The organism is Candidatus Pelagibacter sp. (assembly GCF_052049855.1).
Classification (GTDB): Bacteria; Pseudomonadota; Alphaproteobacteria; order Pelagibacterales; family Pelagibacteraceae; genus Pelagibacter.
Window position 1 is genome coordinate 110,902 of the sequence record NZ_JBNGZE010000002.1, and the last position, 115,343, is coordinate 226,244.

Annotated in this window: 115 protein-coding genes and 7 tRNA genes (2 of these 122 only partly in view); 94 read left to right on the forward strand and 28 right to left on the reverse strand. The window is 28.1% G+C overall.

Annotated elements, in window-relative coordinates:
• From clpX to lpxB, 39 genes are all read left to right on the forward strand, one after another.
• A protein-coding gene (gene clpX / locus ACTT9X_RS02645) for an ATP-dependent Clp protease ATP-binding subunit ClpX (protein ID WP_440934150.1) crosses the window boundary here: on the forward strand, window positions 1-503 show its 3' end. 766 nt of this gene lie to the left of the window's left edge; only the last 503 of its 1,269 coding nucleotides appear in the window; its start codon lies beyond the left edge, outside the window; its stop codon occupies window positions 501-503.
• 60 nt (window positions 504-563) lie between these two features.
• Entirely contained in the window at window positions 564-2,942 is a 2,379-nt protein-coding gene (gene lon / locus ACTT9X_RS02650; protein ID WP_440934151.1) for an endopeptidase La, read from the forward strand.
• 217 nt (window positions 2,943-3,159) lie between these two features.
• Window positions 3,160-3,235, forward strand: a tRNA-Val gene (locus ACTT9X_RS02655).
• 12 nt (window positions 3,236-3,247) lie between these two features.
• A tRNA-Asp gene (locus ACTT9X_RS02660) sits at window positions 3,248-3,324 on the forward strand.
• Between the two features lie 157 nt (window positions 3,325-3,481).
• Complete coding sequence (locus tag ACTT9X_RS02665) at window positions 3,482-3,850, forward strand: NADH-quinone oxidoreductase subunit A (protein ID WP_440934152.1); 369 nt, start codon at window positions 3,482-3,484, stop codon at window positions 3,848-3,850.
• A 12-nt stretch (window positions 3,851-3,862) separates the two neighbouring features.
• Window positions 3,863-4,378: a NuoB/complex I 20 kDa subunit family protein gene (locus tag ACTT9X_RS02670; RefSeq protein WP_440934153.1), complete on the forward strand. Its 516-nt coding sequence runs from the start codon at window positions 3,863-3,865 to the stop codon at window positions 4,376-4,378.
• A 2-nt stretch (window positions 4,379-4,380) separates the two neighbouring features.
• Window positions 4,381-4,986, forward strand: coding sequence for an NADH-quinone oxidoreductase subunit C (locus ACTT9X_RS02675; RefSeq protein WP_440934154.1), 606 nt, complete (start codon window positions 4,381-4,383; stop codon window positions 4,984-4,986).
• Window positions 4,970-6,145: an NADH-quinone oxidoreductase subunit D gene (locus ACTT9X_RS02680; protein WP_440927602.1), complete on the forward strand. Its 1,176-nt coding sequence runs from the start codon at window positions 4,970-4,972 to the stop codon at window positions 6,143-6,145. Before ACTT9X_RS02675 ends, ACTT9X_RS02680 begins: the two co-directional genes overlap by 17 nt.
• Window positions 6,142-6,750: an NADH-quinone oxidoreductase subunit NuoE gene (gene nuoE / locus ACTT9X_RS02685; RefSeq protein WP_440934155.1), complete on the forward strand. Its 609-nt coding sequence runs from the start codon at window positions 6,142-6,144 to the stop codon at window positions 6,748-6,750. Before ACTT9X_RS02680 ends, nuoE begins: the two co-directional genes overlap by 4 nt.
• Window positions 6,743-8,074, forward strand: a complete 1,332-nt coding sequence (gene nuoF / locus ACTT9X_RS02690; protein ID WP_440934156.1) for an NADH-quinone oxidoreductase subunit NuoF — start codon at window positions 6,743-6,745, stop codon at window positions 8,072-8,074. The genes nuoE and nuoF overlap by 8 nt, the downstream gene beginning before the upstream one ends.
• A complete protein-coding gene (gene nuoG / locus ACTT9X_RS02695; protein WP_440934157.1) occupies window positions 8,067-10,097 on the forward strand; it encodes an NADH-quinone oxidoreductase subunit NuoG in 2,031 nt (676 codons plus the stop codon). The genes nuoF and nuoG overlap by 8 nt, the downstream gene beginning before the upstream one ends.
• A gap of 1 nt (window position 10,098) precedes the next feature.
• A complete protein-coding gene (gene nuoH, locus ACTT9X_RS02700) occupies window positions 10,099-11,097 on the forward strand; it encodes an NADH-quinone oxidoreductase subunit NuoH (RefSeq protein WP_440934158.1) in 999 nt (332 codons plus the stop codon).
• Between the two features lie 2 nt (window positions 11,098-11,099).
• Window positions 11,100-11,585, forward strand: a complete 486-nt coding sequence (nuoI, locus tag ACTT9X_RS02705; protein ID WP_440934159.1) for an NADH-quinone oxidoreductase subunit NuoI — start codon at window positions 11,100-11,102, stop codon at window positions 11,583-11,585.
• A gap of 2 nt (window positions 11,586-11,587) precedes the next feature.
• Entirely contained in the window at window positions 11,588-12,220 is a 633-nt protein-coding gene (locus tag ACTT9X_RS02710; RefSeq protein WP_440934160.1) for an NADH-quinone oxidoreductase subunit J, read from the forward strand.
• A complete protein-coding gene (nuoK, locus tag ACTT9X_RS02715; RefSeq protein ID WP_440928653.1) occupies window positions 12,216-12,524 on the forward strand; it encodes an NADH-quinone oxidoreductase subunit NuoK in 309 nt (102 codons plus the stop codon). The genes ACTT9X_RS02710 and nuoK overlap by 5 nt, the downstream gene beginning before the upstream one ends.
• 2 nt (window positions 12,525-12,526) lie before the next feature.
• On the forward strand, window positions 12,527-14,437 hold the full coding sequence (nuoL, locus tag ACTT9X_RS02720) for an NADH-quinone oxidoreductase subunit L (protein WP_440934161.1): 1,911 nt from the start codon (window positions 12,527-12,529) through the stop codon (window positions 14,435-14,437).
• Complete coding sequence (locus ACTT9X_RS02725) at window positions 14,437-15,918, forward strand: NADH-quinone oxidoreductase subunit M (RefSeq protein WP_440934162.1); 1,482 nt, start codon at window positions 14,437-14,439, stop codon at window positions 15,916-15,918. The genes nuoL and ACTT9X_RS02725 overlap by 1 nt, the downstream gene beginning before the upstream one ends.
• A gap of 1 nt (window position 15,919) precedes the next feature.
• On the forward strand, window positions 15,920-17,338 hold the full coding sequence (gene nuoN, locus ACTT9X_RS02730) for an NADH-quinone oxidoreductase subunit NuoN (protein ID WP_440934163.1): 1,419 nt from the start codon (window positions 15,920-15,922) through the stop codon (window positions 17,336-17,338).
• The gene (locus ACTT9X_RS02735; RefSeq protein ID WP_440934164.1) at window positions 17,338-17,874 is read left to right on the forward strand and encodes a biotin--[acetyl-CoA-carboxylase] ligase; all 537 of its coding nucleotides are present in this window, start codon (window positions 17,338-17,340) and stop codon (window positions 17,872-17,874) included. The genes nuoN and ACTT9X_RS02735 overlap by 1 nt, the downstream gene beginning before the upstream one ends.
• A complete protein-coding gene (locus ACTT9X_RS02740; RefSeq protein WP_440934165.1) occupies window positions 17,874-18,620 on the forward strand; it encodes a type III pantothenate kinase in 747 nt (248 codons plus the stop codon). Before ACTT9X_RS02735 ends, ACTT9X_RS02740 begins: the two co-directional genes overlap by 1 nt.
• A gap of 1 nt (window position 18,621) precedes the next feature.
• Window positions 18,622-20,280, forward strand: coding sequence for a ribonuclease J (locus ACTT9X_RS02745; RefSeq protein ID WP_440934166.1), 1,659 nt, complete (start codon window positions 18,622-18,624; stop codon window positions 20,278-20,280).
• Window positions 20,280-20,525: a DUF1467 family protein gene (locus tag ACTT9X_RS02750; RefSeq protein WP_440934167.1), complete on the forward strand. Its 246-nt coding sequence runs from the start codon at window positions 20,280-20,282 to the stop codon at window positions 20,523-20,525. Before ACTT9X_RS02745 ends, ACTT9X_RS02750 begins: the two co-directional genes overlap by 1 nt.
• A 1-nt stretch (window position 20,526) precedes the next feature.
• On the forward strand, window positions 20,527-21,861 hold the full coding sequence (gene proS, locus ACTT9X_RS02755; protein ID WP_440934168.1) for a proline--tRNA ligase: 1,335 nt from the start codon (window positions 20,527-20,529) through the stop codon (window positions 21,859-21,861).
• Window positions 21,858-23,090, forward strand: a complete 1,233-nt coding sequence (locus tag ACTT9X_RS02760) for a lipoprotein-releasing ABC transporter permease subunit (RefSeq protein WP_440934169.1) — start codon at window positions 21,858-21,860, stop codon at window positions 23,088-23,090. The genes proS and ACTT9X_RS02760 overlap by 4 nt, the downstream gene beginning before the upstream one ends.
• Entirely contained in the window at window positions 23,083-23,760 is a 678-nt protein-coding gene (locus ACTT9X_RS02765; protein WP_440934170.1) for an ABC transporter ATP-binding protein, read from the forward strand. The genes ACTT9X_RS02760 and ACTT9X_RS02765 overlap by 8 nt, the downstream gene beginning before the upstream one ends.
• Window positions 23,753-27,169, forward strand: coding sequence for a DNA polymerase III subunit alpha (gene dnaE, locus ACTT9X_RS02770; RefSeq protein ID WP_440934171.1), 3,417 nt, complete (start codon window positions 23,753-23,755; stop codon window positions 27,167-27,169). Before ACTT9X_RS02765 ends, dnaE begins: the two co-directional genes overlap by 8 nt.
• Window positions 27,170-27,299: 130 nt before the next feature.
• Window positions 27,300-28,118 (forward strand): 30S ribosomal protein S2, encoded by an 819-nt coding sequence (rpsB, locus tag ACTT9X_RS02775; protein ID WP_440934172.1) that lies wholly within the window; start codon window positions 27,300-27,302, stop codon window positions 28,116-28,118.
• On the forward strand, window positions 28,118-28,969 hold the full coding sequence (gene tsf / locus ACTT9X_RS02780) for a translation elongation factor Ts (RefSeq protein WP_440934173.1): 852 nt from the start codon (window positions 28,118-28,120) through the stop codon (window positions 28,967-28,969). Before rpsB ends, tsf begins: the two co-directional genes overlap by 1 nt.
• Window positions 28,970-29,521 carry a ribosome recycling factor gene (frr, locus tag ACTT9X_RS02785; RefSeq protein ID WP_440934174.1) on the forward strand — a complete coding sequence of 184 codons (552 nt, stop codon included), beginning with the start codon at window positions 28,970-28,972 and terminating at the stop codon, window positions 29,519-29,521. It abuts the gene before it with no gap.
• On the forward strand, window positions 29,518-30,192 hold the full coding sequence (gene uppS / locus ACTT9X_RS02790; protein ID WP_440934175.1) for a polyprenyl diphosphate synthase: 675 nt from the start codon (window positions 29,518-29,520) through the stop codon (window positions 30,190-30,192). The genes frr and uppS overlap by 4 nt, the downstream gene beginning before the upstream one ends.
• A 137-nt stretch (window positions 30,193-30,329) precedes the next feature.
• Window positions 30,330-30,803, forward strand: coding sequence for a phosphatidate cytidylyltransferase (locus ACTT9X_RS02795; protein ID WP_440934176.1), 474 nt, complete (start codon window positions 30,330-30,332; stop codon window positions 30,801-30,803).
• 4 nt (window positions 30,804-30,807) lie between these two features.
• On the forward strand, window positions 30,808-31,977 hold the full coding sequence (locus tag ACTT9X_RS02800; RefSeq protein ID WP_440934177.1) for a 1-deoxy-D-xylulose-5-phosphate reductoisomerase: 1,170 nt from the start codon (window positions 30,808-30,810) through the stop codon (window positions 31,975-31,977).
• Window positions 31,978-34,221 carry an outer membrane protein assembly factor BamA gene (bamA, locus tag ACTT9X_RS02805; RefSeq protein ID WP_440934178.1) on the forward strand — a complete coding sequence of 748 codons (2,244 nt, stop codon included), beginning with the start codon at window positions 31,978-31,980 and terminating at the stop codon, window positions 34,219-34,221.
• Window positions 34,221-34,742, forward strand: coding sequence for an OmpH family outer membrane protein (locus ACTT9X_RS02810; RefSeq protein WP_440934179.1), 522 nt, complete (start codon window positions 34,221-34,223; stop codon window positions 34,740-34,742). The genes bamA and ACTT9X_RS02810 overlap by 1 nt, the downstream gene beginning before the upstream one ends.
• Complete coding sequence (gene fabZ / locus ACTT9X_RS02815; RefSeq protein WP_440934180.1) at window positions 34,735-35,181, forward strand: 3-hydroxyacyl-ACP dehydratase FabZ; 447 nt, start codon at window positions 34,735-34,737, stop codon at window positions 35,179-35,181. Before ACTT9X_RS02810 ends, fabZ begins: the two co-directional genes overlap by 8 nt.
• Window positions 35,182-35,232: 51 nt before the next feature.
• Window positions 35,233-36,213: a UDP-3-O-(3-hydroxymyristoyl)glucosamine N-acyltransferase gene (gene lpxD, locus ACTT9X_RS02820; RefSeq protein WP_440934181.1), complete on the forward strand. Its 981-nt coding sequence runs from the start codon at window positions 35,233-35,235 to the stop codon at window positions 36,211-36,213.
• Complete coding sequence (gene lpxA, locus ACTT9X_RS02825; protein ID WP_440934182.1) at window positions 36,210-36,992, forward strand: acyl-ACP--UDP-N-acetylglucosamine O-acyltransferase; 783 nt, start codon at window positions 36,210-36,212, stop codon at window positions 36,990-36,992. Before lpxD ends, lpxA begins: the two co-directional genes overlap by 4 nt.
• Window position 36,993: 1 nt before the next feature.
• Window positions 36,994-37,779, forward strand: a complete 786-nt coding sequence (lpxI, locus tag ACTT9X_RS02830) for a UDP-2,3-diacylglucosamine diphosphatase LpxI domain-containing protein (protein WP_440934183.1) — start codon at window positions 36,994-36,996, stop codon at window positions 37,777-37,779.
• Window positions 37,776-38,909 (forward strand): lipid-A-disaccharide synthase, encoded by a 1,134-nt coding sequence (lpxB, locus tag ACTT9X_RS02835; RefSeq protein WP_440934184.1) that lies wholly within the window; start codon window positions 37,776-37,778, stop codon window positions 38,907-38,909. Before lpxI ends, lpxB begins: the two co-directional genes overlap by 4 nt.
• Here the strand turns inward: lpxB and gltX are convergent.
• The 7 genes from gltX to ACTT9X_RS02870 form a co-directional block, all read right to left on the reverse strand.
• The gene (gene gltX, locus ACTT9X_RS02840; protein ID WP_440934185.1) at window positions 38,889-40,286 is read right to left on the reverse strand and encodes a glutamate--tRNA ligase; all 1,398 of its coding nucleotides are present in this window, start codon (window positions 40,284-40,286) and stop codon (window positions 38,889-38,891) included. The genes lpxB and gltX overlap by 21 nt on opposite strands.
• A gap of 22 nt (window positions 40,287-40,308) precedes the next feature.
• Window positions 40,309-40,986, reverse strand: coding sequence for a transcriptional repressor LexA (gene lexA / locus ACTT9X_RS02845; RefSeq protein ID WP_440934186.1), 678 nt, complete (start codon window positions 40,984-40,986; stop codon window positions 40,309-40,311).
• An 89-nt stretch (window positions 40,987-41,075) separates the two neighbouring features.
• A complete protein-coding gene (locus ACTT9X_RS02850) occupies window positions 41,076-41,867 on the reverse strand; it encodes an indole-3-glycerol phosphate synthase TrpC (RefSeq protein ID WP_440934187.1) in 792 nt (263 codons plus the stop codon).
• The gene (gene trpD / locus ACTT9X_RS02855) at window positions 41,860-42,852 is read right to left on the reverse strand and encodes an anthranilate phosphoribosyltransferase (RefSeq protein WP_440934188.1); all 993 of its coding nucleotides are present in this window, start codon (window positions 42,850-42,852) and stop codon (window positions 41,860-41,862) included. Before trpD ends, ACTT9X_RS02850 begins: the two co-directional genes overlap by 8 nt.
• A 4-nt stretch (window positions 42,853-42,856) precedes the next feature.
• A complete protein-coding gene (locus ACTT9X_RS02860) occupies window positions 42,857-43,423 on the reverse strand; it encodes an anthranilate synthase component II (RefSeq protein ID WP_145597565.1) in 567 nt (188 codons plus the stop codon).
• Complete coding sequence (trpE, locus tag ACTT9X_RS02865) at window positions 43,423-44,880, reverse strand: anthranilate synthase component I (protein WP_440934641.1); 1,458 nt, start codon at window positions 44,878-44,880, stop codon at window positions 43,423-43,425. The genes ACTT9X_RS02860 and trpE overlap by 1 nt, the downstream gene beginning before the upstream one ends.
• Window positions 44,880-46,298 (reverse strand): SurA N-terminal domain-containing protein, encoded by a 1,419-nt coding sequence (locus tag ACTT9X_RS02870; protein ID WP_440934189.1) that lies wholly within the window; start codon window positions 46,296-46,298, stop codon window positions 44,880-44,882. Before ACTT9X_RS02870 ends, trpE begins: the two co-directional genes overlap by 1 nt.
• A gap of 56 nt (window positions 46,299-46,354) precedes the next feature.
• On the opposite strand from ACTT9X_RS02870, the gene tpiA reads away from it, so the two are divergent.
• From tpiA to ACTT9X_RS02910, 8 genes are read left to right on the forward strand one after another with little or no spacing between them, the layout of a single operon-like run.
• On the forward strand, window positions 46,355-47,095 hold the full coding sequence (gene tpiA, locus ACTT9X_RS02875) for a triose-phosphate isomerase (protein WP_440934190.1): 741 nt from the start codon (window positions 46,355-46,357) through the stop codon (window positions 47,093-47,095).
• A 6-nt stretch (window positions 47,096-47,101) separates the two neighbouring features.
• Entirely contained in the window at window positions 47,102-47,401 is a 300-nt protein-coding gene (secG, locus tag ACTT9X_RS02880) for a preprotein translocase subunit SecG (protein WP_440934191.1), read from the forward strand.
• A 44-nt stretch (window positions 47,402-47,445) separates the two neighbouring features.
• Window positions 47,446-49,062 carry a CTP synthase gene (locus ACTT9X_RS02885; RefSeq protein ID WP_440934192.1) on the forward strand — a complete coding sequence of 539 codons (1,617 nt, stop codon included), beginning with the start codon at window positions 47,446-47,448 and terminating at the stop codon, window positions 49,060-49,062.
• Window positions 49,059-49,883 (forward strand): 3-deoxy-8-phosphooctulonate synthase, encoded by an 825-nt coding sequence (gene kdsA / locus ACTT9X_RS02890; RefSeq protein WP_440934193.1) that lies wholly within the window; start codon window positions 49,059-49,061, stop codon window positions 49,881-49,883. Before ACTT9X_RS02885 ends, kdsA begins: the two co-directional genes overlap by 4 nt.
• Window positions 49,883-51,139, forward strand: a complete 1,257-nt coding sequence (gene eno, locus ACTT9X_RS02895; protein ID WP_440934194.1) for a phosphopyruvate hydratase — start codon at window positions 49,883-49,885, stop codon at window positions 51,137-51,139. The genes kdsA and eno overlap by 1 nt, the downstream gene beginning before the upstream one ends.
• On the forward strand, window positions 51,139-51,441 hold the full coding sequence (locus ACTT9X_RS02900) for an FtsB family cell division protein (RefSeq protein WP_440934195.1): 303 nt from the start codon (window positions 51,139-51,141) through the stop codon (window positions 51,439-51,441). The genes eno and ACTT9X_RS02900 overlap by 1 nt, the downstream gene beginning before the upstream one ends.
• Complete coding sequence (lipA, locus tag ACTT9X_RS02905) at window positions 51,431-52,351, forward strand: lipoyl synthase (RefSeq protein ID WP_440934196.1); 921 nt, start codon at window positions 51,431-51,433, stop codon at window positions 52,349-52,351. Before ACTT9X_RS02900 ends, lipA begins: the two co-directional genes overlap by 11 nt.
• Window positions 52,351-52,806 (forward strand): type II toxin-antitoxin system RatA family toxin, encoded by a 456-nt coding sequence (locus ACTT9X_RS02910; RefSeq protein WP_440934197.1) that lies wholly within the window; start codon window positions 52,351-52,353, stop codon window positions 52,804-52,806. The genes lipA and ACTT9X_RS02910 overlap by 1 nt, the downstream gene beginning before the upstream one ends.
• Here ACTT9X_RS02910 and ACTT9X_RS02915 read toward each other — a convergent pair.
• From ACTT9X_RS02915 to ispF, 3 genes are read right to left on the reverse strand one after another with little or no spacing between them, the layout of a single operon-like run.
• A complete protein-coding gene (locus ACTT9X_RS02915) occupies window positions 52,799-53,263 on the reverse strand; it encodes a CinA family protein (protein ID WP_440934198.1) in 465 nt (154 codons plus the stop codon). The genes ACTT9X_RS02910 and ACTT9X_RS02915 overlap by 8 nt on opposite strands.
• Window positions 53,263-53,754 carry a phosphatidylglycerophosphatase A family protein gene (locus ACTT9X_RS02920; protein ID WP_440934199.1) on the reverse strand — a complete coding sequence of 164 codons (492 nt, stop codon included), beginning with the start codon at window positions 53,752-53,754 and terminating at the stop codon, window positions 53,263-53,265. The genes ACTT9X_RS02915 and ACTT9X_RS02920 overlap by 1 nt, the downstream gene beginning before the upstream one ends.
• Window positions 53,751-54,851: a 2-C-methyl-D-erythritol 2,4-cyclodiphosphate synthase gene (gene ispF, locus ACTT9X_RS02925; protein ID WP_440934200.1), complete on the reverse strand. Its 1,101-nt coding sequence runs from the start codon at window positions 54,849-54,851 to the stop codon at window positions 53,751-53,753. The genes ACTT9X_RS02920 and ispF overlap by 4 nt, the downstream gene beginning before the upstream one ends.
• 24 nt (window positions 54,852-54,875) lie before the next feature.
• Here ispF and ACTT9X_RS02930 point away from each other — a divergent pair, with 24 nt between their 5' ends.
• The 10 genes from ACTT9X_RS02930 (at window position 54,876) to ACTT9X_RS02975 (ending at window position 66,152) form a co-directional block, all read left to right on the forward strand.
• Window positions 54,876-56,660, forward strand: a complete 1,785-nt coding sequence (locus ACTT9X_RS02930; RefSeq protein WP_440934201.1) for an ATP-binding protein — start codon at window positions 54,876-54,878, stop codon at window positions 56,658-56,660.
• Window positions 56,660-58,015, forward strand: coding sequence for a sigma-54-dependent transcriptional regulator (locus tag ACTT9X_RS02935; protein ID WP_440934202.1), 1,356 nt, complete (start codon window positions 56,660-56,662; stop codon window positions 58,013-58,015). Before ACTT9X_RS02930 ends, ACTT9X_RS02935 begins: the two co-directional genes overlap by 1 nt.
• Entirely contained in the window at window positions 58,016-59,407 is a 1,392-nt protein-coding gene (gene trkA, locus ACTT9X_RS02940; RefSeq protein WP_440934203.1) for a Trk system potassium transporter TrkA, read from the forward strand.
• A 198-nt stretch (window positions 59,408-59,605) separates the two neighbouring features.
• Window positions 59,606-60,871, forward strand: coding sequence for a TrkH family potassium uptake protein (locus tag ACTT9X_RS02945; RefSeq protein ID WP_440934204.1), 1,266 nt, complete (start codon window positions 59,606-59,608; stop codon window positions 60,869-60,871).
• Window positions 60,872-60,899: 28 nt separating this feature from the next.
• A tRNA-Arg gene (locus ACTT9X_RS02950) sits at window positions 60,900-60,976 on the forward strand.
• A 177-nt stretch (window positions 60,977-61,153) separates the two neighbouring features.
• Window positions 61,154-62,194: an amino acid ABC transporter substrate-binding protein gene (locus ACTT9X_RS02955; protein ID WP_075484502.1), complete on the forward strand. Its 1,041-nt coding sequence runs from the start codon at window positions 61,154-61,156 to the stop codon at window positions 62,192-62,194.
• Window positions 62,195-62,263: 69 nt separating this feature from the next.
• Window positions 62,264-63,409: an amino acid ABC transporter permease gene (locus ACTT9X_RS02960; RefSeq protein WP_440934642.1), complete on the forward strand. Its 1,146-nt coding sequence runs from the start codon at window positions 62,264-62,266 to the stop codon at window positions 63,407-63,409.
• On the forward strand, window positions 63,410-64,852 hold the full coding sequence (locus ACTT9X_RS02965; RefSeq protein ID WP_440934205.1) for an amino acid ABC transporter permease: 1,443 nt from the start codon (window positions 63,410-63,412) through the stop codon (window positions 64,850-64,852). It abuts the gene before it with no gap.
• Window positions 64,853-64,855: 3 nt separating this feature from the next.
• Window positions 64,856-65,590 carry an amino acid ABC transporter ATP-binding protein gene (locus tag ACTT9X_RS02970; protein WP_440934206.1) on the forward strand — a complete coding sequence of 245 codons (735 nt, stop codon included), beginning with the start codon at window positions 64,856-64,858 and terminating at the stop codon, window positions 65,588-65,590.
• Window positions 65,591-65,780: 190 nt separating this feature from the next.
• A complete protein-coding gene (locus ACTT9X_RS02975) occupies window positions 65,781-66,152 on the forward strand; it encodes a helix-turn-helix domain-containing protein (protein ID WP_075504160.1) in 372 nt (123 codons plus the stop codon).
• 63 nt (window positions 66,153-66,215) lie between these two features.
• On the opposite strand, the gene ACTT9X_RS02980 is transcribed toward ACTT9X_RS02975, so the two are convergent.
• Together ACTT9X_RS02980 and ACTT9X_RS02985 are read right to left on the reverse strand one after the other, a co-directional pair.
• Window positions 66,216-66,291, reverse strand: a tRNA-Asn gene (locus ACTT9X_RS02980).
• Window positions 66,292-66,341: 50 nt separating this feature from the next.
• Window positions 66,342-66,415: transfer RNA gene (locus tag ACTT9X_RS02985), tRNA-Cys, on the reverse strand.
• Between the two features lie 124 nt (window positions 66,416-66,539).
• Here ACTT9X_RS02985 and ACTT9X_RS02990 point away from each other — a divergent pair.
• The 3 genes from ACTT9X_RS02990 to ACTT9X_RS03000 are packed head-to-tail and all read left to right on the forward strand — an operon-like array spanning window position 66,540 to window position 72,090.
• Complete coding sequence (locus tag ACTT9X_RS02990) at window positions 66,540-69,167, forward strand: valine--tRNA ligase (protein WP_440934207.1); 2,628 nt, start codon at window positions 66,540-66,542, stop codon at window positions 69,165-69,167.
• Window positions 69,167-70,885 carry a dihydroxy-acid dehydratase gene (gene ilvD, locus ACTT9X_RS02995; protein WP_440934208.1) on the forward strand — a complete coding sequence of 573 codons (1,719 nt, stop codon included), beginning with the start codon at window positions 69,167-69,169 and terminating at the stop codon, window positions 70,883-70,885. The genes ACTT9X_RS02990 and ilvD overlap by 1 nt, the downstream gene beginning before the upstream one ends.
• Window positions 70,885-72,090, forward strand: coding sequence for a sugar phosphate nucleotidyltransferase (locus ACTT9X_RS03000; RefSeq protein ID WP_440934209.1), 1,206 nt, complete (start codon window positions 70,885-70,887; stop codon window positions 72,088-72,090). The genes ilvD and ACTT9X_RS03000 overlap by 1 nt, the downstream gene beginning before the upstream one ends.
• 24 nt (window positions 72,091-72,114) lie before the next feature.
• On the opposite strand, the gene ACTT9X_RS03005 is transcribed toward ACTT9X_RS03000, so the two are convergent.
• The 7 genes from ACTT9X_RS03005 to ACTT9X_RS03035 form a co-directional block, all read right to left on the reverse strand.
• Window positions 72,115-73,074, reverse strand: coding sequence for a hypothetical protein (locus ACTT9X_RS03005; protein WP_440934210.1), 960 nt, complete (start codon window positions 73,072-73,074; stop codon window positions 72,115-72,117).
• Between the two features lie 265 nt (window positions 73,075-73,339).
• Entirely contained in the window at window positions 73,340-73,990 is a 651-nt protein-coding gene (locus tag ACTT9X_RS03010; RefSeq protein ID WP_440934211.1) for an aquaporin, read from the reverse strand.
• Window positions 73,980-74,414, reverse strand: a complete 435-nt coding sequence (locus ACTT9X_RS03015) for an arsenate reductase ArsC (RefSeq protein WP_440934212.1) — start codon at window positions 74,412-74,414, stop codon at window positions 73,980-73,982. The genes ACTT9X_RS03010 and ACTT9X_RS03015 overlap by 11 nt, the downstream gene beginning before the upstream one ends.
• On the reverse strand, window positions 74,414-74,635 hold the full coding sequence (locus ACTT9X_RS03020) for a DUF6552 family protein (protein WP_072090559.1): 222 nt from the start codon (window positions 74,633-74,635) through the stop codon (window positions 74,414-74,416). The genes ACTT9X_RS03015 and ACTT9X_RS03020 overlap by 1 nt, the downstream gene beginning before the upstream one ends.
• A gap of 83 nt (window positions 74,636-74,718) precedes the next feature.
• Window positions 74,719-75,600: a phytanoyl-CoA dioxygenase family protein gene (locus tag ACTT9X_RS03025; protein ID WP_440934213.1), complete on the reverse strand. Its 882-nt coding sequence runs from the start codon at window positions 75,598-75,600 to the stop codon at window positions 74,719-74,721.
• Between the two features lie 42 nt (window positions 75,601-75,642).
• The gene (locus ACTT9X_RS03030) at window positions 75,643-76,182 is read right to left on the reverse strand and encodes a peroxiredoxin family protein (RefSeq protein WP_440934214.1); all 540 of its coding nucleotides are present in this window, start codon (window positions 76,180-76,182) and stop codon (window positions 75,643-75,645) included.
• Between the two features lie 32 nt (window positions 76,183-76,214).
• Window positions 76,215-77,309 (reverse strand): zinc ABC transporter substrate-binding protein, encoded by a 1,095-nt coding sequence (locus ACTT9X_RS03035; protein ID WP_440934215.1) that lies wholly within the window; start codon window positions 77,307-77,309, stop codon window positions 76,215-76,217.
• Between the two features lie 71 nt (window positions 77,310-77,380).
• On the opposite strand from ACTT9X_RS03035, the gene ACTT9X_RS03040 reads away from it, so the two are divergent.
• The 4 genes from ACTT9X_RS03040 to ACTT9X_RS03055 are packed head-to-tail and all read left to right on the forward strand — an operon-like array spanning window position 77,381 to window position 80,353.
• Window positions 77,381-78,127 (forward strand): ATP-binding cassette domain-containing protein, encoded by a 747-nt coding sequence (locus tag ACTT9X_RS03040; RefSeq protein WP_440934216.1) that lies wholly within the window; start codon window positions 77,381-77,383, stop codon window positions 78,125-78,127.
• A gap of 1 nt (window position 78,128) precedes the next feature.
• Complete coding sequence (locus ACTT9X_RS03045) at window positions 78,129-78,932, forward strand: metal ABC transporter permease (RefSeq protein ID WP_440934217.1); 804 nt, start codon at window positions 78,129-78,131, stop codon at window positions 78,930-78,932.
• 24 nt (window positions 78,933-78,956) lie between these two features.
• A complete protein-coding gene (locus ACTT9X_RS03050; RefSeq protein ID WP_440934218.1) occupies window positions 78,957-79,355 on the forward strand; it encodes a Fur family transcriptional regulator in 399 nt (132 codons plus the stop codon).
• Window positions 79,355-80,353 carry an Ldh family oxidoreductase gene (locus tag ACTT9X_RS03055; protein ID WP_440934219.1) on the forward strand — a complete coding sequence of 333 codons (999 nt, stop codon included), beginning with the start codon at window positions 79,355-79,357 and terminating at the stop codon, window positions 80,351-80,353. The genes ACTT9X_RS03050 and ACTT9X_RS03055 overlap by 1 nt, the downstream gene beginning before the upstream one ends.
• On the opposite strand, the gene xth is transcribed toward ACTT9X_RS03055, so the two are convergent.
• Both xth and ACTT9X_RS03065 read right to left on the reverse strand, forming a co-directional pair.
• The gene (xth, locus tag ACTT9X_RS03060; RefSeq protein ID WP_440934220.1) at window positions 80,345-81,121 is read right to left on the reverse strand and encodes an exodeoxyribonuclease III; all 777 of its coding nucleotides are present in this window, start codon (window positions 81,119-81,121) and stop codon (window positions 80,345-80,347) included. The two genes, ACTT9X_RS03055 and xth, sit on opposite strands and share 9 nt — an antisense overlap.
• Window positions 81,121-81,438 (reverse strand): HesB/IscA family protein, encoded by a 318-nt coding sequence (locus ACTT9X_RS03065; protein ID WP_023853837.1) that lies wholly within the window; start codon window positions 81,436-81,438, stop codon window positions 81,121-81,123. Before ACTT9X_RS03065 ends, xth begins: the two co-directional genes overlap by 1 nt.
• Before the next feature lie 50 nt (window positions 81,439-81,488).
• Here ACTT9X_RS03065 and ACTT9X_RS03070 point away from each other — a divergent pair, with 50 nt between their 5' ends.
• From ACTT9X_RS03070 to secF, 13 genes are read left to right on the forward strand one after another with little or no spacing between them, the layout of a single operon-like run.
• Entirely contained in the window at window positions 81,489-82,607 is a 1,119-nt protein-coding gene (locus ACTT9X_RS03070) for a deoxyguanosinetriphosphate triphosphohydrolase (RefSeq protein ID WP_440934221.1), read from the forward strand.
• Entirely contained in the window at window positions 82,604-84,337 is a 1,734-nt protein-coding gene (gene argS, locus ACTT9X_RS03075; RefSeq protein WP_440934222.1) for an arginine--tRNA ligase, read from the forward strand. Before ACTT9X_RS03070 ends, argS begins: the two co-directional genes overlap by 4 nt.
• Window positions 84,337-84,597 carry a hypothetical protein gene (locus ACTT9X_RS03080; RefSeq protein WP_440934223.1) on the forward strand — a complete coding sequence of 87 codons (261 nt, stop codon included), beginning with the start codon at window positions 84,337-84,339 and terminating at the stop codon, window positions 84,595-84,597. The genes argS and ACTT9X_RS03080 overlap by 1 nt, the downstream gene beginning before the upstream one ends.
• A complete protein-coding gene (locus ACTT9X_RS03085; protein WP_440934224.1) occupies window positions 84,590-85,540 on the forward strand; it encodes a glycoside hydrolase family 3 N-terminal domain-containing protein in 951 nt (316 codons plus the stop codon). Before ACTT9X_RS03080 ends, ACTT9X_RS03085 begins: the two co-directional genes overlap by 8 nt.
• A 9-nt stretch (window positions 85,541-85,549) precedes the next feature.
• Window positions 85,550-86,293: a segregation and condensation protein A gene (locus ACTT9X_RS03090; RefSeq protein ID WP_440934225.1), complete on the forward strand. Its 744-nt coding sequence runs from the start codon at window positions 85,550-85,552 to the stop codon at window positions 86,291-86,293.
• Window positions 86,286-86,987, forward strand: a complete 702-nt coding sequence (gene scpB / locus ACTT9X_RS03095; RefSeq protein ID WP_440934226.1) for an SMC-Scp complex subunit ScpB — start codon at window positions 86,286-86,288, stop codon at window positions 86,985-86,987. The genes ACTT9X_RS03090 and scpB overlap by 8 nt, the downstream gene beginning before the upstream one ends.
• 47 nt (window positions 86,988-87,034) lie before the next feature.
• On the forward strand, window positions 87,035-87,235 hold the full coding sequence (gene tatA, locus ACTT9X_RS03100) for a twin-arginine translocase TatA/TatE family subunit (RefSeq protein WP_023853830.1): 201 nt from the start codon (window positions 87,035-87,037) through the stop codon (window positions 87,233-87,235).
• A gap of 5 nt (window positions 87,236-87,240) precedes the next feature.
• On the forward strand, window positions 87,241-87,462 hold the full coding sequence (gene tatB / locus ACTT9X_RS03105; protein WP_440934227.1) for a Sec-independent protein translocase protein TatB: 222 nt from the start codon (window positions 87,241-87,243) through the stop codon (window positions 87,460-87,462).
• Window positions 87,452-88,222 (forward strand): twin-arginine translocase subunit TatC, encoded by a 771-nt coding sequence (gene tatC, locus ACTT9X_RS03110; protein WP_440934228.1) that lies wholly within the window; start codon window positions 87,452-87,454, stop codon window positions 88,220-88,222. The genes tatB and tatC overlap by 11 nt, the downstream gene beginning before the upstream one ends.
• Complete coding sequence (gene serS, locus ACTT9X_RS03115; RefSeq protein ID WP_440934229.1) at window positions 88,215-89,474, forward strand: serine--tRNA ligase; 1,260 nt, start codon at window positions 88,215-88,217, stop codon at window positions 89,472-89,474. The genes tatC and serS overlap by 8 nt, the downstream gene beginning before the upstream one ends.
• Before the next feature lie 55 nt (window positions 89,475-89,529).
• Entirely contained in the window at window positions 89,530-89,823 is a 294-nt protein-coding gene (gene yajC, locus ACTT9X_RS03120) for a preprotein translocase subunit YajC (protein ID WP_023853826.1), read from the forward strand.
• A 14-nt stretch (window positions 89,824-89,837) separates the two neighbouring features.
• Window positions 89,838-91,391 carry a protein translocase subunit SecD gene (gene secD, locus ACTT9X_RS03125; protein ID WP_440934230.1) on the forward strand — a complete coding sequence of 518 codons (1,554 nt, stop codon included), beginning with the start codon at window positions 89,838-89,840 and terminating at the stop codon, window positions 91,389-91,391.
• Window positions 91,391-92,281: a protein translocase subunit SecF gene (gene secF / locus ACTT9X_RS03130; RefSeq protein WP_440934231.1), complete on the forward strand. Its 891-nt coding sequence runs from the start codon at window positions 91,391-91,393 to the stop codon at window positions 92,279-92,281. Before secD ends, secF begins: the two co-directional genes overlap by 1 nt.
• 1 nt (window position 92,282) lies before the next feature.
• Here the strand turns inward: secF and ACTT9X_RS03135 are convergent, their stop codons facing one another.
• Window positions 92,283-92,885: a urate hydroxylase PuuD gene (locus tag ACTT9X_RS03135; protein ID WP_440934232.1), complete on the reverse strand. Its 603-nt coding sequence runs from the start codon at window positions 92,883-92,885 to the stop codon at window positions 92,283-92,285.
• 47 nt (window positions 92,886-92,932) lie between these two features.
• Complete coding sequence (gene uvrA, locus ACTT9X_RS03140) at window positions 92,933-95,785, reverse strand: excinuclease ABC subunit UvrA (RefSeq protein WP_440934233.1); 2,853 nt, start codon at window positions 95,783-95,785, stop codon at window positions 92,933-92,935.
• An 88-nt stretch (window positions 95,786-95,873) separates the two neighbouring features.
• Here uvrA and ssb point away from each other — a divergent pair, with 88 nt between their 5' ends.
• The 6 genes from ssb to ACTT9X_RS03170 all read left to right on the forward strand — a co-directional run bounded on the left by ssb (window position 95,874) and on the right by ACTT9X_RS03170 (window position 101,306).
• Entirely contained in the window at window positions 95,874-96,323 is a 450-nt protein-coding gene (ssb, locus tag ACTT9X_RS03145) for a single-stranded DNA-binding protein (protein ID WP_440934234.1), read from the forward strand.
• Between the two features lie 5 nt (window positions 96,324-96,328).
• The gene (gene gyrA / locus ACTT9X_RS03150; protein WP_440934235.1) at window positions 96,329-98,908 is read left to right on the forward strand and encodes a DNA gyrase subunit A; all 2,580 of its coding nucleotides are present in this window, start codon (window positions 96,329-96,331) and stop codon (window positions 98,906-98,908) included.
• The gene (gene coaD, locus ACTT9X_RS03155) at window positions 98,908-99,402 is read left to right on the forward strand and encodes a pantetheine-phosphate adenylyltransferase (RefSeq protein WP_440934236.1); all 495 of its coding nucleotides are present in this window, start codon (window positions 98,908-98,910) and stop codon (window positions 99,400-99,402) included. The genes gyrA and coaD overlap by 1 nt, the downstream gene beginning before the upstream one ends.
• Window positions 99,395-99,955 carry a peptidylprolyl isomerase gene (locus ACTT9X_RS03160; protein WP_440934237.1) on the forward strand — a complete coding sequence of 187 codons (561 nt, stop codon included), beginning with the start codon at window positions 99,395-99,397 and terminating at the stop codon, window positions 99,953-99,955. Before coaD ends, ACTT9X_RS03160 begins: the two co-directional genes overlap by 8 nt.
• Window positions 99,956-99,963: 8 nt before the next feature.
• A complete protein-coding gene (gene tgt / locus ACTT9X_RS03165) occupies window positions 99,964-101,076 on the forward strand; it encodes a tRNA guanosine(34) transglycosylase Tgt (RefSeq protein WP_440934238.1) in 1,113 nt (370 codons plus the stop codon).
• Window positions 101,077-101,230: 154 nt separating this feature from the next.
• Window positions 101,231-101,306: transfer RNA gene (locus tag ACTT9X_RS03170), tRNA-Lys, on the forward strand.
• A gap of 9 nt (window positions 101,307-101,315) precedes the next feature.
• Here the strand turns inward: ACTT9X_RS03170 and ACTT9X_RS03175 are convergent.
• Window positions 101,316-102,143, reverse strand: coding sequence for a M48 family metallopeptidase (locus tag ACTT9X_RS03175; RefSeq protein ID WP_440934239.1), 828 nt, complete (start codon window positions 102,141-102,143; stop codon window positions 101,316-101,318).
• Window positions 102,144-102,255: 112 nt separating this feature from the next.
• Between ACTT9X_RS03175 and ACTT9X_RS03180 the strand changes: the two genes are divergently transcribed.
• Window positions 102,256-102,873, forward strand: a complete 618-nt coding sequence (locus ACTT9X_RS03180; protein ID WP_440934240.1) for a DUF502 domain-containing protein — start codon at window positions 102,256-102,258, stop codon at window positions 102,871-102,873.
• Here the strand turns inward: ACTT9X_RS03180 and ACTT9X_RS03185 are convergent.
• Window positions 102,870-104,921, reverse strand: a complete 2,052-nt coding sequence (locus ACTT9X_RS03185; protein ID WP_440934241.1) for an ATP-dependent DNA helicase RecG — start codon at window positions 104,919-104,921, stop codon at window positions 102,870-102,872. The genes ACTT9X_RS03180 and ACTT9X_RS03185 overlap by 4 nt on opposite strands.
• 25 nt (window positions 104,922-104,946) lie before the next feature.
• Between ACTT9X_RS03185 and ACTT9X_RS03190 the strand changes: the two genes are divergently transcribed.
• Window positions 104,947-105,210: a succinate dehydrogenase assembly factor 2 gene (locus ACTT9X_RS03190; protein ID WP_440934242.1), complete on the forward strand. Its 264-nt coding sequence runs from the start codon at window positions 104,947-104,949 to the stop codon at window positions 105,208-105,210.
• Here the strand turns inward: ACTT9X_RS03190 and ACTT9X_RS03195 are convergent.
• Window positions 105,211-105,300: transfer RNA gene (locus ACTT9X_RS03195), tRNA-Ser, on the reverse strand.
• An 86-nt stretch (window positions 105,301-105,386) separates the two neighbouring features.
• On the opposite strand from ACTT9X_RS03195, the gene rarD reads away from it, so the two are divergent.
• The 9 genes from rarD to ACTT9X_RS03240 are packed head-to-tail and all read left to right on the forward strand — an operon-like array spanning window position 105,387 to window position 113,745.
• Window positions 105,387-106,265, forward strand: a complete 879-nt coding sequence (gene rarD / locus ACTT9X_RS03200) for an EamA family transporter RarD (protein ID WP_440934243.1) — start codon at window positions 105,387-105,389, stop codon at window positions 106,263-106,265.
• Window positions 106,252-107,253, forward strand: coding sequence for a lytic murein transglycosylase (locus ACTT9X_RS03205; protein ID WP_440934244.1), 1,002 nt, complete (start codon window positions 106,252-106,254; stop codon window positions 107,251-107,253). The genes rarD and ACTT9X_RS03205 overlap by 14 nt, the downstream gene beginning before the upstream one ends.
• Window positions 107,243-108,004 carry an SPOR domain-containing protein gene (locus ACTT9X_RS03210; protein WP_440934245.1) on the forward strand — a complete coding sequence of 254 codons (762 nt, stop codon included), beginning with the start codon at window positions 107,243-107,245 and terminating at the stop codon, window positions 108,002-108,004. Before ACTT9X_RS03205 ends, ACTT9X_RS03210 begins: the two co-directional genes overlap by 11 nt.
• Window positions 107,997-109,148 carry a D-alanyl-D-alanine carboxypeptidase family protein gene (locus ACTT9X_RS03215; RefSeq protein ID WP_440934246.1) on the forward strand — a complete coding sequence of 384 codons (1,152 nt, stop codon included), beginning with the start codon at window positions 107,997-107,999 and terminating at the stop codon, window positions 109,146-109,148. The genes ACTT9X_RS03210 and ACTT9X_RS03215 overlap by 8 nt, the downstream gene beginning before the upstream one ends.
• Window positions 109,141-109,755, forward strand: coding sequence for a dTMP kinase (gene tmk / locus ACTT9X_RS03220; RefSeq protein WP_440934247.1), 615 nt, complete (start codon window positions 109,141-109,143; stop codon window positions 109,753-109,755). Before ACTT9X_RS03215 ends, tmk begins: the two co-directional genes overlap by 8 nt.
• Window positions 109,752-110,681, forward strand: a complete 930-nt coding sequence (locus tag ACTT9X_RS03225; RefSeq protein ID WP_440934248.1) for an AAA family ATPase — start codon at window positions 109,752-109,754, stop codon at window positions 110,679-110,681. Before tmk ends, ACTT9X_RS03225 begins: the two co-directional genes overlap by 4 nt.
• Window positions 110,674-112,215 (forward strand): methionine--tRNA ligase, encoded by a 1,542-nt coding sequence (metG, locus tag ACTT9X_RS03230; protein ID WP_440934249.1) that lies wholly within the window; start codon window positions 110,674-110,676, stop codon window positions 112,213-112,215. The genes ACTT9X_RS03225 and metG overlap by 8 nt, the downstream gene beginning before the upstream one ends.
• Window positions 112,208-112,975: a TatD family hydrolase gene (locus ACTT9X_RS03235; protein ID WP_440934250.1), complete on the forward strand. Its 768-nt coding sequence runs from the start codon at window positions 112,208-112,210 to the stop codon at window positions 112,973-112,975. The genes metG and ACTT9X_RS03235 overlap by 8 nt, the downstream gene beginning before the upstream one ends.
• The gene (locus ACTT9X_RS03240) at window positions 112,975-113,745 is read left to right on the forward strand and encodes an MBL fold metallo-hydrolase (protein ID WP_440934251.1); all 771 of its coding nucleotides are present in this window, start codon (window positions 112,975-112,977) and stop codon (window positions 113,743-113,745) included. The genes ACTT9X_RS03235 and ACTT9X_RS03240 overlap by 1 nt, the downstream gene beginning before the upstream one ends.
• Here ACTT9X_RS03240 and ACTT9X_RS03245 read toward each other — a convergent pair.
• A complete protein-coding gene (locus ACTT9X_RS03245) occupies window positions 113,740-114,282 on the reverse strand; it encodes a glutathione peroxidase (RefSeq protein WP_440934252.1) in 543 nt (180 codons plus the stop codon). The two genes, ACTT9X_RS03240 and ACTT9X_RS03245, sit on opposite strands and share 6 nt — an antisense overlap.
• On the reverse strand, window positions 114,279-115,343 hold the 3' portion of the coding sequence (gene nhaA / locus ACTT9X_RS03250; protein ID WP_440934253.1) for a Na+/H+ antiporter NhaA. The gene runs 117 nt beyond the window's last position; only the last 1,065 of its 1,182 coding nucleotides appear in the window; its start codon lies off the right edge, out of view — the gene reads right to left on this strand; it ends in the stop codon at window positions 114,279-114,281. Before nhaA ends, ACTT9X_RS03245 begins: the two co-directional genes overlap by 4 nt.

The window sequence follows — 115,343 nt, forward strand, 5'->3', positions numbered from 1 at the left end:
AGAGAGACAAAGGAACTTCAATTGGTTTTGGTGCTGACGTTAAAAATACTCAAGATAAGAAAACTGGAGAATGGATGAAAGGATTGGAGCCAGAGGATTTATTAAAATTTGGATTAATTCCAGAATTTATTGGGAGACTTCCAATGATAGCAACACTTGAAGATTTAGATGAAAAATCTTTAATTAAAATATTACAAGAACCAAAAAATTCTTTAACAAAACAATACCAAGAACTTTTTAAATTGGATGGTGCTAAACTTATATTTAAAGAAAACGCATTAAAAGAAATAGCGCAAAAAGCAATTAGCAAAAAAACTGGAGCAAGAGGCTTGAGATCGATTCTAGAAAATATTTTGTTAAAAACAATGTACGACCTACCGAGTCAAGATCATATTGAAGAAGTTATAGTGGATGCTGGAGCAGCGAAAGGACACTCACAACCGATCTTAGTTCATGCTAAAGGTGACGCAAAATCTAAGTCAAATAAGACCACAGCGGCTTAATATCCTTAATAAATAGCAAAAACCTATTGCATTATAAAATATAATATCCATATTATTCTCATGGACGTTAAAATTTCATTACCTTTATTACCATTAAGGGACATCGTAGTATTCCCAAGCATGGTTATTCCTTTGTTTGTAGGTAGAGATAAATCTATTTCAGCTCTAAACGAAGTAATGAAAAAAGATAAAAAAATTATATTAGTTACTCAAAAAAATTCTGAAATCGATGATCCAAAGAAAACAGATGTTTTTATGTATGGTTGTGAGGGGAATATTTTGCAATTATTAAAGTTACCAGATGGTACAGTAAAAGTTTTAGTAGAGGGCATTAAGAGAATAAAAATTTTAGACTTTAAGGATAATGAAAAATTTATAACTTGCGATTACACTACTTATAATGATGTTTTATCTGAGGATGAAGATTTATACCCATTAGCTTCAACTGCACTGAGAAGATTAGAAAAATTAACATCTATAAATAAAAAAATTTCAAATGAGACCATTAATAGTATTAAGCAATTAAAAGACCCTTCACAAATTGCTGATAATATTGCATCCCATATAACAGCTACTATTTCAGAAAAACAACAAATTTTTGAAACAGTAGATGTAAAGAAAAGATTAAACGCCATTATTAAAATAATGGAAAATGAAACAAGCATTATTGGTGTTGAAAAAAGAATAAGAGGTAGAGTTAAAACTCAAATGGAAAAAACTCAGAGAGAGTATTATTTAAATGAGCAACTAAAGGCTATCCAAAAAGAACTTGGAGAAATAGAAGACGGTAAAGATGAAACAGCAAGCTTAAACAAAGCAATAACTAAAGCAAAGATGCCGAAGGAAGTTGAAAAAAAATGTCTCCAAGAGTTAAAAAAATTAAAAAATATGAGTCCGATGTCTGCAGAGGCAACAGTGGTGAGAAATTATTTAGATTGGATGACTGAACTACCTTGGCATAAAAAAAGTGAAGTTGACATAGATTTAACTAAAGCTCTTAATATTCTTGATAAAGATCATTTTGGATTAGAGAAAGTTAAAGAGAGAATTATTGAATTTTTAGCTGTTCAAAAAAGAATGGAAAAAATTAAAGGTCCAATTTTATGTTTGGTAGGACCACCAGGTGTTGGAAAAACTTCATTAGGTAAATCGATAGCAAAAGCAACAAATAGAGAATTTGTGAGAATGTCAGTTGGTGGAATGAGGGATGAAGCAGAAATAAGAGGTCATAGAAGAACATACATTGGATCATTACCAGGAAAGATTATTCAGATGATGAAAAAAGCTGGTACAAAAAATCCATTAATTTTATTAGATGAAATTGATAAAATTGGTAATGATTATAGGGGTGACCCATCCTCAGCATTATTAGAAGCTTTAGATCCTGAACAAAACACAACTTTCAATGATCATTATTTAGAGGTTGATTATGACCTTTCTGACGTGATGTTTGTAACAACGGCTAATACTTTAAATATTTTACCTCCTTTATTGGATAGAATGGAGGTTATTCGTTTGGCTGGTTATACTGAAGATGAAAAAATAAGTATCGCAAATAAATATTTGTTACCTAAACAAATAAAAGATAATGGTGTTAAGGAAAAAGAAATGAAGCTTGATGACGATATTATAAAAGAAGTCATTAGAGGATACACAAAAGAATCGGGTGTAAGAAACCTTGAAAGAGAAATTTCTAAACTTGCTAGAAAAGTTGTTAAGAAAATTGTAGCTGGTGAAGAAAAAGAAGTTGGAATCAACAATAAAAATTTATCAGATTTTCTTGGTGTTCCTAAATTTAAATTTGGAGAATTAGAATCTGAAAATAGAGTAGGTATAGTTACTGGTCTTGCTTGGACAGAGTATGGTGGTGAGATCTTAAAGATCGAGACAGTTACAATGCCTGGAAAAGGTAGAATGCAGATTACTGGTAAGTTAGGCGATGTAATGCAAGAATCAGTAAAAGCTGCGAAATCCTTTGTAAGATCAAAATGTTTAGAATACGGAATAATACCACCAATCTTTGAAAAGAAAGATTTTCATATCCATGTTCCTGAAGGTGCAACACCAAAAGATGGTCCATCTGCTGGTATTGGTATGGTAACCTCAATTGTTTCCTCAATTAGCAATATTCCAGTTAGAAGAGATGTGGCTATGACAGGAGAAGTAACATTAACAGGTCAAGTTTTACCAATCGGTGGTCTAAAAGAAAAATTATTAGCTGCTCACAGAGCTGGAATTAAACAGGTATTGATACCGAAGGAGAATGAGAAAGATCTTGTAGATATGCCTAAAAAAATTATTGATGATATTAAGATCACACCTGTTGAATATGCTGATCAAGTAATAAAAATAGCTCTTACAAAGGAACTTAAACCAACTGAGTGGGTTGAGGTTGAAATTTCAAAAAAAGACGATAAATCTCAAGCTAGTATTCAGTAATAAACAAATTCTATAAAATGGAACTATTAGTAATTTTTTTAGTAATTATATTTTTAGCTATTTATTTATTTAGACCTATTTCAAAACAGGAGAAAGATAGTTTTGAAAATAAGTCAAATTGGAGGGGTGGATTTTAATTTTTACCCTATTTTATAGTTATTAATAAATCTTGACGTTACTGCTCTAAAAGATATAAATCACGTTACTTTTTGGTTATGGGCGGTTAGCTCAGTTGGTAGAGCATCTCGTTTACACCGAGGGGGCCATAGGTTCGAGTCCTATACTGCCCACCAAGAATCAAAAGTGGGGGTGTAGCTCAGTTGGTTAGAGCGATCGCCTGTCACGCGATAGGTCGAGGGTTCGAGTCCCTTCACTCCCGCCACTTTTTTACTAAATTACAACTAATTGTCTAATACATTGAAATTGTTAGCTTTTTTAGTTTACCCAATATAAGTCATTGAAATTGTTAATTTTTTTTTTCATGAAAATGTGACGTATGAGCGCTTCAAGAACAAAAAAAAAGTGCTATATAGACTTCAATGTTATCTGATTTTTTACAAAACTACTTACCTATTATAATTTTTTTGATTCTAGCATTAGGAGTAAGTTGTGCTTTTGTGGTAGTTAATTTTATTCTTTCACCAAAAAGTCCAGATCCTGAAAAGCTTTCTGCATATGAATGTGGATTTGAACCATTTGAAGATTCAAGGATGGAGTTTGATGTAAGATTTTATTTGGTAGCAATATTATTTATCATTTTTGATTTAGAAATTGCTTTCCTTTTTCCATGGGCAATTTCTCTTGGAAATATCGGTTTATTAGGTTTTTCATCAATGATGATTTTCCTCTTCATACTTACAATTGGTTTTATTTATGAGTGGAAAAAAGGTGCTTTAGATTGGGAATAAAATTTAATTACAATGCAAAACAAAATAGATCAGGTTCCTAAAGAATTTAAACAACTTGCAGACGATTTTAGCAAGAATGGGTTTATTACAACTTCTCTAGACAATTTAATAAATTGGTCAAGAGCAGGATCACTTCATTGGATGACATTTGGATTAGCATGTTGTGCTGTTGAAATGATGCAAACATCGATGCCAAGATATGATCTTGAAAGATTTGGAGCAGCACCAAGAGCCTCCCCAAGACAATCAGATGTAATGATCGTAGCAGGTACTTTGACTAATAAAATGGCACCTGCTTTGAGAAAAGTTTATGACCAAATGCCAGAACCAAGATATGTCATATCAATGGGAAGTTGTGCAAATGGTGGTGGGTATTATCATTATTCATATTCTGTGGTGAGAGGTTGTGATAGAATAGTTCCAGTTGACGTTTATGTGCCTGGATGTCCTCCATCAGCAGAAGCATTGCTTTATGGAATATTACAACTTCAAAAAAAAATTAGAAACAAGGGTTCTATAACGAGATAGTTATGAAAAATTTGATTGATCTAGAAAAAAAAATTAACTCGGAATTAACGACTAAAATTAATAGAACTGAGATTAAACATAATCAGATTTATCTTGAAACAGACAAAGATGATCTTATTGATGTGGTTTTGTTTTTAAAAACAAACAATGACACTAAATTCAGACAACTTATTGATATCACAGTTACTGATTATCCTGAAAATAATCAAAGATTTGAAGTAGTATATTTATTTTTAAGCCATGAATTTAATCATAGATTAATTTTAAAATATACAATTGCAGAAAATGAAATCATACCATCCATAACTAGTATCTTTCCAGGAGCTAACTGGATGGAAAGAGAAGTATTTGATATGTACGGTGTTTCTTTTAAAGATCACCCAGATTTAAGAAGAATACTTACTGATTATGGTTTTGAAGGTCATCCTCTTAGAAAAGATTTTCCTTTAACAGGACATACAGAGGTTAGATACAGTGAAGATCAAAAAAAAGTAATAAGTGAGCCAGTCAAACTTGAACAGAACTACAGAAACTTTGATTACGAAAGTCCATGGGAAGGCACTAAATATATTAAAGAAGAATTAGATAATAATGACAAAAAAAATTAAAAACCTTAATTTAAACTTTGGCCCTCAACATCCTGCTGCTCATGGTGTGTTAAGACTAATTTTAGAATTAGATGGAGAAGTAGTTGAAAAAGCAGATCCACATATTGGATTATTACACAGAGGTACAGAAAAACTAATTGAAAACAAAACCTATATGCAAGCAGTCCCTTACTTTGATCGTCTTGACTATGTTGCTCCAATGAATCAAGAACATGCCTTTGCTTTAGCAACTGAAAAAATACTTAAAATAGATGTCCCAATTAGAGCTCAATATATAAGAGTAATATTTTGTGAGATAGGAAGAATTTTAAGCCATATATTAAACGTGACTACACAAGCTATGGACGTTGGTGCTCTAACTCCAACTCTATGGGGTTTTGAGGAAAGAGAAAAGCTAATGGGTTTTTATGAGAGAGTTTCTGGTTCAAGACTTCATGCAAATTATTTTAGAGCAGGTGGAGTACATCAAGATTTACCTCAAGGTTTGGAAGAAGATATAGGTGAATTTTGTGAGACATTTCCAAAAATAATTAATGATTTAGAAAGTTTATTAACAGAGAATAGAATTTTTAAACAAAGAAATGTAGATATAGGAGTTGTTACCAAACAGGATGCTCTAGACTACTCTTTTTCAGGCGTAATGATCAGAGGTTCAGGAGTTCCATGGGATTTGAGGAAATCTCAACCATATGATTGCTATAAACAATTAGATTTTAAAATACCAGTTGGAAGAAATGGAGACTGTTATGACCGGTATTTATGCAGAATAGAAGAAATGAAAGAGAGTGTATCGATAATTAAGCAGTGCCTTTCTAAAATGGAAAAGGGTCCGATAAAATCTTTAGATGGTAAGATAAGCCCACCATCTAAAAAAGAGATTAAACAATCAATGGAAGCACTTATTCATCATTTTAAACTTTTTACAGAGGGCTATAGAGTTCCTAAAGATGAAATCTATACAGCAGTAGAAGCTCCAAAAGGAGAATTTGGTGTTTATCTGATTTCAGACGGATCAAATAAACCGTATAAATGTAAAATTAGAGCTCCTGGATTTTCACATCTACAATCAATGGACTATTTAATTAAAGGACATATGTTAGCTGATGTACCAGCAGTATTGGGTTCATTAGATATAGTTTTTGGTGAGGTAGACAGATGAGCTTAAGAAGACCTGCAAAAGATCAACCTGAAACTTTTGAGTTTACTTCTTCCTCGATGGAGGAAGCAAATAAAATAGTTTTAAAATATCCTGAAGGCAAACAGCAAAGCGCTGTGATGGCTTTACTTTATATTGCTCAAAAACAGAATGATAATTGGATACCATTGGCTGCTATGAAATATATCGCAAAGTTTTTAGACATGCCTTACATAAAAGTTTATGAGGTAGCAACTTTTTACACCATGTACAATTTATCACCAGTAGGAAAGTATTTTGTCCAGGTTTGTACTACTACTCCTTGTATGATTAGAGGAGCAAATAAAATAGTTGAAGCTTGTAAGGAAAAAATTTCGGATAAAGAAAATGAATTATTAAATGATAAAAATTGTTCTTGGATGGAAGTAGAATGTTTAGGAGCATGTGTTAATGCACCCATGATGCAAATTAATGATGATTATTATGAAGATTTAGATAAAGAAAAAACAATAGAAATATTTGATAAAATTTTGAAAGGTGAGGACCCAAAACCAGGATCATATCGAGGACGATTAAATACTGAACCTGAAAATAATAGAAAAACACTAATGGATGTAAAAAATGCTTAAAGATCAAGATAGAATTTTTAAAAATTTGTATAACGATATGGGTTCGGATGTTAAATCTGCTCAAAAAAGAGGTGACTGGGCAAATACATCAGAATTGGTAGCAAAAGGAAGAGATTGGATAATAAATGAGGTAAAAGATTCACAACTCAGAGGAAGAGGAGGTGCAGGATTTCCTACAGGTTTAAAATGGTCTTTTGCTCCTAAAGAAGTAGGATCTAGGCCTCATTATTTAGTTATTAATGCAGACGAGTCTGAGCCAGGCACTTGTAAAGATAGAGATATTTTGAGATTTGAACCCCATAAATTGATTGAAGGTTGTTTAATAGCATCATACGCAGTTCAAGCTCATGTTTGTTATATCTATATCAGAGGTGAATATTTTATAGAGGGTCAAAAATTACAATCAGCTATTGATGAAGCTTATGAAAAAAATTTAATTGGTAAAAATGCTGCTGGAACTGGATGGGATTTAGATATTTACATTCACTACGGAGCAGGTGCTTATATTTGTGGAGAAGAAACTGCATTATTAGAGAGCATAGAAGGTAAAAAAGGGCAACCTAGATTGAAACCACCATTCCCAGCTTTAATTGGCCTTTATGGATGTCCAACAATTATAAACAATGTAGAGACTATAGCAGTAGTTCCAACAATTCTTAGAAAAAGTGGAAAATGGTTTGCCTCTCTTGGAAGAGAAAAAAATACTGGTACAAAAATATTTTGCATATCTGGAAATGTTAATACACCATGTAACGTTGAGGAAGAAATGAATATTCCTTTAAAAGAATTAATAGAAGTTCATGCTGGAGGTGTAATTGGTGGATGGGATAATTTACAAGCTGTTATACCAGGAGGCTCATCCATGCCTCTTATTCCCAAAGAAAAATGTGAAACATTAACAATGGATTTTGACTCACTTATGGCTGAAAAAAGTGGTTTAGGCACGGCTGGTATTGTTGTCATCAACAAAGATCAAGACATAATTAAATGTATGGCAAGAATTGCTAGATTTTATAAACATGAAAGTTGTGGTCAATGTACACCTTGTAGAGAGGGTTCTGGTTGGATGTGGAGAATGCTTGAAAGAATGGCAAAAGGTGATGCAACAAAAGATGAAGTTGATATGTTAGGTGATGTTACTAATCAAATTGCAGGACATACTATTTGTGCTTTTGGTGAGGGATCATCATGGCCAGTTCAAGGACTTTTAAGACATTTTAAAAAAGAAATAGTTAAGAGAAATAATTTGGAACCTATTGTTCAGAAAAAAAACAACATTCCTTATTTAGTTGATCAACACTTATTGGAAAAAAAAAATGCTTAAATTAAAAGTAAACGATGTTGATGTTGAAGTAGAAGAGGGATTAACAGTGCTTCAAGCATGTGAAAAGGCGGGAGTAGAAATTCCGAGATTTTGTTATCATGAAAAATTATCTATAGCTGGTAATTGTAGAATGTGTTTAGTCGAAATGGAAAAATCACCTAAACCTATAGCTTCCTGTGCCATGCCAGCAGCAGAAGGAATGAATATAAAAACAAATACTGAATTTGTAGAAAAAGCACGAAAAGGAGTGATGGAATTTTTGTTAGCCAATCATCCTTTAGACTGTCCAGTATGTGATCAAGGGGGTGAATGTGACTTACAGGATCAATCAATGTATTACGGTGTAGATAAGTCAAGATTTAAAGAAAACAAAAGATTAGTTACTGAAAAAAATATGGGACCATTAATTAAAACCCAGATGACAAGATGTATACATTGCACAAGATGTGTAAGATTTGCAACTGAAGTTGCAGGTGTACCAGAGCTAGGAGCTATTGGTAGAGGCGAGGATATGCAAATTACTACATATTTAGAGCAATCTATGCAATCAGAACTATCAGCTAATGTAGTAGATCTTTGTCCAGTAGGAGCTTTAACCTCTAAACCTTATGTATTTGAGGCAAGACCTTGGGAACTAAAAAAAACAGAGACAATTGATGTAATGGATGCAGTTGGATCTAATATAAGAGTTGATACTTATGATTGGGAAGTAAAAAGAGTTTTACCAATTATTAATGAAGATATAAACGAAGAATGGATTTCTGATAAAACTAGATATGCATGTGATGGACTTCTGTATCAACGATTAGATACTCCATATATTAAATATAATAAAAAATTTGAGAAAGCTTCTTGGGAAGAAGTATATAAAATAATAAAATCCAAATTTGAAAACACAACAAAGGAAAAAATTTGTGGATTTGTTGGAGATTTAACCAACATGGAAACTAGCTATATATTTAAAGAATTTTTTGACAGAACACTTAGTAATAATTTTTACGAGTCTAGGGCGGATAATAGATTTATAAATACATCCAAAAGAGAAAATTATATTTTTAATACATCTATAAACGGAATTGAAGAAGCTGATTTAATATTTTTAATTGGTACTAATCCAAGATATGAGGCAACCATTCTAAATGCAAGAATAAGAAAATCTTATCTTAATAATAACACTAGAATAGTATCTTTAAATGAAAATGGTGATCTTACATATCCTTATGAAAGTTTAGATGGACAAACTCAAACATTAAAAAATATTTTTGATGGAACTCATAATCTATCTAAAAGTTTAAAAGATTCAAAAAAACCAATGATTGTCCTTGGTGAATCATTTCTAAGATTACACTCAGCAGAATTTTTGTATTATAAAATAAAGAATTTTTTAAAACATAATAAAAAATTTTCTGAGGATTGGAATCCTTTAAATATTCTTTCTTGTGATGCAGCCTCTGTTGGAAACTTTGATCTTGGTTTAATCAATAATAAAAATAATTTATTAAAAGATTTAAGATCTCATAAATTTGATATTATTTATTTAGTAGGGCAAGACAACTTAGATTTCGTTAAAAAAGATGAGTTTGTAATTTATCAAGGTAGTCATGGTGACAAAGGTGCTGAGATTGCAGATATTATTTTACCAGGGTCAGCTTATACGGAACAAGATGGATATTATACTAATTTAGAGGGAAAAATTCAGAAAGCATATAAAGCATCTTACCCTCCAGGGGAAGCCAAGGAAGATTGGAAAATAATTAATGAAATTGCTGAATATATGAACAATAGAAAATTATTTAATGACAAAGAGGAATTGGAAAGCAGCATGTTTAATTATTTAAATCTTCAAAAAGAAAAACAAAGTAATGATCATGAAATAAAGTTGGAAGAGGACTTTCAAAATGAAAAATTAATAATAAATTTAAAGTCATATTATTTTTCAAATATTATCGCCAGATGTTCGAAGACAATGCTTGAATGTAATAATTCAAAATTAAAATTTAAATCTACAGGTACAGAAGGTTAACATGGAATACGTAAGTATAGTTTTTGAACAAGTATATAAAATATTATTTTTGTTAGTTCCAGTTTTGGTTTCAGTAGCGATGGTTGTTTGGCTTGACAGGAGAGTTTGGGCTTTTGTGCAAAAGCGACAAGGTCCAAATGTTGTTGGACCTTTTGGAATATTACAGTCTTTAGCCGATGCTTTAAAATATATCTTTAAAGAAATGATTATTCCTTCAAGTTCTAATAAGGTTATATTTATATTAGCTCCCATAGTAACAATGACCTTAGCCTTAGTATCATGGGCAGTAATTCCATTTGGTGCAACTCAAGTATTAGCTGATATAAATGTTGGAATTCTATATTTATTTGCAGTTTCATCTTTAGGTGTGTACGGAATTATAATGGGAGGATGGGCATCAAATTCCAAATATCCTTTTTTGGGAGCAATCCGATCTGCAGCTCAAATGGTATCATATGAGGTATCTATTGGAGTAATTATAATTAACGTGTTGTTGTGTGTTGGATCACTTAACTTAAATGACATTGTTATTGCACAGCAAAATCTATGGTTTGTAATCCCATTATTTCCAATGTTTGTGATATTTTTTATATCAGCTTTAGCTGAAACAAATAGACCTCCCTTCGATTTACCTGAAGCTGAGGCAGAATTAGTTGCTGGTTATCAAACTGAATATTCTGGCATGATGTATGCAATGTTTTGGTTAGGTGAATATGCAAATATTTTATTAATGTGTGCAATGGGGGCAATATTGTTTTTAGGTGGCTGGTTATCTCCAATAGAAATATATCCATTCACATTGATACCAGGAGCAATATGGCTAATTTTGAAAATCTTACTTTTATTTTTCTTATTTGCTTTAGTTAAAGCAATCGTTCCACGATATAGATATGATCAACTTATGAGACTAGGTTGGAAAGTGTTTCTTCCTTTTTCTTTGGTTTGGGTAGTAATTACCGCAAGTTATTTATTTTATTTTAATCTCTTACCAGTGAACTAAATATGAAGATTTCTAGAATTTTTAAAACAATATTAATGGCAGATTTTCTTGGAGGCTTATACATGGCTTTAAAAGAGTTTTTTAAACCAAAAAAAACAATTAATTATCCTTTTGAAAAAGGAAAAATAAGTCCCAGATTTAGAGGCGAGCATGCTTTAAGAAGATATCCAAATGGTGAAGAAAGATGTATTGCATGTAAGTTATGTGAAGCTGTATGTCCAGCACAAGCTATAACAATAGAGTCTGCACAGAGAAAAGATGGTAGTAGAAAAACAACCCGATACGACATAGATATGATGAAATGTATATATTGTGGTCTATGTGAGGAGTCTTGCCCAGTGGATGCAATTGTTCAAGGTCCTAATTTTGAATTTTCTACAGAAACGAGAGAAGAGCTGTATTACACAAAAGAAAAATTGTTAGATAATGGGGATAGATGGGAGAATATCTTAGACGCAAATATTAAAGCCGACAATATTCATAGGTAAAAATGATTGCTCATGCTATTTTCTTTTATACCTTTTCTTTAATTGCTGTTGTTTCAGCTATAATGGTAACTGCTTCTAAAAATACTGTTCACTCAGTATTTTTTCTAATTTTAGATTTTATAAGTATTTCATGTCTTTTTATAATGATTGGTGCTGAATTTTTAGGAATGATAATGTTAATTGTTTATGTTGGTGCTGTAGCAGTTTTATTTTTATTTGTTGTTATGATGTTGAATGTAGCACAACAAAAAAATCAATGGTTTGCAGGTCAACAAAGCTCTAAACATATCCCAGTAGGATTAATTATCAGTACGCTCATATTCGTTGAAGTAATAATTGTAATTGGTGGTTGGAAATATAAACCAGAAATTTTTGATATTGATAATTCATTTGCTCAAACCAGCATTAGCAACACTCACTCATTAGGACAAATTTTATATACAGATTATATTCATGTGTTTCAAATAAGTGGAATGATCCTACTAGTAGCTATGGTTGGGGCAATTGTATTAACATTTAGACAAAGATCAGGTGTTAAAAGACAAAGTTATATCAAGCAGTTATCTAGAGAAAGAGCCGATGGTGTTGAGGTGCTAGAAGTTCAGAGCAATAAAGGGGTTAAAATAGATGATTGATATAGGTTTAGGACATTATTTAACTTTAGGAGCAGTGATATTCTCAATTGGGGTAATTGGTATTTTTCTTAATAGGAAGAACATCATAGTCATATTAATGAGTATTGAGCTGATATTACTTGCGGTAAATATTAATTTAGTTGCTTTTTCTATTTATTTAGGAGATTTGTCAGGACAAGTCTTTACTTTATTTATTCTTACAGTTGCGGCAGCAGAAGCAGCTATAGGATTGGCAATCATAGTCGTGTATTTTAGAAATTCTGGAACAATACGAGTTGAAGAAATTGATAAGTTGAAAGGATAATCATGGAACTATCAATTATATTTCTTCCACTTATAGCATCGATTATTTCTGGTTTTTTTGGAAAATATATAGGTGATAGAAATTCTGAAATAGTAACTAGTGTGCTTGTTTCAATTTCTGCTCTCTTATCAATTTTTGTTCTTTATAAAGTAATTTTTAATCAGTATGAGGAAAATATTGTTATAGCTACCTGGATAAGTTCTGGGTCACTTGATGTAAATTGGTCGATGTTAATTGATCCTTTATCAGCTGTGATGCTAGTAGTTGTAACCTCTGTATCTGCTTTGGTACATATTTATTCAATTGGTTACATGTCTCATGATCCTCATAAACCAAGATTCATGGCTTATTTATCATTGTTCACATTTGCGATGTTGATGCTTGTAACTTCAGATAATTTTATACAATTATTTTTTGGTTGGGAAGGTGTTGGTTTATGTTCCTATTTCTTAATTGGTTTTTGGTTCAAAAAGGAAAGTGCAAATGCTGCAGCAATAAAAGCATTTGTTGTAAACAGAGTAGGTGATTTTGGTTTTGCTTTAGGAATTTTCTTAATATTTTATTTATTTGGTACTGTTAATTACTCAGAAGTATTTCAACAAATTCCAACATTAATGGATAAAAATTTAACATTTTTAGGTTTTGAAGTTAAAGCAATAGATTTAATTTGTTTACTTTTATTTATTGGAGCAATGGGTAAATCTGCGCAGATATTGCTACATACTTGGTTACCTGATGCGATGGAGGGTCCAACTCCAGTTTCTGCATTAATTCACGCAGCAACGATGGTAACTGCGGGTGTTTTCTTAGTAGTTAGGTGTTCCCCAATTTACGAATATTCACCGTTAATACTAAATTTTATAACCATTGTTGGAATGACAACTGCATTCTTTGCAGCAACTGTCGCTCTTGTTCAAACAGATATAAAAAAAATCATTGCTTATTCCACATGTAGTCAACTTGGTTATATGTTTTTTGCAGCAGGAGTTGGTGCATACAATGTTGCTATGTTTCACTTATTTACTCACGCATTTTTCAAAGCTTTATTATTTTTAGGATCTGGTTCAGTAATCCATGCATTTAAAGATGAGCAAAATATAAATAATATGGGTGGAGTATGGAAAAAGTTACCTTACACTTATGCTTTAATGATTATTGGAACACTTGCTTTAACAGGTTTTCCATTTTTATCAGGATTTTATTCTAAAGATGCAATTATTGAATTTGCGTATTTAAAAGGTAATACTACTGGTTATTACGCTGCTGGGATTGGAGTAATTACGGCATTTTTAACATCTATTTATTCATGGAGATTAATCTTTAAAACTTTCCATGGAGATTATAACAATAAAGAGGTCAAGATAGAAGAAACACATGAGTCTCCATTAATAATGCTTATTCCTTTATTTATCCTCTCAATAGGAGCAGTATTTGCTGGTTTTCTATTTAAAGGACTATTTATCGGTCATGGTGATAATTTATTCTGGGCAGAGTCTATTAAGTTTTTAAAACCTTTAAGCACTGAACATCCACCTTTATGGTTTTTACTCTTAACACCTTGTTTAGTTTTAGTATCTATTCCAATTGCTTATTACTTATTTGTAAAAAACAAAGAGTTACCTAATTCAATAGTTTCTATCAACAAACCTTTGTATAATTTTTTAGTCAATAAATGGTATTTCGACGAGTTGTACGATGTGTTGTTTATTAAATCTTCAAAAAAACTAGGTCTATTTTTGTGGAAATTTTGTGATGGAACTATAATTGATGGTTTTGGTCCTGATGGAATTTCTTCTTTTATAAAAAAATGTTCAATTAAAGCAACTAAATTTCAAAGTGGTTTTATCTATCAATATGCATTTGTAATGTTGTTAGGTTTTTCCGCATTACTAACCTTTTTAATAGTTAAATAATGAATTTTCCTATTCTTTCATCTTTAATATTGTTACCAACAATTGGAGCTTTATTTTTATTTTTTACTAAAAATAAAGAAGGAAATAATTTAACTGCTAAATACGTAGCTTTATTTACAACAGTTGTTAATTTTTTAATTTCAATTTACTTATGGATTTCTTTTGACCAATCTACATCTAGTTTCCAATTTATAGAAGACAGAACATGGATTGAAGGATTTATTAATTATAAAGTTGGAGTAGATGGTATTTCAATTTTATTTATTATATTAACTACATTTATAACACCACTTTGTATAATATCTGTAAATAATTCTGTTAAAAATAGATTAAGGGATTTTTTAATTGCAATTTTAATCATGGAAAGTTTCATGATTGGTGTTTTCTGTGCACTTGACTTAGTAGTATTTTATCTATTTTTTGAAGCTGGATTAATTCCAATGTTTTTAATTATTGGTATTTGGGGAGGTGCACGAAGAGTTTATTCAGCGTTCAAATTCTTTTTATACACACTATTAGGGTCTGTTTTGATGTTGGTTGCAATAATCTCAATTTATTGGATTACAGGAACAACTGACGTGGTACAACTATATGAAATTGGAATTGATGTTAAATATCAAAATCTATTATGGTTAGCATTTTTTAGTTCATTTGCTGTTAAAACACCTATGTGGCCAGTCCATACATGGTTACCCGATGCTCACGTTGAGGCTCCTACTGCTGGATCTGTTTTGCTAGCTGCCATATTATTAAAAATGGCTGGATATGGTTTTATAAGATTTTCTTTAGGTCTTTTCCCGATTGCATCTGAAGTATTTACACCATTAATTTACATCTTGAGTGTTATTGCAATCATATTTACCTCATTGATAGCTTTAATGCAGGAAGATATGAAAAAGTTAATTGCATATTCATCAGTTGCGCATATGGGTTTTGTAACTTTGGGTATATTCACTTTACAACAACAGGGAATTGAAGGAAGTATAATTCAAATGATTAGCCACGGGTTAGTTTCAGCAGCATTATTTTTAACTGTTGGTGTAGTTTATGACAGAATGCATTCTAGATTGATAAGTACGTATGGTGGACTAGTTTCTGTAATTCCAAAATATTCAATATTGTTTATGCTATTTGCTTTGGCATCTCTAGGTTTACCTGGAACCAGTGGTTTTATTGGTGAGTTTTTAATATTAATGGGAGCCTTTAAAGATAATTTTTTAGTGGCTGTAATAGCAAGTGTTGGGGTGATTTTAGGAGCTGCATACATGTTGTGGCTTTATAAAAGAGTAGTATTTGGAAAATTAATTAATGAAGATCTTAAAAAAATGTTAGATTTAAATAGATCAGAATATTTTATTTTATCTTGTCTGGCTGCACCAATCTTATTTTTTGGTTTTTATCCTGATCCATTAATAAACACTATTGAAGTCTCTGTTACTGATTTAATTAATATGCATAACACAAATATAGCCAGTAAATAATATGGAAAATTTAAATTTAATATTACCTGAAATTTTTATTTCTCTATCAATTATGTTTCTACTTATTTTGGGTGTGTTTAAAAATGACAGTACAAAAATTACTTTCAATTTATCTTTGTTTGCAATTTTAATTACAACAATAATAACATTCAATGAAACCTTCTCTGTAACTAGAGAAACTTTATTTAATGAAAGTGTCGTGATTGACAGCATGTCCTCGCTAATGAAAATTATAACTTTAATTGGAGGTTTTTTAGTTTTAGTTATTTCGTCAACTTATCTAAAAACATTTAAAATATATAATATAGAATACCCAGTTCTTATTTTAAGTTCAATTCTTGGTATGATGGTAATGATCAGCTCAAATGATCTAATTGTTTTTTATATGGGTTTAGAATTACAGTCATTAGCTCTATATGTTTTAGCTACATATAATAGAGATCAATTAAAATCATCAGAAGCTGGTTTGAAATATTTTGTTTTAAGCGCATTGTCATCAGGACTTTTATTATATGGATGTTCTTTAGTTTATGGTTTTTCAGGTTCAACAAATTTTGATGTTATATCAAATCAACTAAATTCTGAGGAATATGTTTTAACTTTTGGGATTGTGTTCATATTAGTTGGTTTAGCATTTAAAATTTCTGCAGTTCCATTTCATATGTGGGCACCTGATGTTTATGAAGGATCTCCAACAACTGTTACTTTGTTTTTTACAATAGTACCAAAGATAGCAGCTTTGACTGTATTTATAAGATTTTTATATGTTCCATTTTTAAATTTAATTGATCAATGGCAAATGATAATAGTTTTTTTGTCTATAGCTTCTATGATTTTTGGAGCAGTTGCTGCTATAGGACAAACTAATATTAAAAGACTAATTGCTTACAGCTCTATAGGGCACGTTGGTTACACATTGGCTGGTTTAGCCACAGTATCAAATGAAGGAATTCAAAGTTCAATAATTTATATTTCTATTTATGTTGTTATGAACTTAGCCTTTTTTTCATGTTTATTAATGTTAAGAAGAAAAGATCAATATTATGAAGATATTGATGACCTATCAGGATTATCAAAAAATCATCCACTATTGTCTTTATGTATGTTGTTAATTTTATTTTCTTTAGCAGGCATACCACCCCTAGCTGGTTTCTTTGCAAAATTTTATGTTTTTAAAGCAGTATTGGAACAATCAATGTATTTCCTGGCTATAGTAGGGTTATTATCAACTGTGGTTGCAGCCTTTTATTATCTGAGAATTATAAAAATTATGTATTTTGACAAGGAAAAAGATAAATACGATACAGACCATAGTTTATGGCTTAAATTTTCACTGACAGTTTCAACTATATTAATTCTTTTATACTTCATATTCCCAAGTCAGTTAGTAGAAGTTGTTTCAAGAATTAATATTATTTAATGAAATTTAAAAAATTCAAATTTAAAAAAGTAAAAAGCACAAACAATACTGCGATAAGTATCATTAAAAAAAATAAATACAACTTTGGTATGGTTGTTGCTGAAACACAAATTCATGGTAGAGGACAGTATGGAAGAAAATGGATATCCTCAAAAGGAAATTTATTTATTTCTTTTTTCAATGAACTAAATAAAAAAAATTTATCTATTAATACTTTAACTAAAATTAATTGTCTTTTAGTTAAAAAATTGCTCTCATCGTTTACAAAAAAAAAAATTTTATTTAAAAAACCAAATGACCTTCTAATTAATAAAAAAAAAATTTGTGGGATTTTACAAGAAATTATATTTGTAAGAGATAAAAAATTTTTAATTACAGGTATAGGTGTAAATGTCAAAAAAAATCCAATTATAAGGGATTATCCTACTACAAACTTGCAAGAGGTAACTAAAAAAAGTATTAATAAATCAAGAGTAGAAAATAAATTAAAAGAGCTTTTTGAAAAAAATTTATCCAAACTTTATAAGACTAAATAATGTATATTCTAGGCGACATTGGTAATACAGAAACAAAATTATGTATTGTTTCTAAAAATAATAAAATTTTAAAAAAAATTACTTTTTTATCAAAATCTGTAAATAACAATCAGCTAAATTCTTTATTTAAAAAAAATAAAATTCAATTAAATAAAATTGAAAAAATATTATTTTGTAGCGTTGTACCTAAAACATTTTCTATCATTAAAAAATTTCTATCGAAAAAAGTTAAATCAAAATGCATAGAGGTTAAAAAATTAAACTTAAAATCACTTATAAAAATCAAAGTAAATTATAAACAAGTTGGCTCAGATAGAATTACTAATGCTATAAGCTTAATGAATAACAAAAATAATTTTATAATTTTAGATTTTGGAACAGCAACAACTTTTGATGTACTAGTTAAAAATACTTATTGTGGAGGAATTATTGCCCCTGGTGTAAGATTGTCTTTGAATACATTGTCTGACAAAGCAACTTTAATTCCAAAAATAAATTTAAAAAAAATTAATAAAGTCATTGGTAATAATACGATTTCAGCTGTAAGATCAGGCTTTTTTTGGGGCTATGCTGGTTTAATTGACAATATTATTAATTTAATTAAGAAAGAGACCAGAAAATCTTTTAAAGTAATTATTACTGGAGGATTTTCGGATTTATTTAGAAACTCAATAAAAACGAAAGCAAGTCATAACCAGGATGTTACAATTAAAGGCTTAATTAAAATTTCAAAATTAATTAAATAATATGAAAGATGAACTATTATTTTGTCCCTTAGGTGGATCAGGTGAAATCGGCATGAATATGAATTTGTTCGGTTATGGACAGCCTAGTGATCATAAATGGATAATGGTCGATATAGGAGTAACATTTGCAGATGATACTATTCCAGGTGTCGATTTAATTTATCCTGACCCTGGCTTTATAGTTGAAAGAAAAGATAATTTATTGGGAATAGTTTTAACACATGCTCACGAAGATCATATTGGTGCAATTGCTCATTTATGGCCAAAATTACAGTGTAAAATTTTTGCAACTCCTTTCACAGCTGTATTAATTAGAGAAAAATTTAGAGAAAAACAAATCGATATAACCAATGATTTACAAATTGTTGAATTAAATGGAAAGGTATCTTTGGATCCATTTGAAATTGAATACATTACTTTAACACATTCAATATTAGAACCAAACGGACTTAGAATTAAAACTCCAGCTGGAGTTATTTTGCATACTGGAGATTGGAAGGTAGACCCAAATCCTTTAATTGGAGACAATATAAACGAAAAAAGATTGAAGGAAATTGGTGAGGAAGGTGTGCTCGCAATGATATGCGACTCAACAAATGTATTTAGCGCTGGTAGATCAGGTTCAGAATTAGATGTTAGAAAAAACATGTTGAACGTTATGTCTCGATTAAAAAAAAGAATTATCATAACGTCTTTTGCTTCAAACGTAGCTAGAATGGAGACAGCTTTTTATTGTGCAGAACAAACAGCAAGACAAATATCATTAGTTGGAAGATCAATGCATCGTATTTATAAAGCCGCACGTCAATGTGGATATTTAAAAAATACAATTGAACCAATTGATCCAAGAGAGGCTAAAAATTTTCCAAGAGAAAAAATTGTGTATTTATGTACTGGAAGCCAGGGTGAACCAATGGGTGCAATGATGAGAATTTCTAGTTATGTTCATCCAGATGTTTTTATTGAAAAAGGTGATGCTGTAATTTTTTCTTCAAAAATCATACCTGGTAATGAAAAAAAACTTTATAAACTTCACAACCAACTTGTTAAAGATGGAATAGAAGTAATATCTGAAGAAACTGAATTTGTTCATGTTTCAGGGCATCCAAATAGAGAAGATCTGAAAGAGATGTATCAATGGGTAAAACCTAGGTGCGTAATACCTGTACACGGTGAACATAGGCACATGATAGAACACATTAATTTTGCAAGAGAAATGCAAGTGCCACACCCAGTTCAAGTTGAAAATGGAGATATTGTTAAGCTTTATCCAGGTGAAAAACCTGAGGTACATGATAAGGCACCAAGTGGCAGACTTTATTTGGATGGTAGTGTAAGTGTGGATCCAGAATCACAATCAATTAAAGATAGAAAAAATTTAAGTGCAAATGGATATCTCGAGGTAACAATTATGATTACGCCTAAAGGTAATATACACAACAATCCTATACTTTCATTTCGTGGTTTACCTGTAAATGATCGAGATGATTTTGTTTATGGATTAGAAGAGGAAATAGAGAAAACCTCTAGAACTTTTAAAATTGGAAGTAAACAACAAGAACACAATCTAATTGATGCATTAAAAATTGCTTGCAGAAAATTTTCTAAAGAGAGAACAGGAAAAAAACCTTTTACCAACGTTAATTTAGTAAGAATTTAATGAGTTTAACAGGCTTAGCTATTGTCTATATAATTATATGGTGGATAGTTTTTTTTGCTATTTTACCTATTGATGTAAATCGAATAAAGACTGTAAAAATTGAGGGCGAGGATCCTGGTTCACCTGAAAATCCAAAAATGTTTAAAAAATTTCTTTATTGTACAGGAATTACTACTGTCATTTTCATCATAATTTATTTATTAATTAAATTTGAATATTTAAATTTAAGAAATATGATTAATTAAGATGCTTTTATCAAATTCATTTATACCAATATTAAAAAATAATCCTTCAGAAGCAAAAATTAAATCTCATCAATTGATGTTGAGAGTAGGCATGATTAAGCAAGCCTCCGCAGGAATTTATTCATGGTTACCTTTAGGTTTTAAGGTAATGAAAAAAATAGAAGAAATTGTCAGACAAGAACAAAATAAAATTGGAGCTCAAGAAATTTTAATGCCAACAATTCAATCCAGTGAAATTTGGAAAGAAAGTGGTCGTTATGACGATTATGGTGAAGAGATGTTAAGAATAACCGACCGTCAAAACAGAGAAATGTTATATGGACCAACCAATGAAGAGCAAGTTACCGAAATTTTTAGATCTTCAATAAAATCTTATAAATCACTCCCACAACTTATGTATCATATTCAATGGAAGTTCAGAGATGAAATTAGACCTAGATTTGGAATTATGCGTGGTAGAGAGTTTTATATGAAAGATGCCTATTCATTTGATGTATCAGATGAGGAAGCTTTTTATTCTTATAATAAATTCTTTCTTTCTTATTTAAGAACATTTAAAAGATTATCTTTGATAGCAATACCAATGGCTGCTGATACAGGACCTATAGGTGGAAATTTATCTCATGAATTTATTATTCTTGCTGATACTGGAGAAAGTAAAATTTTCACAGATAAAAGAATATTTGATCTTGATAGTGATGATACTGAAATAGAAAAAGTATCATTGGAAAGTATGAGAAAAAAATATGAAAAGTTTTATGCTGTAACTGATGAAAAGTTTAATAAAGAAGAGTTTGAAAAAATTGTTTCTAAGGAAAATCAATTGATTACAAAAGGTATCGAAGTAGGCCATATATTTTATTTTGGTGACAAATATTCAAAACCAATGGGAGCATCTGTTGATTTACCAGGAGGAAAAAAAGATTTTGTTAAAATGGGTTCTTATGGAATTGGTGTATCAAGGTTAGTAGGGGCTATAATTGAGGCAAAATATGATGACAAAAATGAAATCATGAAATGGCCATTGTCTGTTGCTCCTTATGATATTGCTTTAATACCTATGATAAATAAAAATGATAGCTCAGCTTTAGATAAAGCAAATAATATCAATAAAGAATTACTCAAAAATAACATTGATGCAATCATTGATGATACAGATGAAAATTTTTCATCAAAAACTAAAAAAATGAATTTAATTGGTGCCCCATATCAAATTATTATCGGTAAGAAAAGTGAAGGGGATTTATTAGAGTTCAAAGAAACTGGTGGTGAAACTCAAAATTTACCTTTAAGTAAAATTATTGAAATTATAACTAAACAAAAAAATTCAATTTGATTTCTACTTTAGAAAAAGAAATTACTTTAAGATTTTTAAAAGCCAGAAAAAAAGATGGTTTTTTGAATGTTATATCTATTTTTTCTTTTATAGGAATAAGTCTTGGAGTTGCAGTTCTTATAATTGTGATGTCAGTTATGAACGGATTTAGGACTGAGCTGATTAATAAAATAGTAGGCTTTAATTCGCACATAACTGTAAAAACTTATGGAAATCCAATCGATGAAAAAAAAATAAATAAAAAAAATTTAAAATTAATTTCTGAAAATATTATTTTAAGTAACTCTGGTGAAGCTATTATACTTAAAAACGATATATCAAAAGGAATAGTTCTACGTGGATATGAAAAAGATGCCTTTTCAAGTTTAGAAATTGTCAAAAATGAAAAATTTAAAGGCAACAAAAATCAATTAAATGGAAATTATATATCGATAGGAAATGAATTAAGTTTTTCATTAGATGTTAAAATAGGTGACGAATTAACTTTACTTTCGCCATCAGGGGTAGAAACAATAATTGGCAGTATGCCAAAACAGAAAACATTTTTGGTAACATCAATTTACAATAGTGGTTTATCTGAGTTTGATAACAATATTGCATTTATTAATTTAAATACACTTGAAGATTTTTTTGACTATAAGTCAGAGGATAGAAATTTAGAAATTTATTTAAAAAACCCAAATAAAATTGAGCAGCAAAAATTCATTGTCCAAGAAATTTTTGATGAAGAATTTGTTTTTAGTTGGGCTGATATGAATAGTTCATTATTTTCTGCCTTAAAAGTAGAAAGAAATGTAATGTTTATTATCTTATCTTTAATAATTATTGTGGCAGCCTTTAATATAATTTCTGGGTTAACAATTTTAGTTAAAAACAAAACAAGAGATATCGCAATTTTAAAGTCAATTGGTGTGTTAAATAAATCAATTGTAAAAATATTTTTTTTAGTAGGTGTAATAATAGGAACATCTGCTACTATTTTTGGAATTTTTTTGGGTGTAACGTTTTCTCTTTATATAGAGAATTTTAGACAATTCCTTAGCTCTACATTTAATATAAGTTTATTTCCAGAAGAGATTTATTTTTTAAGCAAGATGCCTTCAGAAATAGATCCATCATCAATATTTTTAATATCAATTTGTTCAATAATTATAACAATATTAGTTTCAATTTTTCCTGCCTTTAAGGCAGCCAAACTGGACCCAATTAAATCTTTAAAATATGAATAATTTTCTTGAATTAAAAAAAATATTTAAAACCTTTAAAACTGAAAAAACAGTTAAAGTATTAAAAAATCTTTCTCAAAAATTTGATAAAGGAAAAAGCTATTCTATAATGGGGCCATCCGGGTCAGGTAAATCAACCTTATTAAATTTAATTTCATTGATCGATAGACCATCATCTGGATCAATCCATTTTGATAAAATTCCTGTAAATTTCAATGAATCTGAAAAAAATGATGTTTATAGATCCAAAAAAATAGGAATTGTTTATCAACAAAATAATCTTCTCCCAGATTTTACTGCTTTAGAAAATATATATTTGGCCTCACTTGCAATTAATGACAATAAAGAATTAGCAATATCTAATGCAGAAAAATTAATCAAAAAAATTGGTCTTTCTAAGAGGGCAGATCACTTTCCATCTCAATTATCAGGTGGTGAAGCTCAAAGAGTTGCTATAGCAAGGGCGATTGTAAATGATCCTGAAATTATTTTAGCGGATGAACCGACTGGAAGTTTGGATATGGAAACAGCAAAAGATGTTTTTGAACTTTTATATAAACAAAAAAGGTCAGATAGACTGATTATATTTGCAACTCATAATAGATTCTTTGCTAATAAGGCAGATTGCCTATTGGAGATGATAGATGGTAGTATAAAATCGTTTAATGACTGAGTTTCATTCTCAAAATTTCAATCATCTTAAAATTCATACTCAATATTCTATTTGCGAAGGAGCAGCTAGAATTGATGATTTACAAGAATATTCTAAGAAAAATAAAATAAAATCTCTTGGTTTGTGTGACACTTCAAATTTATGTGGAGCGCTTGAATTTGCTGAAAAGATCTCAAAGTCTGGAACTCAACCAATAATTGGAACTCAAATTAATTTTAAAATTGGAGAAACAATGGGTTTACTACCTTTGTTTGCTTTAAATGAAGCTGGATATAAAAATATAATAGAACTTTCATCTTTATCGTATTTAGAAAACGATGAATTGTCAGATCCACATGTAGATTTTGAATTACTATTAAGTAATTCCAAAGGTGTTGCTGTATTTTCAGGAACTGTTTTTGGTCTATTTGGTAAATTATTTGATAAAGGAAAGTTTAGTGAAATTCATGAGCTTTATAATAAAATTAAAAACGCTTTTGATGATAGATTTTACTTAGAGATTCAAAGACATAATGATCAAAAAGAAATTGGATTTGAAAAATTTAATTTAAAAAAATCTTTAGATTTGGAAATACCTATTATTGCAACTAATGAAGTTTTTTATTTAGATAAAGAAATGCACGAAGCCCATGATGCTTTAATTTGTATCGGTAACAAGTCATATGTAAACGAAAAAAATAGATTAAAATTTACTAACCAACATTATTTAAAAACTAACGCAGAGATGTCCGAATTATTTGCTGACTTACCTGAGGCTTTAGAAAATAATTATAATTTTCCATTAAGATGTAGTTATAGACCTTTATTTTCATACCCAATATTACCTAATATTAGCAGTGATAAAGATGGAAATGCAGATGAAATTTTAAAAAAAGATTCCATTGAGGGATTAAAAGTCAAATTCAATAAGATCTTTAATTTAAGTGATGAAGATTTAGAAAATAATAATTCTTATAGAGAATATAAGAACAGACTTAATCATGAACTTTCTATTATTATAGAAATGAAATATTCTAGTTATTTTCTTATAGTTGCCGATTATATTAAATGGGCTAAAAACAATGATATACCTGTAGGTCCTGGAAGAGGCTCTGGTGCTGGCTCATTAGTAGCTTGGTGTTTATCAATAACAGATGTTGATCCAATAAAATTTAATCTTATTTTTGAAAGATTTTTAAATCCAGATAGAATTTCAATGCCAGATTTTGATATAGACTTTTGTGAGGATAAAAGGGATCAAGTCTTTGAATATCTAACAACCAAATACAAAGATAGCGTGGCACACATTATAACATTTGGTAAATTAAAAGCCCGAATGGTAATTAGAGACGTTGGGAGAGTTTTGGGTTTACCTTATGGATTTGTTGATAGCATATCTAAAATGATACCTTTCGATCCATCTAGACCACAAAATTTAACCCAGTGCATTGCAGGAGAACCACGATTACAAAAACTTATTAATGATGATCCAAGGGTGAAGAAACTTACTGATCTATCATTAAAATTAGAAGGTCTTAACAGAAATGTTGCTACTCACGCCGCTGGAGTAGTAATAGCAGATAAAAAACTTACTGAGGTTGTTCCTTTGTATAAAGATGTTTCTGCAGATCTATTATTACCATCTACACAATTTGATATGTACTCTGCAGAAAATGCAGGTTTAGTAAAATTCGATTTTTTGGGCTTAAAAACACTTACTGTAATTAACAATACACAAAAACTTGTAAGAAAAAAAATTAAAGATTTTGATATAGAAAAAATTAATTATGAAGATCAAAAAGTATTTGATCTAATGTCAACAGGTAAAACGGTTGGCTTATTCCAAATTGAAAGTGCCGGTATGAGAGAAGCCTTAACTCAAATGAAACCAAATCATATTGAAGATATTATTGCCTTAGTTGCTTTATACAGACCGGGACCAATGAGCAATATTCCAATATATAATGACTGCAAACATGGAAAACAAAAACCAGATTATTTACACCCACTTCTAGAAGATATTTTAAAACCAACTTATGGTGTAATTATTTATCAAGAACAGGTAATGCAGATTGCACAAAAATTATCAGGATTTACAGCAGGACAAGCTGATCTTTTGAGAAGAGCAATGGGTAAAAAGAAAAGAGCAGAACTTGAAAAACAAAAACAAGGGTTTATTGCTGGAGCTGTTAAAAATGGAATATCAAAAGATGTTGCAGCTGGAATTTTTTTAAAAATTGAACCATTTGCGGAATATGGCTTTAATAAAAGTCATGCAGCTGCGTATGCAATAATATCTTACCAAACTGCATTTTTAAAAACATATTATCCAAAAGAGTTTATTGCAGCATCAATGACTATGGATATATCTAATCAAAATAAGTTAAGTGAGTTTTATGAAGAATTAAAAAGATTAAATGTTCAAGTTGTTCGTCCAGATATAAATGAATGTTTTGCTGATTTTAGAACGATTGATGATAAATTTTATTATGCACTGGGAGGAATTAAAGCTGTAGGCTATGAGGCAATATCAAACATAGTAAAAGAAAGAACTTTAAATGGAAAATTTGAGTCAATTCATGATTTTATAAATAGAGTAAACCCAAAAGATATAAACAAACTCCAATTAGAAGGTTTAGTTAAAGCAGGTGCATTTGATAAATTAAACTTAAACAGACAAGCTTTGTATAATTCTATTCCCACAATAATAGCTAAAAATAAAAATATATTTGATAATAAATCTGCAAATCAGATTGATTTATTTGCAGAAGATAAAAGTATGCAGAATGAGATTATAATAAAAACCGAAGATTGGAAATTTGAAGAAAGATTATCTAAAGAATTTGAAGCGGTAGGTTTCTTTGTTTCTGACCATCCGTTAAATCAATTTACAGAGATTTTTAATGATTATAAAATAAAAAATTATTCAATTTTTATCTCAAAAGAAGATTTAAAAGACGCCAACATAGCGGCTACACTGCTGAAGGTTCAAGAAAGAAAAACTGCAAAAGGAAATTCATATGCTGTTTTGAAATTAACAGACCTATCAAGTGTATTTGAGCTTTTTATCTTTTCAGATGTTCTTGAGTTAAATAGAGATATTTTAAAAGAGGGTAGCTCTCTCATTTTAACATTATTTAAAAATACTTCGAATGATGAAAATAGATTAACTAGAATAAACGTTCAAAAAATAGCTTCTCTTAAAAATTTATTTAATAGTCCTATAAACGAGATTTCATTCAATCTAAATTCTCATGAACAAATTAAAAAAATATCTACAATCTTGAAAGATGAAGGCAAAACAGTAGTAAATATTAACTTGGTTAAAGGTGAAAATATACTTCAATTTAGATTGAGAAATCCACGTAAATTGGACAGAAAAGCTTTAAATCTCTTAAGAAATCAGCAAATTCAAGCAATAATTAACTAAATAATCACTTGTTAAACATAGTAAATATTTGTAAATAACCACTAAATTAAATTAACACGCACACAGTTTTTGGTTTTATACCTCCGGTCCTTAGTTGGAAATTACTGTGGTGGCTTAACCGGGAATAAATATGAAAATACCTAATATAACAATTCAGCAATTACTAGAAGCAGGTGTTCACCTTGGGCACAAAACATTGAGATGGAATCCAAAAATGAAAAAATATATTTTTGGAAAAAGAGACTCCATTCATATTATTGACTTAACTCAAACACTTGAATTAACAAAAGTAGCTTTGGAAAAAGTTTATGAAACTATTGCAAATAATGGTAAAATTTTATTTGTTTCTACAAAAAAACAAGCGTCTGAAGCCATAGCTGAAGTTGCAAAAGAAACAGATCAATATTTTGTTAATTACAGATGGTTAGGTGGCATGCTAACTAATTGGGGAACTATTTCAAATTCAATCAAGAAATTAAAAAAACTTGAAACCGATCTAATAGCAGAGAACAGAGGTTTTACAAAAAAAGAGCTTCTTAAAATGAGTGTTAAAAAAGATAAACTTCAAAGATCTTTAGGTGGAATAGCTGATATGAAAAAAGTTCCTGATCTATTATTTGTTATTGATACAAATTATGAGTCTTTAGCTATTGCAGAGTCAGCAAAATTAGGAATACCAATTATCGCAATTGTAGATAGTAATTCTAATCCAGATAATATTGATTATCCAATCCCAGGTAATGACGATGCAAGAAGAGCTATTGACCTTTATTGTAATCTTATTAAAGAAACAATAAACAGTGCAAAAAGTGCTGGACCTAAGGCAGAGTCAAAAAAAGAAAATGTTAAAGATGATAATTCCTTCAATAAAACTAAAACGATTCAGGAGTTAGATAGAGAAAAATTAGAAAAAAAATTCTCTAAAGCAGATAAGGAGTCTTTAAATTAATGAGTGATATAGAAAAGGTTAAAAAACTCAGAGAAGCTACCGGAGCTGGTTTTAAAGATTGTAATTTAGCTATTAAGGAGTCAAACGGAGACCTGGATAAAGCAATTGAAATTTTAAGAGTTAAGGGTATTTCAAAAGCCTCTAAAAAAATGTCTAGAGATGCAAAAGAGGGTGTTGTTGTTGTAAGCGGAGATGAAACAAAAATATCAGTAATTGAGGTTAATTGTGAAACAGATTTTGTTGCAAAAAATGACGACTTTATTTCATTCGTTAAAGAATTAAGTGATCTGAATAACAGTAATAATTCAGATGTTGAGGAACTGAAAAAAACAAAAATGAGAAATGGTCAAACAGTTGACGATAATTTAGTTGCTTTGATTGCAAAGATTGGTGAAAAAATTACTATCGGGAAAGCCAAAACAATTCAAAATTCTGATGGAGTTAATAATCACTACCTTCATACAGTCGTAAAAGATAATGTTGCCAAATTAGCAGTTATGGTCTCATTGATTACAAAAGATAATTCTGATGTTATAAAAACATTTAGTAAACAATTATCGATGCATATTGCAGCTTCAAATCCATTAGCTTTAGAGTCTAGCTCTATAGATCAATCAATTATCGAAAAAGAGCAAGAACTAGTTACTGAAGAGTTAAAAAATTTGGGAAAACCAGATGATATTGCAAAAAAAATAAGCCTAGGCAAGATGAATAAATTTAAAGAGGAAAATGCTCTTTTAACTCAAGCTTGGGTTATGGAGCCAAAGAAGAAAGTGCAAGATGTAATAAAAGAACTTTCTATAACTGATTTGAAGATTAAAGAGTTTTATAGAATAAAGATTGGAGAATAAATGTTTGATGAAAAATCATACAGCCTTAAAATGGATAAAACCATTGAGGTTTTCTCAAAAGAATTGTCTTCTTTAAGAACGGGCAGAGCTAATGCATCTATGCTAGATTTGATAAAAGTAGATGTATATGGACAAAAAATGCCAATTAATCAGGTTGCTAGCATAACTACCCCTGAGCCGAGAATGATAAATATCCAGGTGTGGGATGTGAACAACGTAAATTTAGTGGATGCAGCAATACAAAAGTCAGATTTGGGATTAAATCCTCAAATTGATGGTCAATTAATACGATTACCTGTCCCTGAACTAAATGAGGAAAGACGAATTGAACTTAAGAAATTAATAAAGTCGATTGGTGAAAAATGTAAAGTTTCAATAAGAAATATTAGACGAGAGGCAAATGAGGATCTTAAAAAACTCTTAAAATCTAAAGTGATAAGCGAGGATCAAGAAAAATCTCATGAAAAAAAAATTCAAACTATCACTGATGACCACATAAAATCTGTAGACGATAAAGTTTCCTCAAAAGAAAAAGAAATAATGACCATATGAATCCATTAAATCATGTAGCCATTATCATGGATGGCAATGGAAGATGGGGTTTAAAATATAAAAATTCTAGAAATGAAGGTCATAAAGCTGGATTAAGAACAGTTGAGAAAATAATTAGAGCGTCAATTAGAAATAATATTAAGTTTTTAACATTATTTGCTTTTTCTACAGAAAATTGGAAAAGACCCAAAAACGAGGTTTCATTTTTGTTTAGTTTATTAGAAAATTTTCTAAAAAATAAAATTAACGACCTCCATGACAAGAATATTAGATTAAAAATTATTGGTATTAAAAATTTTTCAAAAAAAATTAACAAATTACTTAGCTTGTCTGAAAAAAAAACTTCTAAAAATACCAGATTACAAATAAATCTAGCTTTAAATTATGGTTCAAAATCAGAATTAGTTTATGCTTTTAAATCGATTTTAAAAAATAAAGATTCAATTACAGAAAAAAATTTATCAAAATATTTATTTACAAAAAATATACCTGATCCAGAAATTTTAATAAGAACTGGTGACAAAAAAAGACTTAGCAATTTTCTATTATGGCAACTTGCTTACACTGAAATTTTTTTCGAAAAAAAACTTTGGCCAGCTTTTAATGAAAAAGATTTCAATAAAATAATTAAAGAATATAAATTTATAAAAAGAAACTTTGGAAAAATATAATGACACAGTTTTTGAAAAGAATTTTTAGTTCAGTAATTTTATTTCCTTTAGTACTTTTTTTTATATTTGAAGGTTCATATTATCTTTTATGCTTTACAATATTATGCTTTATAATCTCCTATATAGAGTGGTACAGAATGGTTAATAAAATTAGGGATAAACTAATTGGATTTATATTCTTATTTATTTCTTTTTATATATTTTATAATCTTTCTATTGAGCAAATTATATTAATTCCACTTTTTATATGTGTCCTGACTGACCTTGGTGGATATATTTTTGGTAAGATTTTTAAGGGACCAAAATTAACAAAAATTAGTCCAAACAAAACATATGCTGGAACTATTGGTGGTTTTTGTTTATCACTAATTTTTGTTTCATTATATTTAAATCATATAAATATTGAAATTACAATTAGATGGATTGTAATTATCATTTTAATATCTTTTGTTAGTCAAATAGGAGATATAACAATATCATACTTCAAGAGATTGTCTAAGATTAACGATACTGGAAATATAATACCAGGCCATGGAGGTTTGCTCGATAGAATAGATGGTATGATTTTTGCATTTCCAATTTATTATTTAATTCAACTTAGTGGTTTTTAATCAAATGCGAAAAAAAATTGCTATTTTAGGTTCAACGGGTTCAATAGGAAAAACATTAATAAATATAATCAGAAAAGATAAAAAAAATTTTGAAATAGTTTTATTGAGTGCAGAAGAGAATTATAAAGAACTTTTAAAACAAGCAAAATTTTTTAAAGTAAAAAATTTAATTTTGACAGGAAGAGATAGCTATTCGAAATTAAACAAGAATACATATTCAAAAAAAATTAATATTTTTAATTCATTTGAAAAATTTGATAAAATTTTTAAAACAAAGGTTGATTATACAATGAGTTCAATTACAGGTATCCAAGGACTTAAACCAACTATTGATATTATCAAATATAGTAAAACAATCGCAATTGCTAATAAAGAAGCAATAATTTGTGGTTGGAATTTAATAGATAAAAATTTAAAAAAATACAAAACCAAATTTATTCCAGTAGACTCTGAACATTTTTCTATTTGGTATGCTTTAAGAGATATTGATAAAAATCTTGTAGATAATATTTGCATTACTGCTTCAGGTGGTCCTTTTTTAAATAAACCTATAAACAAATTAAAAAACGTAAATATTAATCAAGCTACAAAACATCCCAATTGGAAAATGGGTAAAAAAATTTCTATAGACTCTGCCACAATGATTAATAAAGTTTATGAGGTTATAGAGGCAAAAAATATTTTTAATTTACATTATAATCAAATAAATATTTTAACACATCCAAAGTCATATGTTCATGCAATAGTTAAATTTAAAAATGGGTTAATCAAAATTGTTGCACATGATACCTTTATGAAAATACCAATATTTAATACGTTGTATTCTAATGAATTTAGAAAAATTAATTCTAATAAAATTGACATAAAAAAACTCAATAAGTTAAATTTTAATAAAGTTAATCCAAAGAGGTACCCAATGATTAAGCTTTTATCTTTATTACCAAAAAGAAATTCTCTGTATGAGACAGTTGTTGTTGCGGCTAATGATATGTTAGTAGAATGTTTTTTGAAAAATAAGATTAAATTTACTGATATTCAAAAAGATTTATTTAAATTAATTAAGCATAAAGAGTTTTTAAAATATAAAAAAAATTCACCAAAAAATATAAAAGATATAATAAATTTAAATAATTATATTCGTTCAAAAATACAAAAAAAAGTGTATAAAATCTAAATGTTTACAAGTTGTTCAAAATTATTTTTAACTTTTTTTGTATTATTCTTGTTAAGTTCAAATGCATATTCAGTAACACTAACAAATATAAATGTTGAGGGTAATGATCGTATATCAAATGAAACAATTAAAATGTTCTCTGATGCTAAAATTGGTGATGATTTAAATGAAGTTGAATTAAATGAAATATTAAAAAAACTTTATGAGACAAATTATTTTGAGGATGTTTCAATAGAATTCATTGAAGGAAAACTTAATATAACAGTTAAAGAAAATCCCATTATAGAAAATGTAAATTATATTGGTATTAAGTCAAATACACTAAAAGAAAGTATCACTAAAAATTTAAATTTGAAGTCAAGATCATCTTATAATGATATTTTATTAGAAAAAGATAGAAATTTAATTTTATCTTCACTTAAAGAACAGGGTTATTATTTTTCTGAAGTTGTAATTGAAATAGTAGACTTAAAAGATAACAAGATTGATTTAAATTATAATATTGAGCTTAATAATAAAGCCAAAATAAAAAAAATATCTTTCATTGGTAATAAAATTTATAAAGATCGAAAATTAAGAAATATAATAATAAGTGAAGAATATAAATTTTGGAAAATTATTTCTGGTAAAAAATATTTAAATGAAAATTTAATAAATTTTGATAAAAGATTATTACGTAATTTTTATTTAAATAAAGGTTATTATGATGTTAAAATAAATTCATCTTTTGCAAAATTAATAGATAATAATGGATTTGAATTAATTTTTAATATAGATGCAAAAAATAAATTTTATTTTGGAAATTTAAGTTTAATTATTCCCACTGATTTTGATGACGCTAATTTTGAAAATCTTAACAAAATTTTTGAAGATCTCAAAAATGAACCTTATTCAATAAATTCTGTTGAAAATATAATTAATGAGATAGATAAAGTTGCAATATCTGAACAATATGAGGCAATTCAGGCTTTAGTGAAAGAAAATATAGAAGATAATACAATTAATCTTGAATTCTTGGTTGAAGAAACTGAAAAATTTCTAGTTGAGAAAATAAATATTTTTGGAAATAATATCACCAGGGAGAGTGTTATTAGGAATCAATTTTATATTGATGAAGGTGATAATTTTAATGACATATTAGCAAATAAAACAATTAACGAAATCAAATCATTAAATTTTTTTAAAACAGTTGAGCTGGATATCGTTGAAGGAAAAAATCAAAACTCTAAAATTTTAAATATTAATGTTGAAGAAAAACCAACCGGAGAAATTATGGCTGGTGCTGGTTTTGGAACGGATGGATCTGTAGTCGAATTTGGTGTAAAAGAAAACAACTATTTAGGAAAAGGTTTAGCTGTTGTTTCAAATTTATCCGTCGGTTCTGACAATATAAGTGGAAATTTAAGTATTAAAAATCCAAATTTCAAAAATACTGATAAAGCAGTTAATTTTGGGTTACAAGCAAATGAAAACGATAGATTAGTAGACTCAGGATATAAATCAAAAAAAATTGGTAGTTCATTAGGTACAAATTTTGAATATTTAGAGGATCTTAATTTTGGAATAAAAGCATCATCATTTATTGAAAAAATAGAAACTGATACAAACGCTTCAGCTAGACAAAAAAAAATGGAAGGTGACTACTTTGATACATATTTAAAATTAAGTTTTGACTATGATAAACGAAATCAAAAATTTAATACAAATGACGGATTTAGAAGTTTTTACTCAGTCGATTTGCCATTAATAAGTGATAATAATACATTGACCAACATGTATAATTATAAAGTATTTTCTGAACTTTATGAGGATAATATTTCTTCTATATCTTTAACTCTAAGTTCTGCAAATTCTATTACAGATGATGATGTTAAACTTTCTGAAAGGTTATATATACCAGGAAAAAAATTAAGAGGATTTGTGAGAGGTAGAGTTGGTCCAAAAGATGGAGCTGATTTTATAGGTGGAAATTATTATGCAATTATGAATCTTTCATCTACATTACCTCAAATACTTCCTAACTCTCAAAACATTGATTTTGCAACATTTATAGACGTCGCAAATCTTTGGGGAGTTGATGATAAATCTTTAGATGATTCAAGCAAAATAAGAAGTTCAGTTGGTTTAGGGGTTGACTGGTTTACTGCCGTAGGTCCATTAAGTTTTTCTTTTGCTCAACCAATAACAAAAGACTCGACTGATGAAACTGAAACTTTCAGATTTAATCTTGGAACAACATTTTAATGTATTTAAATAGAAAGTTTTTTGTTTTTTTTATATTATTTTTTTTTAAATTTAATTTAATAAATGCATCTGAAAAAATTGCTTTTCTAGATCTTGATTATGTATTAAATAATTCAAATTTAGGCAAAAAAATCTATAACGATTTAGAAAGTATAAATAATAAAAATTTATCAGAATTAAAACAAGAAGAAAAAATTATTATAGAAAAAAAAGACACAATAAATAAAACAAAAAATATAACTTCTAAAGAAAAACTTGAAGATGATATTGAAAAATTTAATCAAGAAGTTGATAATTATAAACAAAAAAAAAATAAATTAATGAGCGAATTTCAAAAAATTAAAAAAACTAAATTGGATAATTTTTTAAAAGTTGTTTCTCCTTTGATTCAAGATTATATGGTTAAAAATTCTATTGATATTTTATTTGATAAAAAGAATATTTTTATTGGAAAAGATAGCAAAGATATAACAAATGACATAATTGAAATAATTAATATCAAATTTGAGAGTGATGGATAAATTAAATAAAGATCAAATTCGTAAACTTTTACCACATCGTGAACCGATGCTTCTGATAGACGAGCTATACGATATAGAAAAATTATCAACCGCAACTGCATTGGTCAAAGTAAGGGAGAATAGTTTTTTTGTACAAGGTCACTTTCCTGGTAATCCTGTAATGCCTGGTGTTTTGATAGTGGAGTCCTTTGGACAAGCAGCAGCAGCTTTAACTGCATCAGGATTAGATAAATCTACTTATGAAAATAAATTAGTATTTTTAATGGGTGTTGAAAAAGCAAGATTTAGAAATCCTGTAATACCAGATTGTGATTTAATTCTCAAAATTGAAGCAATAAGATCCCATGGCAAGGTTTGGAAATATAAAGGTGAAGCTTTTGTTGATGATAAAAAAATGGCTGATGCAATATGGTCAGCAACAATTGTAGATAGGAAATAAATAGCAATAATTGTTGATAACCTGAGTTAGATTGCTTTGATAAAAACAATCATGGCTAATCCTTTTTTTAAAAATCATGGTCCTTTTAAAATCAAAGAGTTAATAGAAACTTTAAGATTAAAAGATTTTGTAATTAAAAACAATTTAGAAGTTTTAGACATAAAAGATTTACTTAATTCAGAAAAAGGAGATATCACTTTTTTTCACTCAAAAAAATACAAAGATATAGCAAAAAAAACAAAAGCTTCTTTTTGTATAATTACTGAAAACCTAAAAGATGACTTAAATAAAAATTGTATTCCTTTAGTAGTAAGAAATGTATTGTTTTCAACGTCATTAATAACGTCAAAATTTTATCCAGAATCTTTATACGATAATTTTGATGATACGGTAAATTTTATAAATGATACAAAATTTAAAAATACAGTTAAATCTGGAAAAAATGTTTTAATTGGAAAAAATGTATCGATTGGTAACAATTGTTCTATTGGTCATAATACTATAATTGAAAAAAACGTATCAATTGGTGATAATTGTTCTATAGGATCAAATGTAATTATTAGAAATACTATAATAAAAAAAAATATAAAAATTTTAGATAATTGTAATATTGGCAAGCATGGTTTTGGTTTTTTTCCAAATAAAGATAACAACATACGATATCCACATATAGGTGCTGTAATTATTGAGAGTAATTGTGAAATAGGATGTGGCTCAACTATTGATCGAGGATCTATGTCTAATACAATTATTGGTGAAAATACATATCTGGATAATCAAATTCATATAGCTCACAACGTAAAAATTGGAAAAAACTCAATTATTGCTGGGCAAGTTGGAATTGCTGGTAGTTCAACATTAGGAGAAAATGTTAAAATTGGCGGTCAAGCAGGTATATCTGGACATTTAAAAATTGGAAACAATGTTGAGATTGGTGGTGGAAGTGGAGTAATAAAAGATATCCCTGATAATTCTAAAGTCATGGGTTATCCAGCAAAAAACTTTAGGGATTTTTTAAAAGAAAATAGATGATACATAAAACGGCAATTATAGACTCAAAAGCAAAGATCTCTAAAAATGTTAAAGTTGGACCTTATTCAGTAATAGGAGCAAATGTTGAGATAGGTGAAAATACCGAAATACACTCACATGTAAATATCTCTGGTTACACTAAAATTGGAAAAAATAATAAAATTTACCCATTTGCTTCCATAGGAAATGATCCACAAGATTTGAAATATGTAGGCGAAAAAACAGATTTAGAAATAGGAGATAGTAACAAAATTAGAGAATACGTTACAATGAATCCAGGAACAAATGGTGGTGGCGGTTTAACAAAAATAGGAAATAATTGCTTGTTTATGGTTTCAGCTCATGTTGCTCACGATTGTTTTGTTGGAAATAATGTAATATTGGCTAACAATGTACCTCTTGGTGGTCATGCACATATTGATGATTATGCTATTATTGGTGGAAACTCTGCAGTTCAACAGTTTACTAGAGTTGGAAAAGCTGCAATGATTGGTGGCATGTGTGGTGTAGTAAGGGATGTGATTCCTTATGGAATAGCACATGGAAATAGAAGTATTTTGCAAGGATTAAATTTAATTGGCTTAAGAAGAAAAAATATTCCAAATAAAGAAATAATGGCTTTAAGTGAAGCTTATAAAGAAATTTTCAAAAGTGAAAATTTGACAGAAAATTTAAGTAATTTATCAAATGAATTTAAGAATAATGCATTAGTTACAGAAGTTGTTGCATTTATAGAAAAAGATAAAAAAAGACCGATTTGTACCCCGTTTTCAAAATAAGATGATAGGCTTGTTTTTAGGTGACACTGATTTTTCAGATATAGTTCTTAATAAAATTAAAAGATTAAAAAAAAAATATTTTATAATTGACTTTTCAAGAAATAATAAATTTCAGGAAGATAAAAATTCTTTTAGAATAAGCATTGGAAAATTTGGATCAATAATTAATTTAATTAAACAAAAAAAATGTAAAAAAGTTCTGTTTGCAGGCAAGATTGCTAAACCTAATTTTTCATCTTTAAGATTAGATTTAAAAGGAATTTATTATATGCCTAGTGTAATCAGAGCAGCTAAAATAGGTGATGCTGCTATAATCAAATCAATAATAAAAATCTTAAAAAATGAGGAAATTAAAGTTATTAGTTCAATATTTTTTAATCCAGAGCTTTCATTAAAGAAAGGAAATTTAAGTAAATTAAAACCTAATAAAAAAGACCTTATTTCTATTAAAAAAGCAAAAGCTTATTTTAATAAAACAAAAAGTTTAGACCATGTCCAGGCCATAGTTGTTAAAGATGGTAAAATTTTGGCTAGAGAAGGAAGAGAAGGGACAAAAAAAATGCTATCAAAATTAAAGAAAAATTCTGATGGAATTTTAATAAAGCTACCAAAAAAGAAACAAGATCTAAGAATGGATTTACCAACAATTGGAATTCAAACTTTTATAGATATTAAAAAATATGGATTACGAGGTGTTGTTTTACAATCTAGAAAAAATATTTTTTTAGATAAAATTAAGTGTATTAAATTTGCTAATAAAAATAAGATTTTTATTAATATTATATGAAAAAAATATTCATATTAACTGGTGAACCTTCTGGAGACAAACTAGCCTCAACAGTTATTTCAAGGCTAAAATCTCAAAATCCTAATATTGAATATTCATCTGTTGGTGGAAATCATTTAAAAAAATTAGGAATTGAAAGTATTTTTAATTTAAGCGAAATAACTTATCTAGGTTTTACTAGTATTTTATTTAATATATTTAAAATCAGAAATAAAATTAATCAAACCGTTAATGAAATAATTAAATTTAATCCTGATATACTATTTTCTGTTGACAGCCCTGACTTTACAATGCGTGTAGCTGAAAGAGTTAAAAAAATTAACCATAATATTAAAATAATTCATTATGTAGCTCCCCAAGTTTGGATATGGAGAAAAAATAGAGTAAAAAAAATTAAAAAATATATTGATCATATTCTTCTATTATTTAACTTTGAAAAAAAATATTTTGATAAAGAAAATATAAAAAATACCTTCGTTGGACATCCGTTAATTGAGAATAATCAAGATAATAAAAAAATTGTTGAAAATATAATTCCTAAAGATAAAAAAATTATATCAATTTTCCCCGGAAGTAGAAAATCTGAAACAGACGCATTATTAAATATTTTAATTGATTTCATTAAACTAATGAACAAAAGACATAATGATTTTTATTTTTACTTTCATGCGACAGATGAAAACAAAAAATTAATTTTGTCAGAAATTAAAAAATTTAATATTAAAAATATAGATGTAGTTTCAGATGAAAGTATTAAATCTAAAATTTTATCAAATTCTGCTTTTGCTGTATCTAAATCTGGTACAGTTTCTCTACAAATTTCTAGTTCAAATATACCGTCTATAATTATTTACAAACTCAGTTTTATAAATTTTATGATATTTAAAATGTTAGTTAATGTTAAATTTGCAAATATAATTAATATTATCAATAATCGTGAAGTTATTCCTGAATTGTTACAAAACGAATGTAATGCTAATGAGATCTATAAATCTGTAATTTATCTTTTAAAAAACCCTGATCTTATCAAAAAACAATTATCTGATTGTTCAAAAACATTAGAAGGAATTAGATCTAAAACTTCTTCATCTGAAGAGGCTTGTTTGGTTTTAAGAAATTATCTTAGCTAGTCTCTTTAATACCTCTTCTTTGCCAAGGGCTATAACTATATCATATAAACCAGGACCAAATTTTGATCCTGTTAAACAAATCCGTATTGGCTGACCTACTCCTTTAAAATTTGTATCATTTTTTTTAATCAAATTATTTACCACAGGCTCTAAATTCTCCCTATCTATATTTGATATGGATGATAATTCTTTAATAAATTCTGAAATAATTTTTTTTGCATTACCGTCAATCAATTTAAAATCATCCTTATTGAAGTTAACTTCATCCTTGATGATAAACTTTGCATTATTATATATGTCTTCTAAGGTTTTAGCCTTATTTTTTAAAAATGATAATGAGGATTTAACTTTTATTTCTTTATCATTTTGAATTTTTTCTTTATAGATTTTGCAATATTCATCTAAACATTGATAAAGATCTTTCTCATCAATTGTTTTTATATAGTATTCATTCATTGATAATATTCTGCTCATATCTAGTTTTGATGGTGATTTGCCAATACCTTCTAAATTAAAGTACTTAATACTCTCATCCAGAGTAAATATTTCTTTATCTTGATATGACCATCCAAGTCTAAGTAAATAGTTTCTTAATGCATCAGGCATTATACCTATTTTCGAGTAATCATCCAAAGTCGAGGCATTATCTCTTTTTGACAGTTTTTTACCTTCAATTGTATGAATTAATGGAATGTGCGCAAATTCTGGAACATTCCAAGCCATTGCTTGATATATTTGTATTTGTTTAAAAGTATTTATTTTATGATCATCTCCTCTGATTATGTGAGTCATTCCCATTTGATGATCGTCAACGGTTGCAGATAAGTTGTAAGTTGGTGTTCCATCATTTCTTAAAATTATAAAGTCTTCAATTGTATTATTTTCAATTTCAACATCTCCTTGAACTAGATCTTTAAGTTTAGAATTTCCCTCTATTTTACTTTTAAATCTAATTACAGGTTTAATATCTTTTGGAGCATCTTTTTCATCAGCATCTCTCCATTTTCTATTATAAATATATGGCATCTTTTTTTGCCTAGCTCTTTTTTTTTGTTCCTCTATCTCTTCAGCAGAGCAGTAGCATTTATATGCGTTACCTTTTTTTAATAATTCATTAGCAATTTTAATGTGATCTTTTATTTTTTGTGACTGAATATATTCTTCACCATCATTCTCAATCCCTATCCACTTTAATGATTTAATAATTTGTATTTTGTGTTCCTCTTTTGATCTTTCTTTATCAGTATCTTCAATTCTTAGATGAAAAGTTCCTTTTTGATTTTTAGAGAACAACCAATTAAATAATGCAGTTCTAACTCCACCAATATGAAGAGCTCCAGTAGGGGACGGTGCAAAACGTGTTGCTACTTTAGACATCAATGTTGTTTAGACTATTTTTTTAGAAGTTTCTATATAAAGATACTAAAACTCCTTGAACTTTTACTCTATCAGGTCCAAAAATCTTAGTTTCATAGTTTCTATTGGCACTTTCAAGGGCTACAACTTTACCTTTTTTTCGAATTCTTTTTAACATTGCTTCATGTTCATCTATTAAAGCAACTACAATTTTACCATTGTCAGCAGTATCAGTTCTTTTAATAATAACAGTATCACCTTCGTGTATACCTGCATCTATCATAGAATCACCTTGAACTTTTAATCCAAAGTAATCACCATTTTTTTCTAAATTATTTGGTAGTGGAATTCTAGAAACCTCATTTTGTATTGCTTCAACAGGTGTTCCAGCTGCAATTTTTCCAAGTACTGGTACTTCTGCTTCATCAGAATTAGTTTGCTCTACATCTAATCCACCTTTAATCACACTAGGTGAAAAACTATTATAAATATCATTAGCAGAAGCTGTTTCTGGTAGTTTGATCACTTCTAAAGCTCTTGCTTTGTGAGCTAATCTTTTGATAAAACCTCTTTCCTCTAAAGCACTAATCAACCTGTGAATACCTGATTTAGATTTTAAATTAAGAGACTGCTTCATTTCCTCATATGAAGGAGAGACGCCAGAACTTCTCAACTTCTTGTTGATAAATAAAAGCAGGTTTTTTTGTTTTTTTGTTAGCATAAGAACAAATATCGTACAAACGATGTTCTATAAAAGTTCTTTTAAATTAACAATACTAAAAAAAACAAGTAAAATAGCGCTTAATTTGACTATAAAACTGAAAAAATAGAATTTTTATCTAAGTTTTTTAAAAGTGATTCACCAATCAAAAAAGTGCTAATTGATGTTTTGTTATTTAGATCTAATAACTCATCTTTATTCTTGATTCCACTTTCAGATATTAAAGGACCTTTGTGAGTTTTTACAACATCATAAATATCATAGGTTGTATTTATATCAGTTTTAAGTGTTTTTAAATTTCTATTGTTTATTCCAATTAATGCATTTTTAAAATTTAAAGCTTTTTTAGCCTCTTCTATTGTATGAACTTCAACAATAACCGACATATTATATTTTATAGCTTCATCATATAATTCATAAGCAAGATCGTCTGAAACTCCAGCCAAAATAATTAAAATAGCATCTGCACCATAACTTTTTGCCAAAGGTATTTGAAATTTATCGACAAAAAAATCCTTACACAATATAGGTAAATTTATTTTATCTTTTATTTTGCTTATGTGAATTAAATTTCCTAAAAAATAATCTTCTTCTGTTAAAACTGAAAGGCAAGTTGCCTTATTATTTAAATAAATCTGAGCAATATCTACAGGATTATAATCATCAATTATTATACCTGCTGAAGGACTTGCTTTTTTAATTTCAGCAATAATTGAAGTTTTATTATTTTTTATATTATTTTCTATTTTCTCTTTAAAATTAATATAGCTGTTGTTTTTATTAATTAATTCATCCAAAGTTTTAAGATCTAGAGATTTTTTTAATTTATCAACTTTTTCAATTTTCTTTTGAATGATATTTTGAAGTATATTTTCAGACATTTTGAATTTTTTCTAGATGTAAAAAAGTTTTTCCAGAAAGGATAAATTCTCTTGTGTAATTATATGCTTCAGAAAAGTCTGAAAATTTTTCTCCAACAATTAAACCTGCTGCAGCATTTAAACAAACTGCTTTTGAAAAGTCATTATCTTTGCCTTTAAAAATTTCAATCATCTTATCAGCATTAAATTTTGCATCATCACCCACTAGATTTTTAAAATTATCTGCATTAACCCCTAAAGCATTTGGATCTATTTTTATTTCAGATATTTGACCATCTTTTAATTGAATAACATTGGTGATTGCATATGGAGATATTTCATCTAATCCATCCTCGCTATTTACTATCCAAGCAAATTTTAAATTTAAATTTTTAAGTCCTTCTGCAAAAATTTTTAATAATTTTTTATCAAAAACTCCTACAACTTGTCTTTCTGCAAGTGCTGGATTACTCAATGGACCAATCATATTAAAAATGGTTCTTTTTCCAATTTTCTTTCTTACGGGTCCTACAAATCTCATCGCACTATGATAATTTGGTGCAAACATAAAACCAAAATTGTTGGTATTGATTTCTTTTTCTATGTCCTCAGGTTCTAAATTAATTTTAATTTTAAGAGCTTCTAAAACATCACCGGACCCACATTTCGAGGAAACAGCTTTATTGCCATGCTTAGCAACTTTTGTACCCATGCTAGCTAAAAGTAGGGCAGAAGCAGTTGAAATATTGAGGGTATTCATACCATCACCGCCAGTACCACAAGTATCAATACAATCACTTACATTTACTCGTTTTGATTTTTCTCTCAGAACAAAAACTCCACCTGCTATTTCATCTGAAACTTCACCTTTTTTAGACAGCAAAGTTAAAAAGTCAAAAATTTCATTATCACTGGCTTTTCCTGTCATTAATATTTCAAAAGCAGTTTTACTTTCTTCAAAAGTTAAATCTTGTTTATTTTTAAGTTTTTCTAAAATTTGATCCATAAATTTAATTGTTAATAAAGTTTTTAAGAATTTTCATTCCAAACTTAGTTTTAATACTTTCAGGATGGAATTGTACACCATGAATATTAAATTTTTTATGTTGTACACCCATTATAATCCCATCTTCTGTCTCTGCTGTAATCTCTAGATCTTTTGATAAGGTTTTTTTATCAATTACCAAACTATGGTATCTGGTAGCTTCAAATATATTTGGGAGGTTTTTTAAAATACCAATTTTTTTGGATTTAATTTTGCTTGTTTTGCCATGCATTAACTTTCTTGCTTGAACAATTTTTGATCCAAAAACTTGTCCAATTATCTGATGACCTAAACACACTCCTAAAAAAGGTAATTCTTTGTATAATGAATTCAATATTTTAATACAATTGCCAGATTGATTTGGGTTGCCTGGTCCTGGTGAAATAACAATTTTATCATATTTCTTTTTAATGATTTCTTTAGAATTAATTTTATCATTTCTAACTACATCAACTTTAACATTTAATGAGGAGATATAGTGATACAAATTAAAAGTAAAACTATCGTAATTATCTATTAACAATACTTTCATTATCTTAAAGCATTAATTAAAGCTTTTGCTTTGTTAACTGTTTCCTCATATTCATTTTTAGGTTTACTGTCTGCAACTATACCCGCACCTGCTTGTACATAAAATTTTTTATTTTTAGCAACTGCAGTTCTTAAAGCTATGCATGTATCAAATTCCCCATTTGCAGAAAAATATCCAATTCCACCAGCATAAACTTTTCTTTTTGTTGTTTCTAATTCATCAATAATTTCCATAGCTCTAATTTTTGGAGCTCCAGAAACAGTACCTGCTGGAAAACCAGCTAAGAGCGATTTAAATTTTGAAAATTTTTTATTATATTCCCCAACTACATTTGAAACTATATGCATAACATGAGAATATCTTTCAATAATGAAGCTTTCTGTAACTTTTACCGAATTTATCTTTGAGACTTTGCCAGCATCATTTCTACCCAAATCAAGTAACATCAAATGTTCTGAAAGTTCTTTTTTATCTTTAAGAAGGTCTTTTTCATAAAACAGATCTTCTTTTTTAGTTTTACCCCTTGGTCTAGTTCCTGCAATTGGTCTTACAATAATTTTATTATCCCTAAGTCTTACAAGTATTTCAGGACTTGCGCCAATTATTTGAAAATCATCAAAATTGAAGAAAAACATAAAAGGAGAAGGGTTTGTTACTCTTAGTTTTTTATAAATATCTAATGGTTTCTTTGTTAATTTTGCCTCAAATCTTTGGCTTAAAACAACCTGAAAAATATCTCCTAATTTAATATATTTTTTTGCCTTATTAACCATTGATAAAAATTTATTTTTTGAAGTGTTAGATTTCACTTTTATATTTTTTGATTTTTGAATTATTTTTTTATCAATATTTTTAATTGATGACTGAATGAGTAATTTAAACAAATCAGATTTAATTTCTTCATATTTATTTTTATAGTTTTTAATTTTTTCATCTTTAAAAATGTTAGATATGTAAAAAATTTCTTTTTTTAAATTATCATGAATGACTAAAGTTCTTGGACGTAGAAGTCTTACATCTGGCAAATTAAGATCGTTTTTACAATTATTTGGAATTTTTTCTATGTATCTGATTGTATCATAAGAAAAATATCCAGAGATTAACGAGCAAATGTTAGGTAAATTTTTGGGAGTTTCAAATTTGAAATCTTCAATGATTTTTTCAATTAATTTATTTGGTTTATCATTTAATTTCCTTTTTTTATTTGTTTGAATTAGATAAGAATTATTATTATTAAATTCCCAAATTTTATCAGGATTTTTACCAAATATTGTATATCTACCTTTGATTTTACCTTTTTCTACAGACTCAAATATAAAACTATTTTTTTCCTCTAGGAAATTATCTATTAGGTTTAATACTTCCTCATCATTTTTTACTTTCTTTTTAGTAAAGATAATTTGATTTTTTTTGCTTCTGTGTCGAAACTTAAAATTTTTGAAGCTTCGATTAATAATCATTTGAAATAATTTTTAACTCTATCAATAGTTTTTTGATTTAATTGAACTTGATACTTATCATTAAGTAATTGATCATACGATTGTAAGATGGTTTTTCTATTATTTGTATTTTGGCTATTTACAAATTTAAGATATTTTTCATCTGCTTTGTTAAATGAATTTTTATTTGTTCCGGTAATTTTTACTAAAAAAATTTTATCTTCTTTATTTACTAGAGCAAAAGAGTTTACAGGTAACGCATAAAGCATTTTTACTGAATTAATATCAATGAGTTTGTCATCTTCTATAGAATTAATAGAAGAATATTCCTTATTTGAACCTGCAAGTTCTTCAAATTTTGAATTATCAAATTCCTTTTTTTGAATTTCTTCTATAATTTCTCTATTGTAATCAAATTTACCTTTTTGATATATTAACTCAACTATTTCTCCTTTAATGATTTCATCATTTAAATCTGGAGCTCGATCATATTGATTATCAATATTATAAAGTAAAAAGTTATCACCACTTTCTATCAAGTCTATTTTAGATGCTTTCTTAGAATAAATTAGATCTTCATTTATCTGTTTACTAGAGCTGGGTGCAAACTCATTTACTTCAATAATGTCAACATTTATATCTTCTAATATAGTGTCAAATGCACTTCCTTGAGAAATTTTGTTTTCAATTGAGTCTATTTCATCAAAAAACTCTTGGTTAAATTCTTCTATACCAATTAGATTTTTTGGATTTAAAATCACATACTTAAAATCTATATATTCTCTTTTTAATTGATCCTTATTTTCATCAATAAATACTTCAATTTCATTTGCTGTGTAATCATTTTTTGTTTTATATAGATTTTCCATATCAAAATACTCGATGTCTAAGGATTTATTATTTTCTTCAAACTTTTTTTCTATCAAAAAATTTGGTGTAATTGTTCCAGCACCAATAAAATCAAATAAGTGTTTCTGTAATTCTCTATTTTTTAATTTTAATTCAAACATTGGAGCTGACAAGTTGTTGGATAGCAAAAATTTTTCATATTTAATTCTTTGAAAAGCACCATTTTCATCTTGGAAATTTTTATTTTCTTTAATGTTTTTAAGTATGGTTCTTTTGTTAATTGAAAGATCAAAGTCTTTAATTTCTAAATCAATCAATGTAGTTGAAATTAATCCTGATAATAATTCTTCAATAATATTGTTGTCTAAATTATCCCGAATAGCTGCTTGTGAAATGCCACTTTGATTCACATAATCAATAAAATCTTGAGTTGTTACATTTGTTTTATTTATTTTTGCAATATTGTTTTGATTGTTTGTACTAAACCCACCACCAAAACCACCAAAACCAAAAGCAATGATGATTATGACAATTAACACCAATCCACCAAGTTGTTTCCAGCCTAAGTTTTTTAATTTTTCAATCATAGCGTTATAAATTTATTGATCTGTAAAAAACAAATCTATAGATTAAAAAGTCAATTATGACAAATAAATATATGTATTTTGTAGCTAATTGGAAAATGTTTGGTGATTTAAGATCTCTAAATTCACTCGATAAAGTAATAAAGTTTTCAAAAAATAATAAAAAAAATAAGATAAAAATAGTTTATTGCCCACCAAATACATTAATACGTCCATTATCGAGAAGATTTAAAAAAACAAAAATAGAGGTTGGTGCCCAAAACTGTCATCACAGCTATGACTACGGCGCGCACACTGGCCAGGTAAATTCTAATATGCTTAAAAATGTTGGAGCAAAGTATGTTATTTTGGGACATTCAGAAAATAGACAACTAGGTGAGACAGATAATTTAATTAATTTAAAAATAAAAAGTGCAGTTAAATCAGGTCTCAAAATTATATTTTGTATTGGCGAAACCTTGAAAGAAAGAAGACAAAAAAAAACTAATCAAATTTTGAAAAGACAAATTAAAAAAGGATTAAAATCGATAAAGAATAAATCCAAAATTATTATAGCCTACGAACCGGTATGGTCTATTGGTACAGGTGTAATTCCAAAAGAAGCTGATTTAAACAAAACTATTTCATTTATTAAAAGTAGATTTATTAAAAATTATCCAAAAATTTTATATGGTGGATCTGTAAACACTAATAACGTAAGTATATTAAAAAAAATTCCCAACATTGATGGTTTTTTGATAGGAGGCGCATCACAAATTTCAAAGAAATTTATTGATATAATTCAAAAAACCATTAATTAGACCCACATGGAAACTTTATTATTAGTAATCAACATCATACTTGCAGTTATTTTAGTTCTTTTGGTTTTATTGCAAAAATCAGAGGGAGGTGCTCTTGGTATTGGAGTTTCACAAGAAAATTTTATGTTATCTAGATCAGCAGGCAGCTTCATGACAAAAGCCACTGCAATTGTAGCAACACTTTTTATTATTTGTAGTCTGGCTCTAACAATAATTTCTAGAGCAGAACTTACTCCTACGGAGTCAGTATTGGATACAGTTGAGGAAAAAACTGAAGACACGCCTTCAATTCCAGAAAACAATTAATTAATCCTTTTCAATTCATTTTTTATTCGCTATAAGATACTTCCATGGCGCGATATATATTTGTCACTGGCGGCGTGGTTTCCTCCCTTGGTAAAGGTCTATCTTCTGCATCCCTTGCTTATTTATTACAATCAAGAGGTTACAAAGTTCGTTTAAGAAAATTAGACCCATATCTAAATGTCGATCCAGGAACAATGAGTCCATTTCAACATGGTGAAGTTTTTGTAACAGACGATGGTGCTGAAACAGATTTAGATTTAGGTCACTATGAAAGATTTTCTGGCGTTACTGCAAAGAAAACCGATAACATCACAACTGGAAAAATTTACAGCGATGTTCTTAAAAAAGAAAGAAAAGGTCAGTATTTAGGTAAAACTGTTCAAGTAATTCCTCATATCACAGATAGAATTAAAGAATTTATAAAACACGATACATCTAAAGAAGATTTTGTAATTTGTGAAATAGGAGGAATAGTAGGTGATATAGAAAGTTTACCGTTTGTGGAAGCGATAAGACAATTTTCCAATGATATTGGTAAAAAAAATGCATTATTTATTCATTTAACTTTAGTTCCTTATTTAAAAGCATCGGATGAAATAAAAACAAAACCAACACAACACTCAGTTAAAGAATTAAGAAGCATTGGTATTCAACCTGATATTATTATTTGTAGATCAGAAAGACCTATACCTTTAGACCATAGAAAAAAAATATCTTTGTTTTGTAATGTTGATATTAAAAATGTAATTGAAACTGTTGATGTTAAAACTATTTATGAGGCTCCGATTAGTTTTTTCAATCAAAAATTAGATATTCAAGTTTTAAATTATTTTAAATTAAAAACAAAAAAATCTGCAAATTTGAATCCTTGGAAAAAAATAACTAAAATTACTCTTAATACTAAAAGACATGTTAACATTGCAATTATTGGAAAATACGTTGAATTAAAAGATGCTTATAAATCTTTAGATGAAGCACTAACTCATGGAGGAATATCCAATAATCTTAAAGTTAATTTGGTTAGAATAGATTCTGAAAAATTAAAAGTTTCAGAAATAAAAAATAAACTTAAAAATGTTTCAGGAATTCTAATTCCAGGTGGGTTTGGTAAAAGGGGAACTGAGGGTAAAATTGAGGCGATAAGATATGCAAGAATAAATAAAATTCCATTCCTTGGAATTTGTTATGGAATGCAAATGGCAATAATTGAATTTGCTAGAAATCAATTAAAGATTAAAAAAGCGACTTCTTCTGAGTTTGATAAAGGCGGTGTCCATATTATTGGCTTGATGCATGAATGGGAAAAAAGTGGAAGAAAAGTTAAAGGTACAGATAAAGACTTAGGAGGCACCATGAGACTTGGTTCTTATGATGCAATTTTAAAAGATAAATCTAAAATTAGAGATATTTATAAATCTAGATTAATCAAAGAGAGACATAGACATAGATATGAAGTGGATATTTCATATAAAGAAAAATTTGAGAAGAAAGGATTAATATTTTCAGGTTTATCTCCAGATCATAAGCTTCCAGAGATAGTAGAATTTAAAAATCATCCTTGGTTTATAGGAGTTCAGTTCCATCCTGAATTTAAATCTAGACCTTTGAACCCACATCCTTTATTCTCTTCTTTTATCAAAGCAGCAAAAAATCATAGATGAGTGCGATTAAAGTAAATTGTGAAAATATAGAAATTTCAAACAATAATAAGATTTGTATTATTGCAGGTCCATGTCAGTTAGAGACAGAGCAACATGCAATGGATATGGCTGGAAAAATTAAGGAAATTACTTCAAAATTTGGCCTTGGATTTATTTACAAAACCTCATTTGATAAAGCGAACAGAACTAGTTTAAAAGGCAAAAGGGGAGCAGGGTTAGATGCATCACTTCCTGTATTTGATAAAATTAAAAAGGAGCTGAACGTTCCTATTTTAACTGACATACACAATGCTGAACAATGTGAAATTGTTTCAAAACATGTTGATGTTTTACAAATCCCAGCTTTTCTATGTCGACAAACAGACTTATTAATTGCTGCCGCTAAAACAAATAAAATTATTAATGTAAAAAAAGGTCAGTTCCTAGCACCTTGGGATATGGTGAATGTAACTAAAAAAATTTCAGACTCAGGAAATAAAAATATCCTAGTCACAGAAAGAGGTGCAAGTTTTGGATACAATACTTTAGTCTCTGACATGAGATCATTACCTATAATGGCAAAGAATGGTTATCCAGTAATTTTCGATGCAACTCATTCTGTTCAACAACCAGGTGGCCAAGGTGAGACCTCTGGTGGTCAAAGAGAATTTGTTGAATATTTAGCAAGAGCTGCAGTTGCGGTTGGAGTTGCAGGTGTATTTATTGAAACACATCAAGACCCTGATAATGCTCCATCAGATGGACCAAACATGGTACCATTGAATAAATTAGAGAATCTATTAAAACAATTACACGATATAGATAATCTGATTAAAAAATAGTGAGTAAAATTTTAAAAGTAAAAGCACGTCAAGTCTTTGACAGTAGAGGAAATCCAACAGTAGAGGCAGAGGTTTATATTAAAAATAATAGCGCATCCGCTATTTGTCCCTCAGGTGCTTCCACAGGAACTTTTGAAGCTTTTGAAAAAAGAGATAAAAATAATAAACGGTATTTAGGAAAAAGTGTTTTAAGTGCAGTTAACTTAGTTAACACGAAGATTTCAAAAAAATTAAAAGGACAAAGTATCCATAATCAAGAAAGAATTGATGCTTTGTTAATTAACTTAGATGGCACAAGACAAAAAACAAACATAGGAGCTAATGCGATGTTAGCTGTTTCTATGGCTGTTAAAAAACTGTCTGCAAAAACAAAAAAATTACCTTTGTATAAAACTTTTTCTCAAAAAAATAACTTTCAATTACCTTATCCATTAATGAATATTATTAATGGCGGAGCGCATGCAAATAATGGTCTTAGAATTCAAGAGTTTATGATTAGACCTGATCGAGCAAAAAGTTTTTCCGAAGCGATGCGGATTTGTTTTGTTGTTATTAAAAACCTAAGTAAATTAATTAAAGATAAAGGCTTATCAACATCAGTAGGTGATGAAGGTGGTTTTGCACCCATGATCAGTAGCAATAATCAAGCTTTAGATTTAATTGTGAGTGCAATTAAAAAATCGGGATTTGTTAATGGTAAAGATGTTTCTATTTGTCTTGATGTGGCTGCTAATGAATTATATAAAAAAAACAAATACTCTATTCATTCTAAAAGTTATATTTCAGTTGATAAATCCATTAAAGAATATCAAAAAATTATAAAAAAATATAAAATTAAGTCTATTGAAGATCCATTTGCTGAAAATGATTGGTTAGCATGGAATAAATTAATGAAATCAATAAAAAAAGTTCAGATTGTTGGAGATGATTTGTATGTGACAAATCTTGAAAGATTAAAGAAAGGTTTCTTAAATATTTCTTCAAATTCTATCTTGATCAAGCTAAATCAAATTGGCACTGTTTCAGAAACTCTCGATGTAATTAAATTCGCACAAATAATTGGATACAAAACAATTATATCTCACAGATCAGGTGATAGTGAGGATACGTTTATTGCTGATTTAGCAGTTGGCACTAACTCAAATCAAATTAAAACAGGATCTTTAGCTAGATCTGAAAGAGTTGCAAAATATAATCAATTAATTCGTATTGAAGAAGAACTTGGAAAAAAAGCGAGGATGAATAAGATCAATTAATGCTTCGATTAATAAAAAAAAATTATTTTTTATTAATATCAGTTTTTCTTATTTTTTATTTTGGTTTCAACCTAGTATCTGGAGAAAGAGGTCTTTTTTCGTATATAGAAAAAAAGGAACTTTTGTCTAACTTGAAAAAAGAAGAATTAACCCTAAATAGCAAAATAGATGATATGAATCATAAAAACTCACTTCTAAGCACTAATTTAGATCTTGATTATATTGAGACTTTGATTAGAGAACGATTTTTGTTTGGTAAAAAAAATGAGACAATTTATATAATTAAAAAAGATGAAAAGTAGACATCCAGAAAAAGAAAATAAACCGATTAATCCAATTAAAAAAAAACCTGAATGGATTAGATCTAAACTTACAAATAGTAAGGAATTCTTTTTAACGAAAACAATAGTAAATAATAATAATCTTGTAACTGTTTGTCAGGAGGCAAACTGCCCTAATATAACCGAATGTTGGAGTAAGCGACATGCAACCTTTATGATTATGGGAGACACCTGTACAAGAGCTTGTGCTTTTTGTGATGTTAAAACTGGTGTACCAGGAAAATTGGATCAACTTGAACCTGTAAAGATTGCAGAAGCGGTAAAAAAATTAAATTTAAAACATGTTGTGATTACCTCAGTGGATAGGGATGATTTAAATGATGGTGGATCTAAACATTTTTTTGAAGTAATTAATCAAACTAGAAAATCAAACCCAAATACTACTATTGAAGTTCTTACACCTGACTTTTTAAGAAAAGGAGATGCTTATAAAAAAGTTTTAGATGCTAAACCAGATGTTTTTAATCATAATATTGAAACTGTACCTAGTCTTTATTTAAAAGTTCGACCTGGATCTAGATACTTTGCATCTTTAGAACTTTTGAAAAATGCAAAAAAAGTTAATAAAAATATTTTTACTAAATCTGGAATAATGGTTGGCTTGGGGGAGACAAGAGATGAAATTTTACAAGTCATGGATGATTTAAGAGCTGCAGATGTCGATTTCATAACGATTGGTCAATATTTACAACCTTCAACTAAACATTATCCATTAGATCGATATTACACGCCAAAAGAGTTTGAAGATTTAGGAACAATTGCAAAAGCTAAAGGATTTTTGTTAGTGTCTTCATCCCCTCTAACCAGATCTTCATATCATGCAGATGAAGATTTTGAGAAACTTCAACAAAATAGATTAAAAAATAATTAATGCCAAAAGCATCAGTTAAGCGATTAATTGATAACAGAAAAGATAAGCTAATTGAGTTTGTTTTAGATATTGAAAAATACCCAGAATTTATTCCTTTCTGCGATAATTCAAAAGTTTATGAGAGAAGTGATAACGGCGATACAATTAATATAATAGCGGATCTTACAATAGGTAAGGGGCCGTTTAAGGATACATTTAAAAGTGACGTTAAATTAAATAAAAAAAATGATCATATTCATGTTGTTAATTTAGGTGGACCATTAAATTATTTAGAAAACAATTGGAAATTTATTGAGGTAGGAAATGATACTGAAGGTTATAAAACAGAAGTTTTATTTGATATTGATTTTGAAATCGAAAATAAGTTTTTAAATATTCTAATGACGAAATCTTTTCAATTTGGTTTAGAAAAAATAGCAGACGCATTTCAAAAAAGAGCTGAAAGTATTAAATAATTTTACTGATTATCTCAATTACGGTACGAACAGTTGATTTTTGAATTGAATTACGATTTTTTGATTTAAATTTATTTTCTTTTATAAGCAGAAATTTACCTTTTTTGACCCCAATATAAACAAGGCCAACAGGTTTTCCTTTTGATCCACCTCCTGGTCCAGCAATTCCTGTAATTGAGATGTTGATTTTACTCTTTGAAATTTTAGATAAATTATGAACCATAGCCTTACAACATTCTTGGCTTACCGCACCATATTTTCTAATAATATTTTTATTAACCTTTAGTATCTTTATTTTAGCTTGATTAGAGTAAGTTGTTAGACCCATCTCAAAGTATCTTGATGAATTGGCCAATTTAGTGAAATTATGAGCAAGTAATCCACCAGTGCAAGACTCAGCTACGGATATAGTTAATTTTTTTTTAACTAATTTTTTATGAAGAAATTGAATACTCATTAGAATTTTAAGCTTATTAAATATATTAATATCATTGAATATACACCTGCCATTATATCGTCCATAATTATTCCAAAATAGTTCTTATGATTTTTATCAAAATAACTTACTGGAAAAGGTTTTAGGATGTCAAAAAATCTAAACAAAACAAATGATAAAATATAATAAATTTCAATTGAAATACTTATTTGATTAGTTTGATTTAAATACAATAATAAAATTAAAGGCATGGATTGACCCAATACTTCATCGATTACTATTTGTCTTGGATCTTTATTTTTAAATTCAGATTCAGAGTCTTTAACGGCATAAAATGAATAAATAAATAAAACTATAAAAAAAATAATTGAAAACTTAAGATCTGTGTAGCCTAAAATTTCATAAGCGATATAAATAAAAACAGTTGTTACAGCAGAGGTAACGGTTCCAGGAATTTTGGTTAAATATCCATAACCAAAGAAAGTGGACAACAAAACATTTATTTTTTTCATTGCGTTATTGAGCAGATAACTTCACAAGCTATTGCTTTTTCCTTTCCAATTAATCCTAGTTTTTCTACAGTTTTACCTTTTAGGTTAATTAATTTTTTATCAATATTTAATAAATTAGATATAGATTTAATTATTTTATCACGATACTTTGAAACTTTTGGTTGTTCACATATCAAATTTATGTCTAAATTAATTATATAAAAACCATTTTTATTCAATATTTCAACAACGGGCTTTAACATTTTAGAAGATCTAATATTTTTATATTTTTTTTGATTATCTGGAAAAAAAGTACCAATATCTTTTTTTCTCATAGCACCAAGAAGAGAGTCTATTATTGAATGAATAATTACATCTCCATCTGAATGTCCTATAAGTCCTGAGTGATAAGGAATTTTTGTACCACCTAAAAAAAGTTTTTTTCCTCTTATTAATCTATGAATGTCAAAACCTATACCAAAATAAGTTTTATTGCTTTCTATATCTTCTTTAAATGTAATTTTATTATTTAAATTTTCTCCTCTAATAAATTTAACTTTTAAATTATTTTCAATAAATAATGTTGCCTCATCAGTAATTTTATTTTTTTGTTTATTTGAAAGAACATATAAATCTTTAAATTTAAAAGCTTGAGGGGTTTGAGTTAAAATTGAATTATTTCTATTTAAATTAAAAAGTTGTTTTTTTACTTTGTATTTAATGGAATCTTTTGAATTTATATAAGGTATTACGACTTTATTGTTTTTTAGTGATTTAATTAGATTTTTTAAAAGCTTAATACTGAAATTTGGTCTTGCTGCATCGTGAATAAGAACATTATTAGGTTTAAATTTTTTTATATATTTTAAAGCTATTAAGGAAGAATCAGATCTTTCTTTACCACCTTTTATAATTGATACATTTTTAGGAAATTTTTCTTTAATGCTTTTTTTATTATTTACGACCAATATAATTTTTTTAAACAGCTTTGATTTAACTGCTTTTTCTAAAGAATGTTTAAAAAGAGCCTTGTTTTTATAAATATTGAATTGCTTTGGTTTTTTTGAATTAAATCTTTTGCTTTGTCCTGATGCTAGTATTATAAAATAATTATTCATTTATATGGTAGTTTTTATATTCAAATGTACGAATTTATTAAAAAAAATATATATCTAATAATATTATTTATTATCACATTATCGATAGGTTTTTTAACCTTTTTAACTTTTATAGATAAAGGATTTATTGAGTTAACAGATCGAAATTTACAAATTTTATTATTTCTAAACATTGTTCTTTTAATAGCACTTTTTGTTTTTATTTTTATTGAGATTAAGACAGCTATTAAGAATGATATTGATAAAGATGGTTTAAAATCAAACAAAAAATACATTACTTATTTTGGATTATTTACTTTAATTCCATCTGTATTAATTTCAGTATTCTCATTATTTTTATTTTCCTTTGCTTTAGAGAAGTATTTTGACAAAAAAGTTACCACAGTCGTTAACAACTCTTATGAGTTAGCAAGAAATTATGTTGAAGAAATTAGAAATAAAATTCAATCTGATATTGTTTTGATTGCATTCGATACGAATAAAAGTAAAAAATTTTTAAATGATGATTCAAATGAATATAAGAGATTTTTAAATACACAAAAATTGATAAGGAATGTTGATGAGGTACACATAATAGATATTAATAAAAATCTTTTATTTTCAACGTTAAATGATGATCAATTATATACTCCTCCAGTTGATAGAGCTTTAAATTTAGTTTTGGATGATGATCGTCCTTTAAAGATTATTAATGCACCTGAAAATATTTCTGCTGCAATAATGAGACTGCAAAATTTTCAAGATAGATTTTTATATGTTGTTAAATATTTAGATAAAGATATTTCAAGGTATTTAACAGAGTCCGAAGAAGCTATTAATTTTTACTATACAGTTGAGGAAAAAAGTACTGGAATTAAAATCTCATTTGCTATTATTTATATCATAGTTGTTAGTGTTCTATTATTTGTATCCATAACTATTGCGATCAGATTTTCATCTAGGTTTTTTAGGTCTATCAATAATTTAATTATTGCATCAACATCTATTGGACAAGGAAATTTTAATGCAAAAGTCCCTGAAGTAAAAACCGACAAAGATTTAGAAACCTTAAACAAAAATTTCAACTTGATGATAGACAGACTTAAAAACCAGCAAGACAAGTTAATTATAAATGAAAGATATGAGGCATGGGGAAGTTTGGCGAGAAAACTTGCTCATGAAATTAAAAATCCACTTACACCAATTCAATTAACTATAGATAGATTAAAAAATAAATATTCTAATCAATTAAATGAAATTGAAATTGAAAATTTTAAAGATAATTTAAAAATTATAAATAACCAAATTAAACAAATCGAAAAATTAGTTAATGAATTCTCTGACTTTGCAAGAATGCCCAAACCTATTTTTAGAGAAAATGATTTAGTGGGTATTATTAAAGAAAATATAAATTTACTCAAAGAATTAGACAATTCAATTTATATTTCTTTTAATAATAATTTTGATAAAATATTGTTGAAAAGTGATAAAGAACAAATTAGTAGAGTTTTTTTAAATTTGATTAAAAATTCTATAGAAAGCATCAATCAAAAAGCTCAAAACAATAACAATTTCACTAAAAATATTGCTATTGAACTTAGTGAATATGATAGCCACATTAAAGTAATTATAGAAGACAATGGTGTTGGTTTTAGCGAATTAAAAAATAATATTAAAGACATACTTAATCCATATTTCACGACTAAAAAAAATGGAACTGGTTTAGGATTATCAATAGTTAATAAAATAATTAATGATCACAATGGAAAAATAGATTTTATACCAATTAAAAATGGTGCAAAAATTAATATGATATTTTTAAAACAATAATGAGTGAAGAAATTTTAATCGTAGACGATAACGCTGATATCAGGAATATAATTAATGAGCTAATTATAGATGCTGGTTATAAAACTAGATTAGCAGCTAATTATAATCAGGCTCTAGCTGAGATCGATAAAAAACTACCTGATGTAGCAATACTTGACGTTAAGTTAGATAAAGGAGATAATGATGGTATTGAACTTCTTTCACATATTAAATCTAAAAATAAAGATACACCAGTTATAATTATATCTGGACACGCAAACATTGAAATGGCTGTCAAATCTTTGCAACATGGAGCATTTGAATTTATAGAAAAACCATTTGATCAGGAAAGATTACTTAATTTTATAAAAAGAGCAGTTGAAAACTTTAATTTAAAAAAACAAAATAGAGAATATGAGAGTAAATTATTTTCATCTTATGAATTAATAGGAAATAGCAAAAATATATTAAATATAATTGATCAAATTAAAAAAATTTCAGTAACTGAAAGTAGAGTTTTTATAAGTGGTCCTTCAGGTTCGGGAAAAGAATTAATTGCTAGAAAAATCCACAAAGCTTCTTCTAGGAGCAAAAATTCATTTATTATTCTAAATGGTGCTTTACTTGATATCAACAAATATGAGTTGGAATTATTTGGTGAAGAAAAAGAAAATGGCTCTATATCATATGGTGCTCTTGAAAAAGCAAATAAAGGAACATTATTAATAGACCAAGTTTCAGAAATACCATTAGACATACAATCTAAAATATTAAGAGTTTTAACTGATCAAAAATTTAAAAGAGTTAATGGCAGTAACGATGTTAGTGTGGATGTAAGATTAATTTGTTCCTCAAGTAAAGATTTGAATAAAGAAATAGAAATTGGAAATTTTAGGGAAGATTTATTTCATAGAATTAATGTTTTTGAAATAAATATTGAACCATTAAATCAAAGAATTTCTGATATTCCTTTATTAATTAAATATTTTTCAAAAAAAATATCTGAAAATTACAACATCAAGGAATTAGACATAGATGAAAATAATAGCTACATACTTAATCATAATTGGCATGGTAACGTTAGAGAGTTAAGAAACTTAATTGAGAGAATAGCAATATTACAACCTGATACTAAGGATAAAATTTCAAATATTATTAAGGAATCTTTAAAAAATACAAATTTTAATGATCAATTGGCTGAAAATAGCCTTTCTGTGCCATTAAAAGAAGCTAGAGAAAAGTTTGAAAAGGAGTATTTAACTATTCAACTGAAAAAGTTTAATGGAAATATTTCAAAAACTGCAAATTTTGTTGGAATGGAAAGAAGCGCATTACATAGAAAATTAAAAGGTTTAGGCATCAAAGAATATAATTAGATGAATATAATCATTTGTGGAGCTGGAAGAGTGGGGTTCACTATAGCTAAACAGCTTAGTGAACAAGGTCATTCTATAACTGTTATCGACCCATCGAGTGAGGATATTCAAAAAATTGACGATTCATTGGATGTTAAAGCTATAGTAGGAAAAGGAACTTATCCTTCTATACTGGAAAAAGCTAACGCAGCAGAGACTGATATGATTATAGCAGTCACTAGAAACGATGAAATTAATATGCTTATTTGCCAAATAGCATTTTCAATTTTTAAAATTCCAAAAAAAATAGCTAGAATAAGATCTCAAGATTATCTAAATCCAAGATTTACTAGAGTTTATAATAAAGAAAATTTACCAATAGATGTCATTATTTCTCCTGAAATTGAAATTGCAAAATCAATTCAAAGAAAACTTGAGGCACCTGGAGCCCTAGATAGTGTTCCATTTGCAGATAATAAAATCAGATTATTAGAGATTTTAATTAATGAAAATTGTAAATTAATTAACATCAAGCTTAATGATTTAACAAAAAAACATCCCAATTTAGATGCAAACATTATTGGAATAATAAGAGATGAAAAATTTTTAATTCCAAAGAAAAACGATGATGTAAGAAAAAATGATAAAATTTATGTATTAATCAATTCATCACAAATGTCAGACACTTTAGAAGTTTTTGGACATGATGAAAAAGTATCTAAAAATATTTTAATTGTAGGTGGTGGTAACATAGGTTTTAATTTAGCTAAAAACATTGAAGAAACTTTGGATGCAGCAAGAGTAAAAATTATTGAAAAAAATAAAGATAGAGCAGAATTTCTTGCTAATGAATTAAATAATACAATTATCATTAATGGAGATGCTTTAGATGAGGAAGTTCTTGTGGAGGCTAATTTACAGGAAGCTGAAACAGTTCTCGCTTTAACAAATGATGATGAGGATAATTTGATGGTAAGTGTTCTTGTTGAAAAATTTGCAAAAGATGAAAAAGATGTGGATGACAAAAGAACAATGGCTTTAATTAATAAGCCAAATTATTCTTTGTTACAAAATTCTTTAAAAATTGATGATCTTATAGATCCTCGGATGAATACTGTTTCAAGTATTTTGAAACATATTCATAAAGGTACAATTGAAACCGCTTATACAATTATGAATGGTGAATATGAGGTAATTGAAGCTGAAATTATAGAAACCTCAGAACTAATTAATAAAGAATTAAAAAATTCAAACTTACCTGAAGAAATAAGAATAGGTGCTGTGTTAAGAGAAAATAAAGTAATTATACCTCGATCAAATTTTGTTTTCCAAAAAGATGATAAAGTTGTTTTTTTAGCTAAGAAAGACTCAATTTCAGTAGTAGAAAATATATTTAGAATTAGTTCTATTTAATTAAATGTCATTTTTTAGAGTAAAATACTTAAGTTTTTTTTTTATAGTAATTTCTTTCTTTTCTTTTTTTAATATTATTTATTAAGTTTCTTTTTAATATTAATATCTGTTTTTTCTTTTTTTAATATTATTTATTCTTATTACTTTAATTTATATCTAAATCTAAATACATATTACTTTAGCTTAATTATTTCTGCAGTGATTGGAATAATTTTTTATAAAATTAAAACTGATCAAAAAAAACCTTCAATATTTGAAAAAATTCTAACTGTTTTATTGGGATATTTTTTAATGCCTTTGATTTTATCGATACCTTTTTATTTAAGTATTTATAATTTGTCTTTTTTAAATTCTTTATTCGAAGCTGTTTCTGGATTTACATCAACAGGTTTTACAGTCTTTGAAAATATTAAACATATTGATCAAGGCTTAATTTTATGGAGATCATCAATACAATGGATAGGTGGATTGTATTTTTTATATTCAATTATTTTTTTAATTGATATTTATGACGAAAGTTTAAAAAAATCTTTAACTAATTTTTTTTCTTTTAATTCTTCCGAGATTTTAAAACAATCAATTAAAATTCTTTTGTTATATTCGGGATTAACTATAGCAATTTTTATTATTCTAAATATCCTTGGAATTAGATCATTTAATTCACTGAACTTAGCAATGACGATAATTTCTTCGGGAGGATTTCTTCCTGTGAATGAACTTTCGTCAATTCTGATAAATGATTTTCAAATTATAGTATTTTCTTTTTTAATGTTAATTTCTTTTTTTAGCATTTTTTTTACATACAATTTAATTTTTTTAAGAAATAAAAATCTAAATTTTTTTTATGAGGATATACATTTATTTTTATATTTTATTATAGTTGCAAGTATATTTTTTGTTTTTTTTAGTTATGATACTAATTTCACATACAGTTTTTTATCTTTAGTTAGCAGTATTTCTAATATAGGTATCTCGCTTGAAGTTGATCAAGATAACTTAAATTTTATATACATCTTACTTGTAATTGTTGGTGGATCTTTTTTTTCTACAAGCTCAGGCTTAAGGTTTTTAAAAATATATTCTTTAACTAAGTATTCTATTAACCAAATTCTTTCTTTTAGTAGGCCAAAAAATGTATTTATGAATAAACTTGTTTTTACAAAAATTAATTTTGATACAAAAGACATAAATAAATATTTTTTAACAATATTAATTTTTGTTATTTCTCTTTTTTCTTTAACCATCTTGTTATCTTTATCTAATATTCAATTTGAGTATTCTTTTAAATTAGCTGTATTAACCTTAATGAATACAGTTAATTCCTCTGCTTATGGTGTTCCTGACTTTGATTTTCAAAATTTACACTATTTAACTAAATATTTTCTTATTTTTTTTATGATAATCGGAAGAGTTGAACTTTTATCATTATTTTTAATAGCTAAAAAATTTCTTTTTAAAAATTAATTTAGTATTATATATATCATTAATTATTGCGCCCTTAGCTCAGCTGGATAGAGCATCGGTTTTCTAAACCGAGGGTCGTAGGTTCGAATCCTTCAGGGCGCGCCATTTCTTAGTTTTTAACGCATTAATCATGTATAATTTTACTTGACGAGAATTTGAATTAAATCCAATTAATTTATTATTTTTTCTTGAACACTATTTTCTTACATGCTTAAATTAAAGATATTCAAAAGCAATTTTGAATTATTTGTTAACAAATAAAAATAACATAAAGGAAGAATAATGTTTAAATACTTAAAACAATTAACTTCTTTAGTTGCTATGGTTGCGGTGTTGTTTACTTTTACAACAGAAACTATGGCTGCTAAAAAATCTAAAACACTTAAAAACACTCAAAAGAAGGGTTTTGTAAGATGTGGAGTATCTCAAGGTCTTCCAGGGTTTTCTAATGCTGATGCTGCAGGAAATTGGACTGGTATCGATGTTGATGTATGTAGAGCGGTAGCTGCTGCAGTACTAGGTGATGCAAACAAAGTTAAGTTTACACCATTAAGTGCTAAAGAAAGATTTACAGCTTTAACTTCTGGTGAGATTGATATCTTATCAAGAAACACAACTTGGACTCTTTCTAGAGATGCTGATATCGGACTTACTTTCGTTGGAGTAAACTTCTACGATGGTCAAGGTTTCATGGTTAGAAAAAGTTCTGGTATTACTTCAACAAGCCAATTTAAAGATGGTATCTCAGCTTGTACAAACATTGGTACAACAACTGAGTTAAACATGAGAGACTTCTTTAACTCTAAAGGAATTTCTTATGAGCCAGTTGCTTTCGAAAAAGCTGATGAAGTCGTAGCTGCTTATGATGCTGGTAGATGTGATACATACACTACTGATAAATCAGGTCTAGCTGCACAAAGAACTAAAATGTCTAATCCAGATGAACACATTGTATTACCTGAAACTGTTTCTAAAGAGCCTTTAGGACCAGTTGTAAGACAAGGTGACTCTGTATGGGAAGATATCGTTAGATGGTCTTTAAATGCTATGATCGAAGCAGAAGAGTATGGAATCACTTCTGCAAATGCAGACTCAATGAAAACTTCAGACAACCCAGCTGTAAAAAGATTAGTTGGTGCTGAAGGTGAATTAGGTGCTGCTTTTGGTCTAGACAATGAGTGGAGCTTAAGAATTATTAAGCAAGTTGGTAACTATGGTGAAAGCTACAAAAGAAATATAGCTGACACAGGAATTTTACCTGACAGAGGTCCAAATGAATTATGGACTAAAGGTGGAATTCTTTATGTACCACCTGCAAGATAATTGCGCATTTAACTAATTAAAAAGGGCTAGATTTTTCTAGCCCTTTTTTTTATAAGCGTTCAAATGGACCTGAAATTACAAAAAATCATTCCCCAATTAATTACCGTTTTAGTTGTAGTATTAGTTTTTGGATTTTTTACATATAACGCTCAAATCAATATGGAGAATAGAGGTATTGATTTTGGATATGGGTTTCTTTCTCAGGAATCATCTTTTGATGTTCAGTTTTCTCTTATTGAATATGATGGATCACATTCATATTTTAGAGCTTATTTAGTTGGTTTACTTAATACTATTTTAGTTTCTGTAATTGGAATTATTATAGCAACAATTTTAGGTGTTATTGTAGGTGTTGCAAGGCTCTCGCCAAACTATTTAATAAATCAGTTCGCTGCTTTTTATGTGGAATTTTTTAGAAATATCCCATTACTTTTACAAATATTTTTTTGGTATTTTGCTGCTTTAAGAGCTTTACCCTTGCCTCAGGATGCAGATGCAATGTTGGGTGTTTTTTTCTTAACGATTAAAGGTTTATATGTTCCAGCATTTATTTGGGAAAATCTCAATGTATTTTTATATTCAATAATTGCAGCAATAATTGCAATAGTTGTAATTAGAATTCATGCAAGAAAGGTTCAAGAAACACAAGGTAAACAGTTACCAGTTTTTTGGATATCGGTAGGTTTAATTTTTATATTACCTTTACTTAGCTTTTTAGTTGGAGGCGTAAGTTTATCGTTTGAAATTCCTAAATTAAAGCAATTAGCTACAACTTCATTCAAATATGAAGGTGGCATAAGCTTACCCCCTGAGTTAATAGCTTTAACTTTATCACTGGCATTATATACAGCAACTTTTATTGCCGAGTGTGTAAGAGCTGGAATTCAAGGTGTAGGTAAAGGTCAAAAAGAAGCGGCTGCATCAATTGGATTGAATCCTAACCAAGTTTTAAAATTAGTTGTTATGCCACAAGCGTTAAGAATTATTATTCCACCAACAACAAACCAATATTTAAATTTAACTAAGAATTCTTCATTAGCTGCTGCAATTGCCTATCCTGATCTAGTGTTAGTTTTTGCGGGAACAGCATTAATGCAAACAGGTAAAGCGATTGAAATAGTTTCAATAACGATGCTTACCTACCTAAGCTTAAGTATTTCTATTTCAATTCTTATGAATTGGTACAATAAAAAAATTGCTATTAAGGAAAAATAAATGTCAAAAATTAATTTTTTAAAACCAGATAAAGATAATTTGACTACCTTTTTATATATGGGTTCATTTTTATTTGTTATTAGTGTTATTGATGTTTTTCTTAATTCATTCTTTAGTTTAAACATCACTGGATTTTTACCTGCATCATTAAGCTTTATAATTCCAATTATATTAGGTTTTATAGGACTGTATTTTATTAGAATTGAACACAGTGGTAATAAATTTCTAGATCAAGTAAATAAAAATATTAATACAAATAATTTTAATGCAATCTTATCCCTATTAATTATTTTTATTATTATTAAATCAATACCTCCAGTTTTAAGTTGGTTTTTGGTTGATGCAAGTTTTGCTGGTGATAGTAAAGATGTTTGCTCAGGTACTGGTGCTTGTTGGACTTACATTAAAGTCTGGTTTAGAAGATTTATGTATGGAATGTATCCAAATGCAGAACAATGGAGAATAAATTTATCTTTTATTGCTTTAGCTCTTTTGGGTTCTGTAGGATATTTTGCTACAGAAAAATTTAAAAAATATTTAACTTTATATTATGTTGTAATTTATCCATTTATAGCATTCCTATTTATTTTCTTTTTTATATCAGGTGGTCCTATATTTTTTGACTTTTCTTATGGAATAATTGCAGCAGTAATTTCAATAATTATTGGTTTCTTTATTCCAAGTAAATTTAAATTTTATTATTTTATATTTGTGCCAATCACTCTTTATATTGCCTTGAAATATTTCATCTTTTACGAGGAATTAATTGAACTAGGTAAACTTGATGGATTAAATTGGGTCGAAACTGGAGCTTGGGGAGGATTATCACTTACATTTATAATTTCATTTTTCTGTTTAATTTTCTGTTTTCCTATAGGAATGGCATTTGCTCTTGGTAGAAGATCAGATTTTCCATTAATAAGATATATATCAATTGGTTTTATTGAATTTTGGAGAGGTGTTCCGTTAATTACAGTTTTATTTATGTCTGCTGTGATGTTTCCAATGTTTTTACCTGCAGATTTTTTTATAGATAAATTAGTGAGATGTATAATAGCTATTTCTTTATTTGAAGCAGCTTATGTTGCCGAGGTTATCAGAGGAGGTTTACAAGCATTACCACGAGGTCAATACGAAGCTGCAAAATCATTAGGTATGGGTTATTGGAGAATGCATATATTTGTAATTCTTCCTCAAGCCTTAAAATTAGTAATTCCAGGTATTGCTAATACTTTTTTAGCACTAGTTAAAGATACTCCTCTAATATTTGTAGTTGGTTTGCTTGAAATAGTAGGAATGTTAAATTTAGCCAAAACTAATCCAGAGTGGTTAGGCTTTGCTATGGAAGGCTATGTTTTTGCTGCAATAATTTTCTGGATTATTTGTTATGCAATGAGTAAGTATAGCTATAATCTAGAACAGAAATATAAAACAGAGCGATAAATTATGTCTGACAGTATTATTCAAATAAAAAATGTAAATAAATGGTTTGGCGATTTTCAGGTTTTAAAAGATATTAATCTAGAGGTCAAACCAAAAGAAAAAATCGTTGTTTGTGGTCCATCAGGATCAGGTAAATCTACATTAATTAGATGTATCAATAGATTAGAAGAACATCAGCAAGGTGATATTATTGTTGATGGAAACACTTTAACCGAGGATACAAAAAATATTGAACAAATTAGAGCAGAAGTTGGAATGGTATTCCAACAGTTTAATTTATTCCCTCATTTATCAATTGTAGATAATTGTACTCTTGCACCAATTTGGGTAAAAAAAATGCCAAAAAAAGATGCTGAAGAATTAGCTTTAAAACATTTAGAAAGAGTTCAAATTCTTGACCAAGCACATAAATTTCCTGGTCAATTATCAGGTGGTCAACAACAAAGAGTTGCCATTGCTAGAGCACTTTGTATGGAACCAAAAATAATGTTGTTTGATGAGCCTACATCAGCTCTAGATCCAGAGATGATTAAAGAAGTTTTAGACGTAATGGTTGATTTAGCAAACCAAGGTATGACAATGATAGTTGTTACCCATGAAATGGGATTTGCTAAAGAGGTAGCCGATGAGGTTATTTTTATGGATGAAGGAATGATTGTTGAAAGAGCTGAAACTAAAGAGTTTTTTGCTAATCCTAAGAGTGATAGGACTAAGCTGTTTTTAAGTCAAATACTATAAAAAATATATAACTTTTGAGCAATAAATTTATATTAAAGCAATTGAAATTTGTTTATTTCGCATTCAACTAATGCTTGACAGTGTTTTGATTATTCCAAATTTCTTAAGAAAAAAAATAAATTTTTCTATTGCAGTAACATTAATAAATAGGTTGAATAGACTTTATAAAATTTAATTAAGAGGGGTCTTAATGGAAGATAATTTCAATAAACACTTAGGCAATAAGCTTAAGCTAAGAAGGTTAGCTTTAGGTTTAACACAAACTAAAGTAGCAAAAGCAATAAACGTTACATTTCAACAAATTCAAAAATATGAAAAAGGAACCAACGGAGTAAGCTCGATAAGATTACTGCAACTTGCAAATTATTTAAAAGTACCAATTAACTATTTCTTTGAAGATTTTTCAGAATATTTAGTGAATTTAGAAAAATCACAAGAAGGTCACATGAATGTTAATTATAATTTTTTAGTAAAATTATATTCAGAGCTTAATGCTGACCAAAAATTAAAATTTAATAAATCTTTACAAATTTCAGGTTCTGGAATTTCAAAAGCAGTTTAATTCAAGTTTTAATTAAGACCCTAGTTTAAACTTAAGAGATAATTTTTTTTTTTTTTTAATTTCTGGCTCCTCGGGCAGGACTCGAACCTGCGACCAATTGATTAACAGTCAACTGCTCTACCAACTGAGCTACCGAGGAATGTAAAAAAGTCAACTTACTTTTTTTTGTAACTAAAACAAGATTTTTTTTGGAGGCAACGCCCGGAATCGAACCGGGATACAAGGATTTGCAATCCTCTGCGTAACCATTCCGCCACGTTGCCATCTTATTTTTAGCTAATAGCTACAGATGCCTTTTTATATTAAATTTTTTCTATTAGTCTATTAAATAACGATCCAAATTGATTATTGTTAATTTAGATTATTAAATTATAAACTTTAACACCAATGAGTAGTGATAAATATATACATTCTGATGTAGAAAATAGAATTTATTCTTACTGGGAAAAAAATGGTCTTTTTAAACCTAAAGAAAATTCAAAAAAATTCTCAATTGTAATACCTCCTCCAAATGTGACCGGTAGTTTACATATGGGGCATGCCCTTAACAATTCTATTCAAGATTTATTAGTTCGTTACCATAGAATGAATAATTTTGAAACTTTATGGCAACCAGGTACAGACCATGCTGGAATTGCTACACAAGCATTAGTAGAGAAAAAATTAACATCTGAAAAAATCGATAAAAATAAAATTGGTAGAGAAAAATTTATTGAAAAAGTTTGGGAATGGAAAGATCAATACGGAGACATAATAATTAACCAATTAAAAAAACTTGGTTGCTCTTGTGATTGGTCAAGAAATGCCTTCACAATGGATGAGAATTTATCTAAATCAGTAATTAAGGTTTTTGTAGATTTATATAATAAAGGACTCATTTATAAAGATAAGAAATTAGTTAATTGGGATACAGTTTTAAAAACAGCTATTTCAGACCTAGAAGTAGATCAAAGAGAGGTAAATTCTAAAATTTATTACATCAGATATCCAATAGATGGGACTGAGGAATTCATTACAATTGCAACAACAAGACCTGAAACAATACTAGGGGATACAGCTATTGCTGTTAATCCAAAAGATGAGCGATTTAAATCCTTTGTTGGAAAAACAGTTACCATACCAATTGTTGGAAGAAAAATAAAAATTATCGAAGATGATTATGCAGATCCTGAGCAAGGAACAGGAGCATTAAAAATAACTCCAGCTCATGATTTTAATGACTATGAAGTTGGGCAAAGAAATAAACTTCAAATCATAAATATTTTTACTGAAGCTGGTAAAATAAATGAAAACGCTCCAGATCATTATGTAGGACTTGATAGGTCAGAAGCAAGAAAAAAAATTTTAAAAGAACTTAAAGAAAAAGAGTTTTTTGTAAAAGAGGAAAATATAAAAAACAAAGTTCCTTATGGAGATAGATCTAATTCAATAATTGAACCTTTTCTAACAGAACAATGGTTTGCTGATGCGGGCAAATTATCTGTTAAAGCTAAAGAAGTTGTTAATTCAAAAAAGACAAATTTCTTTCCTGAGAATTGGTCAAAAACTTATTTTCAATGGATGAATAATATTGAGCCATGGTGTATTTCAAGACAACTTTGGTGGGGACATCAAATACCTGCTTGGTATGGACCAGATAAAAAAATTTTTGTTGCAGAAAATGAAGATGATGCAAAACAACAAGCAAAAAAACATTATGGTAAAGATGTTGAATTAAAACGTGATCCAGATGTTTTAGATACTTGGTTTTCATCTGGCTTATGGCCTTTTGCAACACTTGGTTGGCCAGATGATAATAAATATGTAAATAAATTTTATCCAACATCAGTGTTAGTTACAGGATTTGATATTATTTTTTTCTGGGTTGCTAGAATGATAATGTTTGGTACTGAATTTTTAAACAAAGAACCATTTAAAGATATTTATGTTCATGCATTAGTTAGAGATGAGAAGGGACAGAAAATGTCTAAATCAAAAGGAAATGTAATTGATCCTTTAGATTTAATTGAAAAATATAGTGCAGACGCACTTAGATTTACTTTATTATCAATGGCTTCTCCAGGTACAGATGTTAAACTTTCTGAGGATAGAGTTAAAGGATATAGAAATTTTTTAAATAAATTATGGAATGCAAATAATTTTTTAATCACTAATGAATGTGATTTTAAAGATATAGAAAAAGTTCCTAGTTTAAATGTAAATATAAATAAGTGGATTTATTCTGAACTTGTTGAAACTAAAAATAAGATAGAAAAAAACCTTGAAGATTATAGATTTGATGAAGCTGCTAAAAATGCTTATCAATTTGCATGGCATTCGTATTGTGATTGGTATTTAGAATTATCTAAAACAATACTATTTTCAGAAGATGAAAAAGCTAAAACAGAGGTTAAAAAAGTATCCTCTTTTGTATTCAAACAAATTTTGATTTTGTTACATCCTTTTATTCCTTTTGTTACTGAAGAAATTTGGCTTAGGAACAAATTTGATAATGATGGTAGTGATTATTTGATGCTTAAAAATTGGTTGTCGGGTGAGATAAATAAGGACAGTAGCACCGAACAGGTAGAGAATATCATTAAAATTATTTCAGAGATTAGATCATTTAAAAATGAGCTAAATGTAAGCCCAGGCTCTTTTATTGACGTATCAATAAGCAATATTAATAAAAATCAAAAAGACTTAATTAATACGAATAAAACTATTCTAAAAAAACTAGGAAGAATAAACAGCATATTAGATAAGGATTTAGATAAACCAGCTGCGACAATGGTTGTTTCTGGTGATTTGTTTAAGATTTACTTTGATAAAGATGTTGATTTAAAATTAATTAAAGAAAATTTAACAAGTAAACAAAGTAGATTAGAAAATGAGATGAAAAAAATATCTCAAAGATTAGAGAACAAAAGTTTTGTAGATCGTGCTCCAAAAGAGATTGTTGAACAAGAAAAAAATAATTATAATAATTTAAAGAATGATATTGAGAAAATATCAGTAACAATAAAGGGTATATAATGGCTAAATTCAATAAAAAGAAACTTCCAAGCAGACATACATCATTAGGGGCAGATAGAGCTCCACATAGATCGTTTTATTATGCTATGGGTGAAACTGAAAAAGATGTGGCAAAACCCTTTGTTGGCGTGGTTTCTACATGGAATGAGGCCGCTCCATGTAACATTGCTTTAATGAGACAAGCTCAATCAGTTAAAAAAGGAGTTAGAGCACATGGTGGAACTCCAAGAGAATTTTGTACCATTACTGTTACAGATGGTATCGCAATGGGTCATGAAGGAATGAAATCTTCATTGATTTCTAGAGAAGTAATTGCAGATTCTGCTGAACTTACGGTTAGAGGTCACTGTTATGATGCATTAGTAGGGATTGCGGGATGTGATAAATCTTTACCAGGTCTAATGATGTCTATGGTTAGATTAAATGTACCAAGTGTATTTATATATGGTGGATCGATCCTTCCAGGCAAATATAAAGGGAAAGACGTAACAGTTGTGGATGTATTTGAGGCGGTTGGAAAACATTCAACAGGTCAAATGTCTGCTGCAGAACTTAGAAAATTAGAATTAGTTGCTTGTCCAAGCGCAGGCGCTTGTGGAGGACAATTCACAGCAAATACAATGGCATGTGTATCTGAAGCAATTGGATTAGCATTACCTTATTCAGCAGGAACACCAGCTCCATATGAAGAAAGAGATAAATACGCAAAAGCTAGTGGTAAAACGGTTATGAACCTCTTGAAAAAAGGAATTAAACCTAGAGATATTGTTACAAGAAAAGCTTTAGAAAATGCTGCAACAGTTGTTGCTGCAACTGGTGGATCAACAAATGCAGGATTACATTTACCTGCTATTGCAAATGAAGCAGGAATTAAATTTGATTTAATGGATGTAGCTAAAATATTTAAAAGAACACCTTATCTTGCAGATTTAAAACCAGGTGGAAAATATGTTGCAAAAGATATGTGGTTAGCAGGTGGTGTTCCAATGTTATTAAAAACTCTATATGAAGGTGGATATATTCATGGTGATTGCATGACGGTTACAGGAAAAACTATGAAGGAAAATTTAAAAGGCATTAAATTTAATCCAAAACAAAAAGTAATGAGATCTTATAAAAATCCATTATCACCAACAGGTGGCGTTGTTGGATTAAAAGGAAACTTAGCACCGGAAGGAGCAATTGTTAAAGTTGCTGGACTTAAAAAATTACAATTTACTGGAAAAGCAAGATGCTTTGAAAATGAGGAAAGTGCAATGAAAGCTGTTCAAAGCAAAAAGTATAACGATGGTGATGTAATTATAATTAGATACGAAGGACCTGTTGGAGGTCCAGGGATGAGAGAAATGTTATCTACAACAAGCGCAATTTATGGACAGGGAAAAGGGGAGAAAGTAGCCCTTATTACAGACGGTAGGTTCTCTGGGGCTACAAGAGGTTTTTGTGTTGGTCATGTGGGCCCTGAGGCCGCTCTAGGGGGTCCTATAGGTCTTTTACGCACAGGAGATATCATCGATATCGATGCAAAAAAAGGAACTATCAATGTAAGACTTTCTAAAAAAGAAATGGCTGCAAGAAAAAGAAAATGGAAAGCTAGAAAATCAGATTTTGGATCAGGTACTTTATGGAAATATGCACAAACAGTTGGTCCAGCATATTTAGGTGCACCAACACACCCAGGTAAGAAAAAAGAAGTTAAGGATTATTCAGAGATTTAATGAAAATTCGTCCAGTTATTTTATGTGGAGGTGCTGGAACTCGACTTTGGCCAAATTCTAAAAATCATCAAGCAAAACAGTTCATTAATTTTGGTAATTGGACTTTACTTGGAAAAACACTTGAGAGAACAAAAGCATCAATTTACGACTCTCCAATTATTAGTACAAATAAGAAGTACTTAAGCAAAGTAAAACAGCATTTAAGAATAAACAAAATAAGCAAATATAAAATTGTTGTAGAACCAGCTAAAAGAAACACTGCACCAGCGATATTAAGTACAGCTTTAATTAAAGATATTCCAGACAATCAACCGTTAATGTTTTTTACAGCAGACCATTTAATTGAAAAGATGAATATTTTTAACAAGGCAATAAATAAAAACAAACTAAACCTTAATGAAGAAAATATATTTGTTTTTGGAATAAAACCTAAATCTCCAACGAGTGATTATGGTTATTTTTTAACAAAAAAAATCAAAGGTAATATCAATAAAGTTACAAGATTTATTGAAAAACCTAAAGAAGCTAAAGCTAAACAAATTATAAAGAATAAAGGCTATTGGAATTCAGGAATGTTTTATCTTAGAAAAGATTCCATTATTAATAACTTTAAAAAATATCAGCCTAAAACTTATAGAAATTGTGTAAATGCAGTTAATAAATCAAAATATAAGGCTAATACATATTATCTAAACAAAGCTTCATTTATAAAAGCAACCGCTAAATCTTTTGATTATGCAATTTTAGAAAAGACCAAACAAATTAACGCTATCAAACTAGATATTCCTTGGTCAGATCTTGGTAGTTGGAAAGAAATTTTGAAAATGTATGACAAAAATAAAAACAAATATATAAAGAAAAAAAACGTGTATTACCGTCCATGGGGTAGATATACAAATCTATTCGAGGGCAAAGAGTTTTTAATTAAAGAGCTATATGTAAAACCAAAAGGTATTTTGAGTTTACAAAAACACCATCATCGAGCTGAACATTGGTTAGTTACACAAGGTAATGCCAAAATAACACTTAATAAGGATATTATAATTAAAAAACCAGGTGAACATATATTCATTCCATTAGAAGCAATTCACAGAGTTCAAAATTCAGGAAAAAAACCTGTTAAAATTGTCGAAGCTCAAATTGGATCAATTTTAAAAGAAAGCGATATTGTACGATATCAGGATGTATATGGCCGTGTTAAATAATATAACACGACCATAAAGATTTATTTAAAACCAATTATTTGGAATAATTATGTAGTGTATCGCTAAAACAATACCTACTGAAACACTTAATCCAAAAATCATTTTAAGAAAGTCTTTACCAATTAGTGGAAAGACATACTTAAATTTATAGTCTTTATTCATTGTAGATATTGCAAGCTCTCTACCACACAATAAACCAACAAATACCCATGTAGTTGACATTGGTAAGTCATTAAGTTCTTTGAAATAGAATAATACAGCAGCATAAATTACGTTAATAATTGTTGCCGATCTCGCATATCTTGTTCCTGTTTTTTCAAGAACAACTTTTTGAATAGGTCCACCTTGAATGTAGAAAATGTAAAATAACAATGAAGTAAAGTATGCCATTACAATTAAAAGTAATGATAAATCTAATTGTCTAGGCAGATATACGGCAATATTAGCTACATCGTGAGATAACCAAACCCACCATAACCAACCTGATGAAACCCAAACAGCATTTCTCCAAAAGCTTCTCCATTTGTCATCTACTTCATCAAATTTTTCATTAATGAATTTTGATACTGCTATCCAGGCTATATAAGCAACCATTGCTGCTAATCCATAACCTACAACGCTTTTTAACAACATTTTTTCAAGCACAACGGTTGAAGCAAATGCTGAAAGAACTAAAAAGGTTGTTGATACCGGTATTCCAATTCTTGTTAATAATAACAGTATCGCAGGTGCTACCGCATGATACCATTGAATTTCTTGATAAGGTATTCTAGTTAATCTTCCGTAAGAAATATCACCATCATACGCATACCATCCCCAAGCTAACGCAAAAATCATAACAGCAGATGCTGATCCAGCTAGTATATACCATTTAAACCACTTCTTTTTTGAGGCTATAAAGGTACCAAGTGTTTGAATTGAGTCATTAGCGATTACGCTATATCCAGCTAGGGCAAACCCTATAACTGTATATACTAAAGTCATATCCATTTTTTCTCCTATATATTATTGTTTTCGGTTCCGTCTCATGACTTGAAAAAGTAAATATTCGTTAAAGGTAAAAAATTCTACGATTAAATTTATTTATTTGAGAATCAAAGAGAAGATTCATTAATCTTTAGTCTAAGTTAAAGAGAAGTCTATAAGTGAATTATTTTATTTTGAGAAACTTTATACGGATTCGCTTTAAATATAATATTTTAAAATTATGTAAATAAAATTTTAATATAATTTACATATTTAAGTTGTGTTATTTATAGATAATTTTAAGAATATACGCTGCTAAAATTAATCCAATAAATTCAGCTAAAATATAGGTTGGTGTATTAAGATAATTAATTCCAGTAAAAGAATCAGTAAATGTTCTAGCTATAGATACAGCTGGATTTGCAAAAGATGTTGAAGAAGTAAACCAATAACCTGCAGAAATATATGTTGCTACGCTAATAGCAACTATTGTTTTTCCGTCCTTTAGAGTTGCAAAAATTATAAATATTAGACCAAAAGTTGCTACAATTTCAGAAAAAAATATATGTAACCCATCTCTATTTTTAGTTGATAACTCTAAAAGACTGTGTTTAAAAAAGACATTTGCAAACATTACTCCTAATAAACAACCAGATATTTGTGCAGCAATGTAATATTTTAAAAGATTACCTTTAATTTTTTTTCTGAAAAACATCGCAAGACTTACAAAAGGATTAAAATGAGCCCCCGAAATATCAGCAAAGGCTGTGATTAAGACAAACAATCCAGCTCCAGTAGCGATTGTATTAGCTAAAAGCCTAATTCCATCATCATTAGTTAGATTTTCTGCCATTATCCCAGATCCAACAATAATCATGACAAGAAAACAACTTCCTAAAAATTCACCAATTAATATGTTTTTTTTAATTTTCATTATTTAACCAAATGTTAATTTTTTCATTTATTTTATCGTAAGTCACATTAATTATTTCGTTTATCTGATTTTCATCGGAATTTTTAAATTTTGATACAGGATCTTCAATATCCCAATGAATAATTTTTTTATTATTTGGCCATATAGGGCAAACCTCATTATTAGCATTATTACACACTGTAATTACATGATCTATATTAAATTTCTTATCTAAAAATATTTCAAAATTTTTTGAAGAATAATTTTCAAGATTAAAATTTTTTATTTTAGTTAAATATAATTTGATATTTTCGTTAATTTTTCCTGTAGGGTTACTACCAGCACTGTAAGCTTTAAACTTATATGAATATTTATTGTTAATAATACTTTCAGCTATGATGCTTCTTGCAGAATTACCAGTGCATACAAACAGTATATTTTTCATTAAATTATGATTTTATAAATTCCTATTAAAAATAAAGGTATTTGTAATCCAAAATTAGTTAAGATAGCCTTATCTTTGCTGATAAAACCAGCAATAGTCCATCCAATAACTCCTAATCCATGAAAATATATATTTAATGGATATATATTTAAATTAGTTAAAAGTATTCCTGTTAGTACCAAAAATGTACTTATCCACTTAAGATATTTTCTAATAAACATGATTTCCTCTCTAAATTTTTTAAATAATTGTTCTATTTATAAAATATTGAGGTTAACTAAAAGAAAGATTTTAATTTTATAGTTCAATTTTTTTGAAGTTCATAGATAGAAACATAATGTTTCTTCTTAGGGAGTGGGATTATGGTTGGAACTTTAGTCAATCTTGGTTTTATTGATTTATTTCCTACAATTATATTTTTGTCATAATTTTCCATATCAACCTCAGGATGAGGGTTTCCGTCATTGATTAATGGCCACGCATCACAAGCTCTATATCCAAATAAAATTAAGGGTCTTGAATTATTCATTTGATTGTGTCCTGACCCATGAACTGATCTACAATGAAAAAATACTACTGTTCCTGCCGTTCCAGTTATTGAAACACTATCCTTAGTTCCTATTCTATTTTTCTTAGTATCTATTTTTCCAACAAAATAATTTTCTTTACTGTGGTGGCTGTACAATTTCTTTTTGTGTGAATTCTTTATTATTTTAAGTGGCCCATTTTTCTCATAACAATCATCTAAATATATGCCAACTGTAATTAAATCATCGTTTGTATGAGGGTAAAAAGCCCAATCTTGATGCCATCCAATTTCACTACCTTTTTTGTTGTTTGGAAGCTTAAAATTTAATTTTCCTAGATGAAATCTCACTGTTCCACCTAATAATTTTTTAGCTATGGATATAATCTTTTTATCTCTAGATAATTCATAAAAGATTTTATGTCTGTTCTGAGGATTATTTAGTCTTAGAATTTCTTTATTTTTAAAAGAGCCTGAATTGTAGACAAAATGGTAATTATTATAGGATTGAGTTCCATTTACACTATTACCATTTTTTTTCTTTTTTTCTTTAGAAATTACTTCATTAACAATTTTATTAATTTTATTTATCTTAGTTTGTGAAATTAGATTTTCTTTAACAAGAAATCCTTTTTTTTTGAATAAATTTAAATCGTTCATTAAATTTTATTATATGAAATAAAAAAAAATTCTCTATACCAATTAATTTAATGCAAAATCTTTGATTTTATTGAATTCAAAGTGATCTGCTATATCCTTTTTAGCATAATAAACATCTTGAACTACACCGTCTTCATTAATTAGAACGTCAGTCACAGCTATATCTAAATGACCTTTTATTCTTGTAGGAATATATCCTTTCATCATAGCAGGAATAATTTTATGTGCTTTAAACAACATTGCGTTTAGTGTTTTACTCACTGATCTCTCAATTTCATATTTTTGAAAATATTCAAAATTTTCATCTGCTAATACTGTGAATGGTAAATTCTTATGCTTATCCATATATGATTTTAAATTATCTACTGGTGAATGAAATATTCCAACATGCGTAAAATTATTTCCAAGTTCACCAAATCTCTTATTAATTTCATTAAGTCTTAGGTTGCAGAAGCTACAACCTGCGATTCTATAAAAAGTTAATAAGACTTTTTTCCCTAAGGTCTGAGATAAATTAAATGAGTTACCATTCTGATCTGGAAGTGTAATTTCCTCTAATTTATTGCCAGTGCTAATTTTCATATTCTACATTATATAGAAATATGAATGCTTTGTTAACAACCTTTGAAAGATACAGACATATTTCTAATTAAATTGAAATATAGATCTTTACCTGGGTCTAATGTTGCACCTAAGGGATCTAAAACACCAGTTTTAATCTTCATATCTTTAGCTACAGCTTTGATAATATCTGGGTTAAATTGAGGTTCAGAGAATACACATGCAACTTTATCATGCTCTATAATTTCTCTAATTTCAGCAAGTTGTTCAGCTCCAGGCATTACATCTGTATTAACAGTAAATGCACCTAATACTTTAACATTAAATCTTTCCTCAAAATATTGATAAGCATCATGGAATACAATTGAAGAAACACTGCTACTTAAATCAGTCATAACATCAATTGTAAGTTTATCGATCTCTTGCAAAGCTTTAGCTAAATTACTTTTGTATTTAGCTTCATTTTTTGGATCATTTTCAATTAGGTGTTCAGCCATTTCATTTAACATAGCTTTTGCATTAATTGGGTCCAACCAAATGTGTGGATCAAATTCACCATGCGCATGTCCATCATGATCGTCATGTCCGTGGTCGTCATGATCATCCTCTTTTTTACCATGATCGTCATGATCGTGGTCGTGATCATCCTCTTTTTTACCATGATCGTCATGGTCGTGATCATCTTCCTTTTTACCATGATCGTCATGTCCATGGTCATCATGATCATCTTCTTTTTTACCATGATCGTCATGTCCGTGATCGTCATGATCATGTTCGTCAAAAATATTTCTTTCTCTAAATTTTAATACCTGTAATCCTTTAGTTTCCATTAGTTCAATTTTTTCTGCTTTTTTTGCAATTGAGCTTAGTGGTTTTTCTAAAAAATTTTCTAAATCTTCACCAACCCAGAATATTAGATCTGCATTTTGAAGTATTTTTGCATGAGAAGGTTTCATTGCAAATCCGTGTGGAGATGCATATCCATCAACTATGAGATCAGGTTTAGCAATACCGTCCATCAAATAACTGGCTAATGAATGAATTGGTTTAATAGAAGCTACTACTTTAATTTCAGCATTTGCTGGTGTAAAGAATGTTAGAATTGATAATATTGAGAATATAAGTGGTATTTTTTTAATATTTTTCATAATAAGTAATTTAATTGGTTGTTATAATATAACAGTATGTAATAATATAACATTTATAAGTCAAGAAATATATGAGTTCAGAAAATAGTACATTAGTAAAACTAAATAACGCTGGTTTTAAACAAAATGATAAATGGTTAGTGGAAGGTGTTTCATTAACTGTTGAAAAAGGGAAAATCGTTACCCTTATTGGACCTAATGGCTCAGGAAAAAGCACTACCGCAAAAATTGCATTGGGAATTTACAAAAACATAGAAGGATCTGTAGAAAAATATACTAACAAAGTTGGTTACGTTCCTCAAACAATCTCAATTGATTGGACCTTACCGTTAAGAGTTTATGATTTTATGCTTCTAACTGAAAATATTAAAGATGAGGCTATTGATGAAGCACTTACATTAACAGGCGTTATCCATCTTAAGAATAAAAATTTAGGAAATTTATCAGGTGGTGAATTTCAAAGAGTTTTAATTGCAAGAGCTATTTCAAAAAAACCTGAATTATTAGTTCTTGATGAACCTGTTCAAGGAGTTGATTACACTGGTGAGATTGCTTTGTATGAATTAATAAAAAGAATTTCTGATACACTAAATTGTGGAATTCTATTAATCTCACATGATTTGCATACAGTTATGACTGCAACTGATCATGTGGTTTGTTTAAATGGTCATGTATGTTGCTCTGGATCACCAATGGATGTTGCTAAAAATAATGAATATAAAACCTTATTTGGTGAACAGGCATCTCAAATTCTTTCTGTTTATGAACATAAACATGATCATGTTCATTCAGACAAAGGTGAAATAAAGAAAAATTAATATGTTTGATGATTTTTTTATAAGAGCATTAATTGCAGGCTTAGGTATAGCCTTAGTAACTGGGCCTCTTGGTTGCTTTGTTGTTTGGAGAAGATTATCTTATTTTGGTGATACTTTATCACATTCGGCTTTATTAGGAGTAACAATAGCGTATTCGTTTGAAATTAATATTGCGTTATCTGTATTTTTAATTTCATCTGTGGTTGCATTAATATTAATTCAGTTACAAAAAAAAACTAATTTACCAGGAGATGCTTTACTCGGTCTTTTGGCACATTCTTCTTTAGCTGTTGGATTAGTAGTTATAGGTTTTCTAACATTTATACGTTTTGATATTATGGGACTTTTATTTGGTGATATATTAGCTGTAACGACTAATGATTTGTTAATCATTTGGACTGGTGGAGCTTTAATTTTATTAGTTCTAAAATTAATTTGGAAACCATTGTTTGCATCTACTGTTAATTATGAATTAGCTGAAGCAGAAGGATTAAATCCTGATAGAGCAAAAGCTATTTTTACAATTCTTATGGCTGCAGTGATTGCCATATCAATTAAAATGGTCGGATTATTATTAATTACGGGAATGCTAATTATACCTGCTGCTATGGCTAGAAACTTATCAGACAGTCCAAAAAAGATGGTATTATTCTCAATAATTGGTGGTCTTTTATCTGTTTTATTAGGTTTGTTTTCTTCATTAGAATTTAACACATCATCTGGGCCCTCAATAATTATGGCGGCTTTAGTATTATTTATATTGTCTTTACTTAACATTAAACAATCGATTAAATTGAAAAACTGATAACATATTGATAAGAATTTAAAGATGCAAAAAGAACATAACCTTTCTAAAAATCAAAAAATTATTTTTGACTTAATTGATAAATCTGGTGGACCAATGAAAGCTTATTCAATTCTTTTTAATGTTCAAAAAAAAGGAATTAAAGCACCACTACAAGTTTACAGGGCATTAGATAAATTAGTTGAAATAGGAAAAATTCATAAAATTGAAAGCAGAAATGCTTTTATAGCTTGTCAAAATTCAAGCTGTCAGGTTTCAAAAGCAACAGCTTTTTCAATTTGTGAAAGTTGTGAAAATGTATCTGAGATAAGTAATTCAAAACTATCAAAATATTTATCTAATTTTTCAGATGACTCTGGAATGAAATATAGCAAATACAATTTGGAATTTTTTGGTTTATGTAAAAAATGTAAATCAAAGTAATGAGCACAGTTTCATTAACTTTAGACGAAATATTTGAACTAGCAAAAAAAACTCTTTTGGCAAATGGTTGTGATGATGAAACAGCATCAATTTTATCAGACTTGATCAGAAATGCTGAAAGAGATGGTTCAGTATCACACGGTTTATTCAGATTACCAGCATATGTTTCTGGTCTTAAAGGTGGAAAGATAAATGGTAAAGGGAAACCTGAGATAAAAAAAATATCTCCATCTGTAATAAAAGTTGAAGGTAATAATTGTTTAGCACCTGTTGTTTTAAATAAAGGTTTGCCTGAATTAGCGAAAGCTGCAAAGGAAAATGGTGTTGCGGTATTAGCAATAAATAATTCACATCATATGGCTGCTATGTGGCCTGAAACAGAAAAATTAGCAGAAAATGGTTTAGTTGCATTTGCTTGTACATCTTACAAGCCTGCTGTAGCACCTGCTGGTGCCGTAAAACCATTATTTGGAACCAACCCAATTTCTTTTGCTTGGCCACGTCCAGGTAAAACACCAGTTGTTTATGATATGGCAACTGCTTCAATGGCAATGGGAGAAGTTCAAGTTGCAAAAAGAGAAGGGCACAAAGTTCCACTTGGAACTGGTTTAACCAAAGATGGTAAAGAAACAACTGATCCAGGGGAAATCGCTGATGGGGGAGTTTTGTTACCTTTTGGTGGATACAAAGGATCTGCAATTGCAATGATGGTAGAATTAATGGCAGGAGCATTAGTTGGAGATAATTTTAGTTTTGAAACAGCTGCTAAAGACAATAATGATGGTGGTCCTCCAAGTGGTGGTGAATTTATATTGGCAATCGACCCAGATAAAACATCAGGAACTAATTGGCAAAAACATGCTGAGGAATTTTTTGAAAAAATGAAATCAATGGGTGAAGTAAGATTACCTGGAGAAAGACGTCATAAGAATAGAATGGACACTGGTCCAAGAAATATTAACGAAGAATTAGTAAATAAAATAAAATCTTTAAGCTAAATTAATCTCAATAGGTGTGTGATCAGAAGGTTTTTCTCTTCCACGTGGATCTTTATTAATATTTATATCATTTATTTGATCAATTATTGAGTTTGATACTAAAAAATGATCAATACGCATTCCATTATTTTTTTGCCAAGCACCTCTCATGTAATCCCAAAATGTATATCCTTCTTTATCCTCATGAAAATGTCTGTAGACATCCTTAAAACCAAGATTAATCATTTCTCTAAATTTTTTTCTTATTTCAAGTCGGTATAAAGCATCATCTTCGAAACTTTTAACATTATAAACATCTTCTGCTGAAGGGATAATATTGAAATCACCAGCTAAAATAATATTTGAATTTTTTTTAGATAAACTTTTTAATTGTTTTATTAATTGATCAAGCCATTTTTTTTTATAACCATATTTTTCTGTATCCACAGGATTGCCATTAGGGGTGTAAATATTAATTAATTGTATATTTTTTTTCTTATATTCAAATTCAGCTGAAATTATTCTTGATTGTTTTAAATTATCCTTAATTAAATCTGTTTTGACATTTTTTAATTTATTTTTTGAGATGATCGCTACACCATTGTAACTTTTTTGACCAAAGACATGACTTTCATAGTCCATTGATGAAAAATCATCATATGGAAAATTAACATCTTCAGTTTTGATTTCCTGCATCATTAAAATATCAGGTTTATATTTTAATAAATAGCTTTTGATATTTTCAATTCTTGCTCTTACCGAGTTTACATTCCAAGATGAAATGAGCATTAAAGTGAGAAAGAAACTCCACAACCACATGAGGATTTTGTTTGTGGATTAGATATTTTGAATTGTTCACCTATAAGCTCAGAAACATAATCAACTTCAGATCCTTTAAGTAAATCAGCTGAAGTTTTATCAATTAAAATATTTTGATAATTTAAATCATCGTCTTGTTTTGATTTATCAAATGTAAATTCATACTGAAAACCTGAACATCCTCCACCTTTGATAGCGATTCTGAAGAATGATCCTTTGTCTTTTTTTGATAACAAATTATCTATTTGTTTTAACGCTTTATCCGTAAATTTAATTTCTTTAATCATAACTGAACACTGATATTACTAATATAATACTTAATTATTTAAATTAAAGGATGAAAAAAGACACTTTGTTAGGCGTATTTAAAAGTAAAGGTAGACTTAATAAAGAGGCTAATTCAAAATATAGATCTCCATTTCAACGTGACCGAGATCGTATAATTCATAGCGCATCATTTAGGAGATTAAAACATAAAACCCAAGTATTTGTTAACACAGAAGGGGATCATTTTAGAACAAGGATTACTCATTCAATTGAAGTTGCTCAAATAGCAAGATCAATTGCAAAATATCTAAAATTAAATGAAGATTTAGCAGAAACTTTAAGTCTTGCTCATGATTTGGGTCACACACCATTTGGTCATGCTGGAGAGGATGCTTTAGATGAATGTATGGAAAATTATGGTGGTTTTGATCATAATCTTCAGACACTAAGAATTGTAATGTTTTTAGAAAATAAATATTTCAAATTTGCTGGATTAAATTTAACTCTTGAAACTTTAGAAGGACTTTTAAAACATAACGGACCAGTAGACGATCAAAGGATGATTAACAAACTAGTTGGATCAAAAGTTTTCAAAAATAAGATTAACTTTAATACGTATCCATCATTAGAAGCACAAATTTCAGCTATATCGGATGATATTGCATATAATAATCATGATATTCAGGATGGAATTAAAGCAAACCTATTTAAACTTGAGGAATTAGTTGAATTGGATTTTTTTAATGACATTTATCAAAAATATAAAAAAAAAATTAATAAAAAAAATTATAAAATTGCTATTTATCAAATCATCAGAGACTCAATAGATATTATGATTAGAGATTTACTAAGTAATACAAACAAAAATATTAAAAAATTTAACATTAAGTCATTAAAAGATGTGTCAAAATCAAATCAATTACTTGTTTCTTTTTCACATAATATACAAAATTCAGAACATGAAATCAGGTCATTTTTAAGACATAGAATGTATGACAATAAATCGGTACTTAATAAGAATCAAAGAGGTAAAATTATAATTAAGAAATTATTTAAAATAATTAAATCAAATCCTAGAAAATTTCTTACTAAAGACCAATTGACTAAAGACAAATATAGAGCTATTTCAGATTTCATATCTGGTATGACAGACAGATACGCAATTAACCTTTATAACGATAATAAATGAACATTTTTGAATTATATCTAGATAAAATTAAATCTATTATTGTTGAGCTTAATAAAAAGAATCAACTTACTGTTCCAGAAAATTTCAATAGTATTAATGCGGAAATACCGCCGCCAAAATTTGATTGTGATATTTCAACTAATGTTGCAATGGTTTTATCGAAACTAAACAAAACTTCTCCAATAGAATTGGCAGAAAAACTTGCACCTGAAATAAAAAATAGTGACGATCAAATAGAAAATATATCCGTTGCTAAACCTGGTTTTATAAATATTAAATTTAAGCCATCTTTTTGGTCAAACTTTATTAAAGAAATAATTGATAACGCTGAAAAATTTGGAATTAATGAAAAAGAGAAAAAAAATAATTATTTAGTTGAATTTGTATCAGCTAATCCTACAGGACCATTGCATGTTGGTCATTGTAGAGGGGCTATTTTAGGTGATGTCATATCTAATGTATTAATATTTAATAAACATAAGGTTACTAAAGAGTATTATGTAAATGACTATGGTAACCAGATTATAAATTTTACAAAATCTGTATATTTTAGAATTAGAGAAGTAAAATTTAACGAAAAATTTCCTCTAGATAACCCTGATTTATATCCAGGAGATTACCTTATTGATTTTGCAAAAAATATAGTTTCGAATAATTCAGATCTAAATTTTGATAATTATGATAAAATAAGCGATAAGTTAACTACTTTATCTATAGAACAAGCGCTACTTTTAATTAAAAATAACCTTGAGAGTTTAGGAATTAACCACGATAATTTTGTTAGTGAAAAAAGCATTGTTTTAAACAAAGAAGTAGAGAGTGTAATAAAATTTTTAGAAAAAAATAAATTTGTATACAAAGGAAAAATTAAAGCTCCAGCTGGTGAAGACGATAAAAACTGGGTAGAAAGAGAACAGTTACTTTTTAAATCTACTGATTTTGGTGATGATAAAGATAGAGCATTACAAAAGTCAGATGGAACTTGGACTTATTTTGCAAGTGATGTTGCTTATCATAAAAATAAAGTAGATCGTAAATTTGACTATTTAATAAATATCCTTGGCGCAGATCATGCTGGTTACATCAAAAGAATTTCATCCTCAGTTGAAGCATTATCAGGAAAAAAAGATAAATTGATTTGTAAAATTAGTCAGCTTGTAAAATTAGTTAAAGATAACAAACCATTCAAGATGTCTAAAAGAAAAGGTGACTATATTACGGTTGATGATTTAATTGAAGAAGTTGGAAAAGATGCAACTAGGTTTATCATGCTCAACAGAAGTAGTGATGTAGAATTAGATTTTGATTTTGATGCTGTAAAAGAAAAATCTAAAGATAATCCGTTATATTATGTTCAATATTGTTATGCTAGAATTTCATCTGTCTTTAGACATATTGATAAAGACATAAATTCTAAAATTGAATTAGATGATTTTAGTTTTGAATACTCAAATGATGAGATCAAAATATTAAAAAAGATTTCAGAATGGCCCAAATGTATCGAAGCAGCTAGTTCAAAATTAGAACCACATAGAATACCTGTTTATTTATATGATCTTGCCTCAGAATTTCACTCCTATTGGAATCTTGGTAAACAAAACCCAGAAAAAAGGTTTATTAATGATAATAAAACAGTTTCATCAGATAAACTAATTTTTTTAAAAGCGATATCTAACGTTGTAAAATCTGGAATGGATATAGTTGGTGTTGATACACCAAATAAAATGTAATGCTAAAAGAAATTAAGTATTTAATCTTTATTGTTGTAATTGCTTTATTTATTTTTTTGACTGGCAGATATTATTTCTCAGATGAAAATAAGAAGAAATCATACAGATCTTATAAAAATAACGATGAAAAAATTAAATTATATTCAAAAAATTTACCTGTTTTGGAAAACGACACACAAAATGTAATAGAATACGTTACGCAAACAAACAAAAAAAAGAAAAAAAAGTTTAATTTTTGGAAACTTTTAGAGAATGATTAAGAATAGAAGAGCCTTTATAGTTGGTTTAAAATCATCAACATTATCAAATAAAGAAATAATTTTTTTAAAGAAATATAAACCATGGGGTATTATTTTATTTTCAAGAAATATAATTTCAATTGAACAGACTAAAAAATTAACTGATAGAATAAAAAAGATATTTAAAGATAAAAAATACCCAATATTAATTGATCAAGAAGGTGGACGTGTAAATCGATTAAGTAAAATTATTTCATTTGATAATTTGACTTCTAAATATTTTGGTAATTTATTTAAAAAAGATAAGAAAAAATTTAATATTATATATAAATTATTTATCGATAAGACTTCTTATTTGCTTAAATCAATAGGTGTTAATATAAATACTGTTCCTGTTTTAGACCTTCGAGTTAAAGGAGCTAGCAGCATTATTGGGGATAGATCTTTTTCAAAAAACAAAAAAAATATCTCTAAAATTGGAGATTTTTGTATTAATTATTTTCACGAAAATTCTATTGGAACTGTGATTAAACATATACCAGGACATGGATTAGCTAAGGTAGATAGTCATAAATTTACTCCTGTGGTTACAAAAAACTTAAATTATTTGAATAAAAATGATTTTTTTCCATTCAAAAAAAAACAAAGTTATTTTGCAATGACAGCACATGTAATTTATCGAAGTATCGATAATTTAAATACAGCTACACATTCTAAAAAAATTATAAATTTAATTAGAAAAAAAATTGGATATAAAAATATTTTGATTTCAGATGATTTATCAATGAAAAGTTTAAAAGATAATTTAAAAACTAATACAATCAAAACATTTAGCGCAGGTTGTAATCTCGCTCTTCATTGTAATGGCAAATTGTCTGAAATGAAGGTAGTTGGTGATAATTCACCAAAGGTTAGTAATTTTATAATAAAAAAAACATCACTATTTTATAAAATTTTAAGATAATATCTGACCATGACTATTTCTGATTCTGAATTATTTAATGTAGATATAAATAATTATAATGGCCCTTTAGATGTACTTTTAGATTTAGCAAAAGCTCAAAAGGTAGATCTTGAAGAGATATCAATTACAAAATTAGCAGATCAATTTCATGATTATATTACAAAAGAGAAAGATTTAAATTTAGAAATTGCTTCAGAATACTTATTGATGGCAACTTGGTTAGCATATTTAAAATCTAAATTATTGCTTCCAGGTACACCAGAGGAAGAATTTAAAGTTCAAGAAGTTGCTGAAAAATTAAAATTACAACTCAAAAAATTAGAGCTAATTAGATTGCTTTCTGAACAAATGCTTAAAAGAAAAAGATTAGGAAGAGAAATTCGATCAAGAGGAATGAGGGGAAATATAAGATCTATTTATAGCGCTGAATATAATCTAAGTTTATTTGAGTTACTCAAGTCTTATTCAACAATAATTATGACCAAGGACTTTCAAAAAATGAATATTCCAAAATTACCAGTATTTACTGCTGAAGATGGAATTAAAACAATAAGAGAATTTTTTGGTAATTTGATTGATTGGAAAAAATTAGATGATTTAATTCCTAAAAATTTTAAAAATGGTTCAAAATATAAACGAACCGGGAAAGCAGGAATTTTTGCTGGTTCATTAGAATTAGTTAAAGAAGGAAACCTAACTATAAAACAAGATAAGTTGTTTGACGATATTTATGTGAAGGAAAATAATGATTAAAAAACAAAAAATTTCAAAAGATAATATTGTAAAATTTCCTTCTAGGTTAACTGATTTAGAAAAAGAAATCGAAGCAGTTATTTTTGCTGCTGCTGAGCCATTAGATATTGATACAATTGAAAGCAAAATAACAAAAAAAGGTAATGTCTCTAAATCATTAGAAAAGTTGCAGCAAGAATACTCTGAACGTGGAATTAATCTAGTATGCATAAAAGAAAAGTGGTCCTTCAGAACTTCTCCTAATTTATCAAATATTATGTCTAAAGAAAGGACAGTCGAAAAAAAACTTTCTAAAGCCGCTGTAGAGACTTTAGCAATAATTGTTTATCACCAACCTGTTACAAGAGCAGAGATTGAGGAAATAAGAGGTGTTGCATTTGGAACAAATACTCTTGAAATATTGATGGAGCTAAATTGGGTAAAGCCAGGTGGTCGTAAGGATGTACCAGGAAGACCAATTCAATATGTCACCACCGATGAATTTTTAAGTCATTTCAATCTTCAAAAATTATCTGATTTACCAACAATTGATGAATTAGGGGCTGCTGGATTAATTGACAGTTCTAGTGTTGATAATGCAATTTTTGGAACTGGCAAATTCTACAAAGAAAAACAAGAAGAAAAAAAAGAGGATATTTATTCTAATATTGACGAGATGTTAAATAGCACTCTTGATACAGAAGATAAAGATTAACAAAAAAGTAACTTTTAAATTAATCATAAAAGGGTTATAAGTTTTTCATGAGTATAGGAATTTGGCAAATAGCAATCGTAGTTATATTAGTAGTCTTATTATTTGGACGAGGTAAAATTTCTAGTCTGATGGGTGATGTAGCTAAGGGAATTAAAAGTTTCAAAAAAGGAATGGCGTCAGATGTCACTGACGATACAGAGCCAAAAAATATATCCGACGAAAATAAAGACTCAGAAAACAAAGATTAAATCAAATGCCTACTATTGGTTGGTTTGAGATATTAATTGTTGTTGGTATTGCAATTGTTGTTCTTGGTCCTAAAGATTTTCCAATCATGTTAAAGAAAGCCGGATCTTGGATTGGGACTGCAAAAAAATATGTAAGCAATATTCAAAATGAAGTTTCTAATTTAGAAATCGATGAAGAAAAAATTGATAATGAAATAAAAAAAGAAACAAAAAAAGATGAGCAATGAAGAAAATGAAGGTGGATTTGTTAGCCATCTAACAGAACTAAGAAAAAGATTAATACATAGTTTTATATTTCTAATAATCTTTTTTGTTATTTGTTATATATTTGCAGAACATATCTACGGTTTTTTAGTTGATCCATTTGCTCAAGCTGTAAAAGATGATGGATCTGATAGAAGGCTTATTTTTACAGCCTTACAAGAAACTTTTTTAACATATATTAAGGTATCTTTTTTCACAGCTTTTTTTGTAACCTGTCCTTTTATTCTAATGCAAATATGGAAATTTATTGCTCCAGGTTTATATAAACATGAAAAAGTTGCCATACTCCCATATCTTGTATTAACACCCATCCTTTTCTTTTTGGGAGGTATGCTTGTTTACTATTTGATAATGCCTTTAGCTATCAAATTTTTTTTATCATTTGAAAGCACAGGGATTTCTACAAATCTACCAATTCAACTAGAGGCTAAGGTGAATGAATATTTATCACTTGTTATGAAGTTAATTTTTGCATTTGGAATAAGTTTTCAACTACCTATAGTTTTAAGTTTATTAGCAAGAATAGGTGTTGTTGACAGTCAATTTTTAAAAGAAAGAAGGAAATATGTTGTTGTAATTATATTTGCTGCTGCAGCATTACTAACACCACCAGATCCAATCACTCAAATTGGTTTAGCTATTCCATTATTAATTTTATATGAATTATCTATATTTTCAGTAAAATTTATAGAAAAGAAAAATTTAGAAAAAACTGATGCATAATTTAAAAGAAATTAGGAAAGATTTCTCAAAATTTGAAAAAGATCTTGAAAAACGCTCAGTTACAATTGATTTTAATAACTTAAAAAAACTTGATGAGTTAAATAGAGATTTAATACAAAAAAAAGAAAATTTAGAAAAAGAAAAAAAAGATATTTCAAAATCTAAAGATGAAAGTTTATTTAAAAAATCTAAAGAAATATCTTCGGAATTAGAGAAGATTTCTGATCAACAAAAAAATATCAAAACTGAATTAGATAAAATTTTATCCAGTATACCAAACATACCGCATCAAGATGTTCCAAATGGAAAAGACGAAAATGGTAATGTGGAAGTTTTAAAAGCTGGTAAAGTTCCTGAATTTGATTTTAAACCTAAATCCCATTACGAACTCGGCGAAAATTTAGGTATGCTTGATTTTGATCTTGCAACAAAAACAACTGGATCAAGATTTGTATTTGTTAAAAAAGATCTAGCATTATTGGAACGAGCTTTATCTAATTTTATGCTAGATACTCATATTAATCAAAATAGTTATCAGGAAATTTCACCTCCATTAATAGCTTCTGATAGTACAATGTATGGAACTGGCCAATTACCAAAATTTGAAAACGATCAATTTGAAATAAAATTTGACCAAGGATCTGATAGAAAATTTTTAATTCCAACAGCAGAAGTAATTTTAACTAATATTGTTAAAGATAAAATTGTTGATCAAAAAGAATTACCTATGAGATTTGTTGCTTCAACACCTTGTTTTAGAAAAGAAGCTGGAAGTTATGGAAAAGATACAAAAGGGATGATTAGACAACATCAATTTTATAAAGTTGAGTTGGTAAGTATTGTTGAAAAAGAAAATTGTTTAGATGAATTAGAGCGTATGACTAATTGTGCAACAGATATTCTAGACAAGTTGGAGTTGCCTTATCGAAAAGTAATATTGTGCTCAGGTGATATGGGTTTCAGTGCTGAAAAAACCTATGATATAGAGGTGTGGTTACCGTCAGAAAACAAGTATCGTGAAATATCATCTTGTTCTTCATGTTCAACATTTCAGGCACAAAGAATGAAATCAAGATATAAAAATAAAAATAAGGAAACTGTTTTTGTTGGAACATTAAATGGAAGCGGTTTAGCTGTAGGCAGAACTTTAATTGCTGTACTAGAAAACTATCAACAAAAAGATGGCTCGATTATTGTTCCTAAGGTACTGCGACCGTATATGAATAATTTGGAATTGATTTCAGCTAAATAAAGTTGTTTTAATTATATAGATAGTATAAGTATTCACATAATTTATAAGGAGATTTATGGAAGGTTCAGGAATAGGACAATTTATACCGTTAATTTTAATATTTGTTATTTTTTATTTTTTCTTAATCAGACCACAGCAAAAAAAAGTTAAAGAGCATAAAGCAATGGTTGAAAGTCTTAAAAGAGGTGACAAGGTTGTTACTTCTGGTGGAATTACAGGTACAGTGGAGAGACTTATAGACAATGATAAAGTTGAAGTAGAAATTGCTGAAAACGTAAAGGTTGAGATAGTAAAATCAACTGGTATTCAAAGTCTTGTTAATACAAATACTCAAGAAGTTAAAAAATAATTATTTTTAGTTAAGTGCTTTATTTCTCAAAGTTAAGAATTTTATTCATAACTCTTTTTTCAGTTTTATTTATTTTAATTTCTTCATCAAATCTTTTTAAATTTGATGATAATTTTTTTGATAAAAAAATTAATCTAGGATTAGATCTTCAAGGTGGATCATATCTATTACTTGAAATTGATAATGAGCCTGTGATTGAGCAAAAACTACAAAACTTAACAACAACTATTAGAAATTACTTCAAAGAAAAAAATATTAAGATCAATAATATAAATATAGAAAATCAAAATATTTTTTTTAGTGTAGTCGAAAATGATAAGCAATCTGTCTTAGAAGTTTTTCAGGATGAAAATAGTAATCTTAATCCTTATTACCCAAGATTTAAATCACATCAGTTAGAAATTGAGGATATGGGGTTAAATTTTAAAGTATATTTTTCGAGACAAGGTTTAATTAAACTTAAAACTTCTTCTCAAGATCAAGCTATAGAAATAGTTAGAAGAAGGGTAGATGAGGTTGGAACTAATGAACCCAACATACTTAAAAGAGGAAATAACAGAATTTTAGTAGAGCTACCTGGGTTAGATGATCCGATGAGAATAAAATCATTGCTTGGCAAAACTGCCAACCTTACTTTTAGATTTGTAACGAATGACAAAAATGATCGTTTTGGTGTTGAAAAGTTAAAATTTGAAAATGGTATAGAAGAAGCTACAGTTAGTAAAAGAATTATAATAAGTGGTGAAAATTTACTTGATGCTCAACCAAAAATGGATACGCAAGCCAACCAAACAGTTGTTTCATTTACTTTAGACAGAGTAGGTGCAAAAAGATTTGGTAAGGCAACCTCAACTGGTATTGGAAAACAATTAGCAATTGTTTTAGATGGTAAAATTATTAGTGCACCTGTTGTTAGAGATACGATTGCCAGTGGATCTGGTCAGATAAGCGGTGGCTTTACTTTTCAAACAGCAACTGATCTAGCTTTATTATTGAGATCAGGAGCATTACCAGCACCATTAGAAATAATTGAAGAGAGAACAGTTGGACCAGATCTTGGACAAGACTCAATTAATGCAGGAATGATTGCTTTAACAATAGGTTTTGTGTTGGTGATAATTTTTATGTTCGTAAAATATAAAATTTTTGGATTAATTACCAATGTAACATTGATAGTTAATTTATTTATTCTTTTGGGTATTTTAACTTTATTTGAAGCTACTTTAACATTGCCTGGTATTGCGGGAATTATTTTAACTGTAGGTATGGCTGTTGATGCAAATGTTTTAATTTTTGAAAGGATTAAAGAAGAACTAAAAGACGAGACTAATAATATTATAGCTTTTGATGGTGGCTATACAAAATCAAGAACAGCAATTTTAGATGCTAATATTACCACACTATTAGCAGCAATAATTTTGTTTTTTATGGGCTCAGGTCCAGTCAAAGGTTTTGCTGTAACTCTAGGAGTTGGAATATTTACAACACTATTTTCAGTCTATTTCATAGCGAGATTGTTTACTAGTATTTATGTATCAAAAAATAAAGATAAGGAAAAATTAATCTAATGATTGCTTTTAATAAATATTATAATCACTTTAATTTACTCTCATCAGTTTTAATTGTCGTTTCATTATTATTATTAATATTTAAAGGACTTAATTTTGGTATAGATTTTAAAGGTGGCACTTTAATTGAACTGAGATCTTTAGACTCAAAAATAAATGTAAGTTCATTAAGAGATAAATTTAATCAAATGGATTTAGGAGATGTATCAGTTAAGAAATTTGGTAATGATACAGATTTTTTAGTAAAATTTGAAAATAAAGACAATAAGAAAAATATCATTGAAGAAATTAAAACTAATTTAGATAAATCTTTTGGAAATAATTATGATTTTAGAAGAGTTGAAAATGTTGGTCCAAAAGTAAGTGCTGAATTATTAAAATCAGGGGTAATAGCAATATCTTTGTCATTAGCATTAATGCTAATTTACATTTGGATTAGATTTGAATGGCAATTTAGTCTGGGTGCAATTTTAGCTTTGTTTCATGATGTAATAGTAACACTAGGAGTTTTTTCACTATTTAGTTTGGAAATAAACTTATCAATTATTGCAGCTGTTCTTACAATAGTTGGATATTCAATGAATGATACAGTGGTGATATTTGACCGTGTGCGTGAAAATCTACGAAAGTATTCTGATATAAAAATTTTTGAGTTAACAAATATTTCAATTAATGAAACTTTATCAAGAACAATAATAACATCCGCAACTACTTTATTTGCTTTATTAGCAATTTATTTTTTTGGTGGTGAAATATTAAAAGGGTTTTCACTGGCAATGATACTTGGTGTTGTTTTTGGAACATATTCCTCTATTTATATAGCTAATACTGTTTTAGTTAGACTAAGAGTTTCACAAAAAACTGTACTTAGAGAAGACGATAAAAAATAATTTAATATAAGTTTTGAGCTATTACCATTGTAAGTAACATTGGTAAAGATAATAAAGTATTTGTTCTTGAGAAAAGCATTGCAGTTTTAGCTGATTTTGCTTTTGTATCAGGGTCACTTTCTACAATTCCTAAAGCTCTTTTTTGATTTGGCCAAATAACAAACCAAACATTAAAAGCCATTATAATTCCTAGCCACATTCCAATACCGATTGCAGTATGTTTTGGTACACCTGAACCAATACTTAAAGTCATTGCATCATGAAGATATCCATTTAGGAGAGCAAGAATTAATCCAGAAAGAACAGTAAATGCAGCAGCCCATCTAAAATAAAATAATGCAGCTGGAGCAATTACTTTACCTATGGCAGGTTTTTGTTCATCTGGAATTTTTCCCATATTAGGAATTTGAACAAAATTAAAATACCACAATAATCCTATCCACATGATTGCTACAATTACGTGGATATATCTGAACAACCAGCTCCAGAACAATGTATCTATAGCTATCCCATCATTTAAATAGAATAATCCTAAAAACAATAATATTGCTATAGCTAGTGATGTGTGAACTGTTTTTGATAATGATGATAACAAATTGCTCATGATTCTTTTAATATACACTAATTTTTAAAAATTTTAAGTTTTAAAATCTAATTTAAAAGAGGTTTTAAAAATTGACCTGTATAGCTATCTTTAACCTTACATACTTCCTCAGGTTTACCTTCGGCAACAATTTTACCACCTTTTACACCACCCTCTGGTCCCATGTCTACAATGTAATCTGCCGTTTTAATTACATCTAAATTATGTTCAATAACAACTACTGTATTCCCAAGTTTTACAAATGTATGAAGTATCTCTAAAAGTTTTTTAATATCATGTTGATGTAAACCTGTTGTTGGTTCATCTAATATATACATTGTTCTTCCTGTTGATCTCTTCGACAATTCTTTTGCTAATTTTATTCTCTGAGCCTCACCACCTGATAGTGTTGTTGCTTGTTGACCAATTTTTATATAACCCAATCCAACCTTTTTTAATGTTAGCAATTTTGTTTTTATATTTGATATATTTTCAAAATATTCACAACCTTCATCAACTGACATATCTAAAACATCGGCAATACTTTTTCCTTTAAATTTTATTTCCAAGGTTTCTCTATTATACCTTGTTCCCTTACACTCATCACATTGTATATAAACATCAGGCAGAAAATGCATTTCATATGTGATTACTCCATCACCTTCGCAAGCTTCACATCTACCTCCTTTAACATTAAAAGAAAATCTACCTGGTTTATATCCTCTTGTTTTGGATTCAGGTAAACTTGTAAACCAATCTCTAATAGGTCCAAAGGCTCCTGTGTATGTTGCTGGATTTGATCTAGGTGTTCTCCCAATAGGAGATTGGTCAATATCAATTATTTTATCAATTAATTCTACTCCTTTATAACCTTTAAATGATTTAGGTGCTTTTCGAGCTTTATTATTTAAAGTTAAATTTAAGGCATGGAATAGTGTTTGCAATATTAGAGTAGATTTACCACTACCTGAGACACCAGTAACGCAGGTAAAAGTTCCGGTTGGAATTTTAAGGTTAACATTATTTAAATTATTTCCACTTGCACCATTAATTTCAACAAATCGTCCATTTTTAGCCAAACGTCTTGATTTAGGTATTTCGATTATTTTTTTATTTGCAAGATACTGTCCTGTAATACTATTTTTATCTTTTTTAATTTCCTCATATGATCCTTGAGCTGTTATCTGACCACCATTGCTCCCAGCTTCAGGACCCAGATCAATAATGTGATCTGCATTTTCCATTGTCTCAGTATCATGCTCAACAACAATAACTGTATTTCCAAGATCTCGTAATCTTTTTAATGCACTAATGAGCTTTACATTATCTTTTTGGTGTAATCCAATTGAAGGTTCATCCAAAACATATAAAACACCCGTTAAACCAGAACCAATCTGTGAAGCTAATCTTATTCTTTGAGCCTCACCACCTGATAATGTTCCAGATTCTCTTGATAATGTTAAATAATCTAAACCAACATTTAGAAGAAAATTTAATCTTTCGTTGATCTCTTTCAAAACATGTTCAGCTATTTTAAATTGTCTTTTATCAAGATTATTTTCTAGATTTTTAAACCATTCTGATGCATCCAAGATAGATTTTTTTGTTACTTCACTAATATTCAGATCATTAATTTTAACACATAATGCTTCCTCTTTTAATCTATCACCATTACATGCTTCGCAAGCCGTATCCGATTGATATTCAGCTATTGCCTCTCTTTTCCATTCACTATCAGATTCTAAAAATCTTCGTTCAAGATTATTAATTACACCTTCAAAAGTTTTTTTGTATGAATATTTTTCATAACCATCATCGTAATTAAATTTAATCTCATCCTCATCAGAACCATAAAGAATAATATCTTTAATTTTTTTTGGTAATTTTTTCCATTTTTCATCTAAAGAAAAACCATAATGTTTAGCTAAAGATGCTAAAGTTTGTGCATAATATAGTGTGGTTGATTTTGACCAAGGTTCAATCGCTCCATCTGCTAAACTTTTTCTTTCATCAGGGACTACTAGGTTTGGATCAACATTTAATTTCATTCCAATCCCCTCACACTCTTCACACGCTCCATAGGGACTGTTAAATGAGAAAAGTCTTGGTTCAATTTCCTCTATTGTAAAACCACTCTCAGGGCAAGCAAACTTTGTAGAATAAATTAACTTTTCTAATTTCCTAAATTTTTGAGGAAGTGTTTCATCTTCATATTCGACAAAAACCAAACCGTTAGCTAAATTCACTGCTGTTTCAATACTTTCAGCCAATCTGTTTCCAAGTTTTGAATTTAAAACTATTCTATCTACCAAGACTGAAATATCATGTTTAAGTTTTTTATCTAAATTGGGTGACTTTTCTATATCATATAAAACATTATCAATTTTAATTTTTCTAAATCCTCTTCTTTTGTAGCTTAAAATATCTTTTTTATATTCACCTTTACGACCTCTTACCACTGGAGCGTAAATATATATGGTTGATTTTTTTGGTAATTTTTTAACCAAATCTACTATTTGTGTAATCGTTTGAGAGGTTATTGGTTTACCAGTGAATGGTGAGTAGGGAATTCCTGCTCTAGCGTATAATACTCTCATGTAATCATAAATTTCAGTTACAGTTGCAACAGTAGATCTTGGGTTTTTTGAAGTATTTTTTTGTTCAATTGCAATAGCCGGACTTAATCCTTCAATTAAATCAACATTTGGTTTTTTCATTTTATCTAAAAATTGACGTGCATAGGCAGATAAACTCTCTACATACCTTCTCTGACCTTCTGCGTAGATAGTATCAAAAGCTAAAGATGATTTTCCTGACCCTGATAGACCAGTTATGACCACAAATTTGTCTTTTGGAATCTCTACAGTAACATTCTTCAAATTATGTTCTTTAGCGCCCTTAATAACTATCTTTTTCATCATAATTTTAGTTGCTTTGAGTTAATAAAATTAATATTCAGAAGAATTGTGGTATAATTCTAATTAACTAATTTAACAAATATTAAATATTATGGCTGGAAGTTTAAATAAAGTATTATTAATTGGTCGTTTGGGCGCAGATCCTGAAATTAAGCAAATGGTAAATGGTAAAAGTGTTGCTAGATTGAGCCTTGCAACAAGTCAATCCTGGAAAGATAAAAATACAGGTGAAAGGAAAGAAAAAACAGAGTGGCACCGTGTAGTTGTATTTAATGAAGGTTTAGTAAATGTTGTTCAGCAATATTTAAAAAAAGGCGCTCAAGTTTATGTAGAGGGGCAACTTACAACAAGAAAATGGAAAGATGAGCAATCAGGACAAGATAAATTCTCAACTGAAATAGTTATACAAGGATATAATTCTTCACTTACCATGTTGGGTGGAGGTAATTCCGGTGGTGGAATTCAAAATGACACAAGTCAACAAAATAATATTGAGGATACTTCTCAAGTGTCAGATATGGACGATGAAATTCCATTTTAATTTCTATGAAAAATACTGAAGAGTTTAAAGATAAAAATATAAAATTAATCTCAATGCATGATGAGATGAGCTCATCATATCTTTCTTATGCAATGAGTGTAATTGTGAGTCGTGCACTTCCTGACGTGAGAGACGGATTAAAACCTGTTCATAGAAGAATTTTATATGCAATGTACAAAGGTGGATATGATTGGTCTAAACAATTTAGAAAATCTGCAAGAATTGTTGGAGATGTTATTGGTAAATATCATCCACATGGTGACCAATCCGTTTATGATGCATTAGTCAGAATGGTACAAGATTTCTCTATGAGTCTACCTTTAATTCAGGGCCAAGGAAATTTTGGTTCTATAGATGGTGATCCAGCAGCAGCGATGAGATATACCGAAACTCGCTTGTCAAAAGTTTCTCAATATCTAATTGATGATATTGAAAAAAATACAATTTCTTTCAAAAGTAATTATGATGAAACAGAGAAAGAGCCCAGTGTTTTACCAGCACAATTTCCAAATTTATTGGTTAATGGAGCTGGTGGTATAGCCGTTGGTATGGCAACCAGTATACCTCCTCATAATTTAGGTGAAATTATAGATGGCACCTTAGCCTTAATTGACAATAAAGATATTAAAATTAAAGAGTTAATGAAACATATTCCAGGTCCAGATTTTCCAACTGGAGGTGTTATTATTGGCAAAGATATAATTAAACAAGGATATAAAAATGGAAGAGGATCTTTTAAGATTAGAGGTGAAATTTCAATCGAACAACAAAAAAATGGACGTGAGAGATTAGTAATAACCTCAATACCTTATCAGGTTAATAAATCTGTATTAAATGAGAGAATTGCTCAATTGGTTAGAGAAAAAAAAATTGAAGGAATAAGAGATATTAGAGACGAGTCAAACAGAGAGGGTATAAGAGTTGCTATAGATTTAAGAAACGGTATAGAGCCAGAAACTATAAAAAGACAATTATATAAAAATACTCAAATAGAAAGTTCATTTGGTTTTAATACTTTAGCAATTGTTGAGGGAAAACCACAGACTTGCACACTAAAAGATTTTTTAACAAATTTTTTAACTTTTAGAGAAGATGTAGTTATTAAGAAAACTAAATTTGATCTTCAAAAGGCCGAAGAACGTGCTCACATACTTATTGGACTGTCAGTTTCAGTAGAAAATTTAGATAAAATAATAAAAATTATTCGATCATCTAAAACACCCGATGATGCCAAACTATCAATTTTAAAAACTAAATGGAAAATAAATAAATCCTTAAAATTAATTTCTTTAGTAGAGGGTAAAAAAGGTAAAAACCTTTATTCTTTATCTGAACCACAAGTTTTAGCTATTTTAGAATTAAGACTTCAAAAGTTAACCGCATTAGGAATTAATGAGATCGAAGTTGAAATTAAAAAATTGGCTGAATTAATTCTTAAATTTAAGAAGATTATATCATCAAAAAAAGAACTTTTGAGAGTAATTAGTCATGAATTAAAAAACATTAAAGATAAATTTGCTACACCAAGAAGAACTAAAATTATAGATGCTGTTTTAAATTACGATATTGAGGAAACTATCCAAAAACAATCAGTAATAATCACAGTTACATTACAAGGATATATAAAAAGAGGTTCATTAGATGGAGTAAAAAAACAAAAAAGAGGTGGTAAGGGAAAATCAGGTATAACAACGAGGGATCAGGACTCTGTTGTACAAACATTATCTGTGAATACTCATACTTCAGTTCTTTTCTTTTCCACTGAGGGTTTAGTTTATAAGATCAAGGCATGGAAAATCCCAGAGGGTTCGTCATCTTCTAAGGGTAAGTCTTTGTTTAATATTTTACCTCTAAAGAGTCACCAAGCAATAAGTTCAATTATGCCAATGCCAGAAGATGAAACAGACTTAAAAAATTATCAAATAATTTTCGCTACAGCTCAAGGAAAAGTAAGAAAAAATAGTTTAGAGGATTTTTCATCAATTAATGCATCTGGAAAAATTGCAATGAAATTAGATAATAATGATAAAATTGTAGGCGTTAAAATTTGTAAAGATGATCAAGATGTAATTTTAAGTACAAAATTTGGAAAATGCATTAGATTTGAAGCCAAAAAGCTTAGAGTTTTTAAAGGTAGATCTTCTAAAGGAATTAAAGGAATAGATTTATCATCAAATGATCAAATAGTATCTTTATCAGTTATTGATAATGATAAAATTAGTAAAAATGGAAAAAAATCAAAAGATGAAAAATCTGAATTAAAAGCAATAGAGAAATTTGTTTTATCAATAAGTGAGAATGGTTATGGTAAAAAGACCTCACATATAGATTACAGAGTTACTAACAGGGGTGGAAAAGGTATAATAGGAATAGTAAATTCACCAAGAAATGGAAATATTACTTCATCTTTCCCTGTTTTTGAAGGTGATGAAATTTTAATTTCTACGAACAAAGGCAGGGTAATTAGAGTTGCTGTTAAAGAAATTAGAACAGCAGGCAGAAATACTCAAGGAGTTAGAATAATTAAGTTATCAGGAGAAGAAAAAGTTGTTTCAGCAATTAAAATTGATGATAATTTAATTTAATGAGCAAAATTGCAATTTATCCTGGAACATTTGACCCAATTACATTTGGACATATAGATGTCATAAAAAAATCATTAAAACTATTTGATAAAATAGTAGTAGGTGTTTCTGATGAAAGTAATAAAAATTACCTATTTAGTTCTGATGAAAGAATAGAAATAGTGAATAAAGCTTTATTTAATGATCTAAAGTTAAATAGAAAAAAAATAAAAGTAGTTTCTTTTGGCTCTTTAACTACTGATTTATGTAAAAAATATAAATCAAACATTATTCTAAGAGGATTAAGGGCTGTATCTGATTTTGAATATGAATTTCAGTTAGCTGGTATGAATAGAAAATTGAACCAAAACATAGAAACAATTTTTTTAATGTCTGATTTAGAAAATCAAATAATCTCATCAAGATTTGTGAAAGAAATTGTTAAATTAAAAGGTGATATAAAAAAATTTACTACAAAAAGTACAATTAAATCTTTAAAAGATAAATATGAATAAAATTTTTATTAAAATACTTATTTTGTTTTTTTTAATTAACAATCAATCAATAGCTGAGGAGAATATAATGATATTAAAATTAAAAGATGGTGACGTTAAAATTGAACTATTTGAAGATGTTGCCCCAAATCATGTAAAAAGAATTAAAGATTTAGCAAATAGTGGTAAATACGATAATGTTGTTTTTCACAGAGTTATAGATGGCTTTATGGCTCAAACTGGAGATGTAAAATTTGGGAATTCAGAATCTAAAGATTTTGATCTTAGAAGAGCTGGGATGGGAGGGTCAGATTTTCCTGACTTGAAACAAGAATTCAATAGTTTACCACATGATAGAGGAACTCTATCAATGGCTAGAGCCCAAGATCCAAATAGTGCAAATAGTCAATTTTTTATTTGTTTTCAGCCAGCACCTTTTTTAGATCGACAATACACAGTATTTGGAAAAGTGGTCGAAGGAATGGAATTTGTTGATAAAATAAAAAGAGGTGATCAAAACAATAATGGTGCTGTAACTGATCCAGATAAAATAATTAGTTTTAAATCCCAATAAATTTTTTAATGGCATTAAAAAAATTTGCCTTTAATGTTTTAAAAAAAGATAAATTTGCTAGGTGTGGTTTAATTGAGACACATCGTGGAAATATACAAACACCTGCCTTTATGCCTGTTGGAACTCAAGCCACAGTAAAGGCTTGCACAATAGACGATATAAAAAAAACAGGTTCAGAAATAATACTTTCAAATACTTATCACTTAATGATACGTCCAGGTGTTGAAAGAATTCAATCTGCTGGTGGTCTTCATAAATTTATGAATTGTGATTTACCTATATTAACTGACTCTGGTGGTTTTCAAGTAATGTCTCTTTCAAAATTAAATAAGATTGATAGAGAGAGGGGTGCTATATTCAATTCTCATGTTGATGGTAAAAAATTTTATTTAAGCCCTGAGGAGAGCATCAGAATACAGTTGGGTTTAAATTCAGACATAATAATGATTATGGATGAGTGCCCAAAAAAAACCAATGATTATAATGTTATTCAAAAATCTATGGATCTTTCACTTTATTGGGCTGAAAGATCTAAAAAAGCTTTTGGAAACAACCCGCATAAAGCTTTATTTGGAATTGTTCAAGGAGGTCTATTTAAAGATTTAAGACTTAAATCACTTGAAGAATTAGTCAAAATTGGTTTTGATGGTTATGCTATTGGAGGATTAGCAGTAGGCGAGACACAAAATGAAATGTTTAATGTTTTAGATAACATCAAAGAATATTTACCTATGAAAAAACCTCACTATTTAATGGGTGTTGGAACACCATCAGATATTTTAGGTGCTGTCAAAAGAGGTATAGATATGTTTGATTGTGTGCTGCCTACTAGATCTGGAAGGACAGGTTTAGCTTTTACATGGAATGGAAGAGTAAATATTAAAAATAATAAATATCAAAATGATAATACTCCACTTGATCCTAGTTGTGAAAATCTTAATTTAAACAAATATTCAAAAAATTATCTAAATCATTTGTTCAATACTAATGAAATATTAGCTTCAATGCTATTGACGCTTCATAATATTAATTTTTATCAAGAATTAATGTCAAAAATTAGAAAAAATATTAATTCTGGCACATTTGATGATTTTCATAATAAATACATAGATAAGTTGTAGTTAGAGCAACTGTGCCATTTTGTATGAATAATCATGTCAAATTCCTTAATTAAATAACCTTAATTGATCAAAACTTTTAAATTCAACGAATTGAAAAATAAAAATTTATCTGTATACACACAATATTCATTTAAAAAAAATGAATCAATTTTGTGGGCCGTTAGCTCAGTTGGTAGAGCAATTCCCTTTTAAGGAATGGGTCGATGGTTCGAGTCCATCACGGCTCACCATCAATTGAATTAGCTAATTTCAATTGGTGGGTAATCTAAAATTACTCCACCCATCTTTTCGTTTAAATCTTTAATTCTATTGTCAGATGATGGATGTGTACTCATAAATTCAGGTGGTTCTTTACCTTTATTAAGTTCTTTCATTCTTTCCCAAATCTTTACAGTTTCTCTAATATCATAACCTGATAATGATGAAAAAATCATTCCTAAATAATCAGCTTCACTTTCTTGTTTTCTATTGAAAGGATTTAATAATCCTAGTTGTGTAATCAATCCAACTGTATTTATCCCAGTTGTTCTATTAACTTGCGATAGTTTTCCTCCACTAAAAATATCTATTAGTTGTGTTCCTGTATTTACCAATGTGGCTCTACTTGCTCTTTCAACCGAATGTTTTGCTACAGCATGAGCAATTTCGTGCCCCATAACTGCAGCTAAACCATCAGTATTTTTTGTTGCTTCAAGAATACCAGTGTACACAGCTATTTTGCCACCTGGCATACACCAAGCATTTCTAACTTTTTTACGATCAATTAGAATATATTCCCATTCGAAGTTAATTGTTGGGTCTTCAATTCCTGCTCTATAAAAATACTCCGAAATTGAGTTTTCCATTTTTTTTCCGATCTCTTTGATTTCATTTAAAGTTTTTGTGTCATCACTCATTTTTTCTTTTTCTTTTATTTTTTCATATATAGCAGCTGCTTGAGCATTAAGTTTTGCTTCAGAGACAATTTTTAATTGTTTTCTCTCGGTAATAGGAGCAGTGGTACAAGAAGATAGTAATAAAGTTCCACATCCACAACCCATATAAGATAAGAATTTTCTTCTATTCATAACTATAAAATTTGATAATAGTAGTTTAACATGAATCTTAACAATAAAATATTAATAGTATTATTTATTATTTCAATATTGTTTGTTATTTACGCTAGTTACAGTTAATTTTATGGCTAAAAAAAGTACTAAAAAATCTTTATCTTTAACTCTTAGAAACTATTTTATCGCTGGTGTTGTTGTTTTAATACCAATAGGTTTTACTTTATATTTAACTAAAATTTTAATAGGGATATCTTCAAATTTAATTCCCAAGAACATTAATCCAAATAGTTATTTACCCTTCAATATTCCTGGCGTTGAAATTGTAATTTCAATTTTACTAATTACTATCGTAGGTGGACTGTCCTTATCATTTTTTGGAAGAAGAATTCTAAAATTAATTGATGATTTGTTTAAAAGAATTCCTTTTTTAAGAACCGTTTATTCAGCAATTGTTCAAATGACTGAAACCTTTTCAAAAAAAGATGACGGCAAAAAGAGTGTTGTTTTAATTGAATATCCCAGAAAAGGAGTTTGGGCTGTTGGATTTGCTACAAAAGAAAATAAAGGAGAGATGGCAGAAAAAACAGGGAAAAATTTAATCAATGTTTTTGTGCCAACGACACCAAACCCAACTAGTGGTTTTTTATTAATGTTCCCAGTAGAAGATATTATATATTTAAATATGTCTTTTGAAGAAGCTTCTAAATTTATTGTATCAGCGGGCACCTCAACAAAAAAATCTTAAGCGATATCGTTTATTATATCAGCCCTATCATATAATTTTATTAAAGGTTTAAATTTTCCTATATCTTCATTGCATTTTTCTATTCTTTTCATTTCCTTTTCAGCTAAATTGAAAAGATCACTATTATGAATTGGATCCGCTAGTTTAAAATTTTTAATTCCACTTTGCTTAAAACCTAAGATATCTCCAAAACCTCTTAATTTCATATCCTCTTCAGATATTAAAAAACCATCATTTGAGTCTTTTAAAATTTTAATTCTTTTTTTTGCGTTATCACTTAAATTAGATTTAAACATAAGAATACAAGTGGACTCTTTCTCACCACGACCAACTCTACCCCTTAATTGATGAAGCTGAGAAAGTCCAAATTTATTTGCATTCTCTATTACTATTACGTTGGCATTAGGAAAATCAATTCCAACTTCAATTATTGTTGTTGAAACTAAAATTTTAAATTTTTTATTTAAAAAATCATTAAGAATTATATTTTTTTCCTCTAAATCTGTTTTGCCGTGTAGCAAAGAAACCTGGTTTGGGAATAGTTTTTTTAATAATTTAAATTTCATTACAGCAGAAGTGTGGTCTAGTTTTTTTGACTCTTCAATTAAGGGACATACCCAAAAAATTTGGTTACCTAATTTAATTTGTTTATCCACAAATTTTAAAACATCATCAATTTTTGCTTCTAATTTACTATAAGTTTTTATTAATTTTCTATTTTTAGGTTTTTCACGAATTATAGAAATATCCATATCACCGTAAATTGTCATTGTTAATGTTCTAGGTATTGGTGTTGCTGTCATTAAAAGAACATCACAATCTACTCCACCTTTATCGGACAACTTTTTTCTCTGGTTTACACCAAATTTATGCTGCTCATCTATTATTATTAATCCTAATTTTCTAAAGATAACTTTTTTTTGAAAAATTGCATGTGTCCCAAAAATTATATCAATTTTATTAATTTCCAAATTTTTAAGTATTTCTTTTTTTTTCTTGTATTCAGACTTTCCTGAAATTAATTCTAAATTAATATTTTTAGGAAATATTTTTTTTGCTAAATTAAAATGTTGTCTTGCAAGAATTTCCGTAGGTGCCATAATTGCAACTTGGAAACCAGAGTTTATAGTGTTTAGTGCAGCTAATAGAGAGACTATTGTTTTTCCACTACCCACATCTCCTTGTAAGAGTCTGAACATTTTGTTTGATGAGCTTAAATCTTTGTTTATTTCATCCAATGCATTTTTCTGATCATTTGTAAGCTTAAAATCTAAATTTTTAATTAATGAATTTTGTTCATTTGAATTGATTATTTTATTTTTTTTTTTAATTTTTTTTATTTTTTTTCTTATTTCTGAATTAACTAAAAATGTCGAAAATATTTCATCATAAGCGAGCCTTTGATAAAAATTTGATCTATAGTTCCCAATATTTTCAGGTTTATGTAATTCTTTAATTGATTTGTTCCAACTTATATTCTGAAAATTTAACATAACATTTTTAGAGTGCCACTCTTTGAAATCTGGTAAATTAGCAATAATTTGATTTAAAATTTTATTATATATTTTTTCAGATATACCATCAGTTAAAGAGTACTTACTATGAACTTGTTTAATTAATGTAGAGTCCTCTGATATGTATTTAGGATTTGTAATTTGGTATTTATTTCTAAAATGTCCTATTTTTCCACTTACGGTTATTTCTTTTCCTAATGGTAGTATTTTTTTTATATATCCTTCATAACTATTAAAAAAAATACAATCTATTTCGCCTGTTTCATCAGTACATAAAACTCTGTTAGGTAATTTCCTTATATGCGGGAAGTAATATTTTTGTGGTATAATGGTTACCGTTTGTATTTCACCAATTTTTAAATCTTTTATTTTTGATGATAAGCTTCTATCTGTAAAAGATTTTGGAAGTTTCCACAATAAATCAAACAAATTATTAATATTTTTCTTCTTTAATAAATTTTTTGTTTTAGTTCCTACACCCTTTAAAGAACTTAAGTCTGACAATAAATATTGATAATTTGTTTTATTATTCACTAACAACTAATATATTCTAATTATTATGATCAATATAGATGAATTAAAAAAAAAAATTATTTATCGATCAAATTATAGGGGCACAAAAGAAATGGATAATCTTTTAGGTGCATTTACAAAAAAATATATAAATAATTTAAATGAAAATGATCTTATTGATTTAGAAAAATTACTGAATATTGATGACACTAATTTATATAATTTTTATAATGGTTTTAAAACTGATTTTGAATTTGAAAATAATAATATCAATTTATTATATAAAAATTTTGATTATTCACAAAAATGATGGCGGAGAGACTGGGATTCGAACCCAGGAAAGAGTTGCCCCTTTGCCGGTTTTCAAGACCGGTGCTTTCAACCGCTCAGCCATCTCTCCGTTAGCAAGTTTTTATAATTATAATTATTTAATTCAACCATAAAATAGTCTAATAGACTTATTAATTAAAAGCACCACGGTTTCCTATGAACAAAGAATTTAACAAAGGCTTATTACTTGCTGGGTTTGGATCTTTTTGGTGGGGGTTTTTTGGTGTAATTTATTTTAAATATATAGCTTATATTGGCCATATTGAATTAGTTGTTCATAGATGCTTATGGACAGCCTTTACTTTAATTCTGACTACCTTTTTTTTCTCTAAATGGAATATTTTTTTTAAAATTGTAAAAAATAAATCAAATTTATTTTATTTATTTATCTCAGGTTTTTTAATTTTTATAAATTGGGGTGTGTGGATTTATGCTATAGCTACAAATAGAATTATAGATGCCAGTTTTGGTTATTTTATTATGCCCATTTTAAGCGTAATGCTTGGTTATATTTTTTTTAAAGAGAAACTTAATAAAAAAAGAGTCTTTTCAATTCTGTTAGTTATTCTATCTATCGTTTTTTTAATAATTATAAGCATTAAATCATTACCTTGGGTTGGTTTAATTGTTGCTTTAAGTTGGGGGTTTTACAATCTAGTTAGAAAAAAAATTAATGTTGATACTGATGTAGGTCTTCTTATAGAGAGTTTATTTATTTTGCCATTTGCAATGTTAGCTTTTTATTTTATAGCAAGCAAAGGATATAATGATTTTCAATTGTCTGATCCACCAATGATGCTATTTATTTATCTTGCTGGACCTATGACTGTCATACCTTTATTTTTATATGTTAGAGGAGTTGAACTCTGTGGTTTAGGACCGACTGGCATGATATTTTATATTACTCCTACTTTTCAGTTTTTATTAGGTTTTTTTTATTACAACGAGCCTTTTTCAATAACAAAATTAGTTAGTTTTATTTTTATTTGGATTGCTGTAATTATATATTTGAAGGATTTACATGAAACTAGTTAATTTTTTTTTATTTTTTATTTTTATTTCTATTAATTATTCATTTGCTGATATCAATAAAGAATTTGAAAATTGGAAATTAAATTTTAAAAAAATAGCTTTAGAAAACAATATTTCAGAAAAAACATTTGATAGAGTTATGTCCGATACTAAATTTTTATCAGATGTAATAAAATATGACAGGTTTCAACCTGAATTTTACGAAGATACTAAAACTTATATTTCAAAAAGAACATCTTCAAAAAAAGTCTCGTTAGGAAAAAAATTCTATGAAAAAAATTCTACTTTAATAAATACTGTTGAAAACGAATTTAATATAGAAAGAGAGTTACTGTTAGCTTTAATGGGAATAGAAACTAATTTTGGGACGTATGTTGGTAAAATGGATATTTTGTCCTCTTTGGCAACTTTAAGTTTTGATAAAAGAAGATCAGAATTTTTTACAAATGAATTATTGACACTTTTACGATTAATAGAAAATGAACAAATAGATTATAAAACGTTATATGGATCTTGGGCTGGTGCTTTTGGTTTTTTTCAATTTATGCCATCAACAATGAAAAATTATGCAATAGACCATGATGGAAACGGATATATAGATTTAAAAAATAATAATGATGCTTATGCTTCAGCATCAAACTATTTAAATCAAATAGGTTGGAAAAGTGAGAAACCTTGTTTTTATAAAATTGATTTATCAGAGAATATACCAAGTAAATATTTGAACATTTCTGCAAAAAAACTTCATGATAAAAAAAAATTAAAATATTTTAGAAAATTTATACAAAATAATGATCAAATAGACAAAAAGTACAACGCTTATAAGGTTGCTATTATAACACCAGATAAAGATATTATACCTGATGCCGAAACTTTAAATCCAGCTTATGTCGTATTTGATAACTATGAGATAATATTAAAATGGAATAGATCATTGCGATTTGCTTTAGCCGTTTGTACATTAAAAGATAAATTTAAAAATGAACTTTAAAAAACTCATATTAATCATTTCTATATTTTTTTTGTCTGCATGTAATCAATTTGATCAAGAAAATAAAAACTTAGTTTATATTACTGATCAAAAGTATAGTAATACTGGATTTACTTTAATTTATGATAATGAATTAAAAAAAGAAAAAAAAATATCAAAAAAAATAGATAATAGATCTCTTTTAATTTTCCATAATAAAATTAAAAAAAATTCATTTGTTAAAATTACAAATCCTGTAAATGATAAGTCAATCATAGCTGAAGTAATCTCTAATAATGTTAATTTCTCATCTTTTTATAACTCTGTAATTACAAAACGAATTGCTGAGGAGCTATCACTTGACCCCAAAGAACCTTATATTGATCTTGCTTTAATCTCAAAAAGTTCAACATTTGTAGCTAAAAAAGCAAAGACTTTTGATGAAGAGAAAAGTGTAGCTGAAAAAGCTCCTGTTGACGGAATTACAATAGATAATCTGGGTGAAGAAAAAAACAAAGAAATCAAAATAAAAAAACACAAATTTTTATATTCAATAAAGATCGCAGATTTTTATTACAGAGACTCGGCAGAAAATATGGTTGATAGAATAAAAGATGAGACAAATATAAAAAAACCTATAATTAAGAAATTATCTAAAACCAAATATAGGGTATTATTGGGTCCATTTAATGATATAAAAAAACTAGAAAAATCATTTAATGAAATAAAAGTGTTAAATTTTGAAAATATAGAGATATTAAAAGATGTTTAGAATTTTATTAATTGTAATTTTTTTTAGTTTTTCATTAGTAAATTTTTCAAAAGCTAATTTTGATGTAAAAGCAAGAACTGCAATATTACAAGATTATCATTCTGGTGAAATTCTCTATGAAAAAGAGCCAGATATTTCAATTTATCCGGCCTCTATGACAAAAATAATGACAGCAATTATTGCTTTTGATCTAATAAAATCAGGTGATCTTAGTTTAGATGAAAAATTTATAATATCAGAGAGAGCCTGGAGATTATCTACATCCGGATACTCATCGATGTTTATAATGGTAGGTGATCAGGTTTCTGTAGAAAATTTATTAAGAGGTATTATTGTTGCCTCTGGAAATGATGCTTGTATTGCATTAGCTGAAGGCATAGCAGGCACTGAAGAAGAATTTGCAATTTTAATGACTGCTAAAGCAAAAGAACTAGGGATGGATAATACAAATTTTTCTAATTCATCAGGAATAAATGACCCTGATAATTACTCAACTGTTAGAGATATTTTAAAAATGTCTAGGTATTTAATTAAAGAACATCCTGAATTTTACAAAATGTTTGCTGAAAAAGAATTTACGTGGGATAGAACAGGAGGTGATCCAATAACACAGGGAAATAGAAATCCTTTACTTTATAAAAATCTTGGAGCAGATGGAATAAAAACTGGTTATTTAGCAGTTGAAAAATATTCTTTAGCATCATCAATAGATAGAAATGGCAGAAGATTAATAGCTGTGGGAAGTGGCTTTAAATCAAAAAACTCCAGATCTAGAGAAAGCACAAAATTACTTACATTTGGTCTTACCAATTATGATCTCGTTGAAATAGCTATAGCGAATAAACCATTACATAAAATTGACGTTTGGTTAGGAAAAGAGAACAGTGTTGAAGCATATACAAAGGAGGATATTTATAAAACAATCAAAAAAGCGAAAAAAAAACTTTTAAAAGTTGCTGTTAAGTATGATGGACCAGTCGAAGCACCAATTAAAAAAGATCAAAAAATAGCCACTTTAAGAGTTGTTTATGATCAAGAACTTGTTGGTGAGTATGATCTACTTTCATCGAAAGAAATTAAAAAAGTTAATTTTTTTACAAGATTAATAAAATCAATAAATTATCTAATTTGGGGTGATGTCTAAAAAACCCATCATTGTTTTTGAGGGTATAGAGGGCAGTGGTAAGAGCCATCATATTAATAAAGTTTCAAACTTTTTAGATAAAAAAAAAATAAAATATATAAAAATAAGAGAACCAGGAGGTAGCTTAAATTCTGAAAAAATAAGAAGATTAATTTTAAGTAGGAAATCTAATTTTAATATTAATACTGATTTACTTTTATATTTAGCAGCCCGGAGTGAAAATATAAATCTTATAAAAAAATCATATAAGAAAAAAATTATTTTGATTGATAGATTCGTAGACTCAACTATTGCATATCAGCATTATGGTATGGGTATCGATTTAAAAATTATAAAAATAATAAATAAATTTCTATTAAAAAAAATTAAAGTCAATTTTACTTTTCTTAATGTTGTAAATAAAAAAAATCTATTTCAAAGATTAAAAAAAAGGAAATCATTAAATAGATATGATCAATTCGATATGAATTTTTATAATAAAGTTCAAAAAGGTTTTTTAAAATTAGTAAAACTAAATAAAAAATCTTACAAAATAATAGATTCTAATTTAGATATAAAAAAAAATGAATATTTAATAATAAATCAAATTAAAAAATTAATAAAATGAATTTAAATCCCTTAACTCAAATAAATTTATTTGAGCATAAAAAAATTTTTAATCAATTAACCAAATTATCTAAAAACGATACTTTGCCTAATAAAATTCTTTTATCTGGTGAAAAAGGTATTGGCAAATCAACTTTAGCATATCATTTAATCAATTTTGTATTGTCGGAAAACGAAGAACATCCCTATGATTATAAAAATAATAAAATTAATCCAGATAATAAGTCATACAAACTTATGCTAAATAAATCTAACCCAAATTTTTACTTAATTGATGTCTTAGAGGAAAAGAAAAATATTGATATAAATCAAATTAGGGAATTAATAACAAATCTAAACAAATCCTCATTTAATAAAAAAAAAAGATTTGTTTTAATTGATAATATCGAATTATTAAACTTAAATTCTATTAATGCTTTGTTGAAAATTTTAGAGGAACCTAATGAAAATATAAATTTTATTTTAATAAACAACAACAAAAGAGTGTTACCAACTCTTAAATCCAGATGTTTAAATTTTAAAGTTTTTTTAACAAAAGATCAGTCTATTAGAATTTGTAATCAATTATTAGAAAATGACATGAATACTATCATCAATAATAAGTTATTTGATTATTATGCAACACCTGGAAAATTATTTAAATTAATTAAGTTATCTGAGGAATATGATTTGGATATTGTTAATTTTGATTTAAATTCAACTCTAAAAACTCTAATTAAAAATAAAATTTATAAAAAAGATAAATCAATTATTGAAATTATTTATTCCTTTATTGAACTTTATTTTAGAAACAATATATCTATTAAAAATATAAGTTTACTAAAGTCATACCATTATTTTTTAGGAAAAATTAATAATACTAGAACTTATAATTTAGATGAGGAAACATTATTTATGGAATTTGAGGATAAAATACTAAATGGATAAAACTTTTTATATTACAACGCCTATATACTACCCATCAGCCAAGCCTCATATGGGTCATGCATATTCAAGTATTATCTCAGATTTTTTTGCGAGATTTAAAAAAATTGACGATTATCAGGTTCATTTTCTTACTGGTACAGACGAACATGGATTAAAAATTCAAAGATCTGCGGAAAAGGCAGGGAAGGAACCTTTAGTATTTTGTGATCAAATTAGTCAAACCTTTAGAGATCTCTCCAATACTTTGAATTTATCAAATACTGATTTTATTAGAACTACAGAAGCTAGACATAAAAAAACAGTTCAACATCTTTGGAATGAACTTGAGAAAAATGATGACATATATTTATCAAACTATTCTGGATGGTATTCAGTATCTGATGAAGCCTTTTATAACGAAGACGAAATTGAGGAATTTGATGGAATTAAAATTGCAATATCCTCAAAATCTCCTGTTGAATGGATTGAAGAAGAATCTTATTTTTTTAGACTTTCAAAGTGGGAAAAACCGTTATTAGACTATTACGAAGCAAATCCAGATTTTATTGCTCCATTATCTAGGAAAAATGAAGTTATTAGTTTTGTAAAAAGTGGTCTTAAAGATCTTTCTGTAAGTAGAAAAAGTTTTTCATGGGGCATACCTGTTCCAAATAATAAAAACCACGTTATATATGTATGGCTCGATGCTTTAACAAATTATTTAAGTGCATTAAACTATCCTAATACAAATGATGATTTATTTAAAAAATTTTGGCCAGCCTCAATACATTTAATTGGAAAAGATATACTCAGATTTCATGCTGTTTATTGGCCTGCCTTTTTATTAGCAGCAAAAATTGATTTACCAAAAAGAGTTTACGGACATGGATGGATACTATCAGGGGAAGAAAAAATGTCTAAATCTAAAGGGAATATTCTTGATCCACTTGAAATAATTAAAGAGTATGGTCTAGATCCTTTAAGATACTACTTAATCAAAGAAGTTTCTTTTGGGAATGATGGAAATATATCTCAAGAAAGACTAGAAGATTGTATTAATAGTGATCTAGCTAACAATTTTGGAAATTTATGTCAGCGTGTTACCGCTTTTGCAATAAAAAATTGTAATGGAAAAATTCCATTAGAAGTAAAATTTCATGATCAAGATTTAATGATACTAAATAAATATAAAGATAATTTAGATAATATTAGGTCGGAAATTGACAATCAAAATATTAATTATTACATTGATTATATTGTAAATTCACTTTTTGAAGCTAATAAATATTTTAATGATCAAGAACCTTGGAAAAAAAAAGACAATATAATTAGATTAAATACTATTGTTTACACTACTTTAGAAATTGTAAGAAAAATAAGTTTTTTACTATATCCAATTATTCCTGAATCTTCTTTAAAGGCATTAAAGATCTTTGACATTGAAGAAAAAAACATAAAATTAGACTCAGTTTCAAATAATGAGTATTTAACAAAAGGTAATAATATTCATAAAATAGACATACTTTTTAAAAAAATAGAGAAAAACAATGATTGATTCACACTGTCATCTAGATCATGAACCATTATTAAGCGATTTAGCTAATGTAATACAAAGATCAAAAGAAGTTGGTATACAAAAATTACTTACTATCTCAACTTCTTTTGAAAGTTTTTCTAGAGTAAAAGATTTAATTAATAAAGATGATATGATTTATGGCACTATTGGAATTCATCCTCATGAAAGCTCCACAGATATTATCACTTCAAAACAGATCATTGAAAGTCTCAATGAAAACTCAAAAATTATTGGAATTGGAGAAACTGGATTAGATTTTTATTATAATAACAGTGAAAAAGACAAGCAGATAGCAAGTTTTAAAGAACATATAGATGCATCCATAAAAACCAATATTCCATTAATTGTTCATTCAAGAGATGCAGAAAAAGAAACTTTTGAGATTTTAAATGAATATAAAAATGAAAACCTTAAAATTTTGATGCATTGTTTTACTGGGTCTAAAGAATTCTCGGAAAAACTAATGACTTTAAATTCATTCTTTTCAGCAAGTGGCATAATTACTTTTAAAAATTCATTAGATTTACAACATACGTTCAAATCTATTCCTATGGATAATATCTTAATTGAGACAGATAGTCCTTTTTTAGCACCCGTTCCTAAAAGAGGAAAAAAAAATGAACCATCATTCATTGATTATACTGCTGCAAAATTAGCTGAAATTAAAAATATATCCAAAGAAAATCTTATCAAAAAAACCACAGATAATTTTAATAAACTATTTTTTAATTGTAATTAATGCAATTTATTATTTTAGGCTGCGGCAGTTCAATGGGTGTACCAAGACCAGATGGTTTTTTTGGAAACTGTGATCCTAAAAATAAAAAAAATTATAGAACAAGATGTTCAGCTTTAATAAAAACTACAGATGAAAATATTCTCATAGATACATCTCCTGATCTACGTCAACAACTTTTAAGACATAAAATAAAAAAAATTAATAAAGTGTTATATTCACACATGCATGGTGATCAAACTCATGGAATAAATGATCTGAGATCTTTTTATATAAACAGCAGAAAACAACTTGATGTTTATGCTGATAAATATACTTCTAAATATCTTAATTCTACATTTTCTTATATATTTAAAAGCTATTCAAAAGAATATCCTGCAACCCTTAAACTTAATAAATTGCCAAAAAGAATATTTGCAAAAAATAATAATAAAAATATTAGTATTCAATCAATTATGGTTGATCATGGTAAGGTTAAATCAAATTGTTTTATTGTTAATAAAAAATTGGCTTATATAAGTGATGTAAGTAAAATTTATAGCAAAGATCATAAGTATTTTAAAAATCTAAAATATTTAGTCATTGATTGCTTGTGGTACAATTTTCATCCTTCACACTTTAATTTAGAGTCTTCACTAGCTATAATTAAAAAATTCAAACCCAAAAAAGCTATTCTCACAAATTTATCCCCAGTTTTAGATTATAAAGTGCTTAAAAAAATGCTGCCAAAAAATGTTGTTCCAGCATATGATGGATTAAGTATAAATTTATAAAATATCTTCTATAATTTTAATTAACTTTTTTGACATAGGTTTGGTCATGGATGCAAATGTATCTTCTATTTTGCCTTCTTTGTTAATTAAAATTTTATGAAAATTCCACTTTGGAACTGCTGATTTTCCGTGATTTTCTTTTGCCCATTTGAAAATTTCATGAGCATTTTTACCTTTAACTTCCGTTATAGTTGCTAATGGAAAGTTAATATTAAAATTTACTTCACAAAATTCTTTTACATCTGCATTACTATTTTTTTCTTGATTAAATGAATTAGATGGAACACCAATGACAATTAAACCTTTTTCTTTATACAAGTCCCACAATTCTTGTAATTCTTCATATTGTTTAGTGAATCCACAATAACTTGCTGTATTAACAACTAAAATAACTTTATTTTTGTAATCTTTAAAATTAATTATTTCACCAGTTATACTCTCTATACTGAAATCATAAATTTTTTTTTCGTAGTTTGCAGTTGCTGAGGTTTTAAAAAAAAACATAACTATAGATAATAGAAATATTAATTTTTTCATTTATTTGGTTTATTTGGCGTTAGTAAAATTAAAAAATAACCAAATAATGTTGATAATAACGATCCAGTTAATACCCCAATTTTTACACCATCCATATATTGCATGTTTTCAACAAAAGCTAAATTTCCAACAAATAAACTCATTGTAAAACCAATCCCAGTAAGTACACCCACACCATAAAAATTATACCAACTTGTATCGTTTGGCATTTGGGCTACTTTTAATTTTATTGATATATAAGAAAATATAAATACTCCAAGTTGTTTACCTAGAAACAGTCCAAGTACAATGCCTAAAGGAACTTTATCCATTAATGAAGCAAATGATAAACCATCTAAAGATACTCCGGCATTTGCAAATGCAAATAACGGCATTATCCCAAAAGCAACATACGGACTAATTGCATGTTCTATTTTTATCAATAAAGAAAAATCTTTTTCTTTTTTTCTATGAGGAATTGTCATTGCTAATAGAACTCCCGCAATAGTAGCGTGTATTCCAGAGTTATGTGTAAAATCCCATAGGAAAAGACCTACAACCAAGTAAGGTAGAAACTTTTTAATATTAAATTTGTTAATTAATAATAAAATAATAAATGCTAATAACATTAATGTTAAATATTTAATACTCAGATCTCCAGAGTAGAATAGGGCAATAATTACTATTGCTCCTAAATCATCAATTATAGCTAATGCAGTTAAGAATACTTTTAAAGATAAAGGAACTCTTTTGCCTAATAAAGATAAAACTCCTAAAGAAAAAGCGATATCAGTAGCTGATGGAATTGCCCACCCATTTAATGTTTCACTATCCCCAAAATTTATGAAAACATAAAATAATGCAGGAACCAACATACCTCCTACTGCACCTATGATTGGTAAAAGAGCTTGTTTAATATTGGAAAGCTCCCCTTGTAAAAATTCTCTTTTAATTTCTAACGTAACAAAGAAAAAGAAAATTGCCATTAAGGCATCATTGATCCAGTGCAATACTGATAATTTTAATCCAAAATTATTAATACCTATAAATAAATACTTATTTAGAGTAGCAAAATAAAAATC

Bases quoted from the DNA above. Each gene is read 5' to 3' on its own strand.
- lon (WP_440934151.1), top strand. From the start codon at position 564: ATGGACGTTAAAATTTCATTACCTTTATTACCATTAAGGGACATCGTA.
- ACTT9X_RS02665 (WP_440934152.1), top strand. From the start codon at position 3,482: ATGTTATCTGATTTTTTACAAAACTACTTACCTATTATAATTTTTTTG.
- ACTT9X_RS02670 (WP_440934153.1), top strand. From the start codon at position 3,863: ATGCAAAACAAAATAGATCAGGTTCCTAAAGAATTTAAACAACTTGCA.
- ACTT9X_RS02675 (WP_440934154.1), top strand. From the start codon at position 4,381: ATGAAAAATTTGATTGATCTAGAAAAAAAAATTAACTCGGAATTAACG.
- ACTT9X_RS02680 (WP_440927602.1), top strand. From the start codon at position 4,970: ATGACAAAAAAAATTAAAAACCTTAATTTAAACTTTGGCCCTCAACAT.
- nuoE (WP_440934155.1), top strand. From the start codon at position 6,142: ATGAGCTTAAGAAGACCTGCAAAAGATCAACCTGAAACTTTTGAGTTT.
- nuoF (WP_440934156.1), top strand. From the start codon at position 6,743: ATGCTTAAAGATCAAGATAGAATTTTTAAAAATTTGTATAACGATATG.
- nuoG (WP_440934157.1), top strand. From the start codon at position 8,067: ATGCTTAAATTAAAAGTAAACGATGTTGATGTTGAAGTAGAAGAGGGA.
- nuoH (WP_440934158.1), top strand. From the start codon at position 10,099: ATGGAATACGTAAGTATAGTTTTTGAACAAGTATATAAAATATTATTT.
- nuoI (WP_440934159.1), top strand. From the start codon at position 11,100: ATGAAGATTTCTAGAATTTTTAAAACAATATTAATGGCAGATTTTCTT.
- ACTT9X_RS02710 (WP_440934160.1), top strand. From the start codon at position 11,588: ATGATTGCTCATGCTATTTTCTTTTATACCTTTTCTTTAATTGCTGTT.
- nuoL (WP_440934161.1), top strand. From the start codon at position 12,527: ATGGAACTATCAATTATATTTCTTCCACTTATAGCATCGATTATTTCT.
- ACTT9X_RS02725 (WP_440934162.1), top strand. From the start codon at position 14,437: ATGAATTTTCCTATTCTTTCATCTTTAATATTGTTACCAACAATTGGA.
- nuoN (WP_440934163.1), top strand. From the start codon at position 15,920: ATGGAAAATTTAAATTTAATATTACCTGAAATTTTTATTTCTCTATCA.
- ACTT9X_RS02735 (WP_440934164.1), top strand. From the start codon at position 17,338: ATGAAATTTAAAAAATTCAAATTTAAAAAAGTAAAAAGCACAAACAAT.
- ACTT9X_RS02740 (WP_440934165.1), top strand. From the start codon at position 17,874: ATGTATATTCTAGGCGACATTGGTAATACAGAAACAAAATTATGTATT.
- ACTT9X_RS02745 (WP_440934166.1), top strand. From the start codon at position 18,622: ATGAAAGATGAACTATTATTTTGTCCCTTAGGTGGATCAGGTGAAATC.
- ACTT9X_RS02750 (WP_440934167.1), top strand. From the start codon at position 20,280: ATGAGTTTAACAGGCTTAGCTATTGTCTATATAATTATATGGTGGATA.
- proS (WP_440934168.1), top strand. From the start codon at position 20,527: ATGCTTTTATCAAATTCATTTATACCAATATTAAAAAATAATCCTTCA.
- ACTT9X_RS02765 (WP_440934170.1), top strand. From the start codon at position 23,083: ATGAATAATTTTCTTGAATTAAAAAAAATATTTAAAACCTTTAAAACT.
- dnaE (WP_440934171.1), top strand. From the start codon at position 23,753: ATGACTGAGTTTCATTCTCAAAATTTCAATCATCTTAAAATTCATACT.
- rpsB (WP_440934172.1), top strand. From the start codon at position 27,300: ATGAAAATACCTAATATAACAATTCAGCAATTACTAGAAGCAGGTGTT.
- tsf (WP_440934173.1), top strand. From the start codon at position 28,118: ATGAGTGATATAGAAAAGGTTAAAAAACTCAGAGAAGCTACCGGAGCT.
- frr (WP_440934174.1), top strand. From the start codon at position 28,970: ATGTTTGATGAAAAATCATACAGCCTTAAAATGGATAAAACCATTGAG.
- uppS (WP_440934175.1), top strand. From the start codon at position 29,518: ATGAATCCATTAAATCATGTAGCCATTATCATGGATGGCAATGGAAGA.
- ACTT9X_RS02795 (WP_440934176.1), top strand. From the start codon at position 30,330: ATGGTTAATAAAATTAGGGATAAACTAATTGGATTTATATTCTTATTT.
- ACTT9X_RS02800 (WP_440934177.1), top strand. From the start codon at position 30,808: ATGCGAAAAAAAATTGCTATTTTAGGTTCAACGGGTTCAATAGGAAAA.
- bamA (WP_440934178.1), top strand. From the start codon at position 31,978: ATGTTTACAAGTTGTTCAAAATTATTTTTAACTTTTTTTGTATTATTC.
- ACTT9X_RS02810 (WP_440934179.1), top strand. From the start codon at position 34,221: ATGTATTTAAATAGAAAGTTTTTTGTTTTTTTTATATTATTTTTTTTT.
- fabZ (WP_440934180.1), top strand. From the start codon at position 34,735: ATGGATAAATTAAATAAAGATCAAATTCGTAAACTTTTACCACATCGT.
- lpxD (WP_440934181.1), top strand. From the start codon at position 35,233: ATGGCTAATCCTTTTTTTAAAAATCATGGTCCTTTTAAAATCAAAGAG.
- lpxA (WP_440934182.1), top strand. From the start codon at position 36,210: ATGATACATAAAACGGCAATTATAGACTCAAAAGCAAAGATCTCTAAA.
- lpxI (WP_440934183.1), top strand. From the start codon at position 36,994: ATGATAGGCTTGTTTTTAGGTGACACTGATTTTTCAGATATAGTTCTT.
- lpxB (WP_440934184.1), top strand. From the start codon at position 37,776: ATGAAAAAAATATTCATATTAACTGGTGAACCTTCTGGAGACAAACTA.
- gltX (WP_440934185.1), bottom strand. From the start codon at position 40,286: ATGTCTAAAGTAGCAACACGTTTTGCACCGTCCCCTACTGGAGCTCTT.
- lexA (WP_440934186.1), bottom strand. From the start codon at position 40,986: ATGCTAACAAAAAAACAAAAAAACCTGCTTTTATTTATCAACAAGAAG.
- ACTT9X_RS02850 (WP_440934187.1), bottom strand. From the start codon at position 41,867: ATGTCTGAAAATATACTTCAAAATATCATTCAAAAGAAAATTGAAAAA.
- trpD (WP_440934188.1), bottom strand. From the start codon at position 42,852: ATGGATCAAATTTTAGAAAAACTTAAAAATAAACAAGATTTAACTTTT.
- ACTT9X_RS02860 (WP_145597565.1), bottom strand. From the start codon at position 43,423: ATGAAAGTATTGTTAATAGATAATTACGATAGTTTTACTTTTAATTTG.
- ACTT9X_RS02870 (WP_440934189.1), bottom strand. From the start codon at position 46,298: ATGATTGAAAAATTAAAAAACTTAGGCTGGAAACAACTTGGTGGATTG.
- tpiA (WP_440934190.1), top strand. From the start codon at position 46,355: ATGACAAATAAATATATGTATTTTGTAGCTAATTGGAAAATGTTTGGT.
- secG (WP_440934191.1), top strand. From the start codon at position 47,102: ATGGAAACTTTATTATTAGTAATCAACATCATACTTGCAGTTATTTTA.
- ACTT9X_RS02885 (WP_440934192.1), top strand. From the start codon at position 47,446: ATGGCGCGATATATATTTGTCACTGGCGGCGTGGTTTCCTCCCTTGGT.
- kdsA (WP_440934193.1), top strand. From the start codon at position 49,059: ATGAGTGCGATTAAAGTAAATTGTGAAAATATAGAAATTTCAAACAAT.
- ACTT9X_RS02900 (WP_440934195.1), top strand. From the start codon at position 51,139: ATGCTTCGATTAATAAAAAAAAATTATTTTTTATTAATATCAGTTTTT.
- lipA (WP_440934196.1), top strand. From the start codon at position 51,431: ATGAAAAGTAGACATCCAGAAAAAGAAAATAAACCGATTAATCCAATT.
- ACTT9X_RS02910 (WP_440934197.1), top strand. From the start codon at position 52,351: ATGCCAAAAGCATCAGTTAAGCGATTAATTGATAACAGAAAAGATAAG.
- ACTT9X_RS02915 (WP_440934198.1), bottom strand. From the start codon at position 53,263: ATGAGTATTCAATTTCTTCATAAAAAATTAGTTAAAAAAAAATTAACT.
- ACTT9X_RS02920 (WP_440934199.1), bottom strand. From the start codon at position 53,754: ATGAAAAAAATAAATGTTTTGTTGTCCACTTTCTTTGGTTATGGATAT.
- ispF (WP_440934200.1), bottom strand. From the start codon at position 54,851: ATGAATAATTATTTTATAATACTAGCATCAGGACAAAGCAAAAGATTT.
- ACTT9X_RS02930 (WP_440934201.1), top strand. From the start codon at position 54,876: ATGTACGAATTTATTAAAAAAAATATATATCTAATAATATTATTTATT.
- ACTT9X_RS02935 (WP_440934202.1), top strand. From the start codon at position 56,660: ATGAGTGAAGAAATTTTAATCGTAGACGATAACGCTGATATCAGGAAT.
- trkA (WP_440934203.1), top strand. From the start codon at position 58,016: ATGAATATAATCATTTGTGGAGCTGGAAGAGTGGGGTTCACTATAGCT.
- ACTT9X_RS02955 (WP_075484502.1), top strand. From the start codon at position 61,154: ATGTTTAAATACTTAAAACAATTAACTTCTTTAGTTGCTATGGTTGCG.
- ACTT9X_RS02965 (WP_440934205.1), top strand. From the start codon at position 63,410: ATGTCAAAAATTAATTTTTTAAAACCAGATAAAGATAATTTGACTACC.
- ACTT9X_RS02970 (WP_440934206.1), top strand. From the start codon at position 64,856: ATGTCTGACAGTATTATTCAAATAAAAAATGTAAATAAATGGTTTGGC.
- ACTT9X_RS02975 (WP_075504160.1), top strand. From the start codon at position 65,781: ATGGAAGATAATTTCAATAAACACTTAGGCAATAAGCTTAAGCTAAGA.
- ACTT9X_RS02990 (WP_440934207.1), top strand. From the start codon at position 66,540: ATGAGTAGTGATAAATATATACATTCTGATGTAGAAAATAGAATTTAT.
- ilvD (WP_440934208.1), top strand. From the start codon at position 69,167: ATGGCTAAATTCAATAAAAAGAAACTTCCAAGCAGACATACATCATTA.
- ACTT9X_RS03000 (WP_440934209.1), top strand. From the start codon at position 70,885: ATGAAAATTCGTCCAGTTATTTTATGTGGAGGTGCTGGAACTCGACTT.
- ACTT9X_RS03005 (WP_440934210.1), bottom strand. From the start codon at position 73,074: ATGACTTTAGTATATACAGTTATAGGGTTTGCCCTAGCTGGATATAGC.
- ACTT9X_RS03010 (WP_440934211.1), bottom strand. From the start codon at position 73,990: ATGAAAATTAAAAAAAACATATTAATTGGTGAATTTTTAGGAAGTTGT.
- ACTT9X_RS03015 (WP_440934212.1), bottom strand. From the start codon at position 74,414: ATGAAAAATATACTGTTTGTATGCACTGGTAATTCTGCAAGAAGCATC.
- ACTT9X_RS03020 (WP_072090559.1), bottom strand. From the start codon at position 74,635: ATGTTTATTAGAAAATATCTTAAGTGGATAAGTACATTTTTGGTACTA.
- ACTT9X_RS03025 (WP_440934213.1), bottom strand. From the start codon at position 75,600: ATGAACGATTTAAATTTATTCAAAAAAAAAGGATTTCTTGTTAAAGAA.
- ACTT9X_RS03030 (WP_440934214.1), bottom strand. From the start codon at position 76,182: ATGAAAATTAGCACTGGCAATAAATTAGAGGAAATTACACTTCCAGAT.
- ACTT9X_RS03035 (WP_440934215.1), bottom strand. From the start codon at position 77,309: ATGAAAAATATTAAAAAAATACCACTTATATTCTCAATATTATCAATT.
- ACTT9X_RS03040 (WP_440934216.1), top strand. From the start codon at position 77,381: ATGAGTTCAGAAAATAGTACATTAGTAAAACTAAATAACGCTGGTTTT.
- ACTT9X_RS03045 (WP_440934217.1), top strand. From the start codon at position 78,129: ATGTTTGATGATTTTTTTATAAGAGCATTAATTGCAGGCTTAGGTATA.
- ACTT9X_RS03050 (WP_440934218.1), top strand. From the start codon at position 78,957: ATGCAAAAAGAACATAACCTTTCTAAAAATCAAAAAATTATTTTTGAC.
- ACTT9X_RS03055 (WP_440934219.1), top strand. From the start codon at position 79,355: ATGAGCACAGTTTCATTAACTTTAGACGAAATATTTGAACTAGCAAAA.
- xth (WP_440934220.1), bottom strand. From the start codon at position 81,121: ATGCTCATTTCATCTTGGAATGTAAACTCGGTAAGAGCAAGAATTGAA.
- ACTT9X_RS03065 (WP_023853837.1), bottom strand. From the start codon at position 81,438: ATGATTAAAGAAATTAAATTTACGGATAAAGCGTTAAAACAAATAGAT.
- ACTT9X_RS03070 (WP_440934221.1), top strand. From the start codon at position 81,489: ATGAAAAAAGACACTTTGTTAGGCGTATTTAAAAGTAAAGGTAGACTT.
- argS (WP_440934222.1), top strand. From the start codon at position 82,604: ATGAACATTTTTGAATTATATCTAGATAAAATTAAATCTATTATTGTT.
- ACTT9X_RS03080 (WP_440934223.1), top strand. From the start codon at position 84,337: ATGCTAAAAGAAATTAAGTATTTAATCTTTATTGTTGTAATTGCTTTA.
- ACTT9X_RS03085 (WP_440934224.1), top strand. From the start codon at position 84,590: ATGATTAAGAATAGAAGAGCCTTTATAGTTGGTTTAAAATCATCAACA.
- ACTT9X_RS03090 (WP_440934225.1), top strand. From the start codon at position 85,550: ATGACTATTTCTGATTCTGAATTATTTAATGTAGATATAAATAATTAT.
- scpB (WP_440934226.1), top strand. From the start codon at position 86,286: ATGATTAAAAAACAAAAAATTTCAAAAGATAATATTGTAAAATTTCCT.
- tatA (WP_023853830.1), top strand. From the start codon at position 87,035: ATGAGTATAGGAATTTGGCAAATAGCAATCGTAGTTATATTAGTAGTC.
- tatB (WP_440934227.1), top strand. From the start codon at position 87,241: ATGCCTACTATTGGTTGGTTTGAGATATTAATTGTTGTTGGTATTGCA.
- tatC (WP_440934228.1), top strand. From the start codon at position 87,452: ATGAGCAATGAAGAAAATGAAGGTGGATTTGTTAGCCATCTAACAGAA.
- serS (WP_440934229.1), top strand. From the start codon at position 88,215: ATGCATAATTTAAAAGAAATTAGGAAAGATTTCTCAAAATTTGAAAAA.
- yajC (WP_023853826.1), top strand. From the start codon at position 89,530: ATGGAAGGTTCAGGAATAGGACAATTTATACCGTTAATTTTAATATTT.
- secF (WP_440934231.1), top strand. From the start codon at position 91,391: ATGATTGCTTTTAATAAATATTATAATCACTTTAATTTACTCTCATCA.
- ACTT9X_RS03135 (WP_440934232.1), bottom strand. From the start codon at position 92,885: ATGAGCAATTTGTTATCATCATTATCAAAAACAGTTCACACATCACTA.
- uvrA (WP_440934233.1), bottom strand. From the start codon at position 95,785: ATGATGAAAAAGATAGTTATTAAGGGCGCTAAAGAACATAATTTGAAG.
- ssb (WP_440934234.1), top strand. From the start codon at position 95,874: ATGGCTGGAAGTTTAAATAAAGTATTATTAATTGGTCGTTTGGGCGCA.
- gyrA (WP_440934235.1), top strand. From the start codon at position 96,329: ATGAAAAATACTGAAGAGTTTAAAGATAAAAATATAAAATTAATCTCA.
- coaD (WP_440934236.1), top strand. From the start codon at position 98,908: ATGAGCAAAATTGCAATTTATCCTGGAACATTTGACCCAATTACATTT.
- ACTT9X_RS03160 (WP_440934237.1), top strand. From the start codon at position 99,395: ATGAATAAAATTTTTATTAAAATACTTATTTTGTTTTTTTTAATTAAC.
- tgt (WP_440934238.1), top strand. From the start codon at position 99,964: ATGGCATTAAAAAAATTTGCCTTTAATGTTTTAAAAAAAGATAAATTT.
- ACTT9X_RS03175 (WP_440934239.1), bottom strand. From the start codon at position 102,143: ATGAATAGAAGAAAATTCTTATCTTATATGGGTTGTGGATGTGGAACT.
- ACTT9X_RS03180 (WP_440934240.1), top strand. From the start codon at position 102,256: ATGGCTAAAAAAAGTACTAAAAAATCTTTATCTTTAACTCTTAGAAAC.
- ACTT9X_RS03190 (WP_440934242.1), top strand. From the start codon at position 104,947: ATGATCAATATAGATGAATTAAAAAAAAAAATTATTTATCGATCAAAT.
- rarD (WP_440934243.1), top strand. From the start codon at position 105,387: ATGAACAAAGAATTTAACAAAGGCTTATTACTTGCTGGGTTTGGATCT.
- ACTT9X_RS03205 (WP_440934244.1), top strand. From the start codon at position 106,252: ATGAAACTAGTTAATTTTTTTTTATTTTTTATTTTTATTTCTATTAAT.
- ACTT9X_RS03210 (WP_440934245.1), top strand. From the start codon at position 107,243: ATGAACTTTAAAAAACTCATATTAATCATTTCTATATTTTTTTTGTCT.
- ACTT9X_RS03215 (WP_440934246.1), top strand. From the start codon at position 107,997: ATGTTTAGAATTTTATTAATTGTAATTTTTTTTAGTTTTTCATTAGTA.
- tmk (WP_440934247.1), top strand. From the start codon at position 109,141: ATGTCTAAAAAACCCATCATTGTTTTTGAGGGTATAGAGGGCAGTGGT.
- ACTT9X_RS03225 (WP_440934248.1), top strand. From the start codon at position 109,752: ATGAATTTAAATCCCTTAACTCAAATAAATTTATTTGAGCATAAAAAA.
- metG (WP_440934249.1), top strand. From the start codon at position 110,674: ATGGATAAAACTTTTTATATTACAACGCCTATATACTACCCATCAGCC.
- ACTT9X_RS03235 (WP_440934250.1), top strand. From the start codon at position 112,208: ATGATTGATTCACACTGTCATCTAGATCATGAACCATTATTAAGCGAT.
- ACTT9X_RS03240 (WP_440934251.1), top strand. From the start codon at position 112,975: ATGCAATTTATTATTTTAGGCTGCGGCAGTTCAATGGGTGTACCAAGA.
- ACTT9X_RS03245 (WP_440934252.1), bottom strand. From the start codon at position 114,282: ATGAAAAAATTAATATTTCTATTATCTATAGTTATGTTTTTTTTTAAA.